At 37.7% G+C, this 115,343-nt stretch carries 111 protein-coding genes, 1 tRNA gene, 2 pseudogenes and 1 riboswitch (2 of these 115 only partly in view); of the genes and pseudogenes, 56 read left to right on the top strand and 58 right to left on the bottom strand.

The genetic code is table 11. The features are described 5' to 3' along the window. The 28 genes and pseudogenes from EG342_RS04480 to EG342_RS04350 form a co-directional block, all read right to left on the bottom strand. Positions 1 to 516: the beginning of a class I fructose-bisphosphate aldolase gene (locus EG342_RS04480; RefSeq protein ID WP_078677243.1), read on the bottom strand. 546 nt of this gene lie to the left of the window's left edge; 516 of the gene's 1,062 nt are visible here — the first part of the coding sequence; it begins with the start codon at positions 514 to 516; its stop codon lies beyond the left edge, outside the window. Between the two features lie 14 nt (positions 517 to 530). Next, positions 531 to 1,469 (bottom strand): IS1595-like element ISCrsp1 family transposase, encoded by a 939-nt coding sequence (locus tag EG342_RS04475; protein ID WP_050377450.1) that lies wholly within the window; start codon positions 1,467 to 1,469, stop codon positions 531 to 533. A 205-nt stretch (positions 1,470 to 1,674) separates the two neighbouring features. Further along, positions 1,675 to 2,706, bottom strand: a complete 1,032-nt coding sequence (locus EG342_RS04470; RefSeq protein WP_059344216.1) for a type II glyceraldehyde-3-phosphate dehydrogenase — start codon at positions 2,704 to 2,706, stop codon at positions 1,675 to 1,677. 79 nt (positions 2,707 to 2,785) lie between these two features. After that, positions 2,786 to 3,877, bottom strand: coding sequence for a YVTN family beta-propeller repeat protein (locus EG342_RS04465; RefSeq protein ID WP_078677235.1), 1,092 nt, complete (start codon positions 3,875 to 3,877; stop codon positions 2,786 to 2,788). Positions 3,878 to 3,953: 76 nt separating this feature from the next. Continuing rightward, complete coding sequence (locus EG342_RS04460) at positions 3,954 to 4,190, bottom strand: four-helix bundle copper-binding protein (protein ID WP_246008734.1); 237 nt, start codon at positions 4,188 to 4,190, stop codon at positions 3,954 to 3,956. A gap of 335 nt (positions 4,191 to 4,525) precedes the next feature. Continuing rightward, positions 4,526 to 4,777 (bottom strand): heavy-metal-associated domain-containing protein, encoded by a 252-nt coding sequence (locus EG342_RS04455; RefSeq protein WP_059344219.1) that lies wholly within the window; start codon positions 4,775 to 4,777, stop codon positions 4,526 to 4,528. A 333-nt stretch (positions 4,778 to 5,110) separates the two neighbouring features. Beyond that, a complete protein-coding gene (locus EG342_RS04450) occupies positions 5,111 to 5,680 on the bottom strand; it encodes a helix-turn-helix domain-containing protein (protein WP_059344220.1) in 570 nt (189 codons plus the stop codon). A gap of 120 nt (positions 5,681 to 5,800) precedes the next feature. Further along, positions 5,801 to 6,262, bottom strand: a complete 462-nt coding sequence (locus EG342_RS04445) for a heme-binding domain-containing protein (protein ID WP_031502512.1) — start codon at positions 6,260 to 6,262, stop codon at positions 5,801 to 5,803. Between the two features lies 1 nt (position 6,263). After that, entirely contained in the window at positions 6,264 to 7,469 is a 1,206-nt protein-coding gene (locus EG342_RS04440) for an efflux RND transporter periplasmic adaptor subunit (protein WP_059344221.1), read from the bottom strand. A gap of 11 nt (positions 7,470 to 7,480) precedes the next feature. Then, positions 7,481 to 8,731 carry an efflux RND transporter periplasmic adaptor subunit gene (locus EG342_RS04435; protein ID WP_228429377.1) on the bottom strand — a complete coding sequence of 417 codons (1,251 nt, stop codon included), beginning with the start codon at positions 8,729 to 8,731 and terminating at the stop codon, positions 7,481 to 7,483. Then, on the bottom strand, positions 8,728 to 9,894 hold the full coding sequence (locus tag EG342_RS04430) for a TolC family protein (RefSeq protein ID WP_246008733.1): 1,167 nt from the start codon (positions 9,892 to 9,894) through the stop codon (positions 8,728 to 8,730). The genes EG342_RS04435 and EG342_RS04430 overlap by 4 nt, the downstream gene beginning before the upstream one ends. 99 nt (positions 9,895 to 9,993) lie before the next feature. Next, on the bottom strand, positions 9,994 to 11,952 hold the full coding sequence (locus EG342_RS25605; protein WP_078677236.1) for an efflux RND transporter permease subunit: 1,959 nt from the start codon (positions 11,950 to 11,952) through the stop codon (positions 9,994 to 9,996). Positions 11,953 to 11,954: 2 nt separating this feature from the next. Continuing rightward, the gene (locus EG342_RS25600) at positions 11,955 to 13,238 is read right to left on the bottom strand and encodes an efflux RND transporter permease subunit (RefSeq protein WP_031504500.1); all 1,284 of its coding nucleotides are present in this window, start codon (positions 13,236 to 13,238) and stop codon (positions 11,955 to 11,957) included. A 14-nt stretch (positions 13,239 to 13,252) separates the two neighbouring features. Next, entirely contained in the window at positions 13,253 to 13,876 is a 624-nt protein-coding gene (locus EG342_RS04415) for a DUF3347 domain-containing protein (RefSeq protein WP_059344224.1), read from the bottom strand. Positions 13,877 to 13,902: 26 nt separating this feature from the next. Then, complete coding sequence (locus EG342_RS04410; protein WP_059344225.1) at positions 13,903 to 14,286, bottom strand: hypothetical protein; 384 nt, start codon at positions 14,284 to 14,286, stop codon at positions 13,903 to 13,905. A gap of 224 nt (positions 14,287 to 14,510) precedes the next feature. Next, positions 14,511 to 14,927, bottom strand: coding sequence for a hypothetical protein (locus tag EG342_RS04405; RefSeq protein WP_059344226.1), 417 nt, complete (start codon positions 14,925 to 14,927; stop codon positions 14,511 to 14,513). Positions 14,928 to 14,996: 69 nt separating this feature from the next. Next, a pseudogene (locus tag EG342_RS04400) lies at positions 14,997 to 15,257 on the bottom strand (hypothetical protein); the annotation flags it as partial. Positions 15,258 to 15,421: 164 nt separating this feature from the next. Continuing rightward, on the bottom strand, positions 15,422 to 16,006 hold the full coding sequence (locus EG342_RS04395) for a hypothetical protein (RefSeq protein WP_078677238.1): 585 nt from the start codon (positions 16,004 to 16,006) through the stop codon (positions 15,422 to 15,424). A gap of 32 nt (positions 16,007 to 16,038) precedes the next feature. After that, positions 16,039 to 16,362 (bottom strand): hypothetical protein, encoded by a 324-nt coding sequence (locus tag EG342_RS25440; RefSeq protein ID WP_246008732.1) that lies wholly within the window; start codon positions 16,360 to 16,362, stop codon positions 16,039 to 16,041. Positions 16,363 to 16,401: 39 nt separating this feature from the next. Next, positions 16,402 to 16,947: a relaxase/mobilization nuclease domain-containing protein gene (locus EG342_RS25435; protein WP_223200378.1), complete on the bottom strand. Its 546-nt coding sequence runs from the start codon at positions 16,945 to 16,947 to the stop codon at positions 16,402 to 16,404. Beyond that, the gene (locus tag EG342_RS25430) at positions 16,913 to 17,389 is read right to left on the bottom strand and encodes a plasmid mobilization protein (RefSeq protein WP_059344229.1); all 477 of its coding nucleotides are present in this window, start codon (positions 17,387 to 17,389) and stop codon (positions 16,913 to 16,915) included. The genes EG342_RS25435 and EG342_RS25430 overlap by 35 nt, the downstream gene beginning before the upstream one ends. A gap of 237 nt (positions 17,390 to 17,626) precedes the next feature. After that, a complete protein-coding gene (locus EG342_RS04380) occupies positions 17,627 to 18,544 on the bottom strand; it encodes a toprim domain-containing protein (protein WP_068791502.1) in 918 nt (305 codons plus the stop codon). Between the two features lie 273 nt (positions 18,545 to 18,817). Beyond that, positions 18,818 to 20,005, bottom strand: coding sequence for a VapE domain-containing protein (locus tag EG342_RS04375; RefSeq protein ID WP_059344230.1), 1,188 nt, complete (start codon positions 20,003 to 20,005; stop codon positions 18,818 to 18,820). Beyond that, entirely contained in the window at positions 19,993 to 20,334 is a 342-nt protein-coding gene (locus EG342_RS04370; protein ID WP_059344231.1) for a helix-turn-helix domain-containing protein, read from the bottom strand. The genes EG342_RS04375 and EG342_RS04370 overlap by 13 nt, the downstream gene beginning before the upstream one ends. Before the next feature lie 233 nt (positions 20,335 to 20,567). After that, complete coding sequence (locus EG342_RS04365; RefSeq protein WP_123868027.1) at positions 20,568 to 21,470, bottom strand: hypothetical protein; 903 nt, start codon at positions 21,468 to 21,470, stop codon at positions 20,568 to 20,570. Positions 21,471 to 21,627: 157 nt separating this feature from the next. Next, positions 21,628 to 21,701, bottom strand: a tRNA-Asn gene (locus EG342_RS04360). Positions 21,702 to 21,781: 80 nt separating this feature from the next. Then, positions 21,782 to 23,272: an RIP metalloprotease RseP gene (gene rseP, locus EG342_RS04355; RefSeq protein ID WP_103288583.1), complete on the bottom strand. Its 1,491-nt coding sequence runs from the start codon at positions 23,270 to 23,272 to the stop codon at positions 21,782 to 21,784. Between the two features lie 107 nt (positions 23,273 to 23,379). Then, positions 23,380 to 23,820, bottom strand: a complete 441-nt coding sequence (locus EG342_RS04350; RefSeq protein WP_103288582.1) for a DUF6646 family protein — start codon at positions 23,818 to 23,820, stop codon at positions 23,380 to 23,382. Between the two features lie 239 nt (positions 23,821 to 24,059). On the opposite strand from EG342_RS04350, the gene EG342_RS04345 reads away from it, so the two are divergent. Continuing rightward, entirely contained in the window at positions 24,060 to 24,812 is a 753-nt protein-coding gene (locus EG342_RS04345; protein WP_103288581.1) for a nitrilase-related carbon-nitrogen hydrolase, read from the top strand. Between the two features lie 55 nt (positions 24,813 to 24,867). Here the strand turns inward: EG342_RS04345 and EG342_RS04340 are convergent, their stop codons facing one another. The 3 genes from EG342_RS04340 to EG342_RS04330 are packed head-to-tail and all read right to left on the bottom strand — an operon-like array spanning position 24,868 to position 26,970. Continuing rightward, positions 24,868 to 25,167: a thioredoxin family protein gene (locus EG342_RS04340; RefSeq protein ID WP_103288580.1), complete on the bottom strand. Its 300-nt coding sequence runs from the start codon at positions 25,165 to 25,167 to the stop codon at positions 24,868 to 24,870. A 21-nt stretch (positions 25,168 to 25,188) separates the two neighbouring features. After that, the gene (locus EG342_RS04335) at positions 25,189 to 25,560 is read right to left on the bottom strand and encodes a rhodanese-like domain-containing protein (RefSeq protein ID WP_103288579.1); all 372 of its coding nucleotides are present in this window, start codon (positions 25,558 to 25,560) and stop codon (positions 25,189 to 25,191) included. Continuing rightward, a complete protein-coding gene (locus EG342_RS04330; RefSeq protein WP_103288578.1) occupies positions 25,561 to 26,970 on the bottom strand; it encodes an MBL fold metallo-hydrolase in 1,410 nt (469 codons plus the stop codon). Between the two features lie 350 nt (positions 26,971 to 27,320). Between EG342_RS04330 and EG342_RS04325 the strand changes: the two genes are divergently transcribed. From EG342_RS04325 to EG342_RS04300, 6 genes are all read left to right on the top strand, one after another. Then, positions 27,321 to 28,847 carry a helicase HerA-like domain-containing protein gene (locus EG342_RS04325; RefSeq protein WP_103288577.1) on the top strand — a complete coding sequence of 509 codons (1,527 nt, stop codon included), beginning with the start codon at positions 27,321 to 27,323 and terminating at the stop codon, positions 28,845 to 28,847. Between the two features lie 150 nt (positions 28,848 to 28,997). Further along, positions 28,998 to 30,221 carry a 3'-5' exonuclease gene (locus EG342_RS04320; RefSeq protein ID WP_103288576.1) on the top strand — a complete coding sequence of 408 codons (1,224 nt, stop codon included), beginning with the start codon at positions 28,998 to 29,000 and terminating at the stop codon, positions 30,219 to 30,221. Positions 30,222 to 30,470: 249 nt separating this feature from the next. After that, positions 30,471 to 31,670 carry a diaminopimelate decarboxylase gene (gene lysA, locus EG342_RS04315; protein ID WP_185126879.1) on the top strand — a complete coding sequence of 400 codons (1,200 nt, stop codon included), beginning with the start codon at positions 30,471 to 30,473 and terminating at the stop codon, positions 31,668 to 31,670. Between the two features lie 272 nt (positions 31,671 to 31,942). After that, entirely contained in the window at positions 31,943 to 33,676 is a 1,734-nt protein-coding gene (locus EG342_RS04310) for a thiamine pyrophosphate-dependent enzyme (RefSeq protein ID WP_103288574.1), read from the top strand. Between the two features lie 112 nt (positions 33,677 to 33,788). Further along, positions 33,789 to 34,268 carry an energy transducer TonB gene (locus EG342_RS04305; protein WP_103288573.1) on the top strand — a complete coding sequence of 160 codons (480 nt, stop codon included), beginning with the start codon at positions 33,789 to 33,791 and terminating at the stop codon, positions 34,266 to 34,268. 4 nt (positions 34,269 to 34,272) lie between these two features. After that, on the top strand, positions 34,273 to 34,686 hold the full coding sequence (locus EG342_RS04300; RefSeq protein WP_103288572.1) for a hypothetical protein: 414 nt from the start codon (positions 34,273 to 34,275) through the stop codon (positions 34,684 to 34,686). On the opposite strand, the gene EG342_RS04295 is transcribed toward EG342_RS04300, so the two are convergent. Further along, the gene (locus tag EG342_RS04295; RefSeq protein ID WP_123868026.1) at positions 34,660 to 34,845 is read right to left on the bottom strand and encodes a hypothetical protein; all 186 of its coding nucleotides are present in this window, start codon (positions 34,843 to 34,845) and stop codon (positions 34,660 to 34,662) included. The two genes, EG342_RS04300 and EG342_RS04295, sit on opposite strands and share 27 nt — an antisense overlap. 42 nt (positions 34,846 to 34,887) lie before the next feature. Between EG342_RS04295 and miaB the strand changes: the two genes are divergently transcribed. The 6 genes from miaB to EG342_RS04265 all read left to right on the top strand — a co-directional run bounded on the left by miaB (position 34,888) and on the right by EG342_RS04265 (position 41,965). Beyond that, entirely contained in the window at positions 34,888 to 36,324 is a 1,437-nt protein-coding gene (gene miaB, locus EG342_RS04290; RefSeq protein ID WP_103288571.1) for a tRNA (N6-isopentenyl adenosine(37)-C2)-methylthiotransferase MiaB, read from the top strand. Positions 36,325 to 36,628: 304 nt separating this feature from the next. Further along, a complete protein-coding gene (locus EG342_RS04285) occupies positions 36,629 to 37,315 on the top strand; it encodes a tetratricopeptide repeat protein (RefSeq protein WP_103288570.1) in 687 nt (228 codons plus the stop codon). A 107-nt stretch (positions 37,316 to 37,422) separates the two neighbouring features. Further along, positions 37,423 to 38,715: a sigma-54 interaction domain-containing protein gene (locus EG342_RS04280; protein ID WP_103288569.1), complete on the top strand. Its 1,293-nt coding sequence runs from the start codon at positions 37,423 to 37,425 to the stop codon at positions 38,713 to 38,715. Between the two features lie 8 nt (positions 38,716 to 38,723). Then, complete coding sequence (locus EG342_RS04275) at positions 38,724 to 39,428, top strand: hypothetical protein (protein ID WP_103288568.1); 705 nt, start codon at positions 38,724 to 38,726, stop codon at positions 39,426 to 39,428. Beyond that, positions 39,418 to 39,969: an LPS assembly lipoprotein LptE gene (gene lptE / locus EG342_RS04270; RefSeq protein ID WP_103289268.1), complete on the top strand. Its 552-nt coding sequence runs from the start codon at positions 39,418 to 39,420 to the stop codon at positions 39,967 to 39,969. The genes EG342_RS04275 and lptE overlap by 11 nt, the downstream gene beginning before the upstream one ends. A 1-nt stretch (position 39,970) precedes the next feature. Next, positions 39,971 to 41,965 carry a hypothetical protein gene (locus tag EG342_RS04265; RefSeq protein WP_103288567.1) on the top strand — a complete coding sequence of 665 codons (1,995 nt, stop codon included), beginning with the start codon at positions 39,971 to 39,973 and terminating at the stop codon, positions 41,963 to 41,965. 39 nt (positions 41,966 to 42,004) lie between these two features. Here EG342_RS04265 and EG342_RS04260 read toward each other — a convergent pair whose 3' ends face one another. The 4 genes from EG342_RS04260 to EG342_RS04245 form a co-directional block, all read right to left on the bottom strand. After that, positions 42,005 to 42,613, bottom strand: coding sequence for a DUF4126 domain-containing protein (locus EG342_RS04260; protein ID WP_103288566.1), 609 nt, complete (start codon positions 42,611 to 42,613; stop codon positions 42,005 to 42,007). Between the two features lie 118 nt (positions 42,614 to 42,731). Then, the gene (gene rnpA / locus EG342_RS04255) at positions 42,732 to 43,103 is read right to left on the bottom strand and encodes a ribonuclease P protein component (RefSeq protein ID WP_103288565.1); all 372 of its coding nucleotides are present in this window, start codon (positions 43,101 to 43,103) and stop codon (positions 42,732 to 42,734) included. Continuing rightward, complete coding sequence (locus EG342_RS04250; protein ID WP_103288564.1) at positions 43,103 to 43,828, bottom strand: tRNA threonylcarbamoyladenosine dehydratase; 726 nt, start codon at positions 43,826 to 43,828, stop codon at positions 43,103 to 43,105. Before EG342_RS04250 ends, rnpA begins: the two co-directional genes overlap by 1 nt. After that, positions 43,821 to 44,447: a TatD family hydrolase gene (locus EG342_RS04245; protein ID WP_103288563.1), complete on the bottom strand. Its 627-nt coding sequence runs from the start codon at positions 44,445 to 44,447 to the stop codon at positions 43,821 to 43,823. Before EG342_RS04245 ends, EG342_RS04250 begins: the two co-directional genes overlap by 8 nt. A gap of 96 nt (positions 44,448 to 44,543) precedes the next feature. Between EG342_RS04245 and EG342_RS04240 the strand changes: the two genes are divergently transcribed. The 10 genes from EG342_RS04240 to EG342_RS04200 all read left to right on the top strand — a co-directional run bounded on the left by EG342_RS04240 (position 44,544) and on the right by EG342_RS04200 (position 54,393). After that, complete coding sequence (locus EG342_RS04240) at positions 44,544 to 45,173, top strand: TetR/AcrR family transcriptional regulator (RefSeq protein ID WP_047097234.1); 630 nt, start codon at positions 44,544 to 44,546, stop codon at positions 45,171 to 45,173. A gap of 103 nt (positions 45,174 to 45,276) precedes the next feature. Continuing rightward, entirely contained in the window at positions 45,277 to 46,272 is a 996-nt protein-coding gene (locus EG342_RS04235; protein WP_103288562.1) for an outer membrane protein assembly factor BamD, read from the top strand. Positions 46,273 to 46,314: 42 nt separating this feature from the next. Further along, positions 46,315 to 46,638 (top strand): DNA-directed RNA polymerase subunit omega, encoded by a 324-nt coding sequence (locus EG342_RS04230; RefSeq protein ID WP_027372958.1) that lies wholly within the window; start codon positions 46,315 to 46,317, stop codon positions 46,636 to 46,638. A gap of 123 nt (positions 46,639 to 46,761) precedes the next feature. Continuing rightward, positions 46,762 to 47,967, top strand: a complete 1,206-nt coding sequence (gene coaBC, locus EG342_RS04225; protein ID WP_103288561.1) for a bifunctional phosphopantothenoylcysteine decarboxylase/phosphopantothenate--cysteine ligase CoaBC — start codon at positions 46,762 to 46,764, stop codon at positions 47,965 to 47,967. A gap of 37 nt (positions 47,968 to 48,004) precedes the next feature. After that, positions 48,005 to 48,910 (top strand): type IX secretion system protein PorD, encoded by a 906-nt coding sequence (gene porD / locus EG342_RS04220; RefSeq protein ID WP_103288560.1) that lies wholly within the window; start codon positions 48,005 to 48,007, stop codon positions 48,908 to 48,910. A gap of 117 nt (positions 48,911 to 49,027) precedes the next feature. Further along, entirely contained in the window at positions 49,028 to 49,201 is a 174-nt protein-coding gene (locus EG342_RS25065) for a hypothetical protein (RefSeq protein ID WP_164465146.1), read from the top strand. Between the two features lie 344 nt (positions 49,202 to 49,545). Continuing rightward, a complete protein-coding gene (locus EG342_RS04215; protein WP_103288559.1) occupies positions 49,546 to 51,195 on the top strand; it encodes a DNA repair protein RecN in 1,650 nt (549 codons plus the stop codon). A 51-nt stretch (positions 51,196 to 51,246) separates the two neighbouring features. Beyond that, positions 51,247 to 52,713 (top strand): DUF5687 family protein, encoded by a 1,467-nt coding sequence (locus EG342_RS04210; protein ID WP_103288558.1) that lies wholly within the window; start codon positions 51,247 to 51,249, stop codon positions 52,711 to 52,713. A gap of 3 nt (positions 52,714 to 52,716) precedes the next feature. Continuing rightward, the gene (locus EG342_RS04205) at positions 52,717 to 53,433 is read left to right on the top strand and encodes an ABC transporter ATP-binding protein (protein WP_103288557.1); all 717 of its coding nucleotides are present in this window, start codon (positions 52,717 to 52,719) and stop codon (positions 53,431 to 53,433) included. A 21-nt stretch (positions 53,434 to 53,454) separates the two neighbouring features. Then, positions 53,455 to 54,393, top strand: a complete 939-nt coding sequence (locus tag EG342_RS04200) for a Dyp-type peroxidase (RefSeq protein WP_103288556.1) — start codon at positions 53,455 to 53,457, stop codon at positions 54,391 to 54,393. A gap of 37 nt (positions 54,394 to 54,430) precedes the next feature. On the opposite strand, the gene EG342_RS04195 is transcribed toward EG342_RS04200, so the two are convergent. Continuing rightward, the gene (locus EG342_RS04195; RefSeq protein WP_123868025.1) at positions 54,431 to 54,622 is read right to left on the bottom strand and encodes a hypothetical protein; all 192 of its coding nucleotides are present in this window, start codon (positions 54,620 to 54,622) and stop codon (positions 54,431 to 54,433) included. A gap of 220 nt (positions 54,623 to 54,842) precedes the next feature. Here EG342_RS04195 and EG342_RS04190 point away from each other — a divergent pair, with 220 nt between their 5' ends. Genes EG342_RS04190 through EG342_RS04180 form a run of 3 tightly spaced genes read left to right on the top strand, consistent with a single transcriptional unit; the run spans position 54,843 to position 57,062 of the window. Beyond that, positions 54,843 to 55,400, top strand: a complete 558-nt coding sequence (locus EG342_RS04190) for an RNA polymerase sigma factor (protein ID WP_103288555.1) — start codon at positions 54,843 to 54,845, stop codon at positions 55,398 to 55,400. Continuing rightward, positions 55,387 to 55,995, top strand: a complete 609-nt coding sequence (locus tag EG342_RS04185; RefSeq protein WP_103288554.1) for a hypothetical protein — start codon at positions 55,387 to 55,389, stop codon at positions 55,993 to 55,995. Before EG342_RS04190 ends, EG342_RS04185 begins: the two co-directional genes overlap by 14 nt. A gap of 26 nt (positions 55,996 to 56,021) precedes the next feature. Then, on the top strand, positions 56,022 to 57,062 hold the full coding sequence (locus tag EG342_RS04180; RefSeq protein ID WP_103288553.1) for an outer membrane beta-barrel protein: 1,041 nt from the start codon (positions 56,022 to 56,024) through the stop codon (positions 57,060 to 57,062). Between the two features lie 88 nt (positions 57,063 to 57,150). Here the strand turns inward: EG342_RS04180 and fumC are convergent, their stop codons facing one another. Both fumC and EG342_RS04170 read right to left on the bottom strand, forming a co-directional pair. Beyond that, a complete protein-coding gene (fumC, locus tag EG342_RS04175; RefSeq protein WP_103288552.1) occupies positions 57,151 to 58,545 on the bottom strand; it encodes a class II fumarate hydratase in 1,395 nt (464 codons plus the stop codon). A gap of 1 nt (position 58,546) precedes the next feature. After that, a complete protein-coding gene (locus tag EG342_RS04170; protein ID WP_103288551.1) occupies positions 58,547 to 59,002 on the bottom strand; it encodes a hypothetical protein in 456 nt (151 codons plus the stop codon). Between the two features lie 169 nt (positions 59,003 to 59,171). Between EG342_RS04170 and EG342_RS04165 the strand changes: the two genes are divergently transcribed. After that, positions 59,172 to 60,779, top strand: coding sequence for a fumarate hydratase (locus EG342_RS04165; RefSeq protein ID WP_103288550.1), 1,608 nt, complete (start codon positions 59,172 to 59,174; stop codon positions 60,777 to 60,779). 95 nt (positions 60,780 to 60,874) lie between these two features. After that, on the top strand, positions 60,875 to 61,159 hold the full coding sequence (locus EG342_RS04160; protein WP_185126878.1) for a hypothetical protein: 285 nt from the start codon (positions 60,875 to 60,877) through the stop codon (positions 61,157 to 61,159). Between the two features lie 93 nt (positions 61,160 to 61,252). Here EG342_RS04160 and EG342_RS04155 read toward each other — a convergent pair whose 3' ends face one another. Further along, positions 61,253 to 62,125: a helix-turn-helix transcriptional regulator gene (locus EG342_RS04155; protein ID WP_164465145.1), complete on the bottom strand. Its 873-nt coding sequence runs from the start codon at positions 62,123 to 62,125 to the stop codon at positions 61,253 to 61,255. Positions 62,126 to 62,278: 153 nt separating this feature from the next. Here EG342_RS04155 and EG342_RS04150 point away from each other — a divergent pair, with 153 nt between their 5' ends. The 7 genes from EG342_RS04150 to scpA all read left to right on the top strand — a co-directional run bounded on the left by EG342_RS04150 (position 62,279) and on the right by scpA (position 74,085). Next, positions 62,279 to 63,322 carry a T9SS type A sorting domain-containing protein gene (locus tag EG342_RS04150; RefSeq protein ID WP_103288548.1) on the top strand — a complete coding sequence of 348 codons (1,044 nt, stop codon included), beginning with the start codon at positions 62,279 to 62,281 and terminating at the stop codon, positions 63,320 to 63,322. Between the two features lie 240 nt (positions 63,323 to 63,562). Next, a riboswitch (SAM riboswitch) is annotated at positions 63,563 to 63,668 on the top strand. A gap of 94 nt (positions 63,669 to 63,762) precedes the next feature. Further along, a complete protein-coding gene (locus EG342_RS04145) occupies positions 63,763 to 66,306 on the top strand; it encodes a TonB-dependent receptor plug domain-containing protein (RefSeq protein WP_103288547.1) in 2,544 nt (847 codons plus the stop codon). A gap of 7 nt (positions 66,307 to 66,313) precedes the next feature. Beyond that, positions 66,314 to 67,612 (top strand): APC family permease, encoded by a 1,299-nt coding sequence (locus tag EG342_RS04140; RefSeq protein ID WP_103288546.1) that lies wholly within the window; start codon positions 66,314 to 66,316, stop codon positions 67,610 to 67,612. 130 nt (positions 67,613 to 67,742) lie between these two features. Beyond that, positions 67,743 to 68,828 carry a peptide chain release factor 1 gene (gene prfA, locus EG342_RS04135; RefSeq protein ID WP_103288545.1) on the top strand — a complete coding sequence of 362 codons (1,086 nt, stop codon included), beginning with the start codon at positions 67,743 to 67,745 and terminating at the stop codon, positions 68,826 to 68,828. Between the two features lie 80 nt (positions 68,829 to 68,908). Further along, a complete protein-coding gene (locus EG342_RS04130; protein WP_103288544.1) occupies positions 68,909 to 69,586 on the top strand; it encodes a hypothetical protein in 678 nt (225 codons plus the stop codon). 90 nt (positions 69,587 to 69,676) lie between these two features. After that, positions 69,677 to 71,779 carry a prolyl oligopeptidase family serine peptidase gene (locus tag EG342_RS04125; protein WP_103288543.1) on the top strand — a complete coding sequence of 701 codons (2,103 nt, stop codon included), beginning with the start codon at positions 69,677 to 69,679 and terminating at the stop codon, positions 71,777 to 71,779. Positions 71,780 to 71,952: 173 nt separating this feature from the next. Beyond that, the gene (scpA, locus tag EG342_RS04120; protein ID WP_103288542.1) at positions 71,953 to 74,085 is read left to right on the top strand and encodes a methylmalonyl-CoA mutase; all 2,133 of its coding nucleotides are present in this window, start codon (positions 71,953 to 71,955) and stop codon (positions 74,083 to 74,085) included. A 50-nt stretch (positions 74,086 to 74,135) separates the two neighbouring features. On the opposite strand, the gene EG342_RS04115 is transcribed toward scpA, so the two are convergent. Continuing rightward, positions 74,136 to 74,981, bottom strand: coding sequence for a hypothetical protein (locus EG342_RS04115; protein WP_103288541.1), 846 nt, complete (start codon positions 74,979 to 74,981; stop codon positions 74,136 to 74,138). 390 nt (positions 74,982 to 75,371) lie between these two features. Here EG342_RS04115 and EG342_RS04110 point away from each other — a divergent pair, with 390 nt between their 5' ends. The 7 genes from EG342_RS04110 (at position 75,372) to EG342_RS04080 (ending at position 85,041) form a co-directional block, all read left to right on the top strand. Next, the gene (locus EG342_RS04110; protein ID WP_246008731.1) at positions 75,372 to 76,163 is read left to right on the top strand and encodes a hypothetical protein; all 792 of its coding nucleotides are present in this window, start codon (positions 75,372 to 75,374) and stop codon (positions 76,161 to 76,163) included. Between the two features lie 27 nt (positions 76,164 to 76,190). Then, a complete protein-coding gene (locus tag EG342_RS04105; protein ID WP_103288540.1) occupies positions 76,191 to 77,582 on the top strand; it encodes an RtcB family protein in 1,392 nt (463 codons plus the stop codon). Between the two features lie 216 nt (positions 77,583 to 77,798). Further along, on the top strand, positions 77,799 to 78,344 hold the full coding sequence (locus EG342_RS04100) for a nucleotidyltransferase domain-containing protein (protein ID WP_103288539.1): 546 nt from the start codon (positions 77,799 to 77,801) through the stop codon (positions 78,342 to 78,344). 2 nt (positions 78,345 to 78,346) lie between these two features. Then, complete coding sequence (gene prfH, locus EG342_RS04095) at positions 78,347 to 79,045, top strand: peptide chain release factor H (protein WP_103288538.1); 699 nt, start codon at positions 78,347 to 78,349, stop codon at positions 79,043 to 79,045. After that, on the top strand, positions 79,032 to 79,514 hold the full coding sequence (locus EG342_RS04090; protein ID WP_103288537.1) for a tetratricopeptide repeat protein: 483 nt from the start codon (positions 79,032 to 79,034) through the stop codon (positions 79,512 to 79,514). Before prfH ends, EG342_RS04090 begins: the two co-directional genes overlap by 14 nt. A gap of 167 nt (positions 79,515 to 79,681) precedes the next feature. Next, complete coding sequence (locus tag EG342_RS04085; protein WP_103288536.1) at positions 79,682 to 82,264, top strand: T9SS-dependent M36 family metallopeptidase; 2,583 nt, start codon at positions 79,682 to 79,684, stop codon at positions 82,262 to 82,264. A gap of 194 nt (positions 82,265 to 82,458) precedes the next feature. After that, on the top strand, positions 82,459 to 85,041 hold the full coding sequence (locus EG342_RS04080) for a T9SS-dependent M36 family metallopeptidase (protein WP_103288535.1): 2,583 nt from the start codon (positions 82,459 to 82,461) through the stop codon (positions 85,039 to 85,041). A 44-nt stretch (positions 85,042 to 85,085) separates the two neighbouring features. On the opposite strand, the gene EG342_RS04075 is transcribed toward EG342_RS04080, so the two are convergent. Together EG342_RS04075 and EG342_RS04070 are read right to left on the bottom strand one after the other, a co-directional pair. Next, positions 85,086 to 85,379 (bottom strand): c-type cytochrome, encoded by a 294-nt coding sequence (locus EG342_RS04075; RefSeq protein WP_246008730.1) that lies wholly within the window; start codon positions 85,377 to 85,379, stop codon positions 85,086 to 85,088. 16 nt (positions 85,380 to 85,395) lie between these two features. Then, positions 85,396 to 85,689, bottom strand: a complete 294-nt coding sequence (locus tag EG342_RS04070) for a cytochrome c (RefSeq protein ID WP_103288534.1) — start codon at positions 85,687 to 85,689, stop codon at positions 85,396 to 85,398. 200 nt (positions 85,690 to 85,889) lie between these two features. Here EG342_RS04070 and meaB point away from each other — a divergent pair, with 200 nt between their 5' ends. Further along, on the top strand, positions 85,890 to 86,882 hold the full coding sequence (gene meaB, locus EG342_RS04065; RefSeq protein WP_103288533.1) for a methylmalonyl Co-A mutase-associated GTPase MeaB: 993 nt from the start codon (positions 85,890 to 85,892) through the stop codon (positions 86,880 to 86,882). Here meaB and EG342_RS04060 read toward each other — a convergent pair. Then, positions 86,879 to 87,427 (bottom strand): DUF4251 domain-containing protein, encoded by a 549-nt coding sequence (locus EG342_RS04060; protein ID WP_103289257.1) that lies wholly within the window; start codon positions 87,425 to 87,427, stop codon positions 86,879 to 86,881. The two genes, meaB and EG342_RS04060, sit on opposite strands and share 4 nt — an antisense overlap. A 106-nt stretch (positions 87,428 to 87,533) precedes the next feature. Between EG342_RS04060 and EG342_RS04055 the strand changes: the two genes are divergently transcribed. Next, complete coding sequence (locus EG342_RS04055) at positions 87,534 to 88,340, top strand: M48 family metallopeptidase (RefSeq protein ID WP_103288532.1); 807 nt, start codon at positions 87,534 to 87,536, stop codon at positions 88,338 to 88,340. 87 nt (positions 88,341 to 88,427) lie between these two features. Further along, positions 88,428 to 88,739, top strand: coding sequence for a lipopolysaccharide assembly protein LapA domain-containing protein (locus EG342_RS04050; RefSeq protein WP_103288531.1), 312 nt, complete (start codon positions 88,428 to 88,430; stop codon positions 88,737 to 88,739). Between the two features lie 39 nt (positions 88,740 to 88,778). On the opposite strand, the gene EG342_RS04045 is transcribed toward EG342_RS04050, so the two are convergent. The 11 genes and pseudogenes from EG342_RS04045 to EG342_RS03995 form a co-directional block, all read right to left on the bottom strand. After that, positions 88,779 to 89,390, bottom strand: a complete 612-nt coding sequence (locus EG342_RS04045) for an outer membrane beta-barrel protein (protein WP_103288530.1) — start codon at positions 89,388 to 89,390, stop codon at positions 88,779 to 88,781. Then, positions 89,374 to 90,189: an ABC transporter ATP-binding protein gene (locus EG342_RS04040; protein ID WP_103288529.1), complete on the bottom strand. Its 816-nt coding sequence runs from the start codon at positions 90,187 to 90,189 to the stop codon at positions 89,374 to 89,376. The genes EG342_RS04045 and EG342_RS04040 overlap by 17 nt, the downstream gene beginning before the upstream one ends. Then, positions 90,189 to 90,941 (bottom strand): MlaE family ABC transporter permease, encoded by a 753-nt coding sequence (locus EG342_RS04035; RefSeq protein WP_103288528.1) that lies wholly within the window; start codon positions 90,939 to 90,941, stop codon positions 90,189 to 90,191. The genes EG342_RS04040 and EG342_RS04035 overlap by 1 nt, the downstream gene beginning before the upstream one ends. A 97-nt stretch (positions 90,942 to 91,038) precedes the next feature. Next, entirely contained in the window at positions 91,039 to 92,409 is a 1,371-nt protein-coding gene (locus EG342_RS04030; RefSeq protein WP_103288527.1) for an exopolysaccharide biosynthesis polyprenyl glycosylphosphotransferase, read from the bottom strand. Positions 92,410 to 92,451: 42 nt separating this feature from the next. Beyond that, the gene (locus EG342_RS04025) at positions 92,452 to 93,081 is read right to left on the bottom strand and encodes a 7-carboxy-7-deazaguanine synthase QueE (RefSeq protein WP_103288526.1); all 630 of its coding nucleotides are present in this window, start codon (positions 93,079 to 93,081) and stop codon (positions 92,452 to 92,454) included. A 7-nt stretch (positions 93,082 to 93,088) separates the two neighbouring features. Next, positions 93,089 to 93,973, bottom strand: a complete 885-nt coding sequence (locus EG342_RS04020) for a bifunctional 5,10-methylenetetrahydrofolate dehydrogenase/5,10-methenyltetrahydrofolate cyclohydrolase (protein WP_103288525.1) — start codon at positions 93,971 to 93,973, stop codon at positions 93,089 to 93,091. Positions 93,974 to 94,009: 36 nt separating this feature from the next. Beyond that, complete coding sequence (pgi, locus tag EG342_RS04015) at positions 94,010 to 95,653, bottom strand: glucose-6-phosphate isomerase (RefSeq protein WP_103288524.1); 1,644 nt, start codon at positions 95,651 to 95,653, stop codon at positions 94,010 to 94,012. A 206-nt stretch (positions 95,654 to 95,859) separates the two neighbouring features. Next, entirely contained in the window at positions 95,860 to 96,465 is a 606-nt protein-coding gene (locus EG342_RS04010) for a hypothetical protein (RefSeq protein WP_103288523.1), read from the bottom strand. Further along, a pseudogene (locus tag EG342_RS04005) lies at positions 96,455 to 96,966 on the bottom strand (RNA polymerase sigma factor). The gene EG342_RS04010 and the pseudogene EG342_RS04005 overlap by 11 nt, the downstream one beginning before the upstream one ends. A gap of 23 nt (positions 96,967 to 96,989) precedes the next feature. After that, entirely contained in the window at positions 96,990 to 97,865 is an 876-nt protein-coding gene (locus EG342_RS04000) for a TraB/GumN family protein (protein WP_103288522.1), read from the bottom strand. 155 nt (positions 97,866 to 98,020) lie between these two features. Then, positions 98,021 to 98,932 (bottom strand): DUF4349 domain-containing protein, encoded by a 912-nt coding sequence (locus EG342_RS03995; RefSeq protein ID WP_103288521.1) that lies wholly within the window; start codon positions 98,930 to 98,932, stop codon positions 98,021 to 98,023. 207 nt (positions 98,933 to 99,139) lie between these two features. Here EG342_RS03995 and EG342_RS03990 point away from each other — a divergent pair, with 207 nt between their 5' ends. After that, entirely contained in the window at positions 99,140 to 100,498 is a 1,359-nt protein-coding gene (locus EG342_RS03990) for an acyl-CoA dehydrogenase family protein (protein WP_103288520.1), read from the top strand. 91 nt (positions 100,499 to 100,589) lie between these two features. Here EG342_RS03990 and EG342_RS03985 read toward each other — a convergent pair whose 3' ends face one another. Continuing rightward, positions 100,590 to 100,967, bottom strand: a complete 378-nt coding sequence (locus tag EG342_RS03985; RefSeq protein ID WP_103288519.1) for a DoxX family protein — start codon at positions 100,965 to 100,967, stop codon at positions 100,590 to 100,592. A gap of 148 nt (positions 100,968 to 101,115) precedes the next feature. Here EG342_RS03985 and EG342_RS03980 point away from each other — a divergent pair, with 148 nt between their 5' ends. Continuing rightward, positions 101,116 to 101,370 (top strand): hypothetical protein, encoded by a 255-nt coding sequence (locus EG342_RS03980; RefSeq protein ID WP_103288518.1) that lies wholly within the window; start codon positions 101,116 to 101,118, stop codon positions 101,368 to 101,370. A 154-nt stretch (positions 101,371 to 101,524) separates the two neighbouring features. Here the strand turns inward: EG342_RS03980 and EG342_RS03975 are convergent, their stop codons facing one another. Both EG342_RS03975 and lon read right to left on the bottom strand, forming a co-directional pair. Further along, on the bottom strand, positions 101,525 to 102,637 hold the full coding sequence (locus EG342_RS03975) for an AI-2E family transporter (protein WP_103288517.1): 1,113 nt from the start codon (positions 102,635 to 102,637) through the stop codon (positions 101,525 to 101,527). 205 nt (positions 102,638 to 102,842) lie between these two features. Further along, positions 102,843 to 105,248: an endopeptidase La gene (gene lon / locus EG342_RS03970; protein ID WP_103288516.1), complete on the bottom strand. Its 2,406-nt coding sequence runs from the start codon at positions 105,246 to 105,248 to the stop codon at positions 102,843 to 102,845. A 260-nt stretch (positions 105,249 to 105,508) separates the two neighbouring features. Between lon and EG342_RS03965 the strand changes: the two genes are divergently transcribed. The 9 genes from EG342_RS03965 to asnB form a co-directional block, all read left to right on the top strand. After that, positions 105,509 to 107,662 (top strand): peptidylprolyl isomerase, encoded by a 2,154-nt coding sequence (locus EG342_RS03965; protein ID WP_103288515.1) that lies wholly within the window; start codon positions 105,509 to 105,511, stop codon positions 107,660 to 107,662. A gap of 128 nt (positions 107,663 to 107,790) precedes the next feature. After that, positions 107,791 to 108,741: an MlaD family protein gene (locus EG342_RS03960; RefSeq protein ID WP_103288514.1), complete on the top strand. Its 951-nt coding sequence runs from the start codon at positions 107,791 to 107,793 to the stop codon at positions 108,739 to 108,741. Positions 108,742 to 108,750: 9 nt separating this feature from the next. Next, positions 108,751 to 110,079 (top strand): 4Fe-4S dicluster domain-containing protein, encoded by a 1,329-nt coding sequence (locus tag EG342_RS03955; RefSeq protein WP_103288513.1) that lies wholly within the window; start codon positions 108,751 to 108,753, stop codon positions 110,077 to 110,079. Positions 110,080 to 110,089: 10 nt separating this feature from the next. Continuing rightward, positions 110,090 to 110,713 (top strand): hypothetical protein, encoded by a 624-nt coding sequence (locus tag EG342_RS03950; protein WP_103288512.1) that lies wholly within the window; start codon positions 110,090 to 110,092, stop codon positions 110,711 to 110,713. Beyond that, a complete protein-coding gene (locus tag EG342_RS03945; RefSeq protein WP_103288511.1) occupies positions 110,703 to 111,482 on the top strand; it encodes a (Fe-S)-binding protein in 780 nt (259 codons plus the stop codon). Before EG342_RS03950 ends, EG342_RS03945 begins: the two co-directional genes overlap by 11 nt. A gap of 186 nt (positions 111,483 to 111,668) precedes the next feature. Continuing rightward, entirely contained in the window at positions 111,669 to 112,157 is a 489-nt protein-coding gene (locus EG342_RS03940) for a hypothetical protein (protein ID WP_103288510.1), read from the top strand. A 96-nt stretch (positions 112,158 to 112,253) separates the two neighbouring features. Beyond that, complete coding sequence (locus EG342_RS03935) at positions 112,254 to 113,387, top strand: glycosyltransferase (protein ID WP_103288509.1); 1,134 nt, start codon at positions 112,254 to 112,256, stop codon at positions 113,385 to 113,387. Between the two features lie 5 nt (positions 113,388 to 113,392). Beyond that, positions 113,393 to 114,646, top strand: coding sequence for a lipopolysaccharide biosynthesis protein (locus EG342_RS03930; protein WP_103288508.1), 1,254 nt, complete (start codon positions 113,393 to 113,395; stop codon positions 114,644 to 114,646). A 63-nt stretch (positions 114,647 to 114,709) separates the two neighbouring features. Further along, positions 114,710 to 115,343, top strand: partial view of an asparagine synthase (glutamine-hydrolyzing) gene (asnB, locus tag EG342_RS03925; protein WP_103288507.1) — the start only. Its footprint extends 1,262 nt past the window's final position; 634 of the gene's 1,896 nt are visible here — the first part of the coding sequence; it begins with the start codon at positions 114,710 to 114,712; its stop codon lies off the right edge, out of view.

The following is a 115,343-nucleotide window of genomic DNA, read 5'->3' as shown; positions in this document are numbered from 1 at the left end:
ATAGATGGTTGCTCCTATGGCAAGGGCCCCCATATCCCAGGCGTTTTTAACTTTTCCAAATAGCGTTTGGTCATATTTATTTGGAAAGCTCAGTAATTCATTGTGATTAATCTTTACAATGAAAGGGATTCTGTGCGCATATTTTCGGGCATTCAAGGCTAACCCGCCGAAGGTAGAAGCCACACCGTTACAGCCGGCTTCGAGTGCAAGTTTTAAAATGTTTTCAGGGTCGAAATAGTCGGGGTTTTTATAAAATGAGTACACAGCACTATGCTCAATACCCTGATCAACGGGAAGAATGCTCAGATAACCCGTGCCGCCAAGATTACCCTGACCATAAAGTTGAGCGAGACTCCGCAGAACCTGCGGGTTTCTGTTGCTATCGCCAAAGACCTTTTCCAGACTGTATTTGCCTGGAGTCAGCAGTTCATCTTTTGTAATTTTTTGGCAAACGTGATCCAAATAGAAGGCTGCCTTCTTGCCTAATAAGTCTGCAATGTTATCGTTCATTTTCATTTTTTTTTAAATGACTACTTGATATTATGCCTAAAACTATTTTTTTGAGATATAGAAGCTACCACAAGCCTGTCGAACAGGGATTCTCCAAAGTATCTTCGGTTGAACTTGTAGCAGTACTCATTGAGGTAGCTTTGCAAATATTCCGGTTTGATGTCGTGGAAAACATCTAACAGCATACGTTTGGCATTGCTGATTGCAATATGCACCCAAGGTAACATTTTTCCAATCTCTTTCTTTGGAATTACTTTTGGGCGATGCTCTTTCACAACTTCTCCCAATCTGGTATATGAGGTGGAATCGTCCGAATCTATCGTTGCAGTTTCTTCCACATTTTCTTTTACCAACGGAGTTATCGTTTCTGATTTCAAGTCGTTTATCACTTTCATTTTCAGGTATCCTACTTGTCTGGATTTTCCTTTTTTCCTGGTTTTTTCTTCTACGGGACGGCTTTCCACCATCACCAGAACCTTGCTTTTCTTTTGGCTTCCACGTCCTCTTTTTAACGGTTTTTCTTTTTCCTCATCGGGAATTTCTGTCGAAAAAAAGCCCTCATCCAATTCGATTACATCAGACAACGTATAATTGGCATCCCGGTTGCCCATTGCAGCGCGTAATTTATGCAGCAATTCCCATATAGGATTGTAATATTTGTGTCCCAATTGCCGTTGCAGCTCAAGTGCCGAAAAACTTTTTTTGGTCGAGGTAAGCAGATGCATCGCAATAAACCAGTAGCGGAAAGGCAGCTGGCTGCCGTGCATCACTGTGTTACTGCGCAAACTTTGCCGGTATTTGCAGTTTTTACACTCATACTGCTCTTTGTCTTGCTTCCAGTAATGCTCCTTTCCGCCGCATTTGGGACATTCTACGCCTTGCTTGTCCCGAAATTCTTTCCATTTTGATTTGCAACTTGCCTCATCAGGATATTGCTCTACGAAATTGAGTAGGTTCATGATAACTATTTGATACTAAGTTACAAAATTTAGGTAATATATCGAGGATTCATTTTTTTTAAACTTTAATTTAATCCCTAAATTTCTATTTGTTTTAGAAATAGGCATTTGCGGAAGTGCGCGTCTTACAAATATTTGCAGGGTACAAAACCATTTTCCTTAACATTCCGTTTTATTAATTTGATAATTTACTTTTTGCTTACTCCTAATAAAAACTCTGTTTAACTCCAAGGCTTTCGTTGGTCTTAAGTATCGACTTTTCAGCGTCTGGTTCAATTCCGGTTAGGGCACGGATAGCGTCAATGGTTTCGGGGATTACGATAGCCTGATTATCGACTAGGTAAGCATAGAACACTTCATCTCCAACCACTTTCAGCATGTCTTGCCACAAGGCTACTTCATACATATCTCCATAAGGGCGGCCTATTGCAAGCATTAATTCCTTAACTGTATTATTAGCGGCTAACTCATCGCTGTATTTAATCATTGCAATTCTGGTAGATTTATTGAACGCATCCAAAACTTCTTCCTTATCGGCCTTTCTGGTCAACTGTACATTCCAGTAATGTAGATGGCTTAACGTTTCCGGTACTTTAACTGCTGATGTGATAACGTCAAAAGAGGGGTCAACGGATTGCGCATCCGGCCCCTGATGACTTGGTATTTCTTTTTCGGGAACTAGGGTATTCATAATCCCGGTCAAATGACTTTCCCATGGGTCGGTTGCACGACGAAGTAGAGTACCTCTTGCTTTTAAGAGCAAGCCTGCATTCTTCAGGGCGGTTAATGTTCTCACAATGGATGTAGTGTTGCAGGAAACTACTCTTGTAGCATCAAGGTTAAGTGCAGTGGCATAGTTGTTTTCGGCACTAAAGGAATGACCGGTTGTTTCATGCTTTTCACCTCCCTGTAAAATAAACTTTTTACCAAGTTTTTTATAAAGCTCTATATTTTGAGCAGCGATTTTCTTGGGTGTGCAATCCACAATAATATCTGATGATGCAAGCAGGTCGTTCAATGTGCCTGATGAATTTATTCCGGCTTCGTTCATCTTAATTTGAAAAGTATCATCGGAAGCAAACACAGGATATTTTTTTAATACCGCCATTTGAATGCGCCAGTCAGTTACCACATCACATACACCTGACAGTTCCATGTCTTCCTGCATCTGTACGGCATCGGCAACCCGTTTGCCAATGACACCATATCCGTTTACGGCTACTTTAATCTTTTCCATAATAAATTTATTTAGCTTAATTTATATAAATTGATATTACTAGAACGTTCTTTGATATCTATTTCCTTTAATATCCTGTTTACGGCATACCGCCAGTTTCAAACCAATAGCTTATTCCATTAGGGCCTTTGCCAACCGGGATTGTGTGGATTACTTTTTGACTTGCCACATCAATCACAGAAACTGTATTGTCTATAGTATTTGTTACATAAACTGATTTGCCGTCGTTGCTTGCTACAACACCGTGTGCCTTCTTACCAACTTTAATGGTACTTATCACTTTTGCGTTTGGTATGTCTATTACATAAACCTCGTTTGAAACCGGTCTTCCGAGTAACTCTCCCTGGTCAGCCACATACAGTAACTTACTATCAGGGGTAGCATACAACTGAATTGGACCTTGAGCAGTAGCAGGTAATGGTATTCTGTTTAGTTGACCATTTTTAAGGTCATACTGTATCACCTCTTTTGTGTCGTATAAAGAGATGAAAATAAATTTATCATCACGGGTAACTGCCACCTGTGGAGCTATTCCGCCAAGAGGAATATCAGTTACTTTGCCATCAGCTACAGTAATGACAGACATGCTTTTTCCGTCCATATTGGCTACATACAATTTGCCTTTAGCGTAGCGCAAACCATGTGGTGCATGTTTTGCACCTAAATCAAACTTCCGTACCACCTGATAGGTCGTTGCATCTACTTGTATGACCTCATTCGTTGCACCTGCGGTTACAAATGCATTCTTTGATTGATCGTCTAAAACTACATGGGCCACGTGTAGATCTTTACCTAACAGCACACGCTCTTTTATTGTACCGCTGTTTGGGTCAATAACTATTAAGTAATTTGTTTTACTGCTGTCCATACCTGCTGCCGCCACCCAAACAGATTTTCCATTGGGGGCCACCTGAACATTATGGGCCATAAACATAGTTCCGGCGCTATCACTTAAGTCAATGCTTGTAGTTTTTAAGCTATCCTGAAGATCAATAACTGAAACACTGCCTCCGGCTTCATTGGCTACATAAACTTTAGCCCTTGGCAATGAAGATGGTTTATCAGTATTACTACTATTGGTATTGCTATTATCGTTATTGCCGCAACTGCTGACCATAACAAATAGCATGGTCAATATGACAACCAATGTCGGGGTAAAAAATTTTTTCATTAATAGATTTTAATTTGGTCGTTAGGATGTAGATAAAAAAAGAGTGGCAATCATTTAAATCACCACCCGTTTTAAATTACGCTGCCATTTTCCGGCATTCTTCGGCGCATTTTCTGCAAGCTTCTGCACATTCACGGCAATGATCCATTCCATGTTGTGCATGTTTTTCACATTCTGCAGCACATGCTTCACAGATGTCGGCACAAATACGGCAAATGTCTTTTGCTTTGTCGCTGCCGAGGCTCATTAACTGTGCTGATGCATAGCAGATCGCTGCGCATTCCATGTCTAACTGAATGCATCTCGCCATCATTTTTACATCTTCTTCCTCAGTGCATGATGAAGCACAGTGATTACATATTGCAGCACATTTTAAACATGCTTCAATACAACTTTGGTACGTGTGATAACCTGTCATAATTGTTGGTTTTTATGTTAATAAATAGGTTGGTTTTTTCAATAAATATGCAGTTCCTGCGCTGATCCTGTCGCAATCATAAGTGCGTTTGATCAGGCAAGCTATTGCTGGCTACTTTGATTTTTTTTAAAAAATTTATTTGCTTCTTTCACTTAGTTTTCAGCGGAGCATTTCTACCGTTATCGTTCACATCGTACTAACATTATACTTGCCCGCGCAGTTCATACTTTTCAACAGCAACAGGAGCCACCAGACTTTTTTAAATTCTCATCTACGGAAGCGCCGGCAATACTATAACCTACTTTCGCCAAGGCTTGCGTTAACTGCGCTGTATTAATCGATTTCTCTGCTTCAATAACTGCGCGTGGTGGATGCAGACTCGCTTTTACATTCTGTACGCCATCAATTTCTTTCAACGCTTTTTCGACATTTTTAACGCAGCCTTCGCAGGACATTCCTGTTATTTCAATTTGTTGTTTCATTTTGTTTGATTTTATTCTTTTATATATTGTTACTTTCCGACTATCCGTTTTACAATACGTTCTGTGAGCCTTACTTGGCCAAACTCGTGTTGCAATAAAATAGTTTTTTGAAAGCGAGCTGGCTGTAATTACTACTGTAAAAGTACAAGTTTCTTAAACGGATGTTCTGCATAATTTTCGTTAGTTTCTGTATAATTTCGCTTTGAAAAAAAGGCCAAGTAACATCAAAACTATACCTGAAGTTTATCGAGAGTTGCGCAAAAGTCCCTGTGATTGCCGTTTCTATTTCGCAACTATTTCCTATTTATAATTTCATACGCCTAAGTTCTAAGGTTAACTAATTTCATCATAGGGTCTTCGATTGGCTAGTTCAGCATTTTTATACTCAGTCATGCTCTCTCCGGTAATCTCTTTAAACTGTCTCGACAGATGGTTGACGCTGCTGTAATCCAGGAGATGCCCTATTTCTGAAAAGGTGTACTGCCTGAGTTGAATAAGTTGTTTTACTTTCTCAATTTTTAATTTAATAAAATATTTTTTCAGCGTTGTATTTTCAAAGTGTGAGAACAACTTGCTCAGTGACTTATATTCGTGGTTGAACTCCGTGCTTAAAATTTGAGATAGGTTTACCGTGGAATCGAGAGGGGGCTCTTCTATTTTACAAAGCAAAAAATGTTTAATTTTTTCGACGAGCACTTCCTCTGGACTATGGATTATTTCAAATTTATTGGTATGGAGAACACTTTCAATTTTCGCCATGATTTCAGTATGATTACCAGCCATCTCGTCGATTACCAATACCCCGAGTTCAATTGATGAAACCTTAATTCCCAGTTGTTCAAGCTCTTGCCTAAGCACTTTGAGACATCGGCTGCAAACCATATTTTTAATATTTAATTTCATCACGTTGTTTTTAATTTTTGTTGATTCTACAGCACAGTCTTTTCCGATCCTTTTTTATTCTAAACGACCATTTCTGATACTCTAAAGACCACAGGCGAGCGTCATTTCTTATGTTCTGCGTTACTTACTATATTCGTTGTCACGAAAAAAATCTAACAGTTCTTTTTTTTCATCCGCTGATAATCTGGCGTTTCCGTGCATCATGCGGTATGATTTTAAAGGCATTTCGTCTTTCTCAATCTGGCTGATGATGCTTTTTATTTTTGCTTTTTTACGTCTTTTTGAATAGTTATTGAACTCATCAAAATTGAGTTCTTCTTTGCCTTTTTTAATATGCCGGGCCATGAACCACGCGCCCGGCTGTAATACCGAATACCAGGGATAACGGGTATTATTTGAATGACAGTCATAGCAGGAAACTTTAAGGATTGCAGCCACGTTGGCGGGCACCTTTTCGGTTTTTTCAAAACTTTGACCTGGCGGAACGGTGGAGACATTACGCTCCACCGGTATGACCTGAATGACTAAAACAATAGCCACCACTAGCACCGCCAGCCAGCCTATCATATTCAATTTTCTCATATTACATTGTGCTCATATCGTGACCCGCCATGGGATCAACCCCTTTCTTGAAAATGTATTCACTGTTCAGTAGGTATGCTCCGGACACCACTACTTCGTCTCCCGCCTTAATTCCTGATGTGATTTCTATTCTGTCTTCATATTCGAGACCCGTTTCCACCATTCTGTTGACGAAGGTGTTCTTCGCGGTTTTCACCCACACCGTGGAAGATTTGCCATCCCTGATTACCGCATCCACAGGCATTGAAAGACCATCACGGGATTTATTTTCCACCAGAACATATACCGGCATGCCGGGTTTCAGCAGATTTCCTTTGTTGGGCACGGAAATGCGAACCAGATTTATCCTGCTGGAGGCGCTTATTTCAGGGTTTGTAAAATCAACCTTCCCATTAATCTTCAAATTATCCAGATCGGGAATATATACGGTGACCTTGCTGTCTTTCTGAAGGAGAGCCATTTGGGAAGAATACACCTGCGCCTCTGCCCAAAGCGATGAAAGATCTGCCAGATTCACGATGGTGCCACCTTCGGCAAGATAATCGCCTTCGGCAATGCTCAGATCGGTGATGTAACCGGCCGCATTGCTGAACACGGTAGTAGTAGGTGTGGCTTTTCCTGATCTTTCCAGCTGTTTGATCTGGCCTTCGGACATTCCCCATAAATAAAGCTTGTTGCGGGAACTTTGGAGCAACTGATCAAAATCAATGGAAGTATTACCGACGAACAGCTTGCGTCTTTCTAATGCCAGCAAATATTCCTGCTTTGCATTATTGAGTTCTTCACTGTAAATATCGACCAACGGCGCCCCCTTCGGAACAAAATCGCCAATGTTTTTATAATACAACCGTTCAACTCTACCCATTACTCTGGAACTTACTGCCTGCATTTGGTACTGATTAAAATTGAGTGTTCCGGTCAGGGTAAGTTTGTCGGCCATAGACCCATCAGATAGCGCGACTGTTTTGATATTCCCAAGTTTAACCTGCTCGTCATTCAAAACAATTTCGTTAGGATCCGCATTCTTTTTCTTCTCCACAGGCACCAAATCCATGTGACAAATGGGGCATTTTCCGGGTTTATCGGAGACTACCTGCGGGTGCATGGAACAGGTGTAGTAGATATCGTGGCCGGCATGCGGATCTTCCTCCTTTTTACAGGAGTAAAGAAAAACCAGCAAGGCAAGCATTAAAATATTAAATTTCATCTTATCAATTTTTATCTGTTAATTTTTATGAAACTTTCGCTGTCCATCAGGTACTGTGCATTTTCGGCAACTCCATCTTCAGGAAGCAAACCACTGACGATCTGAATTTTATCGCCTACCACCGCGCCGGTAACAACCTTGTGGGCAATAAAACCGCCTTCAACTTTTTTGAACGCAATTTTATCAATCCCCAAAGAAACCACCGCTGATTTCGGCAGCCAATCTGCCATTCTGTTGTGGCTCATAATCTCCGCTTTAACCTGACTTCCGACAGGAATTTTTGCGGTGGAATTATCAAAATAGACGCGCGCCGTTACGGTTTTGCTGCCCTGCCTGAAAAAGGGTTCAATAAAACCGATGATTCCTTTGAAGCGATTTTCAGGATTGGCTTCAGGGATGATCATGACTGACTGTCCTTTGCTGACCAGTGCAATGTCTTCAGAGAAAATATTGATCAGGGCCCAGGTTCTGTTGGGATTGTAGACACTGAAAATATTCTGTCCTTTCTGGAGATACATTCCCTCTTTTAGGGGTAGTTCAGCGGTGACCGCGTTATTTGAAGCCATTGCGGGTGCAGATTGTGGTGATGACCCCATGCTTCCGGCCGATCCTGCCTGCTGAATGTGTCCGCTGTAATTGCTGAAAACCGGAACTGTGAGATCAGGTTTCCCTCGCTGGATGACTTTCTGTATCTGTGAAGCCGGCATTCCCAAAAGAAGGAGTTTCTGGCGTGAAGCATCGATCATTGTTTTGTTTGAGCGGTCATTTTTAATAACGAAGAGCAGGTTTTGCTGTGCGGTTAAAAGTTCCGGGCTGTATATATCTAAAATACGCTGCCCTTTCGACACTTTCTGGTATTTATACCGCACATAGAGTTTCTCGATACGGCCCGCAACGCGTGAGGAAATACTGCCAATCTGTCGAGTATCGTATTCTACCGTCCCTAAAGCATCAACGGTGGTGGGAATATTTTCCTTTTTTAATTTTATTACGGGCTGTTCCGACACTACAAATTCATTGGTTGGTTTCAGCAGATCGTCGAGTTTAATCCCCTCTTCCTTTTTTTCAGGGGCATCTTTCAGGACCAAATCCATCCCACATTTGGGGCATTTTCCGGGTTTGTCTGAGATCACTTCAGGATGCATCGGACAGGTATAGGTGTGCATTGCCGCCTCTGCCGTGTGCTTATCTTCCCAGAACTTAACTTTGTCACACGCCGTCAAACCAAATAAAAGCATAGTGAATATTATAATTTTTCTCATCTTCTTTCAATTAAGCGGTCAATTTCAGTTTGCGTCTGCAGTGCTTTGGTCAGGATCTCGAAATATTCCAATTGGGCCATATTCAGCTGTTCCCAGGCATCGTACAACATGAAGAGTTCTTCCGTATTCTGCTCGTAGCCTAACTGCATGGATTTGTAGTTCTTTTTTAAGGCCGGAATAATGGTGTCTTCATAGAGTTTGAGCTGATTTTTATTCAGGTCCAGTTCATTGCGCATTCCGTAGGCCATTCCACTGTATTCGTTCACCATCATTTCTTTCTGTGCCTGCAAGGCCTCTTCTTTCAGTTTGAGACTTTCAATATTGGCTTTATTCATGCCTGAAGCCCAGGAAACAAACGGCAGCTTTGCCATCAGCATGAGTGAAAACTGCATGGGCTGGCCGCCAAAACCAAACATGTTTTCGAACTTTACGCCAAATTCCGGCTTTAGATTCTGCTTTTCCAAATCCTGTTTGAGTTTGGCAATATTGATTTCCCGGTCGATGCCGCGGAGATCACTTCTGTTCTGATAAAATAGATCCTGACCAAAAGTCATGAGAGAATAATCATTCAGGTTGTATTCCGGTTCAATCTCCAGTGGCGCGAGCGGGTCTCTTCCCATGAGGGCATTCAACCGGATCCGGTTGACGCGGAGGTCATTCTCGTACATGAGCTGCATGTTTGTGGTGCTTCCGAGGGCGGCTTTGGCTTTGTAATATGCAGATATTTTGGAAAGCCCGTTTTTGTACCGGATTTCGGCGTTTCTAATCATAAAGTCCAGCATCTTTTCGTTTTCCTTTACGACCTTCAGCTTTTTATCCAAGACGATTGAACTGTAATACAGTTTTTTCGCATCCTGAAAGTTTTCATTGAGGGCGGCAAAAAGTTTTTCCTTTTCCACAGAGGACATTGCCTTCATCAGATTTTCGTTGGCGTTGAGTTTCTTTCTGTTAGGAAACATCTGTTCCACCGAAACTGCTACTGAGCCCATGCCGAGCATATCGCCGTCGCGCTGCCAGAGTTTTGCATTATAGGGCGTCATGAAGAAACCTGCTCCTACGGTTGGAGGCATCCAGCTTCTTGCTCCTTTTGCGGCAGCATCCATTGACCGGATTTCGGCATTGTACATTTTTACCACCGGATGGTTGGCTGCGATACTGTCCATTACAGCGGGCAGGGACATTTGCTGAGCATCAATGGTAGTGTAAAGGAAGGCCAGTACTGCTGTTATTATTAATTTTTTCATTTTGTAATCATTTAAGGATTAATGGGCAGCGTCGAGGACGTCAATTTTCCCTAGTTTGTTCAGTTCCCATTCCTTCTGCATGTAAAAGATAATTGGTGTTACCAAAAGGATGTGAATGGCCGAAGTGAAAACACCACCAACCATCGGTAATACGATTGGTTTCATCATATCACTTCCCACGCCGTGGCTCCACAGGATGGGTACAAGCCCGAATAGGGTCACGCAAACCGTCATAATCTTTGGTCTTAATCTTTTGGCTGCACCATGAATGACATATTCACGAAGTTCTTCATTGGTGATGGTCTCCCTTGAGTTGCCATTTTTTGCAATAAGCTGAACCATGGCGTCGTTCAGGTAAATGACCATCACGATTCCGGTTTCTACCGCAAGTCCGAACAGTGCAATAAATCCTACTGCTACTGCTACGGAAAGGTTCACCCCCCAAAGCGAAATCATGAATACGCCGCCGATTAAGGCAAAAGGAATACTGATGAGATTAAAAAAAGCTTCACGGTAAGAATTGAATGCAAAGTACATGGAAAGAAAGATCACGATTAATACGAGGGGCATAATCATTTTTAAAGTCTGCTCTCCGCGAATCAGGTTTTCGTACTGACCGCTCCATTCCACGAAATAACCTTTTGGCATTTTGTTCACCATGTTATTGAGTTTTGCCTGGGCTTCTTTTACGGTACTGCCTAAATCCCGGTCGCGTACGTTGAATAGAACAGTTCCACGCAACATTGCATTTTCAGAATTGATCATTGGTGGTCCTTCTGTAAGACGAATGTCAGCCACTGCACTTAGCGGAATGGAACCAAATTCCATCGTCTGCATGGGCAATCTTCTCAGAGATTCCAAATTATTTCTGAAATCCTGGCCGTATCTGGCATTTACCGAAAAGCGCTGTCGGCCTTCCACGGTGGTGGTGAGTTTCATTCCGCCGAGCGCACTTTCCACGACGGCATTTACATCATCCACACTTAGGCCGTATCTTCCTATTTCTTCGCTTTTCACTTCAATATCCACATATTTTCCGCCGGTAATGGGTTCTACGTACATGTCTTTTATTCCTTCAATACCGGTGAGTTCCTTTTTTATTTTTTCGGAAAGGACCGCGATACTGTCCAGGTTCTGTCCGTACACTTTTACGCCCACATCCGTTCTAATCCCTGTTGAAAGCATATTGATCCGGTTGGAAATCGGCATGGTCCAGCCATTGGTTACGCCTGGAATCTGCAGTTTGGCATTCAGCTCATTGATGAGATCATCTTTTGTTTTGCCCTCGCGCCATTCGCTTTGCGGTTTCAACAAAATAATGGTTTCAATCATGGAGATGGGTGAATTATCTGTCGCCGTGTTGGCTCTTCCGGCTTTTCCGAGGACATGATCCACTTCCGGAATTCCCTTAATGATTTTATCCTGTACCTGCAGTAATCTTTTGGCTTCAGAGTTTGAAATATCGGGAAGGGTAACCGGCATAAAGAGCAGGGATCCTTCATCCAAAGGCGGCATAAACTCACGTCCAAGGTTCATTATCATTGGAATACTGATGAGCAGTGCCAAAATATTAATTCCCAGCGTGGTTTTTTTCCATTTCATGCACCATCTTATCAGCGGTTCGTAAATCCGTTCCAAGCCTCTGTTTATTGGGTTTTTATTATCGTCCTTAAATTTTCCCTTCATGAAAAAGGAGATGAGCACCGGGGCAAGGGTAAGCACCAGGATTGCATCAACAATCAGGATGAATGTTTTAGTGTACGCCAGCGGATGAAAAAGTTTACCTTCCTGACCGGTCAACATAAATACCGGGAGAAAAGAAACCACGATGATTACCGTAGAAAAAAATACGCCTCTGGATACCTGTAAGGATGATTTTTCGATAATCTTCAACCGAATGTCTTCGGGAATTTTAACGTAACTGTCTTTCTCTTTGTCTTTTTTTCTGAATATATTTTTAAACCAGTTGGTCTTCATTGTTATGGGTTTTTATTTTGTTGATGGTTCTGCCAATCGGAGAGATTTTTATAGGCATTTTCAGACATGATAATTCCGTTATCTACAATCACCCCAATTGCCAGCGCAATTCCTGTAAGGGACATGATATTGGAGGAAAGTCCAAACGCATTGAGCAGAATAAAACTGATGGCAATGGTGACCGGAATCTGAATGATGATGCTCAATGCACTTCGCCAGTGGAATAGGAACAGAATAACAATGATTGCCACCACGATAATTTCTTCAATCAGCTTGGTTTTAATATTGTCTATTGCCCCTTCAATCAGCGTACTGCGGTCGTACGATGTCTTGAAGGTGACGCCTTCAGGGAGTCCTTTTTCAACGTCCTTCATTTTCTCTTTCACATCGTTGATGACCTTATCCGCATTTTCGCCATACCGTGCCACTACGATACCGCCCACGACTTCGCCTTCACCGTCTGCATCAAAAATACCCAGACGCAAATCGCCACCCATCTGTACAGAACCAATGTCTTTCACCCGCACAGGAATTCCGTTGTAATTTCCCAAAGCAATTTCCTCGATATCGGCTACGTTCTTGATATAACCCAGGCCGCGAATGATATAGGCCATATCGGCCATCTCAAATTTACGTCCGCCCACATCATTATTGTTGGCTTTCACTTTGTTCATCACATCCATGAGGGATACGTTATAGTACTGGAGTTTTACAGGATCTACAATGAGTTGGTACTGTTTTTCGAAGCCGCCAAAGGAGGCTACTTCCGCCACACCGGGAACCGTCTGAAGCGCAAACTTTACATACCAGTCCTGAAGGGCACGCTGGTCTCCCAAATCCATTTTGGGTGCATCGAAATGATACCAGAAGACGTGACCTACACCGGTGCCATCCGGTCCGAGAGTAGGGGTAACATCCTGCGGGAGTAAGCGCTGCGCATAATTAAGCCGTTCCATTACCCTGGTTCTGGCCCAATATATGTCCACATTATCTTCGAAAATGACATACACGAAACTCATCCCAAACATGGAAGAGGCGCGGATGTTCTTAATTTTCGGAATTCCCTGAAGGTTGCTGACCAGCGGGAAAGTCACCTGATCTTCAATAATCTGGGGACTTCTGCCCATCCACTCCGTAAAAACGATGACCTGGTTCTCACTCAGATCCGGAATTGCATCGATGGGATTGTCCCTTACCGCAAAAATACCCCAGATAAAAAGGCCGATTGCTATCAGCAAAACGAAATACCTGTTGCGGAGGGACAGTTTGATTAAATTTTGAATCATGATTCTGTACGGTTTTACTTAATTTCTTCCTGAACCTCGCCACATGAAAGCATTTCTTTGCCTAAATAAGGATTCTTCACCTCACGTGAATCGCTAAGCCAGAAGGCCCCTTTGTTATCATTATACATCGGGCAGAATACTTTGTACACCGGTTTTGGAGTTCCGAAATCTTTCAGCAGGTCGTAAAAATCTGCGCTCATTAAATCCAGATGTTCGCGCTGATGATCAATCTTTCCGGCGTTATCTGCAATGTGCTCGGCGTTTTCACTGATGCTTGATTCGAGATCAGCAAATTCTTTTTTCTGTTCAGCAGAAAAACCGTTTTTGTCTATTTTGGGAAAAGAAGCGAGGATCCCTTTGGCCGCACTCACCGCTTCTTTATCATCATCACCGGACAACGCGAATGTAAGGTGGGTGTAATGAGAATAGAGCTCCGTAAGGTCAGCGGTAGTTTTTTTGGCGGTGGTCACGGTTACCTTAGCATCCATTGCCATATTGTCCATCGCTGAACTGTCCGACATTGTACTCATATCATGCTGCATGGTTGTACCAGTGGTGTTTTTCTGTTCTTTGTTTTCCTTACAAGAAGTGAATGCAAAAGTGCCGATTGCCAAAAGGCTGAATAGTATTGTTTTCATTATTTTATCAGGTTAAAGGTTATTGATTATTTTTTAAAAAAGGCTTCGTAGTTTGCTTTATTTTCGAAGTACACGACATTATCATTTTTATCAGAGATCGCAATAATTGCGGTTGCTTTATCGATGAGTTGATGAGATATGGGATCGTATGCCATGCGGGCATTTTCTTCCTGCGGGATTCTGAGTTTGCAGTTTTCACAGCAACCATAATAGGTTTTGCCGTCATGTTTTACTTCGAGCTGTTTTTTGCCCATATAGGCATTGTTTACCATACATACCTCATCGTTGGGAACAATGTCACCGGTGGTGAACTTTGCGACCGCAATTTGTGTACTTTCAGCTTTTGAATTGTTGCAGGAAACGAGGAACACCGCTATAAAAGCGAGTATTCCCAAAAGAATATTCTTCATTAAATTTTATATTATAGGTTAATAGTGAGCCTCCTTGTTTGAGAAAGTGCTTTTGAACATCCGGTTCCTCAAATTATCCTTTACTAAAAAAGGAAAGTCTATTTTGAAAGAGCTTAAAGGAGCGTTTGAAGTTCAAATGTATTTACAGCGCCGCTAAAAAAGAACGGGCTAAAGTGTCATAAACACTTCACGACCAGACACAATTCGGGCTGTAAAAGAAGATCTTAACCTATTTTGGGCGGTTCCCAAATGGTATGGAATCCACCGGAGTAATGAGGATTCTGATAAAAGAAATTAGCATTTTTGTCTTCGTAACCGGACGCTTCGTTTTTAGAATCCTCTAAAAATTTGCTGTCCGCTAGAACGGTGTACTGAGCAGAGCTGCAAAGGTTTCCGCTGCAATTTCCTGAGCATCCATCGGTTTGACAATTGTGTGATTTTGGGTGACAGCATTCTTCTTTGCAATCGTCGCTGTCGCAAGACGGCTGTATCTGTGCGAATGACTGTTTTATGAAAGTTTGGGAACTGGTCGCGGTTTTAATAACCTGCTTCTCCTTTTTACTGCAAGCCTGAGAAATCCCTGGCGCCAGAAATAACGCCAGTGTAAGGGAAAGGAATAGTATTTTAAAATTTCCGACCATTGTAAGTAAACAGCACAAAGATAGGGAATTATTTTAGAAGCTAAACTACTTCCTTAAAAAAGTTAGGGTTTACAACATATTAAACTTTGCCATAGCATTTATTTTTGTTTGATCTGCAATATCAATATAGGGCTTCATCGCAGCATAATCACTGTGACCTGTCCACTTCATCACGACCTGCGGTGGAATTCCTAAAGCCAAAGCGTTGCAGATAAAAGTTCGTCTCCCGGCGTGAGAACTCATTAGTGCGTATTTTGGGGAAACTTCATCGAATTTCTGATTACCTTTATAGTAGGTTTCGCGAATAGGTTCATCAATTTCCGCCATTTCCATATCGCGTTCAGAAAGTAATTTTTTATTCATTATACCCCAAAGCTCAAATTTACGAAATTTATTTTTCCTAAATTATTCACAATGTTACTCTTAGCAAACTGTAATAAATACGTCAATAAATGTCCAGTTTTTTATTAAAAACTGGACAAATAATTTTTAGTCTACCTACTCTCATACCCCTCCTTAAACTTCAAAAACTTTTCTGCGTCCTTTGGATTTTTCTGCATCCATTTGTTCATCAGCGTGGTATTGTGTTCCAGCTGTTTTACCTGCTCGGTTTCATAAATCGCCTTGTTTTCATTCTTGATCTCCTTGAGGATTTCCTCTCGAACCTCGGTCTTGGTGCGGATGCTTTCGCGGTACCAGATTTTTCCTAGATAAACAGTTGCTGATAAAATAAAAAATGCAACCAGCAATATAGCCAGGATTCCGAAAAACCAATATTTAACTGTATCTGATTTCTGATGAAATTTTTCCAGATGCTTTATAACGTCCGGAGATAATTCTGCGATAATATTGTTGGGGATGGATTTAAGCAATTCCTGCCGTTTTAGATTTTCTTCATGTGCCAGTGCTTGGATTTTCTTTACATCCTCCTTGATGTCGCAGTACATGTGGAAAATCGCCTTCCCCGAAATTTCTACCGCCTTATTACTTTCTATGACGCGGTGCAAAAGTTCGATGCCTGCATCTTGTGAAGAATAATTTTCTGTATTCTCCTGGTTGTTAAATTCGTTGTTGTTCATTTTGTTTTTTTTTGATGTTTTTTTTTAAAGACCTATCGCCTCCTTTTTCTCTTCCTCAGCAATTCGTCGTCAGCCGCCGGTGTGTAGCTCGGTTTGAGGAGTTCCTTCACGGCATTTTCAATCTCCCTGAGGGCTGATTTTTCCGGATTTTTTATTTCGTTCGTTTGTGGATTACTCTGACTGAAAATTGCCGACTGGTGGCTTTCCGCATTCCGGTTTAGAATTTCTTTGATATCTTTGATTTTCAGTTTGTTTGTAATCTCGGAAAGTTTGTAACCGGGATGGTACTGCCTCTGGGTTTGGTCGTTAATATCGCTCAGTTTCACAATCCGCATCCCCGACACGCCGTCCTTCACATTCTGCGAGAGCGTCACTCTATAACCACATCGCCGCATCTAATCGACCAAGTCATCAAAATTTCTTGAGACCTTCAGACAGTTTTGCAGCACTTTCAGCATCTGCTGCTTTTTCTCCTTTCCGATTTCCACATCTGTTTTGAGATTCATCTCTTTGCAGACATTTCGAACCGATTCACCAAAGCGTTTACCTATGTTTGCCGACTTCACCGTGCATTTACCAAAAACATCTATGCGGTTCACGATGAAATGGATATGTTTCTGCTTCGTGGAATTGTGGACATCCAGGACGACCTGGTTATTTTCTGTAAGTCCCACGTCTTTCAATGATTTTATAGCCAGTTCCTTCAACTCTTCATTTGTCAGCCTGTCGCCGATTTCCTTTGGTGGAGAGATGTAGCCGGTGAGCGCCCATTTCTTGACATTGGGATTTCTCTCGGCGACAATCTTCATCTCTTCAAATCTTTCCTCCGGCGTTGTTGAAAGCAGGTTGTTGGAATAAATACATTCTGCCGTGCCTTTGTCGTTGCCGTTGTATTCAATCGCGATCTTACTGATCCTCCTCGTCGTTGCCGAATTGTTCATGCTTGATGATTTGTTGGTAGAGGTATTCTCTGATTAATTTGGTGACGGTGTGAATTTCCTCAAGGATCTCTTTCTTGTTTTCAAACTCGTTCCATTCTCTGTTCCTAAGCAGATTGGATATCCTTATAAAATTGTTGCCGTAATTCAACAGAACCGCGTCGGTTTGAAACTCGTTTATTTTGAGTTCTTTTTCGGTTGAAACCAGTCTTAAATATTTTGATATTTTGAGTTTGTAGAAGTCAGCCTCCTTTTGAATTTTCTCAAACTCCTTTTCGGTAAAACGAACTGAGACTACCTTCGAAAATTGGTTCGCCGTCTTCTTTTTCAAACCTCCCTTTCGACCAATTTCTCGGAAGCGGTTCTTTCTTTTTTCTTCTGCAACCTTTGCAATTTGCTGCTCGGAAATCTGTCTTACAAACTGTTTTAAAAAGTCATTTTTCATATTGTGTTTATGTGGTGTTTAATTTTTTTATAATTTTAAACTATGGGCTTGAATCGTAGTTCCAGACATGCGTTTCCGACGATAGGAGGAAACCAAAAAGCCCGATTTTTACGACAAGCCCCACGCTTGTTGTAAACATTGGGTACTTTTTGCACTAAGTACATGGCAAGTTTTTACCCAGCTTTTTTAGAGTATTCCACTTGTGCTTATTTTAAGCAGGTCGGCTTGTATGAATCTTCATCTTTTTCTCCTGTAAATATCCCGGTTTCCCTCGGACTCGTGTATGGCTGTTTGATTTTTTTCAAGCTTATTTTCAAGTGTCTTTTCTTCCTGTGATATCAGGAAATTATTCAGATCTTGATGAGGGAAATATTCATTCGACCGGTCATCTGCCTCCGGGAATATTTTCAAAATTGAATCCCTGCACTGTTCGCCGGCGCGGTCGTTATCCAAGTACATTTCGACAGATTTATAATTTCCAAAAAGCCCGGATGCCTTGTGAACCATGGCGACAGAGTTCAGAATTAGATAGTCGGAAGGTGTCTTTTCCGGTTCTAAAATTTTAAGGGAGAGGTAGTCGGTAAATCCCTCGAAAACCTTGAGGTTTGCAGAATTATTTTTTATCGTGGTGATATCCTTTTTTCCAAGACAGATTTTGGAAAAACTGCTGCGGATTTCGTAGCCTCCCGAATCGTTTTTAAAACCGAGCCCGAAATATCTTTTGTCGTTAATCCGGTAGTGGACTTCGCTCAATTCCGATTTTTGTGACTCGAGTTTTCTTGATTTCAAATAGTCTAACAATGCCGGGTGAATAAGTTCCTTTACTTCGAGAATTTGATTTGTATTTTCAGCAGTAATTGCTTCCGTCACACTCGGCTTATTATAAGGAAAATCGAAACGAGAAAGATATTCAAGAGCATCGGAGACAGTGCATTGTTTGAGCTCCTGAACTATCGACACGACATCGTATTGTTTTCCAGTGCCAAAATCAAAGGCAATATTTTTCACATAATTCACTAATAAACTTGGCGTTCGTTCTTGTCGATTGATAGCATTATAATAGGCTGTTTTCGGATGTTCTTTGCTTGGGAATAGAGAAAAACTTTCCATTACTTCTTTGATGCTGATATTTTCGTTCGCTTGTTTGCAGTTCATTTTTTGTGTTTTTTAAAGTTTATTTTTTTTATATCCAGTTATGTTTTTACCGTTTTTCCATACCTGCCTACCTAAATATTGAATATCAGTTAGTTATATCAATTAATGACTTACCTTGTTGTTACCTGTTAATTGGATCCCTTCTTTAACTATGGTAGTTTAGGTAAAGTCTTATCTATTTTATTACCTTGATAAAAATTTGAAAATGAGTTCTGTAAGTCCACTTAGGTAAGTAGGTAGGATAAATTGAATGTCAAGGATTTAAACTTTCTTTCAGTCAATCTTTCTTCGGATCAGGTAGCCGTAAACCTGCAGTTTCGGATGCTTGATTCTTTCATACTTGAGCCTGGTGAGCGCCTTTCCGACCTTGATATTGTTCAATCTTAAATTCAGGGCGTTGTTCATTGCCACAACGATGTCCGTCGCCGTAAGAAAATCCTTGATGTCCTTCGATTTCTCGAAGTGTGCGGAAACGATTTCCTGCTCAAGTGAAAGCTGGGAAAACTGCTCGTTCCTCAGCTCATTAGCCTCTATGTCCGAGAGCGTCATTTCCGGTTGGTAATTTTTTCTTTCAAAAGCATTGTGGTACGCCTGCGCCCATACCTTGTCTATGTCTATTTCCTCCGCATAGGCGAAATCAATGCTGTAAACTTCGAAAACCAGCCACCTTACGCTTCCTGTCTCGTCGGTAAGGAAATCTGTTCTGTTGGTGGAGGCAACAAAGGAACATATCCTGTCCATGTTCTCCGGCTTTCTCCCGTAAGGCACCCTCACCTTTGCGCCGCCCATCGAGATAAAGGATTTCAGCGTGTTGACATCCGATTTGGACAGGACGGCCAATTCGTCGGCATTGAGGATAAAGTTTTTGCAGATAGCGATGATGCCGTCCTTGTCCACCGTGACATTTTCGGAATAATAACCCCTAAGCCCGTCGGGAATGAGGAACCGCAGGAAGGTGGTCTTGCCCGTGTTCTGTTTGGAGCTTGCCAGCACGAGGCACTGCTTGTTGACATAGTCTTTCTTCAATGCGCAAAGCACGGCACGGGTCAGCCACTTCTCGAGATGGTAGCGGAACGCTTCGCTGTCGTTGGTCCGAACAAATCCCGCCAGCTTCCTGATATGGTCTTCGCCGTCCCAGCCCGCGAGTTTTTTAAAGTATTCCGCTAAAGGGTTGTATCTCTTTATCAAGTGGCTCCGTACGAGGATCTCCAACTTCTGCATGGTGATCTGCATCCCGGCCTGTACGAGTTCTATCAGCAGGGAGTTGATGTTTAGCTCTGTCCAGTCGTCCTTTCCCTTGAGCGATATTTCTATCTCCAGGGCGATGGCGTTAAAGCGAAGGTCATACTTGCTTTCCAGATACTTCATCACCATATCGAAAATGGTAGTGGTCTCGGAAGCGGTTTGGTAGAGTACTGGGATTTTTTGCTCTTCAGCCGGCTTGTTGGTTATTTCTTCCATCGCTCCAGAATTTCCTGCTCGAATGCATCGTAGTCATCATTTTGTATTTCCTCCACATTATCCCCCAGAAGATAAGCTTCTAGGTCTTCTTTGCGAAAGTAGATTTTCTTTTGCCCCTTCTTTTTGTAGGCCTTCAGTTTGCCGTGGTGTTTGAGTTGGTAGAGATAGTCCGGATCCAGGTTGAGGAACAGCGCGGCCTCTTCCTTGGAATAGATCTTCTTGGTTCCGAGGGCGAGCATCTGTAGCGCCTTGGAGGTAAACTCTTTTTGCGAGTTTACCAAAGTGGACATTTGGCTTTCTAGCGCAGCTAGTCTTTCTTGGTCTTTCATTTCGTTGAATTTTGTTGAGGCCAAGATATTTCCCAAAGAAATAGCCGCCTAAAAGCGACTTAAAAAGTTTTTTGTAAAATAAAACAACCTAAAGAAATGTGCGTTCAATAGGAGGTTTTGTTTTATAATGGTTTAGTCAATAAACCATTAAAAGCGACTAACTGTCGCCTTTATAATTCTGGTTATCAGATAAATATGATTTTTAAAGAGAAAATGTTTTTTTGGATTTTAGACTATATATCATCCTGAACATCGCTGTTGGAAAGATATTTTGAGAGGTTCCTGCTGTTTATTGGTTCTTCTGCGATATTTCCGAGCCTGTCTTTTGCCGAGGTGACGGCGTTGATAATTTTGCAGGTTTCGGCTTGGGTTATTGTGCCGGATTTACAACTTTCCATAACATTAGTAAAGGTCGAGAAAAAGTCCAAAATAGGCTGTACGCTCACGCCGTTCCTTGCAGGCTTTGTAAACAGAATCTTTCCAGAGTTTTTCTTCCGCAGTAAAAAGTCCGATAAATCCCTCTCGGAATCTTTAGAAATAAAATAATCCCGCAAAATGTCATCAATGACCATATTCGGATTCTTTTTTATTTCAAAAGCAAAATCGGATTCCTGTAGGATATTATTGTTGTGTTTTGCGAGTTCGTTGGTTTCAGATAAAATGATTTGTTGATTATTTAATTCGTTTGAAATCTTAGTGCCAACTTTCAAAAATTCTCTTTTTAACTCATTGGAATGGTGTTCTATTTTATCTGCCGCGTCTTGCTTTTCTCGGAACTCAAACCTTTCGCTATAACTGTTTTTCTTGAATTTTTTGAATGCCTGAATTGGCTTAAATGGGTGTTCCATTTTTACCTCGAACAGGATTACGGCAAGAATTTGAAGAATGATATAGAATAGGATTTGGGTAAAGTCGATCTTCTCGGCATGGATATCTTCCAGTATTTTCCCGCCCCAGAAAAAGGAAAGCGACAATGAAACCAAAAATAAATTCAAAACGATTAAAAACCGCTGGGTGTTCCAGTCGTTATACCAGTTTGCCCTTTCCTTGGAGTAATAGTTTATCGCAAACGGACTGAACGCAAACCAAAGCCGCCCTGCAAGATAGAAGGGGACAAGGATTGTAAAGGTTACCATTAGAATATATGTTGCGATATAGAAGTCAGTCATATATAACGTACTAAAATATTCTTACACAAAAATAGCATTAAAATAAAATACTTTTGTTCGTGAAATGTTCGTGACAAATATAAAAAAAAACACCTACATTCCTGTAAGTGTTTGATTGTCAAAGCTCCTCCTGCTGGGCTCGAACCAGCGACCCTCTGATTAACAGTCAGATGCTCTAACCAACTGAGCTAAGGAGGAATGTCCTTTGTTTTAAGTGGTGCAAATATAGGACGAATATTTATACTCTACAAATATTTTTAGAAAATTTTTCAAAAAAATTATAATTTCCCGGCAAATATCTTGAAAATATCACTTCCGAAAATCACTAACATTAAGCCTAACAGGAAGATAACTCCTATCATTTGCGCATTTTCCAATACTTTTTGAGGAACCGGTTTACCCACAATAATTTCATATAACGTAAATAAAACGTGGCCACCATCAAGTCCCGGAATCGGAATCAGGTTTAGGAAAGCCAACCATACAGAAAACATTGCTGTAAAGCTCCAGAAGGCAGTCCAGTCGATGGAAACATTCCCTTTTGCGTCTTTATTAACAGGCATGTTTTTTACGATGGCAATAGGTCCTCCTACATTTTTATATCCCTGAATTTTAGAGTTAAACATGATTTTGAACTGCTTTACTTGCATAGTTAATGCGTCAATAGATCTTGTAAAACCTCTTGGAATTGCTTCTCCAAAAGAATATTTTTTATTGGTAGCGATTGATTTCGCAATCGTTTTTGTATCAATTCCAACACCCAGTTTTCCGTTTTTGTCTACAGAAACAGAAGGAAGTGTCTGTAAAGCTCCGTTTCTTTCAACGTCTACACTGATGGTTTTTCCTTTATTCTCGCTTAAAAGAGTGCTTACTTCATCGTAGAAGGTTGCCTTTTTCCCATTGATTCCTACTACTTTATCTCCCTTTACCAATCCTGAGGACTGAGAAGCAGGAGTAGCCAGTGAATCAATAACCATAGGAATTCTTGGTGTAATGTATAATTTTGCTTCTCTTTGTTTTAAAACATCCGCAACACCGTCAGGATTAACAGGGAAAGTTACTTCTTGCCCGTTTCTTTGTACCGTAACATTATTTCCTAAAAGGATGTTGACTGAAGTGCTTTCCAATCTTTCTGCAGGTTTTCCGTCAACACTGATGATTTTATCACCGTTTTGGAAGCCCATTTTCTTTCCGGCTGCACTCGCTTCAATTCCATTATCAAATTTCGTAATATCTGTGTAAGCTTCCCCATTAAAGAATGAAAGGCAGCTGTAGATTAACCAGGCCAGGAAGAAGTTTACAGTAACCCCACCCAACATGATAATTAATCTTTGCCATGCTGGTTTAGATCTGAATTCCCATGGTTCGGCAGGTTTTTTCATCTGTGCCGTATCCATGCTTTCATCCACCATTCCGGCGATTTTTACATAGCCGCCGAAAGGAAGCCATCCGATTCCGTATTTGGTTTGTTCAGGGTGTTTTCTCCAGTCGTTGTCGGGAAGTTTTGATATATCGATAGGAACTTCTTCTTTCTTTCCGTTAACCTCTATTACTTCAGAGTCCGGCAAATTCTGTGAGAAGAATTTATACTGCCATTTTCCGTTGATTTTCTTCATTGAGAAAATAGAAAAATAAGGATCAAAAAACAGGAAAAATTTCTCTGCTCTGGTCTTGAACCATATGGCTGGTAAAAAATGCCCAAGCTCATGAAGAAGTACTAATATAGAGATGCTCAGAATGAACTGAAAGAGTTTTATTGCTATTTCCATTAATAAATTTTAGATTTTAATTTGCAAAGGTAACAATTATCAAAACTATGCCAAATAAAAAAGCTCCCCGAAAACGAGAAGCTTTGTCATATTTAAAGACGATTTGTTTATAAATTGAAAGAAACCCCAAGACTTCCGTTGTTTCCTACCTCTGCAAAAACGCCGACTTTTTCCGTAAAGAAGTAGCGTGCTCCTATATGAGCACCTATTCCGAAGTCTTTTCCGAGTACACCAACATCAACTCCCGGATAAATGTCCCATTTTGAAGGAAGATTCAGTGCTTCCTGAAGGTGAAAATTTAACCTTCCAAAAACAAAAACACGATTGTCTTTATCGTTATCTTTATAGTTGCCAAAATAAGCATTGAGTCCGGCCCCTACTGATAAAAGCTTATTAAGCCCATAATCATAAGTTCCTGTTACCCCGGTTCCATATCCCCAGGCACTCAGACCCAGTTGAATTTTTTGATCTCCTTTTCCTGTATATGCCTGAGCATTTGCCATAGCACCACAAAAAAATATCATCACCATAAAAACCAATTTCTTCATAAATTTTTTAATTTTTAATGATATTACTAAAAAATATCTGCATCAAAAATGAAACCGAAAGATATTCTCTACTATAAAAATAGAAGACTTTAATAAATTATTAAGAAATTCTCTTCGCTACCATGGAAACAAGTTTTTACCAATCTGGTATATCATTCTCTTTGCTGAACTTTCTTTTAGTAAATATAAAAACTGTATTTTTATAAATCGGATTGTGTAATCATTTAAAATAAATAAAGATGAACGTTGTAGGACTCAATTTAGATATCATCTGGAAAAATAAAACTGAAAATTTTAAAATCATCGAAAACGAACTTCAGAACCAGGAAGCAGATCTTTTTCTTCTCCCTGAAATGTTTTCAACAGGGTTCTGTATGGATGCTTCTGAAGTTTCGGACAGAAATGAAGAATCTCTGGAATTTTTAAAAAAGATATCAAAAGAAAAAAATGCAGCATTCTGTGGGAGCGCGCCTGTAGAGCAATATGGTAAGTTTTATAACAGAATGTTTTTTGTGCAGCCCAATGGTGAAACATCCTTTTATAATAAGCGACATTTGTTTTCCTTTTCAGGGGAAGATAAAGTATATGCTCCGGGAAAAAACAGAGTGATTGTAGAATATAAAGGTATACGATTTTTGCTTCAGATCTGCTATGACCTTCGTTTTCCTGTTTTTGCAAGAAATAACGATGATTATGACGCTATTTTATATGTTGCCAACTGGCCTGAAAAAAGAGTAGGAGCCTGGGAGCATCTTTTAAAAGCCAGAGCGATAGAAAATCTGTCTTTTGTTTTTGGCTTAAATAGAATCGGTATAGATGGTAATGATTTGTCTTACCAGGAAAGTTCTCATTGTTTCTTTGCTGATGGAAAAGAAATTTCCCGAAAAAATGGAAATATAGTATCCGCAGAATTGAATATGAATGAACTGGAAGACTTTAGAAAACATTTCCAGTTTCTGAATGACCGCGATCAGTTTTCAATTCAGATATAAATAATTAAGGCTGAAATCGGAATAAATTATCTGATTTCAGCCTTAATTCGTTTATTTAAGAATATTGCTGCAGAAGTTGCGTTAACGTATTTACATCATGTACACCACTTTCTTTCCATAACATTTCTCCATTTTTGAAAATAGCGAGAGTAGGCACTCCGCGAACTCCGTATTGTGCGGCTAAAGCAGGATATTGATCTACATCCACCTTAATGATTCTGGCTCCTTCGCCAATATTTTCTTTTACTGTATTTAAAACCGAAGATTGTACTTTGCAAGGTTGACACCAGGTGGCGAAAAAATCAATAAGTACAGGTCTTTCGGAATCGATGATTTCCTGAAATTTTTGTGACATAATTTAGGTTATTGTATTAGTTTACTTTTTGTCAGTTTCGTCCTGGATTGCCTTTACATTTTTCCAACTTGTTCCATCATAAGCTTCCACGCCATTTTTCTTCAAAATTTCCATGGCCTGGTCTGCCGGTACTCCCTTATTGCAAAAAACAACCACCTTTTTACCCTTAAGGGTTTCAATAGTAGTCTGAAGTTCCGCCAAAGGAATATTCACTGCATTCTTTGCTGTTCCTGCAGCATATTGCTCAGGAATTCTTACATCGACCAAAGTCACATCCGAACTATTGACAACTTCTTTGATATTTGCTTTAGGAATTTCTACAGTTTGAGCTGTTTTACAAGCGCTTGCTGTAAAAGCTGCTGCCAAAATGAATCCCCAGAATTTAGCTTTCATTTACGATGTTTTAGATTGGCATACAAAATCCGTTGTCGGAAACTTTTCTGTTTTTTTAATTCCGTTGAAACCACCTTCGATTTCAGTAAAGTTTCTGATTCCGTGTGAATTAAGGATGCTTGCAGCAATCATGCTTCTGTAGCCGCCGGCACAGTGGAGAAAGAAATGTTCAGAGTCATCAATATTTCTTGCCCAGTCGCTTATAGCGTCTAATGGTCTGTTATAAGCGTTATCTATATGTTCTGCAGAATATTCCGTTAATTTTCTAACATCTATTACTGTAGATTTTTCTGTAAACTGTTCTGCAAATTCTGCCGGAGAAATTCTCTTGACATCATCTACTTCTTTACCCGAATTTTTCCAGGCCTCAAAACCGCCATTTAAATATCCTACCACATTATCAAAACCAACTCTGCTTAATCTGGTAATGACCTCTTCTTCTGTTCCTTCGTCCGTTACCAATAACAGAGGGTGTTTTACATCTACAATCAGCGTTCCTACCCATGGCGCAAAATCACCTTTCAAACCAATGTTGATTGAATTGGGAACAAAGCCTTTATGAAAATCTGCCGCTCCTCTTGTGTCTAAAATTAATGCTCCTGTATCTTCTGCCATTGCTTCGAAATCTTCCGGAGCAACAGGTTGTAATCCTTTATCCATTACTACATCCAGACTTTCGTATCCACCTTTGTTAAGGGCGACATTCATTCCGAAATATTTCGGAGGTGCAGTAAGCCCGTCAAGAACTTCTCTGATGAAAGATTCTTTATCAGGTTGATTAAGCGCGTAATTTGTTCTTTTCTGATTACCAAGAATATCTACAGTCTCTTTTTGCATGTTTTTTCCACATGCAGAACCCGCTCCGTGAGCAGGATAAACGGTAATACTATCGTTCAGAGGCATAATCTTGTTTTGAAGACTATCATATAATATCCCTGCAAGATCTTCCTGAGTAAGGTTGGTTGCTTTTTGAGCAAGATCAGGTCTTCCCACATCTCCTAAAAATAAAGTATCTCCTGTGAAAATTGCCGTTTCATTACCCTCTTCATCGATCAACAGGTAAGTGCTGCTTTCCATAGTATGTCCCGGAGTGTGCAGAACTTTTATTTTTACTTTTCCGATTTCAAAAATTTGGTTATCCTCGGCGATTATAGATTCAAATTCAGGAGCAGCGGTAGGTCCATATACAATCGGAGCACCGGTTTTTTTGCTTAAATCCAAATGTCCTGAAACAAAATCAGCATGGAAGTGAGTCTCAAAAATATATTTTAAAGTGACATGGTCTTTTTCAAGACGATCAAGATAAGGTTTTACTTCTCTGAGCGGATCGATAATAGCCGCTTCGTTTTCTGATACAATATAATAAGCTCCCTGAGCCAGACAGCCCGTATATATTTGTTCAACTTTCATTGGGGTCTTTTTTTAATGAGTTAAAGATACAAAGTATTAGATGAATTCTAAATGAAATGTTAAATCCCATTGATAGTTTCTTTCAATACTTTGTTAAACGTGTGTTTAAAGCTTATTGTTTTCAGCAAAAAGAATGCCTTACATATGATTAATTTGCAAATGCTGTTTTTTATCATGTCTGCGTGGAGTAAAGGCAAGCCTGTCTGCGTAATTTCTAATTTTAGAGGGCATGGTTTGAATTTTGCTTGTACGATGAAAATTGTTTCCCGGCTTCTGATAAAGTTCGATGGGAAATATCATTAAAGATGTTACAAAAAATTTTATATTTATAAGCTTAAAAAAGAGATGCGATGGCAGATAAAACACAATTTATTGAAGAACTAAACGCCAGATATACTCCGAAGGGAGATCATATTATATTGGGAAAAGGAATGTTGGATGGAGAAGTAGTTCCTGAAGTAAACGTTACTATTCCTTTAAAAACGATTAACCGTCATGGTCTTATTGCCGGAGCAACGGGTACGGGTAAAACAAAGACATTACAGGTATTTGCAGAGCAGCTTTCGCATCAGGGAATTCCTTCTTTGGTACTGGATATTAAAGGCGATTTCTCCGGAATTGCAGAGCCGGGACAGATGAATTCAATTATTGAAGAGAGGTATGCAAAAACGCAGCTTCCTTATACTCCACAGGGCTTTCCGGTAGAGTTGATGACCATTTCCGGCGGGAAAGGAGTGAAATTGAGAGCCACGGTTACAGAATTCGGTCCTGTTTTACTCAGTAAAATTCTGGAATTGAATGATACCCAGCAAAGCATTATGTCCATTGTCTTTAAATATTGTGATGATAAAGGGCTTCCGCTGATCGATTTAAAAGATTTAAAAAAAGTACTTCAGTATGTTACCGATAATGCTCAGGGAAAAGCTGAACTTGCAGCTAACTACGGATCTATAGCCTCTGCTTCTCTGGGAGCCATTTTAAGATCTATCGTTGCATTGGAACAACAGGGAGCTGCAGATTTCTTCGGGGAACTAAGCTTTGATGTACAAGATCTCCTTGAAACAAGAGATGGAAAAGGAGTCGTGAATATTTTACGAGTATCGGAAATTCAGAACAAGCCACAATTGTTCTCTACGTTTATGCTTTCTCTTTTTGCTGAAATTTATATGACATTTCCGGAGGAAGGTGATAGCGGTAGACCAAAGTTAGTGCTGTTTATAGATGAGGCTCACCTTATTTTCGATGAGGCTTCAAAAGCACTTCTTTCACAGATTGAAACTATGGTTAAGCTGATCCGTTCCAAAGGAGTTGGGATTTACTTTATTACTCAGATTCCTGGAGATGTACCGGAAAATGTGCTTTCTCAATTAGGTTTGAAAATACAGCATGCATTGAGAGGGTTCACTGCTAAAGATAAAAAAGAGATTTCCAAGGCCGTTGAAAATTATCCTACAACAGAATATTACAATGCTTCAAGCCTCATTCAGAGCTTAGGAATCGGAGAAGCATTTGTTACTGCTTTGGATGAAAAAGGTATTCCTACACCATTGGTACACACTTATCTGATTTCTCCGGAATCCAGAATGGATGTCCTTAGCGAGGCGGAAATAGCAGATCTGACGTCTAAATCTGCGATGGTAGCAAAATATGAGCAGGCTATTGATAATGAATCAGCCTATGAAATGCTGGTAAGCAGAATGGAACAGGCAGCTCAAAATCCTGTAGCTAACCAAAAAACAAGACCGGTAAAAGAAGAACCCGGTATGTTCGAGCAAGTGTTAAAGAGCAGCGCGGGAAGAACTTTCACCAATACATTAATGAGAGAAGGAGCAAAAGCAATTCTCGGAATGTTTGGACTGGGAGGCAGAAAAAGATAATTCTGTACCTGTAATCTGCTGAGTTTTGACATATTTTTTGTTATTTTAGCAGGCTATACTTTACTGACAGAGAAAATATTGTCAGGGTTGAAAGGAAATTGCAGAGGCGAAATTTAATATAAATAAAAAAAGCAGTTAGCGGGAAAATCAATGTATTCGATTATAGATATAGAAAGTAATGGTGCCGGTTATAGAAATGAGTGCATTATTGATATTGCCATCTATAGATATGATGGTCAGAAAATTACTGACCAGTTTATATCTTTGGTAAACCCTGAAAGTGACATCACTCCTTTTGTACAGAAACTGACGAGTATCACTCCCAAAATGGTTAAAACTGCTCCGAAATTTCATGAAATAGCCAAAAGAGTGATTGAAATCACTCAAAATACAACCTTAGTAGGTCATAATATTGACTTTGATTACAGAATGCTTCGTCAGTCATTCAAAAGGCTTGGTTATGATTTCAAAACCAGCACTTTAGATACAATTCCTTTGGCGAAAAAGCTGATTCCCGATGAGGTAAGTTATTCATTAGGAAAGTTGGTGAAATCATTGGGCATTCCTTTGACCAATCATCACAGAGCTGACGGAGATGCCAGAGCAACACTTGAGTTGTTTAAGCTTTTAGTGTCAAAAGATACTGAAAATGAGATTATTCAGAAGCAGCATGACGAAACGAACGCTAAAACATATATCAACAAAATTAAGGTACTGACTCAGGATCTTCCCAACGAAAAAGGTTTTGTTTATTTTCAGGACGAAGCGGGGAGGATTATCTTCTCAGATTATGTTCAGGATATTAATAAATTTTCGAAAAAGGTTTTCAATTCCAAATCAAAAAAATGGGAACAGATCCAGAGTGGAGTCGAGCAGATTAATTTTGAGCTTACCGGAACTGATATTATTGCCAAGCTGATTCTCAATTCTAAAAATATTAAAAAGAAGGAGGTTTTACCTTTCGGGCTTTATTTTAGAAACAATAAGTATGTTGTTGAGAAAAATATGCTGAATAAAACTGAAAAACCTATTTTAAAATTCAGATCATTTACCCAAGGTACCAAAGCGGTTCAGTTTATAGGTGCTCTTGAAGAATTTAATGATGTAGCGGTATTGAAGCAAAAGATTGAATTCAGAAAAAGGAATGAATTGTGGCTTGGTATGGGAAGAAAGCTGGGTGAGAAATTATTTTTAATTATCGAAAACGGAAAGGTAATTTCCTTTGGTTTTTATGAGCTGTTTACACAAATTCAAACTTTGAGTAAGCTTGCTAAACTTAAAATTGATCTTCCGTTGTCTTCCGCGGATTTGAATAATGAATTGCAGCTGGCTCTGCTTCGTGGTGATTTTGAGACGTTACCGTTGCCGAAATGATAAAGGAATTGTCACCGTATAAGCCGGTACTTTTCAAATCAATTTTCTCAAAATAAAAAATAAATAGTATTTTTGCAAAAAATAAATAGAAGCAATGCAAAATTTTAAACAAATTAAAACTGGAAAAAAGGGAGCTGTAAAGTTCTCTAAGGTTTGGAATATTTAAAAGAGTTGTCTTGCATAAAAAATAATCAATGTGGCAGACTCTTTTTTGGAAGAATCTGCCTTTTTTTATGTTAAAATGAAATTATGAATTCAAAAGAATTATTAAAGATCGCCAATGAGTTTGGCACCCCGGTGTATGTTTATGATGCAGAGTCCATCAAAGTTCAATACGAGAAACTTACATCTTCTTTTTTAAAACACACAAAGTTTTTCTATGCTGCGAAGGCGTTGACAAACATCAACATCTTGAAGTATGTCAAGAACCTGGGTGCTTCTTTGGATTGTGTATCTATTAACGAGGTCAAACTTGGACTAAAAGCAGGATTTACAAAGGAAAAAATATTGTTTACTCCAAATTGTGTTGACCTTGCGGAAATAGAGGAAGCAATGACTTTCGGAGTTCATATTAACATTGATAATATTTCTATTCTTGAGCAGTTCGGGAATAAATACGGAAATACATATCCTATTTTAGTAAGAATCAACCCGCATATCTTTGCCGGTGGTAATTATAAAATTTCAACAGGGCATATCGACAGTAAATTTGGCATTTCTATTCACCAGGTTCGTCACATCGAAAGAGTGATGAAAAGTACAAACCTGAATGTTGAAGGACTTCATATGCACACAGGAAGTGAGATCAAAGATCCGGATGTATTTCTACAGGCTTTGGATATTATGCTGGAGCTTTCTGAGCATTTCCCGAACCTTAAATATCTGGACATGGGAAGTGGGTTTAAAATCCCTTATCAGGATAGCGAAGAAGAGACTGATGTGAGAACATTAGGTAAAAAAGTAGAAAAAGTAATTTCTGAGTTTTCGAAATCTACAGGGAAAAAGTTCGAATTATGGTTTGAGCCGGGGAAATTCTTAGTAGGAAAGAGTGGTTATTTATTGGTGAAAGCTAATGTCATCAAGCAGACGACTGCAACCGTTTTCGTAGGAGTAAACTCAGGTTTTAACCACCTGATTCGTCCGATGTTCTACGATTCTTATCACCTGATTGAAAACTTGTCTAATCCGAAAGGAGCAGAAAGAATTTATACAGTAGTAGGAAATATTTGTGAAACGGACACGTTTGCATGGGACAGAAAACTGAATGAAGTAAGAGAAGGTGATATCCTTGCCTTCCACAATGCTGGAGCTTACGGTTTTGAAATGAGTTCAAATTTCAATTCAAGATTGAAGCCGGCTGAAGTTTTATTCATTGATGGTAAAGCTCTCCTGATCCGTAAAAGAGATGAGTTTGAAGATTTATTGAGAAATCAGATCGAAGTGATCTAACTCAAGAAAAATATAAATGAATGGCTGTCCTTAGGGGCAGCTTTTTTATTTTCAGTAATAAAGATATTGTGAATGTTGGGTTAAGAGAATAGAGGTTTTTTTGTTGCTAAACCTAACAGATTTTCAAAACCTGTTAGGTTTAATCATCATAAAATTACAAATTTTTAACATTGAAATTCTGGGGAAGGTTCAATTTAAATAACTAAATTTGATAGAAAGACGGCTTTTTAAAGTTGCTCTTTTATTCAAAATAAACATCAAATCAATTAATTATGGCTAAAAATATAGCAGAGCAGATTGTTGAAATGCTCGAAAAAGCTAATGTGAAAAGAATCTATGCAGTAACAGGAGACAGTCTCAATCATCTGAATATTGCAGTCAAAAAAAGCAGCATCCAATGGATTCATGTTCGGCATGAGGAAGTAGGAGCCTATGCCGCTGCGGCAGAAGCGGAACTGGATGGTTTTGCAGTCTGCGCCGGAAGTTGTGGACCAGGGCATGTTCATTTAATCAATGGGGTATATGAAGCACATAAATCTCATGTTCCCATGTTGGTCATCGCCTCTACAATTCCAAGTGATGAAATGGGAATGGATTATTTCCAGGAAACCAATACAATCAAGCTGTTTGATGATTGCAGCCATTATAATCAGATGATTACACGTCCGGAGCAAGTACAGCGCATCCTTCAATCGGCGATCCAGCATGCTATTTCTAAAAAAGGAGTTGCGGTTATCGGTCTTCCGGGAGATGTATCTGAGCTCGAGGCAGAAGAAGCTACTACGTCGGCGCAAATTTTTAAGACAAATCCTGTGGTCAGACCTTCCGATGATGAGCTAAAGCACCTTGCCGGGTTGATTAATGATAGCAAAAAAGTAACTCTTTACTGTGGAATCGGGGCAGCAGAGGCAAGTACGGAAGTGATCGAACTATCGAAGCTGTTGAAAGCACCGGTTGGATATTCTTTCCGCGGCAAAATGGCGATCCAGCCCAATAATCCTAATGAAGTAGGACTCACCGGGCTGCTCGGCTTTCCTTCTGCATATCATGCAATGCACGAAGCAGACTTGGTCATCCTTTTCGGGACAGATTTCCCTTATCAGAAATTTATGCCGGTGAAAAATAAGATCGTACAAATAGACGAAAGTCCGGAACGATTAGGTAGAAGAGCTAAACTCGAACTGGGACTGACCGGAGACGTTAAGGAAACGATCAAAGCGCTGCTTCCTCTTTTGAACGAGAAAACGGATGTTGATTTCCTTAATGAACAGTTGGAATTTTATGAAAAAGTAAAAGAAAATCAACTCGAATATGTGAAAGACTTTGGAAAAGAAAATGCTATCCAACCCGAATATGTAGCACATACCCTCGACAGACTTGCTAAAAATGATGCTATTTTTACAGTAGACACAGGAATGTGTTGTGTTTGGGGAGCAAGGTTTATTACAGGAACAGGAGAAAGGAAAATGCTGGGTTCTTTCAATCATGGATCAATGGCGAATGCAATGCCAATGGCAATCGGAGCTTCGCTGGCACATCCTCAAAAGCAGATCATTGCCATGTGCGGAGACGGAGGATTGTCTATGCTTCTTGGAGATATGGCTACAATTTTTCAGTATAAATTACCGGTAAAATTAATTGTTTTCAATAACAGAACCCTGGGAATGGTAAAATTAGAAATGGAAGTGGGAGGTATGCCGGATAATGAAACGGATATGATTAATCCCGACTTTGCAATGGTAGCCCAGGCGATGGGATATCCCGGGAAAAATGTACACCGTCCTGAAGACGTAGAAAGTGCCATCAAAGAATGCCTTGAGTACAATGGTCCCTATCTGCTGAATATTTTCACTAATCCTAATGCTCTGGCTCTTCCTCCCAAAATCGAATTTGATCAGGTATTGGGGATGACAAAATCCATGGCGCAGTTGATGTTGGGTGGGAAAATGGATGAGGTATTTGAAACTGTAAAGAGCAATTATAAGCATATTAAAGGTCTTTTATAGAAATAGAAGATATCATACCCATAAAAACTTCATACGTTGTGTGAAGTTTTTCTTTTTAATAAGGCTGGTAAATATTTACCTTTGCTTAATAATTAATGAATAAAATCAAGCTATGAAAACTATATTGTTATTTTTTGCTCTTTGTTTTGCCAACTTTTCATTTGCTCAGGATCTTGAAGACAGAGATGATTCTTTTATCGTTGAAAATAATAAAAATCTTTTTAAAATAGATATCAAGGAGCCATTTTTACAGGTTGCTGTGAAATGTAATGATTTTAAGCCTGCTTCATTCACAGGAGGAGCGACTGCTTACAAAGAAATGTTGAGTAAATACATGTATACCTATCTGAATGCCGATTTCTATACCCTTGCCGGAGATTTTACCTTTACCTTAACCATTGATGCAACAGGAAAAGTAATTGATATTGAAGGAGCACCTAAAGTGCTGCACAGTGAAATATTCTTTGATGATATGCAGTATGTAGTAAGAAGAATTAAGAAAAACTGGACTCCCGCGACCTGTAACGGACAACCTGTGAAATCTGAGATGAAGCTGAAAATGAACTTTAACTCTTTGTCTGTAGATATGTAAAAATATGAAACAGTATATTTTAATTATATTCCTTTTATTAGGCTTTACCGGGTATTCACAAAAGTCTCAGCCTCAGAATGAAAATACGCCAATTTCACAGAATGCAGAATTTCCTGGTGGAGATGCTGCTTTTACTCAGGAGTTTTTACAAATGATTCATGCTTACATTGATTTGAAAAAGTATGCTGTGAATGGAGTGTTTGTTTTCGTTTTTGATGTAAATATTGATGGGAAAGCTGAAAATTTGGATGTTTTACCAAAGGTGAAAAATAGTGAAATGTTCATCGATGATATGAAATTTGCACTCAAAAAAGTGAAAAAAAAATGGAAACCGGCGATTAAAGACGGCAAACCGGAAGTTTCCAAAAAAGTTATTAAAATCAATTTTACATCAGATCATTTTGATCATGGCGATTAAGGACTGAAAGCCTGCTTTGTACGCAAATATACTCATTAAAGACAGGATGATAATTGCAATGGATTTTTCAGGAATATTTACTGAAAGATAGCCCTGCCAATCTGTCACAATATTTTGTATCTTTGCAGACTCATCTGTTCGTATTCTAAAATTCATCATCAATATTGTGAATTTTGAACCCCGAACCTTAAATTGATCATCGTGCAGGAAAAATATATAGACGAAACAAAACAAGGAGAAGCTTTTGCTATTGCTGAAAGACCTGAAAACTCTAAAAAATTATTTTTAGAAAGTTATGGTTGTCAGATGAATTTTTCTGACTCCGAAATTGTTGCATCTATCCTAAATGAACAGGGATATAATACAACAATGAAGGTTGAAGAAGCAGATCTTATCCTGTTAAATACATGTTCCATTCGTGAAAAAGCGGAGCAGACTGTAAGAATGCGTCTTTCCCAGTTCAAAAATCTTAAGAGAGAAAAACCCAATATGACCGTAGGCGTTTTGGGATGTATGGCAGAGAGACTAAAAACCAAGTTTCTGGAAGAAGAACAGCTGGTTGATCTTGTAGTGGGCCCTGATGCATACAGAGATTTGCCAAATCTTTTAAAGGAAACCGATGATGGCCGAGATGCGATCAATGTAATTCTTTCCAAAGAAGAAACCTACGCAGATATCAATCCTGTTCGTTTAGGCGGAAACGGAGTTACTGCTTTTGTTACCATTACCAGAGGTTGCGATAACATGTGCACATTCTGTGTTGTTCCGTTTACCAGAGGAAGAGAAAGGAGCCGTGATCCTCATTCTATTATAGAAGAATGTAAAGATCTTGCTCGCAATGGGTATAAAGAAATAACACTATTAGGTCAAAATGTAGACTCTTACTTATGGTATGGTGGAGGTCCTAAAAAAGACTTTGCCAAAGCTTCTGAAATGCAGAAAGCTACTGCTGTAAATTTTGCACAATTGCTTGATCTTGTAGCTAAAGCTGTTCCTGAAATGAGACTTAGATTCTCTACTTCCAATCCTCAGGATATGAGTCTTGATGTATTCAGAATGATGGCCAAACACGATAACATCTGTAAATATGTTCACCTTCCTGTTCAAAGTGGAAGCAATAATATGCTTGAAGCAATGAACAGACAACATACCCGGGAAGAATATCTCGAACTGATCAGAAAAGCAAAGGAAATCGTTCCTGAAGTAGCCTTTTCACAAGATATGATCGTTGGTTTCTGTAATGAAACTGAAGAAGATCACCAGGATACTCTAAGTCTGATGAAAGAGGTGGAATATGACTACGGTTATATGTTTGCCTATTCCGAAAGACCGGGAACTCCCGCTCACAAGAAGATGGAGGATAATATCCCGGCTGATGTGAAGCAGAGACGCCTTGCTGAGGTAATTGCATTACAGGGAGAACTTTCCAGACAAAGAATGAAATCTTACGTAGGAAGAGTACACCAGATCCTTATTGAAGGAACTTCGAGAAAGAATGAAAATCAATGGAAAGGAAGAAATTCCCAAAATGCAGTTTGTGTCTTTGATAAGCTTGAAGGACAGCAAATAGGTGACATTGTGAACGTTTTTGTGTATGATAACACTCAAGGCACGCTTTTAGGAAAACTGGAAGCATAAATAGACTGATCTTCTAAAGTTTTTGAATAAGGATAAAATTCCACTAAAAAACAGACAGGATCATTAAAAATAAAAAGAAATAAAAATACGAACGGTCATGCTGCCGGGAGTTTTTTAGTAAATTGTAAAGAAAAATCAGGAGTATTCTTAGTTCGGTAACTGAATTACGAATACAATGAAAAGATAATAGGTAAGGGTTTGAAAATAAAATCATTAGACCTTTATGAATCTCTGAATGAAGGGTTGGAGAACAAATGAAAAATAAGAAAACAGATTATTATCAATAGTAGCCTATAAAATAGAAATGGAGAAATCGTTGAAATTTTGCCTTAGTTTTTTAGGTTTACTGATATACAGTACGTCTTTAGCACAGGTCAATTGTAATAGCTTTACAACTGATCAGTGTAAGGAGTCGTGTGAAAAATCTAATCTTGCTGAAGACATTCAATGGGCAGAATATGCTCAGGAATTATTCGGGGAGGCAGTAAAATTACGTCCTTCCAACGATCTTTTATTTCAGAAAAAATCCGGTCCTTTTTTTACATCGGGAGATTATGCTTCCTGGAGAAAATTTATTGATAAAGCCATAGAGCTTGATCCTAAAAAGAACCTGGTTGAATACAAATCTTACTTTCTTCATGAGTGTAAAGATGCCATTCAAGGGATAAAAGACTTAGGAAGATCTCAAAACCAAGATTGCAATACCGGCATAGTGAAAGCTATGTCTTGTAGTACTTTAGGTCAAAAAGAAAAAGCAGCGGGAATTATTGAAAGGCTGCTTGGCACAAGAGGCTATGTCAAAGGAATGTTTGATCAGTACCAGTTGGGAATAACCTATTTCGAATTGGGAAGGTATGACAAAGCTCTTGAAAACTTTGAAAAACAAGGCAAAGAATACGACTTTGCAGAGAATATATACTTTAAAAGTAAAGTTTCTAAAATCAGAAACAAAGATTATTTGGATTTAAAAGCGTTAGCACTGCAAACGTAGATGAAGAGACCACAAAAGGCGGGTCCTTCCATCATTTTTAACAAGGTTTACAGAAAGAATATTGAACAACTGTAGATAACCTTAAATCAATAATCAAAAATTTACTTATGAGCAACGAGTTACAAAGCATAAAAAACCGTTTCGGAATTATCGGAAACTTTCCGGCACTTAACCGGGCTTTAGAAAAAGCCATTCAGGTAGCGCCTACCGATATTTCTGTTCTTGTGATAGGAGAAAGTGGGGTCGGAAAAGAATTTATTCCAAAAATTATCCACTCAGAATCCAGAAGAAAACACCAACCTTATATCGTAGTCAACTGTGGGGCAATTCCGGAAGGAACCATAGACTCTGAGCTATTTGGCCACGAAAAAGGAGCCTTTACCGGAGCTACAGCCACCAGAAAGGGGTACTTTGAAGTAGCAGACGGAGGTACTATTTTCCTTGATGAAGTAGGAGAGCTTCCTTTACAGACGCAGGTTCGTCTTTTAAGGGTCTTGGAAAGCGGTGAATTTATGAAAGTAGGTTCATCACAGGTACAGAAGACCAATGTGAGAATTGTAGCAGCTACCAACGTTAACATGATGAAGGCGATTCACGATGGTAGATTCCGTGAGGATTTATATTACCGTCTGAATACCGTTCAAATTGATATGCCTCCCTTGAGAGAAAGAAAAGGCGATATTCATTTGTTATTCAGGAAGTTTGCTATAGATTTTGCGGAAAAATACAGAATGCCTGAACTGGAACTGGAACAAAGTGCCGTTCATTATATTGAAAACTATACTTTCCCGGGGAACATACGTCAATTAAGGAATCTTGTCGAGCAGATGACCGTTGTGGAAAGAAACAGAAACATTACTGCCGAGAAGCTTGCTGAGTACATTCCGATGGAAACTCATCTTCCGATGGTGGTGAATACACCCAATACCCCCAAGCAAAATGATTTCGGAAGCGAAAGAGAAATTATGTATAAGATTCTCTTCGATATGCGGAATGATATTAATGACTTAAAATCCTTAACTTCGGAATTAATAAAGAACAGAGGAACAGGCGATCTTAGTAATCATGAGAAAAGCCTGATTAATAGAATTTATACACCGGAAACGCAGCCACAACAGGTGTCTTCGGGATCTTTACTTTATTTTGAAAATAATAACGATACGCCGACAGTTCAGACTCCAACGATTATTTCTAATCCGGACGACAGTTATGAAGACATCGAAGATATTGAGGTAGAAGAAAACAGACCGGAATCTCTTTCTCTTCAGAATAATGAAAAAGATTTGATAATCAAAGCGTTGGAAAAGCATAAAGGAAGACGAAACAGAGCGGCGGACGAGCTGGGAATCTCACAAAGAACTTTATACAGAAAAATAAAACAATATAACTTAGAAGACTAACACCAATTATGAATGTAAATTTAGTACCTAAACCAATCAATTTTAAACTCAGCGATTATATTAACAAAGGTCTTGAACTTTTAAAGAAAGATTTCGGAAATATTTTTGTAGCATTTTTAGTATGCTTACTCATGTCAATTATCCCTTTTTGTGGACTGTTAGCAATGGGTAATTTATATAAGTATCTTCAAAAAATTAATAGAAATCAACCTGCAAGCCCTGGTGATATTTTTGATTTTAAGGATTTTATGCCTTATTTTATGCTGCAGTTGATTATTTTAGGTGGGGTATTAGTACTTTACATTCCGTTGTTTGCCGGACTGGCTTTATCAGGAGCAATGTCACATGCTAATGAGCCAAATCCAATGGTAATGGTATTTTTATTTCCTTACCTGATCTTAATGATGGTAGCGATTTACTATTTTGTTTTGAAAGGATTCTACATGATTCCGTTGATCAGCTTAAAAGGAGTTACTGATATCAAAACAGCATGGAATATTTCAAAAGTGATGACCAAAGGAAACCTGTTATCGATTTTCCTTTTTTCACTGGTGGTAAGTCTTTTAGCCCAGATAGGCGTTATTGCTTGTGGTATCGGGCTTTTTCTTACGATGCCGTTTTTATATACTGCTAATTATTTTGCGTATGCAGATGCTATTCAACAAATTGAGTATGATGAAATTACTGAAATTGGAACTAAAAATGAATTTTAAAATTAAAAATATTAGCCTGAAGCAGCCCATTTTAACGGGGATGCTTTTTGTTCTGCTGGGAGTTTTAAACTCGTGCTACAGTTTTACCGGATCATCTCTTACTGATGAAAAGACTGTTCAGATCAATGAGTTTCCTAATAATGCATCTTTGGTAAACCCTGCATTGTCTCAGCAGTTTTCAACTGATATTCAGAACAGGTTTTTACAGAGAACAACATTAAAGGGAACTAAGGAAAATCCTGATATTCTGATTGAAGGAGAAATTACAGATTATGCTATCGGTGCTACTACAATCAGCTCCAATACGACAACGAATCCTTCCGGAGGAGTTGTTCAGCAGGCTCAGAACAAGCTTACAATCACTGTGAAAGTGCATTATGAAAATAAAGTGCATCCGGATTCCAGTTTTGACAGAACCTATACTGATGAAGCTACTTTTAACAGTAGTTTATCACAGAGTGACATCGAAGCTTCCCAGGTGAAGATTGTGACAGAAAGAATTATTAATAAGATATTTAACGATATTGTAGCGAATTGGTAAGATGAATCCCAGAGTTTTAGAATTAATAAAAAATCCGAAAAATATTCAGTTGGAAGACCTAGGTCTTTTGAAAGAAGAGATTCATGCTTTTCCTTATATTCAAAATATCAGGGCACTTCATCTGTATGGAGTGCATCTGTATGAAAAGGAAAACTATCAGAAAGAACTTTCCACAACAGCGGCTTATACTACGGATAAAAAAATTCTTTATCAGTTAATCAATGGTAAGGTTTTGCAGGAATCAAAACCTGAACCCGTTGAAGAGAAACAGATAACAAAAACGGTAGATAAACCTCTTTACCCCTATAAAGGCTTCCCGATCAAAAGAGAAGATTCACCTTCCGAAAAACAGGAAGAGGACAATTCATGTGTTTTCCAGCCTCCTCAGGAAGTTAAACATATCTATGTGAATGGTGAACGAAACAGAATTTTGTTCGAAGGCGAAGAAAATTTTCTGGAAGAAAAAAATAACGATATCATAGATCTTGAATCAACGCTTGAATCAGGTACTATTGTTACTCAAAAATCTGAACCGGCTCAGGAAGAAAAGGAGTTAATTCAATCTGAAGTTGAAGAAAATGCAGGCGAAGAGTTCACTCCGGAGACGATTATTAATGAAGATGAAATTTCTTCTGAAGGACAAGAAGAAAAAGTCGAAGAAGAAGAAAATATAAGTTTCCACGAAACAGAAGTTCTGTTACCTGAAACAATTATCGAAGAAGATACAACAGAGAAGCCCGTAGAGGTTGAAGTTATACCGACTGAAGATATTGCAGCTTCTACTTCCGAAGAGATCGAAATCGAGCCTGATGCGGAATTGAGTTTCCATAAAACAGAAGAGTTTCTACCTGATGTTAAAATGCAGGTAAGCAGTGAGGAGGCTATAGGAGCTCCTGAAGCTTCCCAAAGCGGGGTCAATAAGCATGAGGAGGAAATGAGACGCCTGATTGAGGAGGTCGAGAAAAAGATGAAGGAAACTAAATCTGCTCCACAAGAAGAAAAAGCAGAACCGGAGATCGTAGAAGATCACGAAATTAGTTTTGCAGAAACTCAGCATTTCCATTTTTGGTCAACAGGGCAGGAAGAAGATCCAAAACCTGAAGAAATAAAAACAGAACCTGCACAAGAAGAGGTTGTTGAAAGCCACGAGCCGGTACAAGAAGCTATTGAAGAAGAAGTTTCGGAAGAAAAAGAAGTGCCAGAAGCTGAAGTACAATCCTCCTGGAAACCAATGAGCCTTGAATCTAATGTGCCCGATTCTTTAATTCATAAAACAACAGAAGTTCCAACTCCGGTAGCAAAGACTTCCGAAGAAGAAATAATTTCCGCTCCTGTAGCAGATACCGAAGTGGAAGACGAAGTTTTAATTGAGGAACCTTTAGCAGCTGCAGAAATATCTCAGGAAGAACCTGTATCAGAAATAGAGGAAACTTCTGAACCTGTTGAAGAACCATCCGAAGTTATTGAAGAAGCTAAAGAGGTTTCTCCCGTAGCAAAATTGAAAGAAGAAGCTCCGGTAATGAATGTTTCTTTCTTTGGTTCTGATATTTCAACACTGAATGTTGAGCAAAAGCAAAGCAAAGAAGAGCCTGTGGAAAAAGAAAATGTGCAGGAGGCTATCATGAAGAATACACAATCCCCGACGGACAGTAATGTTCCCGGCTTTATTAATACCTGGCAAAGCTGGCTGAAGATCGGCAAAACTGATGATCCTGAAAAAGAAAAGGCTGAAATCAAAGAAAAGGCTATTGAAAATTTTATTGAAAAGAACCCTAGAATCAGCCAGTTAAAAGACGAAAGCACATACGTTGTAAAGGAAAAAAATGATGATATTTCGCACCTGATGACGGAGACACTGGCTAATCTGTATTTTGAACAGAAGCTGTACACTAAAGCAATCAAGGCATTTGATATATTAATCAGAAAAACTCCTGAAAAGAAAGAATACTTTGAATCCAGAATTAAAGAAATAAAGGATTTCAGAAGCAAAAACTAAATAAAAAGGTACAGTCTTACGAGCTGTACCTTTTTTGTTTTATAAGCTTTTGGAAGTTTTTTTATTTCCTCTGAATTTCCTCCATGCTTTCCGCCCAAAGACAATAACAAGGATTAATAGTATAATTGTTATAATTGCTGCAATAATAGGAGCGGCCATCGCCAGAATAGACATCAGACCTGCTCCGGCAGTTTCTGTTGTTCCCACTACAGAATTCCCCAGACCGCCAGTCGTCGCAGTTGAAGCGGCCCGAAGCCCTGCAAAACCCGAACTGATTGTTGCCGCTGTTCCACCTCCTGCAATCAATGCCAATGCCCATTGCGGAAAAGTTCCCAGCTCTGCAAACTGACTGGCAAATAAGATGGAACCCGCTACTGTCGCCATAGGAATGGATATCGTATCCAATAAGTGATCAATAAAAGGAATATAATAGGCTAAAATCTCAGCTACCGTTGCAATCCCTGTCGTTATAAGAGTAGGGAGACCTGCAAGCCATTCAAAATGTTCGTTCATGGGAATCCAATGAAAGTAAGAAGCCAAACTCACAAAGAACATGGGAAGAAAAACCCTGAAGCCTGTGGCAGCAGATAAGCCAATGCCAATAAATGCACTGACGATATAGGAAAGATAGGGAACATTGTCTAACATGTTAATTTTCAGATTTATTGTTTCCCTTTAAAAGTACAAAAAGTATCTGATATTTTGAAAGATTCGCGGTGCCTGGTGTGTGATTCGCGTTTCCAATAAAATCTTTTAGCGAAAGAGATTATTTTTTCTGGGCTTCACAAAGTTTGATAAATTCAGCTTCCACATCCTGAAATTTCTGAGGCATTTCCGGAGAAACCCAGAATAACATGGCGAAAGTTTTTTCACCGAAAGAATTCTTAAACAAATCTTTATTCAGTCGGTAGCATTCTCTTAAAAGCCTTTTTACACGATTTCTGTGTACTGCTTTTTTAAAATATCTTTTAGAAACAGAAACCCCGAACTTGCCTTCTTCTATGGGAAAACTAGGCTTATCTTTCAGGATAATTATTCGTAGATTGCCGCAAGTTCTCCATTTACCTTTTTCGAAAAGTAAAGAAATCTCAATGTTTTTTTTGAGTTTTTCAGCTCGGGAATATTTAAAATTCTGCATTAATCTTTTTTCACTAAATAATTAATAACTTCAGCTGCCGCATACAATCCGAAGATGGCCGGAATAAAGCTGATCGTCCCATAGAAAGATCTTTTATAATTGGCTCCGTCGGTCATTTTAAGGCTCTCCTCATTCTGAAGTTCATTAGAAAATACACACCTGAAACCCTTGTTGATCTTTTCTTTTTTTAATCTTTTTCTTATCTGTCTGGCAAGGAAGCAGTTTTGTGTTTTGCTGATGTCTCTTACCATCACTTTACTTGGATCTGTTTTTCCACCGGCACCCATGGAACTTACCAATTTTATTTTTCTTCTTTTTGCGGCTCTTATAAGACATAGCTTTGGAGTCACACTATCGATACAATCCAGAATATAATCAAACTTAGCGGAATTCAGCACTTCATCCATTCTTTCAGGATTAAGAAATTCGTTGATTTTAACTAATTTAAGCTGAGGATTGATATCGAGAAGCCTCTCTGCAACCACTTCCACTTTATGCTGTCCCAATGTAGAATGTAAAGCAGGAAGCTGTCTGTTGATATTGGTAATATCTACCGTATCTCCATCAACAATGGTCATATTTCCGACTCCGGCTCTTGCAAGAAATTCTGCCGCAAAAGAACCTACTCCACCCAAGCCTACTACCAGAACATTTGCCTTCATCAGCTTTTCCAATCCATCTTCCTTTACCAATAGCTCAGTTCTTTCCAGCCAGTACTTATCCATTTTTTATTGTGTGTAAATTTTCTAAAATTTGTTCCTTAAGTTGTTCCAAAGAAATATCCTTTATTTCTGAGACCTTCTGATACAATTCTTCGATTTTAAAATCTTCATTATCAGTCTCTAAAAAGATTTTGTTTATTGGAGTATTTTTTAAAATATCCTGCAAAGATAGATGATACAAAACAGCTTTTCCAAAACTCAGGTAAAAATTATGAGAAAGCAGATCATCTGCTATGCGTTGTTTTTTATTAAAACCATGAATAATCATAGGTTGTTCCGCATTCTTTTTAAAAGAAATAACTTCATAAAATTTTCTGACGCAATGTACAATAATCGGTTTTTTTACTTCATTCGAGATCCGGATTTGTTGCAAAAAAATATCTTCCTGAATCTTTTGGTCAATCTGAACGAGTGAATCTAGGCCACATTCGCCAATCGCAAAACAGTTTTCAGATATCATATTTTTCATCCATTCCAGCTGCGTTTCCACATGGTTGCGATCGATATCCTGAGGATGAATACCGACTGAATAGGGGATGTCCGGTGGAGTTTCTCCAAAATTCAAATTATAAATTCCATTTTGGGTATCCTTTTTATGATGGTGAAAATCAAAAAATTCCATGCTCAAAAATAATGTTATTTAGAATTAATTGAAAATTATTAAACATACGTTTATAAATGTGTTAAAAATTTCTTAACTTTACTCAAACTGCACTTTATGAAAAAAAAATTTACGGAAAAACAGATCCACATACTGGACATTGCGGAGGAACTCATCGCAAAAAAAGGATATGAGGGAACATCTGTGAGAGATATCTGTTCTAAGGCAAATATCAATGTCGCGATGATTTCCTATTACTTCGGTTCAAAGGAGAAAATGATGTCTTATTTGTACCAGTACAGGGTATTAAAGACCAGAGAAAATTTCTCTGAATTTGCCGACACAATTAAAGAAGGTAAACCGGAAATGCAGATGCGCGAAATGATCAAGTATATCGTTTCCCAATTATTTAAATACAATTATTTCCATGGTTTTGTAACCCAGGAACTCCGTCATACAGAGAATTTAAAAGATGAACTTTTAGATTTCTACCAATTATTTGTAAAGAAACTGGATGAGGTGATAAAAAAAGGGGTGGCATCTGGTGTTTTTACCTTCACTCCAAAGCCTGAAGATATTCTTACCATGATTATAGGCTCTACCTTGTTTGTGATCCGTAATAAGAATTTTTATGAACTTTATGTTCCAAGTAAAAATGAAGAAACGTATACAAAAGAAGCCGAGAAAAAAGTGAGAATGAATCTTTTGTTAAGTGTTTTTGCAATTTTGGGATACGCTGCAGACTAAATTTACGTTAAATATTCATAAAAAAAAATCTATTGACAAAAAAGTTATATTTTTGCAAATTAGTAAATCGGCTGTGTAATCCGAAAACTGTTGAATTTTTTATATGAAAAAATATATTTTAGGTCTTTTTACGGTAGCGGTGATTGCTTCATGTGTAAGTCGCCAGGAAAAGGCAATGAAGAGTGCTGATAAAGATTTTATCTTAAAGGCAGCTAATGACAACTTTGCTAAGAAAAAGTGGAAAAACGCGTTGGCTCTTTATGACAGACTTGCCAATCTTGTGGCAGGAACGGATGATTTTCCCAATGTAGGTTTCAATACGGCCTATGCCAACTACTATGACAAGAGTTATAAGCTGGCGGGACATCAGTTCAAAAACTTTGCAGTTAATTTTCCAAAAGATCCCAGAGCGGAAGAGGCGGCTTATATGTCGGCACTTTGTTACTATGAAGGATCTATGGATTACAACCTGGATCAGTCCAGTACAGAATTGGCCATCAATGAGCTTCAGGACTTCCTGACTAATTATCCTAATTCTGAACGATCTAAAAATATTACTCAGCTTATCGATGAATTGTCTTATAAGCTAGAATTTAAGGCCTATGAAAATGGGAGACAATACTTCAAAATGGGTCAGTATAAAGCAGCTAACGTAGCTTTAGAAAACGTATTGGCAGATTTCCCAAGTACAAAGCTTCGTCCGAAAATTTATGATTATATCATGAAATCCCGTTATGAGCTGGCTACTAAATCTATTTATGATCTTAAAGATGAACGTATTGAGAGTGCTTTAACCTACACGAAAATGGTAGAAAAAGAACTTCCTAATACTGAATATTCAAAAACTGCAACAGACCTGAGAGGGAAACTTGAAAAAGAAAAGCAGAATTTTGTTGTCGTTAAGAAACAAACTGAAGCAAGAATTGCAGCTTTAACTGCAAGACAGAAAAAAGAGGCTGATAAGTTGGCTGCGCAGAATAAAAATGAGCAGCAAATTAAAGATCAGATCAGTAATGAAAAGCAGGCAAAGCAGATACAGAGGGACAGTGCAGCACTTCAGACCCCTCCGCCGGCAGCGACTTTCAAAATTAAAAGATAATTCGTAAATTTGCCATCTTAAAATAAAAATAATTTTCTCAAAATGAGTGTAAAAGATACAAAAGCAGAAGTAAATACTATCACTTACGATAAAGATAAGATTGAAGATAAAGTAGGTTCAATCTATGAAGCTATTGTTATCATGGGAAAGAGAGCAGAGCAGATCAATGCAGAAATCCGTACGGAGCTTCACAACAAATTAGATGAATTTGCTGTTCACAATTCTACATTAGAAGAAGTTTTCGAAAACAGAGAACAAATTGAGATCTCTAAGCATTATGAAAAGCTTCCAAAACCAACTTCAATTGCTATTGAGGAATGGTTGAACGAAGATATCTATTTCAGAAAAACAGAAGACAGAAAATAATCATTTTTTGTTTTTTAATAAATTAAGGTCATAAAAGAAATTGTTTCTTTTATGACCTTTGCTGTTTTAAAGCCTGATTGTGGGAAAAAATAAGTATTTTAGTATTTCAAAAATTAAAACTAAATGAGTGTTTCCGGTAAAAAGATACTGATCGCCGTTTCCGGAGGAATTGCGGCCTACAAAATTCACTTCCTTATCAGGGATTTTGTGAAAAAAGGAGCCGAAGTACAAGTGATTATGACCAATGATGCTGAACAGTTTGTCACCAAATTAAGTCTGTCAACACTATCCAAAAAACCAGTATATTCAGATTTTTATGGTGATAACGGAAACTGGAACAGCCATGTAGAATTGGCCTTATGGGCTGATGTTATGATTGTAGCGCCATGTACTGCCAATACTTTAGCTAAAATGACACACGGCATGTGTGATAATCTGGTAATTGCTACCTATATGTCTGCTAAATGCCCGGTATTCATTGCTCCAGCTATGGATTTGGATATGTACGTACATCCTTCTACCAAAAGAAATATGGAACTTGCAGAAAGTTTTGGACACATTATCATTCCTGCAGAAAACGGTGAGCTGGCAAGCGGCCTGATCGGACAGGGAAGAATGGCGGAACCTGCAACTATTTTTAATACCGTTGAAAATTATTTTACAGGAAATAATAACTCAAAAAGTCTTGAAGGAAAAACAGTTTTAATTACTGCAGGTCCTACCTATGAAGCAATTGATCCGGTACGGTTTATTGGAAATCATTCTTCCGGAAAAATGGGATTTTCCCTGGCCGAAGAAGCTTCAAAAAGAGGGGCAAAAGTTATTCTGATTTCAGGGCCAAGCTCTCAAACCCTTAATGATAAGAATGTAGAAGTGCATAAGGTAACTTCTGCCAGGGAGATGCTGGCTAAAGTTTTTGAATTTTATGACAAAATAGATATTGGCATTGCAAGTGCTGCAGTTGCAGATTATGCACCGAAAGACGTAGCAAAGGAAAAGATCAAAAAGAATGATGAAAATCTCACCATAGAATTGGTTAAGAATCCTGATATCCTTAAAACCATGGGAGAAAAGAAAACCCACCAGTTTTTAGTAGGGTTTGCCCTGGAAACCCAAAACGAAGAGGAAAATGCAAAAGGAAAGCTTGAAAAGAAAAATCTGGATATGATTGTTCTGAACTCCCTGCGTGATGAAGGTGCCGGTTTTAAAAATGATACAAACAAAATAAAAATATTCACCAAAACGGAGAAGAAAGAATTTGACCTGAAGTCGAAAGATGAGGTGGCCAAAGATATTCTCAATTTTGTTGAGTCTCAACTTTTAAAATAATTTTAATAAATTTCCGTTCTCAATTATTAATAAGACAATGAAAAAAATTATAAGTTTATTTTTTCTGTTTTTTATATACACCTCAGGTTTTTCTCAGGAACTTTTGGCAACTGTTCAGGTCAATGCTCAACAGTTAGGTGGAAGTAACCAGCAAGCGTATAAAGCGTTGGAAAAAAGCCTTAGAGACTTCATCAATAATACCAGCTGGACGGGAAAAAAGTTGCAGAATTTTGAAAAGATCAAATGCGGTTTTGCCCTCGTTATTTCAGAAAGAAACGGAAATAATTTCAAAGGACAGATTGTAATTCAGGCCGTACGTCCTGTATTTAATACGACCTATGAATCACCTCTACTTAATCTTAATGATCAAAGATTATCTTTTGAATATATTGAAAATGAGAATCTTATATTCAACGAGAGACAGTTTTCCGGTAAAAACCTGACAGACATTATAAGTTTCTATGTGTATCTTATTTTAGGATATGATGCCGACAGTTTCCAATCGATGGGCGGCACACAGTGGTTTGCCAAAGCTCAGCAGATAGCCCAAAATTCCCAGAACAGGAATTATGAAGGATGGAATACAATCAACGAGCCTAGAAGCCGTACAATACTCGTTAATGAGATTATGAATCCCAACTGGAGTCAGCTTCGTTCAACGATTTATACTTATCACAGATCAGGAATGGATAATCTCTTCAATCAGGATCAGACCGCTGCGAAGAAAGTTATTTTTGATGCATTGATGCAATTGAAAATGTATGAAAACTCATTCCAGCAGAGTTATTTCTTTAATCTGTTTATGGATGGTAAAAGTGATGAGATCTTCAATATCTTCAATTCCGGAAATAACGGAGGATTGATACTGAATGATTTAAAACAAACCATGATCATCCTTTCACCGAAAAATATTGACAACAAGTGGAATAAATGGAAGGTCTAGGGCATAAAGTTATAAACTTCCTCTGATAAAGATTTTTCACTTTTTTATATACATTTGATATTATTTTTTATATTTGTTGTTATAGTATTTATTAATCATCACCAAATTTTGAATAATATGAAATCAAAAATCAAAGCGCAAAAGCTTACCAGAGACCAACAAAAAAACATTTTAGGGAGTGGCCCTATAGATTATGGATGCAGTGGCTGCTGCTTGTGGAACACCCAGGACGGTGTAAGAACATGCATTGGATACTATCCTCCCAACAAAGATTGCCGTTGTATGGTTTAGAATTTTGTATTGAGATATAAGTCATGATATGAAATTGATCTCAATTCGATATAAGATAAAGTCGCATGAAGACAGAAATTGCTTCTAAGACGGCTATAATTTTTAAAGGTAACCCCAAAGGCTCCAATAGCTATAAGGGTTACTTTTTTTTGCCCCCCTTTTGTTGTGAGCTAACATGTAACTACAAAAATGGTGGTCACTTCAGGATCTTTCACTTTTAAAATTAGTCTAGTAGGAGGTTCAGTAAGAGGACAAAAAAAATTCATGTGATTGTCATATAATAGCTATTGAATCCTGACTTCTAAAGTTCTATATTTGCATTTAAAGTAACCAGAAATTTATCGATGCTTTCAAGAATTTACATTAAAAACTTTGCCCTCATTGATACCCTTGAAGTATCATTGAAAAACGGTTTACAAGTTATAACCGGAGAAACAGGAGCGGGAAAATCTATTATTTTGGGAGCTCTCCGACTTATTCTTGGAGAAAGAGCCGATGTAAAATCGATTTCCAAAGCTGAAGAAAAAAGCATCGTTGAAACTGAATTTGACCTCAATAATCAGTTTAAAAAGTTCTTTATTGAGAATGATCTGGATTACGAACTTCAAACAATTATCAGACGCGAAATTCTTCCTTCAGGAAAATCCCGCGCATTCATCAACGATGTTCCGGTAACCTTGGATGTTCTTCGGGAACTTTCGTCTCAACTGATCGATATTCACTCCCAGTTTGAAACCTCAAATCTTTTTACCTCAGAATATCAGTTTAAAATCATTGACGGACTTTCCGAGAATAAAAAAATTATTGAAGAATATCAGCAGCAGTTTTCAGATTTTCAAACCTTGAAGATTTTGCTTAAAAAACTCAAGACACAGCTTTCAGAAACCAATAAAGAAAGTGATTATAAAGAATTTCTGCTTAATGAGCTTGAGGAATTAAAACTTGATGATATAGATTTTGAGGATATTCAGAACCAGCTTTCCATCCAGGAAAATGCAGGAATGATTTCCGAGAACGTGGGTCAGATTTTATCCAGATTCCATCAGGAAGAAATCGGAATCTTGTCTTTTTTTAATGAAGCTAAAGCTAAACTATCAAGAATTTCTGAAGTATCTACCAGTTTTGCAGAGCTTAATGAACGACTTGAAACCTCTTTTGTTGAATTGAAAGACATCATTTCTGAGCTTGAACATGAAGCTGAAAAGGTAGAAATCAACCCTGAAAATCTTCTTCGTCTATCAGAACTTAATAACAAGATCAATGCCTTGTTCGTTAAGCATAATGTTTCGGATCTCAATGAGCTGATTGCCTTACGTGATGAATTGGCGGGAGATCAGAAAGGGGCAACAGAACTGGAAGCCCAGATTGCAGAAACAGAAGAAAATATCTCTGCAAAAGAAAAAACGCTTCAGACTCTTGCTGAAAAACTTTCTAAAAACAGGAAAAAGAATATTCCGGTTTTTATCAGGAAAGCGGAAAGCCTTCTTAAAAAATTAGGATTAGAAAAAGCAAAGGTCGATATCGAGTTACACGATGTTCCGGAATTTAATCAGTTCGGTAAAGAAAATATCCAGCTCTTATTCCAGGCCAATTCAGGATTTCCTTTAAAACCGATTCAGACGGCCATTTCCGGAGGTGAAAGATCCAGGGTTATGCTTGCTGTAAAGAAAATTATTGCCGAAAGTGATGCATTGCCAACCCTTATTTTGGATGAAATCGATACTGGAGTTTCTGGAAAAGTAGCAGAAGAAATAGGAAATCTTATGCGTGAAATGTCTGAAGATATGCAACTTATTGTCATTTCTCACCTTGCGCAGGTTGCTGCTAAAGGAAATGATAACTATAAAGTGGTAAAGCAGGACATCGCAGGAAAAACCCAATCTACAATCATTCCTCTCAGCGATAATGAAAAACTGAATGAAATCGCTCAGCTTCTTTCCGGAAGCACAATTACTGATGCAGCATTAGCACAGGCAAAGGTGTTAATTGGCTAAAGAGATGTAACATATTTTACATTATATTTACTAATGTAAAAAAACTATCATATGTTTCTAAAGTTCCTTAGGCTTGAAATTAAAAGCTTTTTCCGTGGTACTTCTTTAGGGATCAATCTTACCATGAAAATCCTGCGATTCATTGGAATCCTCTATTTCATGGGTTGCCTCGCAGGAGGGGCTTTTCTCGTTTTCTTTTTAGTGCAGGAAGAAATGCACCAGGATCCGATAAAAGTTGTCTCAAAGTTTCTCATCGCTGCCTGGATTGTTGATCTGGCTTTAAAATATCTTTGGCAGGAGATTCCCACACAGAATATAAAACCGTTTCTCACGCTGAACATCAGGAAGAATACGCTGGTCAATTATATGCTGACCAAAAGTTTTCTTTCGGCATTCAGCTGGTTGAATTCGCTGTTCTTTATCACCTTTGCTGCGATTGCATTGTTTAAAGGATATAGTTTTCCGGGAATGCTGGTTTGGTTCATAGGCGTTTCTGCGATATTCTATCTGAATAATTTTCTCAATATTTTCTTTAATGATAAAGAGACCGTAGCCATTATTGCGGGTATAATTTGTGTCGTGCTGGGCGTCCTCGGATATTACAATATCATTCCCATCTTGTCTTATTCGGAAAAGATTTTTTACAGTTTCTATGAAATGAATTATGCAGCTGTAGTTCCGGTTATTCTGTTTGTGGTCTTATGGTTGCTGTGCTTCAGGTATGTACGCAAAGAATTCTATCTTGATCAGGGTCTTGAAGCGAAAAAAACTATTGGAAAGACCGAGAATATTGCATTTTTAAATAAATACGGAGCCATCGGAACCTTTATCAATAATGATATTAAAATGTTAAGACGTAATAAAGTCACCAAAGGAATTCTGTTGGGCAGCTTTATGTTTCTTTTCTACGGATTGCTCATGTTTACTTCTTCAATGTATAAAACTCCTGCAATGATGATGTTTATGGGGCTTTTTGTCACCGGAGGGTTTCAGTTTTTATTCGGACAAAGAGTTCCGGCTTTTGACAGTTCCTATTACCCTTTAATGATGACCCTTAATGTGCCGTACAAAGAATATTTAAAAGCAAAATGGTGGCTGATGAATATTGTGACTGCAGTTTCCATCGTGATTGCGCTCTGCTATGCCTATTTTGGGTGGGAAGTTTATATTACTTTTTTTGCCGCCGGATTGTACAATATAGGGGTGAATTCTCAGTTCACACTTTGGTCGGGAGCTTTTAATAAAACTCAGATTGATCTTAATTCGAAAGAAAAAAGACTGGGACAGAAAAACAGTTTTAATATGGTGTCGATGTTTCTTTTGATTCCTAAAATGCTGTTGCCCATGGCTGTATTTGCACTTACAAAATATTTCTTTGGAATTACGGCAGGGGTTGTAAGTATTGCTTTCTTAGGCTTTATAGGCTTTTTATTGAGAGAAAGGATTTTCGATATCATCGTAAAACTTTATAAAAAAGAAAAATACAACGCACTTGATGCATTTAAAAATAAAGGTTAAATCATGATTACTATAAACAATTTATCCAAAACATACGGAACGGCAACGGTTCTTAATATTGAAAATCTTGAAATTCCGAGCGGTGAAACATTTGGTCTTGTTGGAAATAACGGAGCCGGAAAAACAACGCTTTTTAGCCTGATGCTGGATCTTATTCAGCCTACCACAGGTTTCGTAAGCATAGACGGAATTAAAGTAAATGAATCCGAGGTCTGGAAAAACAAAGTTTCCGCTTTTGTAGATGATACCTTTTTAATAGGATATCTTACTCCGGAGGAATATTTTTACTTCATCGGTGAATTGAGAGGCCAGAATAAAGCTTCTGTAGACGAGTTTTTAAAACCCTTTCATGATTTTTTCAATGGTGAGATTCTTAAATCAGGGAAGTATGTTCGTGATCTTTCAAAGGGAAATCAGAAAAAGGTAGGTATCGTAGGAGCCATTATCGGGCATCCGGAAATTATTATTCTGGATGAGCCTTTTGCTAACCTTGATCCATCTACACAGATTAAACTTAAAAACCTGATCAAAGAGCTGTCTAAACAGGAAGGTGTCACTTTCCTTATTTCAAGCCATGACCTTTCGCACACGACAGAAGTTTGTAATAGAATTGTGGTGGTCAACAAAGGACAGCTGGTAAAAGATATCCAGACCAATCCTGAGACGTTAAAAGACCTTGAAAACTATTTTGCAGAACAAGTTTCAGAAACAACTATTTGATCAGATAAAAAACATTGATGTATGAATACGATAGAATCACAAAATGTAACAGATTATCCTAACAGCAATACGATTTTTACAGTTTGGAAACTGAATGAGGAGCCACAGCTGAAGAATGTTTTTCAGGAGCTGTGTGCGTTGGTTTTAAATCTTAATAATTCTGTTTTTAACAGGTTCCCGGACAGCAGAGCAAGCTGTGTGATGGGAATAAGTGCTGACGCCTGGAAAAAGCTTAATCTTCCCAATCCAATGCCCAAAGAACTTTCTGATTTTGAAGAAATAAAAGGGGTAAAGCATACCGCCGTATCCACTCCCGGTGATCTTCATTTTCATTTACGGGCAGACAATAAGAGTGTGATCTTTGATATGGCGATTGAAATTGCAAAACTGCTAAGCTCTGTGGCTGAAAGTGTTCTTGAAGTTCATGGATTCAAATACTGGGATGCCCGCTCAATCCTTGGTTTTGTTGATGGAACAGAAAACCCACATGGAGAAGATCGTGATTATTTTGCAAAAATCGGGGATGAAGATCTTCAGTATAAAGGAGGAAGTTATTTGTTTGTTCAGAAATATCTTCACAATATGGATGCATGGAAGAGCCTTTCAACGGAAGATCAGGAAAAAGTGATCGGAAGATCAAAAGAGAATGATATTGAAATGTCTGATGAAGTAAAGCCTTCCAATTCCCACATCGCATTAGCCAATATTGAAGGTGAAAATGGAGAAGAATTGAAAATTGTTAGAGATAATATGCCTTTTGGCAGCCCTTCTACCAATGAGTTCGGAACGTATTTTATTGCGTATTCAAGTACATTTACCACCACGAAAAAGATGCTGACCAATATGTTTGTCGGCGATCCTCCAGGAAATTATGACAGAATTCTTGATTTCAGTACTGCCGTTACGGGAACACTTTTCTTTGTTCCTACAAGGAATATGCTGGATGAATTCTCAGGATAATAAAAAGGTCGGAAATCTACATTTCCGACCTTTTTACTTAATCACACATACCTATAGGAAGCATACACATGACCGTGGTTGAGCAAGGATTCATGACTTCTTCTTTGCAGCAGGCATAATAGCCGTTAAAAGCGACAAGATATTGAAGCCTTCCGGAACACATTGAGGACGTATTCCCTCCAAGCAATTGTTTTAAATTGTTTCTGTTGATTCTTTTTAAATTTTTCATAGTGATAGTTTTACGATTTGTATTACACTAATTTATGAAAAAATACAAATCAGATTGTTAAAAAATTGAAATTCAGTTTTTTGCATTTTTATAGGGTAAGCTTTGGTATTCAAATTTTGCAAGTTGTGCAGAGTGAAAAATACAGATTAATAAAAAAAATATTTTTTTTCTGTAACTTTTTTAAATAGTTGGTGTCTTTATTAATAGAAACAGCATTAGAATGAAATTTTTGTTCGGAAATAAAAAAGATGATTTGTTGAGCCGCCTGAAAAAACAGGATCCGGTGGCGCAAAAGCTTTTTTATGAACAGAATGTCAAAAGGTTTTTAAACGTAAGCAAAAGCTATGTCAGCGATTTATATCAGGCTGAAGATTGCCTTATTAAAGCCTTCTGTAAAATTTTTAAGCACATTGAAAGTTTCAGAGGAGAAGCTAATCTGGAAAGCTGGGCAAGAAGAATTGTTGTCAATGAATGTCTGAATTTTATCAAAAGCCGTAAAACGGTCTTTTATCTGGATGAGATCAATCATTCTTTTCATGAAGAAATAGATGAGCCTTTCGATTTTGATTTCAATGCCCAGGAGCTTTTGGATCAGCTTCCGGATGCGTATAAAATGGTTTTTAACCTCTATGTTCTGGAAGAATATTCGCATCAGGAAATTGCCGATACTTTACAGATTTCAATAGCAATGAGCAAGACTCAATTGTTTAGAGCCAAAGAAAAATTAAGAAAGATCTATTTTCAACAACAAAAAATGATGAAAAATGAACACGTCTAAAGATAATCTTGAGTTTCAGATCAGAAAACAGATGGAAGAGAGAGAAATTGAGCCTTCAAGAGATCTGTGGTCTGAAATAAAACTTCAAAAAGGAAATGTGAATCGCACACAAACCCGGGTAAGCTGGCTGTTGGTAGCTTCCGGTCTGGTGTTGTTGCTAGGTTTGGGAAGTATTTTGTTTTTCTCTAATGAAAATACTGAAACGACTCCGAAAATGGTAAAAGAGGTGAATAAGCCGAAAGTTCAGCAATCTCCATTGCCATCTGAACATAAAGAACCTTCTTTAGTAATACAGGCCACGCAAAGTGATGTTGTAAAAAATGTTTCGCTTCAGGAAACAATAGGGAATGTGAATACTCCTGTGGTTGCGAATAAAAAAAGCCTGCTTAAAGAGCCTGTTTTAGAAAATAAACCAATAGCTGTTCCATATCTTAATCCGAAAATTATCGCACAGGCAGATACTTTAAAAATGCCGGTGAAGAATAAAAAATACGTGGATCCTGAAACCTTACTTTTTTCTGTGGAGCATAAAGACATTATTGAAAAAACCAAAGGGAAAAGTAATGTAGCGACCATCGATCTGAACGGGAAATAATCTTTTTAAACAAAAAAATTAATAATATGATCAAAAAAATTATCATGATGGGATTCGTGTGCCTGATATCCGGATCCGTTTATTCACAAAAAAAACCTTTCAAATTCAATCTTCCAACAAAAGAAGATACAGAGGTAAGTCCTATTGTAAAGGAAAAAGTAGATGAATATGCCAGAAAAATTGATGCTATTATCAAGGAAGAAAAAAAACTGATGGAAGCTGAATTGCTTGTTTTACAGGACAGAAATCTTGATAAAGCAGAGTTCAATACACAAAAAGCAGAAGTAGCCTCCCGCTATTCCCAAAAAATAGATCAGAGAATCGGCGATCTGGGCTTTGATATTGATGATGTGATTCAGAAACAGGTAAAATATTCACTTCTGAATACCGATGTTACCTCAAATGAAGAGTTGAAGGAGAAACTTTTAAAAAAAATACGCCCAGCAAAAAATATTAGAGGGTATATTTCATATGGAGTTATGAGCCTTACCAACTCAAAGGCTGATAATGAACTAGATAAAAACCTGGGTTATGCTGGAAATCTTGAGTTTGGATTTAAATTGAATTACCAGTTTAGCAGAACCAGCCGATGGGGATTGATCTCAGGAATCGGATTCTCATGGAGAACACTCAATGTTGATAATAATATGTTTTTTGCGAAAGATGGAAATGCAGACGTTTATCTGGAAAAATTTGATAAAAACCTCAGCAAGAGTAAGCTGAGAACAGGATATATTGTGTTTCCACTAGGGGTACAATATAATTTTTCTAAATTAAAAAATGGCAGTATGGATATTCAATACAGGGATTATGATGAAGGTCTTAAAATAGGAGCTAATATGTATGGTGGATTAAGAATGTCAACCAATAATATTATAAAAGGCGACGGAATCAGCCAGCGTGAAAGAGAAAACTATCAGGTAAATCCTTTTATCTATGGAGCACAGTTGACCGTTTCTTATGGTGACTTCAGTATTTTCGTAAAAAGAGATCTTGGTAACTTTTTTAAAGACGGACGCTTTGAAAATGATAAAGCACTGCTATTCGGGTTGGCCTTTGGATGGTAAAAAACTAACTACTAATCATGAAGTTTGTAGCATATTAATAAGAAACAAAGCCTCAGAGTTACTGAGGCTTTGTTTATGTGATCAGGCATTATTTTAAACTACCCACCATATCTTCAGGTTTTACCCATTCGTCGAATTGTTCGGCGGTTAAAAAGCCAAGATTCACGGCTTCTTCTTTTAAAGTTGTTCCGTTTTTATGAGCTGTTTTTGCAATCTTTGCCGCATTTTCATACCCTATATGAGTATTTAAAGCGGTAACAAGCATTAATGATTTGTCTACAAGTTCTTTAATTCTTTCATGATTCGGTTCAATACCTACGGCACAGTGATCATTGAATGAAACACAAGCGTCAGCAATTAGTTGAGCAGATTGCAGGAAATTGTAAGCCATAACAGGTTTAAAAACATTCAATTCATAATTCCCCTGTGTTCCGGCAAAAGAAATGGTAGTGTCATTTCCTAAAACCTGTGCACAAACCATCGTCAGCGCTTCATTTTGTGTCGGATTTACTTTGCCGGGCATAATAGATGATCCCGGTTCATTTTCAGGAATATGAATTTCTCCGATTCCGGAACGTGGTCCTGATGCCAGTAATCTGATATCCTGAGCAATTTTAAAAAGAGAAACGGCAAGCTGTTTTAAGGCGCCATGACTTTCAACAATAGCATCGTGTGCAGCCAGAGCTTCAAACTTATTTTCAGCAGTAATAAAGGGAAGCTTTGTAAACGTAGCAATATGTTCCGCTACTTTTACATCATAGCCATTTGGCGTATTTAATCCCGTTCCTACTGCTGTTCCGCCCAAAGCAAGCTCAGAAAGATGAGGTAATGTGTTTTTTAAAGCTCTAAGACCAAATTCCAACTGGGCAACATATCCGGAAAATTCCTGACCAAGAGTCAATGGAGTAGCATCCATCAGGTGGGTTCTTCCGATTTTTACAATATCCTTAAATGCTTTTGACTTTTCAGCCAGTGTATTTTTTAACTTTTCAACGGCCGGAATGGTAACTTCTACCACTTTCTTATAAGCCGCAATATGCATTGCAGTAGGATAAGTATCGTTTGATGACTGAGATTTGTTCACGTCATCATTTGGATGTATTTCAGATTTTTCACCTAAAGTTCCCCCGTTATTGACATGTGCTTTGTTTGAAATGACTTCATTCACATTCATGTTCGACTGAGTTCCGGAACCGGTCTGCCAAATGACCAAAGGAAACTGATCGTTAAGCTGACCTTCCAGAATTTGATCACAAACTTTGGCAATCATATCTCTTTTTTCAGCAGGAAGTACTCCGAGATCCGTATTGGTAAAAGCCGCTGCTTTCTTTAAATAGGCAAAAGCTTCAATGATTTCATGTGGCATTGAACCCTCAGGACCGATTTTAAAATTGTTTCTTGAACGTTCAGTCTGTGCACCCCAAAATTTGTCTGTAGGTACCTGCACTTCTCCCATGGTGTCTTTTTCTATTCTGTAATTCATATTATTTATTTGATTTTTCTTTAGTTAAAATGATGTCTTTTATATCATCCATGTTCATTAATACATCATAGCTTATAAAACATGTTGGTCCCACTGATTTTAAATTTAATCTCATGCTGTTTTGTGAAAGATCAGAGAGTGTTACGACTCCTGTGGAAAAGATGCAATTTTCATAACGTTGAGAAGAAAATTTAGCTTCTTTAATATGGATGATAAATTCATTTTTTTCATTGGTTGTTACATCAGATTTTAGGATTGTAAACCTTTCATTTTGAAAATTAATGAATGAAAAAGTAAAAGAATTAGGTGTCTTTTCCAAAATTTCAAACTTAATGGGATGTTCCCCAACTTTCCCTACCCAACTTCCTGAAAGCTGGATTGCATCTTCATGTATTTTCTGAGCAAAGCTGTTATTGTAGATCGTAAAACAGAAAAGTATAATTAAAATATTTTTCATTGAATTTGGATATGCATTTTTTTAAACCTTCTACAGTTAAAATAACTTTTATAAAGTTACTTATAAAGTCAGAAACCCGCAATTTATAATCATTATAAATATCAATTGAAATCAGTGATTTTACTCATGTTTTTTAGGGAAGCCGTATTTTTGCACAAACAAAAATTGAATGGACTTTAGATATCAGGATCCGTATCCAATTCAGAAAGATGATACGGTGTATAAAAAGCTTACATCAGATTATGTAAAGGTAGAAAAGCTGGGTGACAGAGAAATTCTAAGTATCGATCCGAAAGGATTGGAACTATTGGCTGAAGAAGCCATGGCAGACGTTTCTTTTATGCTGCGTTCTTCCCACCTGGAAAGCCTGAAAAGAATCATTGATGATCCTGAAGCTACAGACAATGACAGATTCGTTGCCTATAACTTATTACAAAATGCTGCTGTAGCCGTAGAAGGAGCACTTCCTTCTTGCCAGGATACAGGAACTGCTATTGTGATGGGTAAAAAAGGTGAAAATGTATACACAGGAGTAGATGACGGGGAGTTTTTAAGCCGTGGAATTTACAATACCTATCAAAAAAGAAACTTAAGATATTCTCAGGTCGTTCCTTTGACAATGTTTGACGAGAAAAATTCAGGATCAAACCTTCCTGCACAGATTGATATCTATGCTAAAAAAGGAGATTATTACGAATTTTTATTTCTGACAAAAGGAGGAGGATCTGCCAACAAAACGTTCCTGTACCAAAAGACAAAATCTTTATTGAATGAAAAATCTCTTGAAGAATTTATCAAAGACAAGATTTCAGACCTTGGAACGGCAGCTTGCCCGCCTTATCACCTGGCATTGGTGATTGGTGGAACTTCAGCAGAAGCCAACCTTGCTGCAGTGAAAAAAGCTTCAGCGAAATATTATGACAACCTTCCAACAGAAGGGAATGAGGCCGGCCAGGCTTTCAGAGACCTTGAATGGGAAGCGAAAGTTCAGAAAATATGTCAGGAAAGTGCGATCGGAGCTCAGTTTGGGGGTAAATATCTTACTCACGACGTTAGAGTGATCAGACTTCCTCGTCATGCGGCTTCTTGCCCCGTAGGAATGGGAGTTTCTTGTTCTGCTGACAGAAATATCAAAGGAAAAATTACTAAAGAAGGAATCTTCCTTGAACAATTGGAGCAAGATCCAAAGAAATTCCTGCCAGCTACTCCGCCACACCTGGAAGAAGCTGTTGAAATAGATTTGAATAAGCCGATGCCGGAAATTTTAGCAGAGCTTTCAAAATATCCGGTTAAAACAAGATTAAAATTAAACGGAACTTTAATTGTGGCCAGAGATATCGCTCACGCAAAGATTAAAGAAATCATCGACAGTGGAAAACCAATGCCGGAATACTTTAAAAACCACCCGATCTATTATGCAGGACCTGCAAAAACTCCGGAAGGAATGGCGTCAGGAAGCTTTGGGCCAACAACAGCGGGAAGAATGGACGTTTATGTAGATGAATTCCAGAGCCACGGTGGAAGTATGGTGATGCTGGCAAAAGGAAACAGAAGTAAAGATGTTGCTGATGCTTGCCATAAATATGGAGGTTTCTATCTTGGATCCATTGGAGGACCTGCTGCAATTCTTGCAAAAGAAAATATTGTGTCTGTGGATGTTGTAGATTTTCCGGAGCTGGGAATGGAAGCAGTAAGAAAAATTGAAGTTAAAGATTTCCCTGCATTCATCATTACCGACGATAAAGGAAACGACTTCTTTGCTGACCTTGCCCATTAAAATCTATATAGAATTAAAATAAATAATAAAATAGAGCACTGATCTTTTGTGTAAAAAGGAAAAAAGTTCTATTTTTGCCTAAAATCTTTAAGAGAATGATAACGATTTTATCAGCATTTTGGCCGTTCTACCAGTTCCTATGGACTATATTCTTCATTACTATGTTCTTAGTAGGATTCTGGTGTATTTTTATGTTCTTCGGATTAGTAATCCCAATGTGGCTTACTGAAGGTTTGAAGGAGTATTTCGGAAAAGTGAAGCCTTTCGATCCTGAAGATATCAGAAGAAAGCTTGTTTCTGAGCAGGAAGGTGTAGAGGTTATTTATAGCCAGCCGAAAGGGAACGGACCTTTCATTCATGATCACGGACATCATCATTAATTGATTGTCATTGCTTTTTCACCTTAATTCTGAAAAAGTAATATCAAAGCAAAACAACATATATAAACCGCTTAATTTTTTTAAGCGGTTTTTCTATTTATTGTTTCTGAGATTTTCCGGAGATACTCCGAATTTCTTTTTAAATGCCCTGGTAAAATTCTGAATGTACTCATATCCACATTCAATAGCAATCTCTTTGATCATCATTTCATTGTTTGTAATGAGCTTCCTTGCCTTAAGCATTCTTAGTTCCGAGATGTAATGAGAAATTGTCGTGTGATATTGTGCCTTGAATTCCTTTCTGATAATATTCTGATTCATTCCCACCATTTTTCCTATTTCTTCGGCTTTTATATTCCGATGGTAATTTTCATCAATGAATTTTTTAACCATCTTACCAATCTCAGGAGTTGATTTTAAAGTGTTCTTCCCGTTAAACTGCTCAAAGATCAGAATAAGAAGTTTGATGATTTCTGTTTCTACAAATAATTTCTGTAAAACGCCTTTTTTAGAATAATTCATAATTTCATTGATAATCATATGCATCTCAACCGTCATATCAGGAGGAGTTTCCTTATGCAGAAATATAAAATTATTATGAATCATATTTTCCAGAATTTCTGCACTTTCCAGATTATCTTCAGGATTGATGAGGTTGAAAATATAGCTGTAATTAATTTGAATTTGAAGGTATTTCAGCGTTTCGTGGTTTTCTGTCCACAATTCGGCCACACTTTCTTCAGAAGAATAATGAAGGATGTATTGATTTTTCTTGAATGAAAACGAGGTGCCACAATCCTGAGCTTCCATATTGATATTCTGACTAAGCAAAAACAGAAGATTAAAACTGGATTTTCCTTCAAGCATATGAGATTTGAAAGACGGCCTGGCATCTGAATCTTCCTGCATTACAATTTTGATGTCCTGAGATCTGAACAGAAACCCATTTTTAGATTGATTCCTCATACGACATATTTTTACAGCCATGGTACAATTTACATATATAAAATACCGCCCAGGATAACCAAAAGTTCGGAAATGATAACTCAGGGAAAATATTGAGAGGTACTTTTGCGCAAAATTAAATTAAATTTAGAATAATTAAAAATAATATTTACTATGTTTCAATATTTACATTTTGCAGTAAGGAAAATCAGAGCCGGATTGGTGCTGCTTAGTATCGCAGGAAGTGGCTTATATGCTCAGGGTACACCATTAACCTGTAATAATACAGATCCCGGAACAAATCCCGGAGATGTTGGATGTGTTGCCTTTACTTATCTGGGCCAGCAGGTTTCTTATGCAACTGTAAGAGGAGCAGACGGAAAGGTCTGGCTTCAGCAGAATCTAGGAAGTTCGAAGGTTGCTACATCTGTGGCAGACGAGGATTCATACGGAGATCTTTTTCAGTGGGGAAGATGGGATGATGGCCACCAGTTGAGAAATTCTTCTACAATGTCTCCTCCAACGCCAAATAATCCCGCAGGAATTACCACAGGATCTTATATCATCGGATCTCCGTCATGGTGGGCAGGATTTGCTGCCACAGATACTTGGATAGATAAAGGACCTAATGATGCTAAAGAAAATACAGGTGTAGACCCTTGTAAGGCTTTGGGAGGAGAGTGGAAAATGCCTTCTCAGGCGGAATGGACAGGCATTGTAAATGCAGAAAGTATTTCAAATCCGGCCACGGCTTTTGCCAGCCACTTAAAATTACCTGCCGGAGGATATAGAGGATCCAGCAATGGAGATTTTACATTTGTAGGACAAAGAGGATATTTCTGGAGTTCTGATACTTCCGGAATTGGTGGAAAGTATTTATATATTGGTAATATCCTTGCTAATCCTTCTTCTGGGGCACCAAGAGGTCAGGGATCATCAGTAAGATGCATTAAGCCGTCTTCTTCTCTGGGAACTTCTGAAACAAGACCAAATACAATCGCAGTAGGTATTTATCCTAACCCAACCAATGGAATTCTGATTGTGAAAGTGGACAGCAGTATTCAAACAGCAAGCGTAACCAATGCGGTAGGGCAAAAACTTAATGTAGGGTTTTCCGGTAACCAGATTGATATGACCGGTTTACCAAATGGGGTATATATCGTAGAATTAAAATTAAAGAACGGTCAGTTAATTTCTAAAAAGGTTATAAAAAAATAATGCTTTTTCAACAAAAGAATCAGCATGCATACCGAAGTTTCGGTTAAAATATAGTTCATTACAATTACTTTTATTGGAAGGCTCATGAAATTTTCATGGGTCTTTTTTATTGGAGATAATTTTAAAAGAAGTGCAAAGAAACAAAAACACGGAATAGAGGAAACATAAAAATAAAATCAATTAATCAACGGGAAGATCAGCTTTTTTGCATATTTAAAAAAATAGTCTACTTTTGCAGTAGATTTATCAAGAAAGGTGGAGGGATTTGGCCCAATGAAACCTTAGCAACCTACACAATTCCAGAAGTGTAAAGGTGCTAATTCCAACCCGAAAGGGGAGATAAGTGAAGTCAATATTCTTATATGAATTCCATTTCTTGAAGTCTTGTATATCCGCAGAATCATCTGCCGGAATGTAGTATTAATTGGCAAGAACAGAAAATGAAAAAATTAAGTACGGCAGTATTGCTGCTGGGCACCATTTGGATTGCTGCGCAGGAGCAGGAAGAAAAGGGAAAGCAAATTGAAGACATCATTATTGTCGGAAACCGCAATGTTAAACGAACAAAACTGGAAACTCCGGTTCCGGTAGATGTTATTAATATTGAAAAAATACAAAAGGCCTCTCCTCAGATCACCGCTCAGGATCTTCTGAACTATGTAATTCCGTCATTTAATGCTGTAAGACAATCTGCCTCAGACGGAACAGAACATATTGACCCTGTCACTTTAAGAGGAATGGGGCCAGATCAGGTACTGGTGCTGATAAATGGTAAACGAAGACATACAACCTCTTTGGTAAACTATCAGAATACCGTAGGAAATGGATCTGTAGGAACAGATTTAAGTACTATTCCTGTGATTTCTATTGACAGGATAGAAGTGTTAAGAGATGGTGCGGCAGCACAATATGGTTCCGATGCTATTGCGGGAGTTATCAATATTATTCTAAAAAAAAATGCGGGAGCTTCAGCAAGTATTACGTATGGGCTGAGCGGAAGAAATGACGGGGACACCTATCAGGCAGCAGCTAATTACGGAACTTCTTTAGGAAAAACGGACAGTTATATCAATTTTTCACTACAATTAAGCCACAGAGGAAAAACCACAAGGACCCAAAATCATGATCTGATTGTTTATGACCAGTCCAATCTTAATGTGGTCAATAATAACGGGGCTATTACGGCCAATGGAATTTCATTACCCAATGTTTCCCCGATTGCGACAGGAGTTTATAACAATTCTTTCGCCTATGATTTTGCGGGAACAGGAAGTCAGATCTCAAGAGCATATGACGATGCTTTGATAGCTCAGAACGGGCTTTCAAGGGATGATTTCAACTTTCAGATCGGAGATGCACAAATCAGACAGGGACAGCTGTTTTTTAATGCAGAATATCCTTTTAATGATCATTTTAAGCTGTATTCTTTTGGAGGATTCAGCGTTAAAGAAGGAAAAGGATTTGGATTCCGAAGATTGCCCAGTGAGACATTTAATGTGGTGTCGTCAATATATCCCAACGGATTTCAGGCGACTTTGGGATCTCAGGTCTACGATCTTTCCTATGCTGTTGGTACTAAATATAATGTAAACGATTGGTTTTTTGATCTGAGCAATACTTTTGGTAGCAATACTTTCAACTATAATGTAAACAATACCAATAATGCATCACTGGGAGCAAAATCTCCCACCAGCTTTTATGCAGGCGCTCATCAATTTCTTCAGAATACAATCAATCTGGATGTCTCTAAAAAAATCAGCAAATTTAATATTGGATTTGGAGGAGAATTCAGATTTGAACAATACCAGATTAAAGCCGGAGATGTGGCTTCCTATACTCAGTATGACGTTAATGGAAATGTAGCAACTCCGGGCTCAACGGTGATTGGAGCCGGAGGATCACAGTCTTTCATTGGCTTTTCACCGCAGAATGCAGTGAAAAAAGACAGACATTCAACAGCGGTCTATGCGGATATTTCATACGACCTCGATAAAAAACTGAATATTGATGCCGCTGCCAGATTTGAAAACTATTCAGATTTCGGAAATACGCTCAATGGTAAATTAGCGGTACGCTATGAGTTCATTAAAAACTATGCATTAAGAGCAGCTGTTGGTACAGGATTTAGAGCTCCTTCACTTCAGCAGCAGTATTTTAATAATTCCTATGCCGATATTTCTACTTCAGGTTCCGGAATTGTCACTAAAGGAATTTTTAATAATGACAGCAAAGCCGCACAGGTTCTTGGATTTAATCCTTTAAAACAGGAAACCTCTGTCAACGGAAGTGCCGGATTTACTTTAAAACCCGTCAAAGGCTTATTCATTACTTTAGATGGCTATATCATTAAGGTAAAAGACAGAATCGTTATTACCAGCAACATTACAGATCCCCGATTATCAGACCCTGATATTGTAGGAAAAGGAAATGAAGTGGAGAGCGGACGATTTTTTGCCAATGCTATTGATACAGAAACCAAAGGAGTAGATTTGGTGGTATCTTATGACTGGAAAGTAGGCGGTGGTAATTTAAATATCAACCTCGCCGGAAATTATACCGAGACAAAAATTACAGGATTTCATTTTCCCGAAAACTTAGGAACTCCTCAAAATCAATTCTTTGGTCCGGATCAGATTAATATTATTGAGTCTTTATCTCCAAAAACAAAAGCATCCCTGGGATTGAATTATGGCATCGGGAAATTTAATTTTCTCGTAAGAAACACGTATTTTGGTAAAGTAATAAGAGATGGCTATCCTTTTGGTGGTGTTCAGGAATTTTCACCAAAAATCGTCACAGATTTTAGTGTGGGATATGATATTACGAAAAATATCAACTTTACTGTGGGAGCCAATAATGTATTTGATGTCTTTCCTGATCTTCAGATCTATGAAAATTCATATTATGGAGTATTTAAATATGCTCCGGTGCAAATGGGAACATTGGGAAGTTATTTTTTCGGGAGACTTAATTTTAATTTTTAATCATTAAATGAGTACTACTTCACATCAGATTGGCTGGAAAACTGCTGCCGCAATTGTAGTTTCCAATATGATTGGTACCGGTATTTTTACAACGCTGGGTTTCCAGTTGTCGGATATTACCAATACCTACAGTATTTTCCTGTTATGGATAATCGGAGGGATTCTCGCCTTGTTCGGAGCTTTTTGCTATGCCGAATTAGGATCTCACTTTAAAGGAAACGGTGGTGATTTTATCTACCTTAATGAAACCTATCATCCGTTATTCGGCTATCTTATCAGTTGGATCTCCTTAATCATAGGGTTTTCATCACCTGTTGCATTAGCTGCATTGGCGATGTCGAAATATCTGTCAGCATTCGATTTCACTTTCGGAAACGGTTTCGCTATTGTGGCCATTTTTTTGGTCGCTACTACCTTATCCTTTAGTTTAAAAGCATCGAGCAGATTCCATAACTTTTTTACCTTTATCAAAGTTACTTTTATTATTGTTCTGATTATTGTAGGCGTTTGTCTGTCAGAATCTCCACAAATTGGTAACAGCCTCAATTTTAGTGATACCTGGAAGGATGAGATCATGCTTCCAGCCTTTGCTACTTCTCTGGTTTTTGTGACATATTCCTATACCGGCTGGAATTCAGCGTCTTATATTGCCGGAGAAATAAAAGATGTCCAGAAAAATCTTCCCAAATCACTTATCATAGGAACTGTTTTTGTGACAATCAGTTATCTTTTAGTAAATTACATTATGCTGAAACATGCTCCTGTGAGCCAACTTGCAGGGAAAGAAGATGTAATGGGAGAAGCTGCAGTTAATATGCTGGGTGATACTTTTGGAAAGGTAGTTAATGTTTTTATTGCATTACAGCTTATTGCGACTATCAGCGGTTATTTATGGGTAGGTTCAAGATTGACACAAGCTTTCGCAAAAAGCACCTATTTATGGAAACCTCTTTCCGCGGGCACAACAAAGGGAATTCCGGTAAGAGCCATTTTTGCCCATGCTGTAATTGCTGCCATTATTATCTTAACAGGAAGCTTTAAAGAAATCTTTGTATACACGGCTTTCATTCTTCAGTTGTTTGCCAGTCTGGCTATTTCTACCGTATATTTCCTTAAAAAAGAAGATCGGAAAATATTCAGATCCAATGCTTTTTACATTTTTCCAACTGTTTTTTTATTGTTCAGCATATATATCCTTTATTTCACATTCATTCATAATCCAAAAGAAAGTTTGATAGGACTGGGAATTATTGCAGTAGGAATTATTTTATATCTAATTGATAGAAGACTTAGCAAAGGAGTTTAGCAAGAGGCTCTAAAATTTTAATAGACAAATAAGTAAATACACATTTTTATAGTTTAGCTCTAGGGTTCAAAAATTTATACTTTATTTTTGAATTAATAATCCTTATCTTTGCACCCACAAAATTTCCACAATGTCTAAATCATTAATTCCAAAATTAGAAGCTATAAAACAAAGATATAATGAGGTTGCAGACCTTATTATACAGCCTGATGTTATTTCAGACCAAAAAAGATATTCTTCTTTAAACAAAGAATACAGTGATTTGGGGAAGATTGTAAGAGTTTATGATCAGTATAAAGGGGCTTTGGACAATATCGCTGAATCTGAGGAAATTATCGCCGATGGTTCAGACAGAGATTTGGTAGATCTGGCTAAAGAAGAAAAACTGGAAGCACAATCAAAAATCCCCGGATTGGAAGAGGAGCTGAAAGTTTTATTGATTCCTAAAGATCCTGCTGATGATAAAAACGTTATCGTGGAATTACGTGCCGGAACCGGAGGTGACGAAGCGGCTATTTTCGTTGAAGATGTCTACAGAATGTATACGATGTACTTCAAAACAAAAGGATGGAGACATGAAGTAACAGATTCCAATGAAGCGGCAAAAGGCTACAAGGAATTGATCATGAAAGTAGAAGGGGAAGGTGTATATGGAGTAATGAAGTTTGAATCCGGAGTTCACCGTGTACAACGTGTACCGGAAACCGAATCTCAAGGTAGAGTTCATACCTCTGCGATTACCATAGCTGTTTTACCGGAAGCTGAAGAAGTAGACTTCGAACTAAATCCTGCAGATATTGAAATGCAGACTTCACGTTCGGGAGGAGCCGGAGGTCAGAACGTAAACAAGGTGGAAACAAAAGTTCAGTTGACACACAAACCTTCAGGATTGGTGGTTGTTTGTCAGCAGGCACGTTCTCAGTTAGCTAACCGTGAATTGGCCATGGAGATGTTAAGAACTAAGTTATATGATATCGAGCTTCAGAAAGTACAGGGAGATATTGCAGCACAGCGTAAATCGATGGTTTCTACTGGAGACCGTTCTGCAAAGATCAAAACATATAACTACCCTCAGGGAAGAGTAACAGATCACAGAATCAATAAATCCATGTATAATCTGGATGCTTACATGAACGGAGATATTTCAGAAATGATAGATGCCGTAATCATGGCCGAGAATGCAGAGAAAATGAAAGGAGAAGAAGAAAACTACTAAAGTTTTTTAAATATAAAACATAAAACCTCTGATTTTTCAGGGGTTTTTCTTTTTTAAACAATTTAATTACAAAATAAACTATGAAAAACTACAAAATTATTTTATTGCTTTTGCTGACGATGGTGGGGCAATACGTTTCAGCTCAGACAGAAGTAAAGAAGCCTAAAGAAGTATTTGAAATGTACTTTGGAACCTTTGTCAATAATGATGAGGTGATATTAGGAAAACTGAATGATTATTTAAGACCTACCGTAGAAGGGCAGGATGCTTATCAGGTTAATTTTAAAGAAAGTTCAGAGGAGATGATGAATACAAGTGTAGAGAATTTTCTTGCCGCTTTTCCTAAGGCAACTGCCGCTGCATGTAAAAAAGAAGCTGAAGATTATTTCAGGGGCATGCTGGCGAACTTTAAAACCGGAAAACTGACGGTAAAAAATATAAAAGTTGTCCCTAATGAATATGTTGAGGGTCAGAAAATTGCCGAAATTACCTATTCCGTAAGTTTTCAGGTCCCTTCAAAGTTGTCTCCCTCTCCGTCCGGAGATCTTAAAAAGATAAAAGCTGACTATATGAAAAAATATCTGGTTGAAGCTGCAAAGGATTTTAAGAATGCAGATAAAACGGTGACCATAGATCAGGAATTTAAACTGTACGAACTGAAGGAAGGAGATAAAATCTACTACTGGAACGGAGGTCCTGATGAAATTGTTACCGGGCTTACCGATTTCTACTTTGAAAGCTTTGGCCCCAAAGAATAATATCCTAAAAATAGATCCAATAATAGTCCCGTTTTTCGGGGCTTTTTTTATTTCGCATACTTTGCGTAATTTTGAGAAAAACCGTTCACTATGAATTTGAAACCTTTGTTATTAACTGCTGGAGTTTTGTTTTCAGCATCTTTTTATTCTCAAACAATGAATTATCCGAAAGCATTAAAAGGAGGCCAGACTGATACTTACTTCGGAAGTGCAGTGGCAGATCCTTTCAGAGACCTGGAAAACGACTCTCAAGCAACTAAGAAATGGGTAGATGAAGAAGTAGCTTACAGCCAAAATTATCTTGCAAAAATTCCATTCAGAGATAAAATTAAAAACCAACTGAAAGAAATCTGGAATTACGAAAAAATTTCAGCACCTTTTAAAGAAGGAGATTACACATATTATTCAAAGAATGATGGTTTACAGGCACAATCTGTGTTGTATAGAACAAATAATAAAACTAAGGCGACAGAGGTATTTTTAGATCCCAATAAATTCTCAGAAAAAGGGACAACATCTCTTTCTAACCTTTCTTTTAACAAAAAGGGAAACCTTGCCGCTTATTCTATTTCTGAAGGCGGAAGTGACTGGAATAAAATTATCATTCTTGATGCCGTTACTAAAAAGCAGATTGATGAAACATTACTGGACGTAAAGTTTAGTGGAATCGCCTGGCAAAATGACGAAGGATTCTATTATTCAAGCTACGATAAACCGAAAGAAGGTACCGTGCTTTCAGGAATGACGGATAAGCACAAAGTGTATTTTCATAAGTTGGGTACAAAGCAATCTGAAGACAAATTGATCTTTGGTGGTGAAAAGACCCCTAGAAGATATCTGGGAGCAAGTGTTTCTGAGGATCAGAGATACCTGATTATTTCCGCTGCAAATGCTACTAACGGAAACGAGCTGTACGTTAAAGATTTAAAGAAAGGAGGAGACTTTGTACAGTTGGTAAAAGGATTTGATATCAACGCTAATATTGTAGATACTCAGGGAGATGATCTTTTTATTTTTACAGATAAAGATGCTCCGAATATGCGTCTTGTAAAAACGACCATCACCAATCCGGCTCCTGAAACCTGGAAAGATGTAATCCCGCAAACAGACAATGTGTTAGGAATTTCTTCCGGCGGAGGATATTTCTTCGCAACGTATATGGTTGATGCCATTGATAAGGTAAAACAATTTGATAAAACAGGAAAATTAATCAGAGAAATTGCACTTCCGGGCAAAGGAAACATTTCCGGATTCGGAGGAAAGGAAAAGGAGAAGGATGTTTATTACTCTTTCAGTAACTATATCACTCCGGGAACAACCTATAAATTTAATGCAGATTCCGGAAAATCAGAAGTATACCAGAAACCCAAAGTGAAGTTTAACCCGGATGATTATGTATCAGAACAGGTCTTTTATACTTCAAAAGACGGAACAAAAGTTCCTATGATGATCAACTATAAGAAAGGGACAAAGCTGGATGGTAAAAACCCTACCATTCTCTATTCTTACGGAGGATTTAATATCAGCTTACAACCTTCTTTCTCTGTAGTGAATGCAATCTGGATGGAAAATGGGGGTATTTATGCCGTTCCGAACATCCGTGGAGGAGGAGAGTATGGCAAAAAATGGCATGATGCAGGAACAAAGCAGCAGAAGAAAAATGTTTTTGAAGACTTTATTGCAGCAGGAGAATACCTTCAAAGTAAAGGCTATACATCCAAAGAATATATGGCGCTTTCCGGAAGATCAAACGGAGGTTTGTTGGTAGGAGCCACAATGACGATGCGTCCTGATCTTGCTAAGGTAGCCTTCCCGGGAGTAGGAGTGTTGGATATGTTGAGATATAATAAATTCACTGCCGGAGCTGGCTGGGCGTACGATTACGGAACAGCAGAAGACAGCAAGGAAATGTTTGAATATCTTAAATCTTATTCTCCTGTACATAACGTAAAAGCAGGAACTTGCTATCCATCCACCATGATTATAACCAGTGATCATGATGACAGGGTAGTTCCGGCACATTCATTCAAATTTGGAGCAGAACTTCAGGAAAAACAGGCATGCAAAAATCCTATTTTATTAAGAATCGAAAAGAACGCAGGACATGGTGCCGGAAGAGCAACCGATCAGGTGATTGGAGAGAATGCTGATCTTCTGTCTTTTGCACTATATGAAATGGGAATCAAATTGTAATTCTAAAGTGTAAAATCAGGTTTATAAAAAAGTAAACAGATTAAATAAATTATGTAGAGGCCGGGCATTTGTCCGGCCTTTTTCTTTGGTTAAAATACACAAAAACTGATTGTTAACAGAAGTTTCATGTTTCGTTCAAAAAAATTAACTTTACGGAGACAAAAATTATTGGAATGCGAAAGACAATTTCTGTGAAAACTCCGGATTTTAGTGTATTACCTCAGGAAAGAGAGATCTACAACTTTGAAAAAGACGGACTGGAGCTTAAATCATCTTATGAAAAAAAAGATGTTAAAAATAAAGAATTAACACAGACTTCTCCGGGAATTGAACCCTACTTAAGAGGGCCGTATTCCACGATGTATGTTCAGAAACCATGGACGATCCGCCAGTATGCAGGGTTTTCTACGGCAGAAGAATCCAATGCTTTTTACAGAAGAAATCTTGCCGCAGGACAGAAAGGTCTTTCAGTAGCTTTCGATCTTGCTACACACAGAGGATATGACTCTGACCACACAAGAGTAGTTGGTGACGTAGGAAAAGCAGGGGTAGCCATTGATTCCGTTGAAGATATGAAGATCCTTTTCAACGAAATTCCCTTGGATCAGATCTCCGTTTCCATGACAATGAACGGTGCCGTACTTCCTATTTTGTCATTTTATATCGTAGCTGCTGAAGAACAAGGGGTAAAGCAGGAACTGCTTTCAGGAACCATTCAGAATGATATTCTAAAGGAATTCATGGTGAGAAATACCTATATCTATCCACCGGCACCTTCTATGAAGATCATTGCAGATATTTTTGAATATACTGCTCAGAACATTCCCAAATTCAATTCTATTTCCATTTCAGGATATCATATGCAGGAAGCCGGAGCAACTCCGGTACTGGAAATGGCCTATACATTAGCAGACGGCCTCGAATACGTAAGAACCGGTATCAAAGCGGGAATGAACGTAGATGATTTCGCTCCAAGACTTTCATTCTTCTGGGCTATAGGGATGAATCACTTCATGGAAATTGCTAAAATGAGGGCCGCAAGATATATCTGGGCAACCCTTTTAAAGCAATTTAACCCTCAGAATCCAAAATCGTTAGCACTAAGAACACATTCACAGACTTCCGGTTGGTCACTGACCGAGCAGGAGCCGTTCAATAATATTACCAGAACAGCTATAGAAGCACTGTCTTCAGCATTAGGAGGAACACAATCACTGCACACCAATGCATTAGATGAAGCTATTGCTCTTCCAACAGATTATTCAGCAAAAATTGCCAGAAATACACAGATCATTCTCCAGCAGGAAAGCGGAATATGCGATGTGGTAGATCCTATGGGAGGAAGCAACTTGGTAGAAAGCCTTACCCAGCAGATGATTGAAGAAGCGATGAGGTATATCGATGAGGTAGAACAGGAAGGTGGGATGACCAAAGCTATTGAAGCAGGGATTCCAAAAATGAGAATCGAAGAAGCAGCGGCCAAAAAGCAGGCTAAGATTGATAGTGGTGAAGAATTTATCATCGGAGTAAACTCTTTCAGATCAGCTTTAAAACAAGATGCCATCGAGATTCTGGACATTGATAACACCGAAGTTCGAAGAAAGCAGATCGAAAGACTAAACACGATAAAAACAGAAAGAAACCCCGACGCTGTAACCGAAATCTTAAACGACATCCGTGAAAGTGCAAAAACAGGAAAAGGAAACCTGTTGGCACTATGCATCGAAGCCGCTAGAAGAAGAGTTACCCTTGGCGAAATGAGCGATGCCATGGAAGAAACTTTCGGACGATATAAGGCCAATATTAAAACAATTTCTGGAGTATACGCTATGAACGCCGGTAAAAACGAATATTTTGAAAAAGCCCTTAACCTGACTCAAAAATTTGAAGAGGAGGAAGGACGCCGCCCAAGGATTATGGTGGCAAAAATGGGCCAGGATGGGCATGACCGAGGAGCTAAAGTGGTAGCTACAGCCTTTGCCGATATGGGATTTGATGTCGATGTTGCCCCATTATTTCAAACTCCTGAAGAAGTTGCCAAACAGGCTGTGGAAAATGATATTCACATTCTGGGAGTGTCATCATTAGCTGCCGGGCACAAAACACTGGTTCCTCAGGTAGTTGGGGAGCTTAAAAAATTAGGAGCAGATGATGTTGCTATCGTTGTAGGAGGTGTAATTCCGCAGCAGGATTACGAATTCCTGTATGCAAACGGTGCCGACTTTATCTTCGGCCCGGGAACCAACCTGCCAAAATGTGCAGTGGAGATTTTAGAAAGATTATTAGCACAGTCTTCAGATCAGTAGACTGACAATACCATACAAAAGGCTGCTTCAATTTTGAAACAGCCTTTTTTTTATTTCTTGATTTCTATGATTTTTCCATCATCCGAAATTTGATAATACGCATTAGTTATACTTTGGCTTTCACCATCTAAGGTATGATCTGTAGTTACAGTCACTTTACCGCTTTTACTGATTTCATAGCTGCTGAACTCTTCCTTTTTATCATCCTTTCCAGGATCAAACCAGATTCCTTCAACGTATAGTTCACCTACAATTTTATTTTCTACGACTGTAAGCAGGTAATACCGGTAATCAAAGTCCCCACAGTCCATAGGAACAAGAATAAGATCCATACCTTTATATGGGGTTAAAGGAAAATACCTGAATTTTAGCTCTCCACAGGTATACTGTTGCGAACCTTCCGGTAAGAAATCGGTTTCCAGAAATTTGACATCTACTCTGGGAAGACTTTCTATAGGTAGGTTGTATTTTCCTTTTTTTAAACCGGATTCTGGCTGAACAGACTCATTCGTCATCTGTCTCCATTTTTCAATTGATATATAATCTCCGGAAACAGGTTCCATAATCTTTAGACTATTACACTGATCACTTGAAGCTTGGAAAATATGGTAGGTTTCAAAACGATCCGGCCCGTTATAACCTACAGAAATTGAATAATCCCAGCCGTTATTTACTTTTGTACTGTCTACAAGAAAACCGATCTTTCCTTTTCCTTTGGTTTCTGATTCCAGAAACTTAGCCTCACTTTTTATTTCCTCTAAATTCAGGATTTTTTCCATAAAATCAGACGAATAGCAGGTATTGTCAATGGTTTTTACAATCTCTTTTTCTACAGCTTTCTCTTTCTTACATCCCACGAAAAGTAAAGGAAGTATTCCTAATAAAAGTTTATACATGAAATAATTTTTTCACAAAAATAAGATTTAAAAAATTGAACATTTAAAAAATAATTCTATATTTGCACCTGAAAATCAAGTTTAACCATTTAAAAACAACGAAGCAATGTTCAGAACAAATCAGAATTTTACAGTTGGATTGCCACTTATGGTGGTAAGGCTTCGTGGTTTGGTACACTCTTAGAATAACAGTACAATGAAATATCAAAACCCGAAGTCGTAGAGATTTCGGGTTTTTTATTGCGCAATATTTCAAAACTCAAATTTAGTTTCCCCGAAATCTTTTTTAGTGTCATTAAGAACAAAATGAAAGAATCTGTCGTGATTCAAATTCATCTGTTCATCATTGTAAAATCCATCAACTAATGTTTTAGTTGAATAAAGGAGTAGATGCAATATAAATTCGGAATCCCGGATCTTGTATCTGATACTCTGTGCCTTAAAATGGAAAATGATAACCTTCTGTTGTATCGCCTGAGAAGTACGAGAAGCAGAAAAAGAACAAAAAGAAAAGATGTAATAAAGCAGATAAGAAAAAAGTATCAACGTAGTGAAGTGCTGAGAGATGCAAGAAGAAATATTCAGTGGATTCCACTTGATGTCCCCTACCAAAGAGGATTTGTAAGATTCTTTGTAGTAAGGGAAGAGGTCATCAGATCCAAAGACGGAGAGTTTTTTGAAGGAATTCTGAAGAAAATCAATACCTGGATGTATTCCGAGAGCCGCCGGTTTCTCAAAAAGAAAAAGAAATTCGGAAGAAGAATATATGTTGAAAAAGAGCAAAAACTTAAGCCTATATCTTCCTGGTCCTGGAGTGATCCGAAACTCGCATTTACCGCAAGGGAAAGACAATATTTTCTGAAATATGAAGAATACTGTCCCTACCGGAAATGCAACGAAGTATACTACGAATTTACCGAACCATGGAGGTTTACCTTAAGAGTAAGACCCAATATGATTACCCATTACAAGCCTGTAGATTTCGAGTTGGAAAAAGAATATGCAGAGCTGGAATCATACTTATGGCAACATAAAAATGCCGGGATTATTTACAAAACAATTTATGGTAAATCAAATTCATGGAGATCGGAAAAAGAAGATTCAAACCTTATCAAAAGCAGGAAATATTTTACCTGCGCACACACTGCAACAGAGATTGCAGAAAGCTTTCTGGACGTATAAGTCCAACTATTATTTAAAACCAAAACAATGGGAAATTTAAAACTAAAAGGAAAAGATATATTAAAACTGGGCTATCCGAATAATCAAAGCATCAATGTGGCGCTTGAAGTCATGAAAAGGAACTTTGCCACCAAAAATATCCATCACGTAAAATCTATTTTAAAAGAAATCCTGGTCAATCCGGAAAACTTTGAAAAAGACTTAACCTTCGGGCAGATCGCAGAAACTTTGCTTTCTTCAAAAAAGACAGAAAAAAGAATGCTGAATTCACAGCGTGCCTCTTTTCAGATCTTTGGAAATAACATTTCTGAAGAAGCAAAAAACCAACTGTACACCGCATTGAAATTGCCAATTTCAACACAAGGCGCTTTAATGCCTGATGCCCACAGTGGTTATGGCCTTCCGATCGGAGGCGTACTCGCCGTAGAAAATGCAGTCATTCCTTATGGAGTAGGCATGGATATCGGCTGCAGGATGAGCCTCAGTATTTTGGATACCCCCGTTTCATATCTGAACGGTGCAAGAGATAAATATGAAAAAGCTCTTGCAGAACACACAAAATTCGGAATGTATGAGACTCACAAATCTCACATAGACCATGAAATCTTCGACAGAGATACCTTTGACCTCATTCCGATTTTAAGAAGATTAAAAGGAAAAGCCATTAAACAAATGGGATCTTCCGGCGGAGGAAACCACTTCGTAGAATTCGGAGAAGTAGAAATCACCGAAGAAGACGAGCAGATAGGATTACCAAAAGGAAAATATCTGGGAATCCTTTCTCACAGCGGATCCAGAGGATTGGGAGCAGAGATTGCCCAGTATTATTCCAGAGTAGCCACAGAACAATGTCCGCTACCAAGAGAGGCCCAACAGTTTGCATGGCTTGACCTGAGTACACACCTCGGTTTGGAATATTGGACTGCCATGAACCTCGCCGGAGACTATGCTTCAGCATGTCACGATGACATCCACAGAAGATTGGTAAAAGCCGTAGGAGGCAGGGTGAAAGCCAGAATTGAGAACCATCACAACTTCGCCTGGAAGGAAATTCACAACGGAAAAGAAGTGATTGTTCACAGAAAAGGAGCAACCCCGGCCCATGAAAATGAATTGGGAATGATCCCGGGTTCAATGACCGAAAAAGGATTTATTGTTCGTGGGAAAGGAAATCCCGATTCTCTGAAATCGGCGTCGCATGGCGCAGGAAGAGCACATTCCAGAGGAGAATGCAGAAGCCTTTTTACTCAGAATGATATCAAAAAAGAACTGAAGCTGAAGAATGTGACATTGATGGGTGGAAATACAGAAGAAGCACCAATGGCCTATAAAAACATTCATGAAGTGATGAATGCACAAAGCGAACTGGTCGACATTCTGGGAACATTTCAACCGAGAATCGTGAGAATGGATCGGTAATCAGCCCAGTATTCAGGAGCTTAATCCCGCTTTCCGCACTCGCTATTTTTCTTTTACAAAAGAAAAATGAGCTCAAACAATTGCTGCAATCGGGGCTAACCTAACAGGTTTCAAAAACCTGTTAGGTTTTAACTAACAAAAAGAAGGTTTGTAAGAAACTGATTAAAATTATTAGATAATGATCAGTTGACAACCTTCACCTAAAAAAACAAAAAAATGGGAGCACCACATAATATAAAAAGATACGGTGAAGTCTGGCCGGAATTCAGAATCCGGTTAGGACTCAAAATTTTAGACAAATTAAAAGATAAAGTCATTATTTCAGGAGGATGGGCCTGGCATTTTATGTCTGAAACCGGACATACAGAATACAAACACGCCCATGATCACAAGGATATCGACATTTTTGTAACAAAGGAAAACGTAGCTGAGGTTGTGATGACCTTGCAGAATGAAGGATTTCAGAAAGTATGGACCCGCTACGATCATCTGCCAAGCAAGGAAAACTTCCGCAGGTACGAGAAAACAGTAGAACTGGAAAATGAAAAATTCCACAGAATTACCATCGATTTTTTTGAAAGAGATGATCTCGATACTGTTGAATGCAACGGATTTACAGTTGTAGAACCCTCTCTGTTACTTTCTTTTTACAGGAATATTCACTCCAGTGATAAATGCTGGGCAGTAATGGCTGCAAAAGATCTTTTACAAAAGGGAATTGATCCGTTGGAACATCCCCAATTAAGCAAAATGCCAAAATAAAAATGGAAAAAATAATACAGATCACTTCCGGGAGAGGTCCTTTAGAATGCCAATGGGTGGTTTCAAAAGTGCTGAAGACCTTTCTTGACGAAGTGAAACAAAATAATTTGGAGTACGAAATCATTCATCGTGAAAACGGTGATGAGAATCTGACTTTAAAATCCGTGACCCTGCTTTTAAAAGGAAAAGAAACAACAACGTTTTTAAAGAGCTGGCTGGGAAGTATTTGCTGGACAGGAAAAAGTACATTCAGAAAATTACATAAAAGAAGCAACTGGTTTATCGGTGTTTTTGAACTGGAGAATCTTGAAAAGATAGACTTCAGAGAAAAAGACATTAAATTTCAAACAGCCAGAAGCCAGGGAAGTGGCGGGCAAAATGTAAACAAAGTGAACACTGCTGTTCGTGCCACCTATATTCCGACAGGAGAAACTGTATTCGTACAGGATTCAAGGTCTCAGTTAGAAAATAAAAAGCTTTCTATTTCTAGATTAAAGAAAAAAGTAATGGAAACACATATCCGGCAACTGGAAAAAAGAATGCAGGAAACCTGGGCTCAACATCTCCAGGTGCAACGTGGGAATCCTGTCCGTACATTTTCCGGAACAGATTTTAAAAAGAACCATCAGGACAGATCTTTTAAAAAACAAAGAAATAGCCTGAAAAATGAATTAAAAAACGATAAAAATGACCTTAACTAAAAATAAATATTACTTCGAAGCCCTGGACAATTATCCATACAATCTACCGGATTGCATGGAGGCCTTGAACTACGCATTATCATATGAGCCCGAAGATGCAGACAGTCTTTGCCTTATGGGAAGAATTTACTCCGAAATGCTAAAGGATTATGAGATGGCAAAAAAATACTTTGAGGAAGCTTTACAAAATAACATAAACAATCTCAACACTCCAAAGTACTATCTTGAATGTCTTTTGAACAATGAAGATTATAATGAAGCAGAAAAGCTCATTGCGTTTGCTTTAAAAATAAAAGGAATTGACAAAGCCGAAATTCTTTATCAGCACGCTCTTTTATTAGAAAGGAACGAGAAATATAAAAAAGCTTTATTGAAACTTAAAGAAGCAAAAAAGTTGAGTTACAGTACTTCTATGACTTCTATGCTGAAAGAAAAGGAGAAGTTTATAAAGGATAAGAAGAAAAAGTAAGATAAGCCTGAAATATCTGAATGAAAAAATTATAAGTAAAAAAGCTTAGATAAAGAATATAAAAAAAGGAAAAGAAGGCATAGTAGCCTTCTTTTTTAATAATATTTTTGAAAAATATTCTAAATATTGTGAATAATTCATAGATTTATTGGATAAAAAATGACTTTATGAATAAAAAATTATCTTTATTGCCAATATCAGTGGCTTTCTTATTTGGTTTTGCGAATGTCAACGCACAGAATTCGACAAAACTTATCCAGGATTATTATCAAAAAAATGGACAATTAACTCAAAAAAGTAATGCTAACGATAAAATTGGCGTTGTGATTTTGAATGAAGATGCTTCCAAAAGTTTGGGAGCTCATATTGTTAACGTACAACAAACCTATAATGGACTTAAAGTGTACAATGCACTTGGAAAAGTGATCATAAAAGGAGATCAGATCGTATCCGAAAAAAATGACTTCAACAGAAATGTAATAGTAGCCAACCAGAAAAAAGTACAGGATCGGTTTTCCGAAGGTTTTCTCATGCAAAAGTTGGGATTGAGCAAAATTTCTGAAGCGGATTATTCATCCGATGTCTATTTTGAAAAAAATGGAGTGTATGTTCTTTCCAAGGAAATATTTGTTTCCGATGGAAATTCTTCAGATGTATGGCATGTGATTGTTGATGCCGGTAGCGGAGAGGTTCTTACCAAAGACAATATGACATTGGACTGTAATTTTGAAAACAGTTCTGATTCTCATGAAAAGCATCATGAAAAGTTAGATTCACCTTGGAATCCTCAGCCGACGGATATAAAAGTTAATGCTCAAAGTACAACAGCAAGCCTTCTCTTACCTTCGAATGCATCCTATAATATTTTTCCGCTCCCGATAGAAGCTCCTACATTTGGGGGGCGTACGATTATCAATAATCCATGGGACCTGGTAGCATCTCCTGAAGGGTGGCATTCCGACGGAACCAACAGTTATACCAATACAAGAGGAAACAATGTCTATGCCTATTCTGACCAGGACAATGCCAATACACCTGGATATTCTCCAGATGGGGGAAGCACCAGAAACTTCGACTTCCCTTTTGCAGATGACAGATTTGCTAATCCATTTGCCTATAGAGACGCCGCTGTGACCAACTTGTTTTATATGAATAACAAAATGCATGACATTTTCTATAAGTTTGGATTTACAGAAACAGCCAGAAACTTTCAAACTAATAATTTTGCCAACGGAGGTATTGGAGGAGATGCTGTGAGAGCAGAAGCATTTGATGGAAGTGGTCTCAATAACGCCAACTTTAGCTCAGGATACGAAAGAGTTGTTTCAGGGCAAATTCAGGTATTGGCGCCCAGAATGCAGATGTATCTGTATGACAGAACACAAACGGCAGATGATCCTATCCTGAGATATCAGTATAATTCTCCGGCAACGATAATAAACAGACCTAAAGCCTTAACCGCCGGAGCTTCATTCGGCCCTATTTTTGGACCGCCTGTAACCGGTGATCTGGTAATTTCTTCCCCGGCAGACGCCTGTACCGCACCGGCTGCAGGAAGTCTTACCAACAAAATAGCCCTCATAACGAGCACAGGTTGTGAATATGGTCTTAAAGTGCTGAACGCTGAAAATGCTGGTGCTATAGGAGTCATTGTCTACAGACCCGCCGCTGATGCTCCCGTAGGTATGGGCGCAGGAAATTCAGGAGGGCAGGTGTCTATTCCGTCGATCAATATTGGTAAAGCAGAAGGTGAATTTATGATAGCACAACTGAACAATGGTCCGGTTAATGTCACATTAAATTTCGATTACAGCGGATTCAAACATTCAAGCTTTGATAATGGAATTATTGCTCACGAGTATGGACATGGAATTTCGAACAGATTGACAGGTCAGGGATACAGTTGCCTCTCTACTACCAATACAACAGAACAAATGGGAGAAGGGTGGTCAGATTATTTCGCCCTGATGATTACAACCAGGCCTGGTGACACTTCTGCTCTTGCAAGAGGAGTTGGTACATATCCGAAAGGCCAGCCTATTACAGGGGTGGGGATCAGACCTGCTAAATATTCTCCGGATTTTTCAGTGAATGACTATACCTACGCAAAAACAAATACAGCCGTGATCCCACATGGAGTCGGCTTTATATGGGCAACAATGTTATGGGATCTTACCTGGAAATATATTGAGAAATATGGGTACAACAGCGATGTCCTTGCAAGTACTACTTCCGGAAATGCAAAAGCTTTACAAATTGTAATAGATGGACTTAAATTACAAGCCTGTAGTCCTTCTTTTATTGATGGCAGAGATGCTATTCTTCAGGCCGATGCTGTTGGAAACGCAGGTGCAGATAAATGTATGATCTGGAATGCTTTTGCTAAAAGAGGACTGGGAGTCAATGCTTCCGCAGGAAGTAAAACCGTTTCAAATGATCAGGTGGAAGACTTTACAGTTCCTCAAGAATGTAACGCTTCTCTGGAAACTAAGGAGCTTACAGTTGCAGATAATCGATTTGTCATTTTCCCGAATCCGACCTATGATGAATTCTTTGTAGGAAATATTGATAAATCATCCAAAGAAGTTAAAATCAGAATGTTTGATATGTCCGGAAAACTGGTGTTTACCGATTCCAGAGAATCTGCTTCTAAAAAAGCCATTTCTACCAGAGGATTCCAGAAAGGAGTATATATGGTTCATATTCAGCAGGGAGATAAAACTCAGGTTGAGAAGTTGATTGTAAGGTAATTGAGTTTAAATTTTAACATAATATAAGACTGCTTCATATGAAATTTATTATTTGAAAATAGCATAACATATTAAATAAAATAAGCAGAAAAAGGAGAAAGAAGACAAAATACGTCTTCTTTTTTCTTTTAACAGGGTTTTTAATGTTTTGATTGTAGTTGTCTGTAAATTAGGACGATAAAAAACCTTTGAATATGAATAGAAAATTATTTTTACTGCCAATCTGTTTGGCTGTTTCTTTGACCACTGGTGCGCTGCATGCACAAAACTCAGCAAAACTTATTCAGGATTACTATCAAAAAAATAGTCAATTGAAACTGAAAGGTAATACAACAGACAAAACTGAAGTTATCATTTTAAATGAAGACCCATCCAAAAGTTTGGGACTAACTATTGTAAACGTTCAGCAGACTTTTAAAGGCCTTAGAATTTATAATGCCTTGGGAAAGGTGCTTATTAAAGATAACAAGGTTGTTTCCGAAAGTAATGAATTTAAAAGAAATGTCGTGGTATCTGATCAGAAGAATACTCAGGAAAAAATTTCAGAAGATTTACTTAGAAAAAAATTAAGGATCGGTGAAATTTCTAAGATTGACTATTTGCCCAACGTTTATTTTGAAAAAAATGGGGTTTATGTTCTTTCAAAAGAAATTTTTGTTTCAGATAAAAACTCTCCTGCTGTCTGGCATGTAATTGCCGATGCTGCAACAGGAGAAATATTGAGTAAATATAATACTGTGCTTAGCTGTAATTTTCAAAATGATGCTCATTCAGATAAGATGAATGAAAATACATCTGCTCCTCTTGCTGATTTTTCTCCAATGAAAAATATGTTATCCGGAACAAAAACATTACTGTTGCCTAGCAATAGCTCTTATAACGTTTTCCCTCTACCGGTAGAAGCTCCCACTTTTGGATCCCGTTCACTTGTAAATAACCCATGGAATTTGACATCATCTCCGGAAGGATGGCATTCTGACGGAACAAATAATTATACCAATACAAGAGGAAATAATGTGTATGCATATTCAGATCAGAACAATACCAATACACCCGGATATTCTCCGGACGGAGGTAGTACACTTAGTTTTGATTTTCCTTTTGCAGATGGAAGATATGAAAATCCTATGACGTATAGAGATGCTGCCATTACCAATTTGTTTTATATGAATAATAAAATGCATGACATCTTCTACAAGTTTGGGTTTACAGAAACAGCAAGAAATTATCAAACAAATAATTTCAATAAAGGAGGTTTAGGGAATGATGCTGTAAACGCAGAAGCATTTGATGGGAGTGATTTTAGTAATGCTAATTTTGATCCTGGCTACGAGTATGTAATTGGTAGAGTAAATGTTGTTTCTGCACCAAGAATGCAGATGTATCTCTTTGAAAGACCGGATACGGCATCAGATCCTATTTCAAGATATCACTACAATTCTCCAGCCAGTATTACAACCCGACCGAGAGTAGAGGCTAAGCCCCTTTTTTGGGGTACTATTTATGGGCCACTTGAAACGGGTGATTTAGCACTTACGGTTCCGGATAATGCTTGTACAGTTATGGTATCCGGAAGTTTGACTGGTCGAATAGCCCTGATAAAGAATGGCGGTTGTGACTATGATCTACAGGTTTTTAACGCTCAAAAGGCAGGCGCAATCGGTGTAATTGTATATAATCCATCTTCTGATTCTCCTGCTGATGCTGATAGTAGTTCATGGAGTTATTATGACCAAGTGACTATTCCTTCTCTTAACATTGGGAAAAATGAAGGAGAATATCTTAAAAATGAAATTCTTGCCGGAACCACCATTAATCTTACACTAAGTAATAAAGATTATAATGGCTATAAGCATTCAAGTTTGGACAACGGAGTCATAGCTCATGAATATGGACATGGGATTTCCAATCGATTAACAGGGCAGGGATATAGTTGCCTTAGAAGTGATATGTCCGCAGAACAGATGGGTGATGGCTGGTCGGATTATTTTGCTTTAATGTTAACAACAAGACCAGGTGATACATCTGCCTTAGCAAGAGGAATGGGTACTTATGTTTTTAACGAGCCAACGGACGGTGTGGGCATCAGGTTAGCAAAATATTCTCCTGATTTTTCAGTAAATGATTATACCTATGCAAAAACAAATACAGTATTCATCCCACATGGAACAGGTTTTATATGGGCGACTATGTTATGGGATCTTACCTGGAAGTATATTGAAAAGTATGGATATAACAGTGATGTAATGGCAAGTGCTACTTCAGGGAATGCGCGAGCTTTGCAAATTGTGATGAATGGGCTTAAACTTCAGGTTTGTAACCCTTCCTTTATAGATGGAAGGGATGCTATTCTAAAGGCTGATGCTACTGGAAATGGAAGCGCAGACAAATGTATGATATGGAATACTTTTGCGAAAAGAGGCTTGGGTGTTAATGCTTCTGCCGGAATTAAGGCAGTAGGGACTGATCAGGTAGAAGATTTTACGGTTCCACAGGAATGTAATACTTTGGCGACCCAGGATCTTAAAGGTGTTGATAATAAATTTATCATTTTCCCGAATCCTACTTATGATGAATTCTTTGTAGGAAATATTGATAAATCATCCAAAGAAGTTAAAATCAGAATGTTTGATATGTCAGGAAAACTGGTATTTACCGATTCCAGAGAATCAGCTTCTAAGAAAGCTATTTCTACCAGAGGATTCCAGAAAGGAGTATATATGGTTCATATCCAACAAGGTGAAAAGACTCAGGTTGAGAAATTGATTGTGAGATAATATTCTTCTATTAAAAGAAAAAAAATAAGCTTTCCCAGGAAAGCTTATTTTTTATTTACAGAGATTAAATAATCATAGACCATTTGATGTTGTTCATCGTTGAGTTTAGCTTTAGGAGCCATTCTGCTTAATGTTTTTATCCAGCCTTGGTCATCATGTTTTGTAGGTTCCGGTAGCTTATGACACTTGGCGCAAGAGTTTTCAAAAATAGTTTTTCCCTGAGCAAGTTGTTCAGATGAGGTATACTTGGGGCCGGTTACTGCCACACTTTTAGGTCCACAGGACACCAGAAATGCTGATGCGGCGATACCTGTTAAAATTAATTTTTTCATAGCCATATCTTTGTTTTGGTAATTATTTTTTTACAGAAACGATATAATCATAAACCCACTGATGCTGTTCATCTGTCAGTTTTGCCTTTGGAGCCATCGAATTCATGATTCCTACCCATTGTACAGGGTTATGTGAAGTAGGATCCGGTAGCTTGTGACATCTTCCACATGAATTCTCGAATATAGTTTTTCCCTGTGCGATTTGCTCCGCCGTAGACGTTGAAGATCCTGGAGTAACAGGAGATGTAGACGCTTTTGGAGTACAGGAAACAAGGAGAATAGCAATGAATGATGCCGCAGCAATGAGTTTTTTCATGTTTCTTATTTTTGATATATAACAAATGTAATAAATTCTGCAGGCCTTTGATACAGAGGGTTGTAGTTTTAATTTAGAAGAAATAAAAATTAAAATAATGTGAAATAGTGAATACGAATCAGTGCCAGCTAATTGATTTTGGTTTTACCTTTAAGCATAGACTATTGATGATTCGCTTTTTAATTATTACTTTTGAATCAATGAAATTTTCTACAGAACAGCTCATGGAAGGAATACAATCAGGAAATAAACGCCTGATTGCAAAAGCGATTACATTAGTTGAAAGTAAAAAAGCAGAACACAGAATACAGGCAGAGGAACTTTTAAAAAAGATCATGCCTTTCACAGGAAATTCCATCAGGGTAGGAGTGACGGGAGTGCCCGGAGCAGGCAAGTCTACCTTTATTGAAAGTTTCGGAAGATTGGCTATTAATCAAGGTAAAAAAGTTGCGGTTCTAGCTATTGATCCGAGTTCTTCAATTAATAAGGGAAGTATTTTAGGAGATAAAACCAGGATGGAAGAATTGGCGAAAGAAGAGAATGCGTTTATCCGGCCTTCCCCAAGTTCCGGTTTTTTAGGCGGTGTTGCCAATACAACCTTTGAAACCATGATGATATGTGAAGCTGCAGGCTATGATTATATTTTAATCGAAACAGTAGGAGTGGGGCAATCCGAGGTACTGGTTGCTGATATTACCGATGTTTTTTTATTTCTTAAAATCATTGGTGGTGGAGATGAGCTTCAGGGTATAAAGCGAGGAATCATGGAGATGGTAGATCTTATTTTTATCAATAAAGTGGATCAGGACAATCTTCAGAAAGCAAAAAATACAAGACTTGAGTTAAAGCGGGCGCTGGATTTTATTCCTCCAAAAGAAAAAGGGTGGAAAATTCCTGTTGTACTAGGTTCTGCTCTGCAAAACGAAGGCCTGAGTGATGTTTATGATAAAATTTCTGAGTTTATTGATCTTAAAAAGAAAGATGGTCGTTTTGAAGAAGTTCGAACTCTACAAGCGGAAAAACGTTTTGAATATTGGGTTCAGGAATATATTTTGTCCTTAATGAAAAAAAGTAATACAGTGGAAGAAGCCTATCTTATCCACAAAAAAAATGCTTCAGACAGGATTTCTAATCCGAGTACCGAAGCAAAGCTATTTGTTGAGAAATTTTTGTCCGCTGAAAACAGGGATTAAAGTTTTTCCTTTTCCTGTTTTACTACATTTTTAGAAACATATCCGGTATAGGTAATGGGCTGTCTGTCATTACTTCGCATAGAAACAAAAGCACTGCCACTTGAATAAATCTCGAGAATGATCTCATCAACATTTTTCACATCATTAGGTTTGACCCTTAAAACCCAGGTACCTTTTTTATTTTGAGATTTATTGACTGTGAAATCTTTTGAAGTAAATCTATAGCTGTTGCTGCTGGTATCACCAAAAGTCGGATTAAATACCCTTCCGAAATAAGGAAGTACTACATCCAGATTGTTTTTATTCATTACAATAGTATAATCTCCATTAAGATCCAATATTCTAGTGGAAGTGGAGTTTGGAATAGAATTCATCACATTAATAACATCATAATTCATTGGATTTGCTCTCTGTGCATTGAATGTGAGTTCCTGGGAATTCACTAAAGCATCAACCGTTTTTGAATCTAATGATCCTTGTGAGGCACAACTTTGAAAAAGGAACAAAAATCCAAAAATCATCAGAAGTGAAATATACTTTTTCATAATAGACATAATTATTACTTGTAAACAGCAAAATGTATGCAAATATATTGTTTCCAAAATATTTTGGAATAAAAATTGTTAATGTTGAATTATTAACACTCAAAATATGAAATTTACACATCTATTTGGAATTGGAGCGATTGCTCTGTCGGCCGTTGCCTGTACTACTAACCCGATTACCGGGAGATCGTCTTTACAGCTGGCCAATAATTCAGAAATTTTAACAATGTCGGCACAAGAATATAAAACGACATTGTCTAAAGGTAAGGTAATTACCGGAACAGCAGATGCAAAGAGAGTGGTAAATGTAGGAAGCAGAATCAAAAACGCAGCGGAAAGATATTATCAAAATATTGGAAGAACATCAGATCTTGCGAATTACAGCTGGGAATTTAACCTTCTTCAAAGCAGCGAATTGAATGCATGGTGTATGCCTGGTGGAAAAGTAGCTGTTTACACGGGGATATTGCCAATTACAAAGGATGATAACGGACTTGCTGTAGTAATGGGGCATGAGGTTTCTCACGCCTTGGCTGGTCATGGAAATGAAAGAATTTCTCAGGCGATGATGGCTCAGTATGGAGGAGCGTTGCTTGGAGGGGCTATTTCAAATGCACAATGGGCAAGTGTATTCCAGAAGGTATATCCGATCGGTTCACAGGTTGCCTTGTTGAAGTATGGAAGAGGTCAGGAGTCAGAAGCTGATGAAATGGGGCTTTATCTGATGTCTATGGCAGGATATGATCCAAGAGCTGCGGTTCCTTTCTGGAACAGAATGGAAGGAGCATCTTCAGGTTCAAGACAGCCGGAATTCCTGTCTACTCACCCAAGTCCGGAAACCAGAATCTCAGATATTAATAAAGATTTACCAAAAGCTTTAGAATATTATAAGGCTGCAGGAGGAAAAATATAATTAGAATTTTAATCTTGAGTAAAGCCTTATTAAATTTTTAGTAAATTTGGTAAGGCTTTTTTAATGTAACCACCTAAACACAATATTATGAAGAGTTTATCAATTACCGGACTTATTCTTTTAGCAGTTTCTGCTTTACTTTTTTATCTTACAACTGATTTTGCCGTGGAGCAAATTAAAATTTCTCACATCATGGGAATGATGGCCGGAGTTGGCATTGGGCTTATCATTGGCGGATTGGTAGGGTACCTAAGTAAAGGAAGTGCCATGAAGGCGGAACAGAAGAAAAAGGAATTCAAGCAATTACAGAAAGAAAAGGAAGAATTGGAAAAGCAGGCTGCTGATATTGCAAAACGTCAGGCTGAACTGGACAATCAAAATAAAAACCCTCAAATCTAGACTTGAGGGCTTTTTACAGTTGTTATTTTCGATATTGAATTAAAATTTATATCCCAAACCTACCATAAATAAGTTAGGTCTGTTGTCGTATCTGATTTCAGAACCAGAAACTTTGTTGATAAAGTTTCTTTCATCTTTACTGAAAGCACCTTCGTATCTTGCATTTACAATCAGCTTTTTAATTTCAAGCTGTGCTCCGAACTGGTATCCTACTGTAAAGTTGTTTTTGGCATTTTCTTTAAAATCATTATAGGTATTGTCTTTGCTTAGATTAAAGCTACCAACAGGCCCCACGAAAACGCCTAACATATTCCCTAAAAGGTTATATCCCAAAAGAACCGGAACATCGATACGGTTACTTTTAACATCAAAAGTAGTGTTCTCGGTAGTAAACTCATTTTTGAAATGAGTATAATAAATTTCCGGCATTACAAACAGTGAAGTAGGAAGAGCAACTTTCAAGGAAAGCCCAACATTGAAACCTACATTGTTTTTACCTGTTCCTTCAATCGCATCATTCACAGTTCCTTTGATATTAGACCATGAAGGCGAGCCAGTAGGAAATATTAAATTGGCTTTACCAGCCAGTGAAATCTGAGCAGAAGCCCACATTGAAAACCCTATTAACGCTACACTAAGTACCTTTTTCATTATCATCTATTTTTGTAATTGTATTTTCAATCGTTTTGTTATTTTCAAGTAAATATTCTCTCAGTTCTTTAAATAGTTCTGAAGAATAAACGAAATCAATCAGATTTTTATTGCCTGCAGTGATCAGAATGTCCTTATTCCCTTCCCATTCTTTGATCCCTAATCTCAGATATACAATCTTCTCCCCGATAGTCATCACAGAATTCATATCGTGAGTGTTGATAATGGTGGTCGTATTGTATTCTTTAGTGATCTCATAAAGAAGATCATCAATGACTTTGGATGTGTATGGGTCAAGTCCGGAATTGGGTTCGTCACAGAACAAATATTTGGGGTTGTTGACAATTGCTCTGGCAATCGCAACCCTTTTCTGCATTCCTCCGGAGATTTCTGAAGGATATTTTCTTTCCGCTTTATCAAGATGTACCCTGCCTATTACCTCGAAAACTCTTTTCTTTTTCTCTCGGTATGTCAGGTTCGTAAACATGTCCAATGGAAACATAATATTTTCTTCCACGGTTAAAGAATCGAATAGAGCACTTCCCTGGAATACCGTTCCGATTTCTGAACGAAGATGTTGTTTTTCGTCTCTGGTCATCGTATTTACATTACGTCCATCGAATAAAATTTCTCCTGAGGACGGCATATAAACATTCAATAAACTTTTAAGAAAAACTGTTTTTCCGGAACCACTTTGCCCAATGATCAGGTTTACCTTTCCTTTATCAAATGAGGTTGAAATTCCCTTAAGTACTTCAACATCACCAAAACTTTTCTTAAGATCTTTTACCTCAATCATTAGCTTAATATTAATTGGGTTAAAATTAACTCGGAAATGATAATAAATACCATTGTCCACACCACAGCCTGCGTACTGGCTCTACCAACTTCCAATGATCCTCCTTTCACAAAATATCCGAAATAGGAAGGAACTGTTGCAATAATGAATGCAAAAACGATGGTTTTGGTAAATGCATAATAGATAAATAAATTAGGCATATACATTTGAATACCAGTGATGTAGTCGTTTGTAGTCCAGTTTCCGGTTAAAATACCTGCAATATAACCTCCGCTAATACCAAATACAATACTGATAGCAATAAGTAAAGGGTTAAAGAGCATACAGGCAATTATTTTAGGGAAAATCAGAAAGTTAGGAGAATTTACTCCCATAATATCTAAGGCGTCAATCTGCTCAGAAACTCTCATTGTACCAATACTGGAAGCAATATAGGATCCTACTTTACCTGCTAAAATCAAACTGATGATGGTAGGTGCAAACTCCAAAACAAGTACTGCTTTTGTTGCATATCCTACAAATGAAGGTGGAATGGGAAATGAAGATGCATCAAAGTTATTGAACATCTGAATGGCCACTACAGCCCCCACGAATATTGATGTGAAGACCACAAGTCCGAAAGAATTTACTCCCAAATCATTAATTTCTCTCATGAACAGCTTCCAAAAAACCCTCATTTTCTGGGGTTTTTGCAGGGATTTGCCTAGAAGCATCATATATTCCCCTACTGCTGTGAAAAACTTTTTTAACATAGTGCTAAATTAGACTTTTTTATTGAATTAGGCCAGAGCCAAGACTAAGACTTGAGAGGCAGAAAATGTTAAAATTATCTCAATTTTAACTTATACTTTATTTTGCATTTTTATCACCTCCGACTACCAGTAATAATGTTTTTAAAATAATTACCAGATCCAGTGCAAAACTCCAGTTTCTTACGTAGAATGAGTCAGCGAGAACACGCTTTTTCATATCCACTTCCACATCTCCGTAATCACCACGCAGCCCGCTTACCTGTGCAAGACCAGTGATGCCCGGGCTTACCATGCTTCTCAAACTGTATCTTCCGATTTTGGGTTTATAGAAATTATCAACAGACAACATATGGGGACGTGGACCTACAACAGACATTTTACCTTGAAGTACGTTCATAAACTGAGGCAGCTCATCAAGGCTGGTTTTTCGTAAAAACTTACCTATTTTGGTAATCCTTGTATCATTTTCTTTCGTAGTACTGGTGGTAGATTCATCGTTCACAACCATAGTTCTGAATTTAATACAATTAAATACCTCTTCATGAAAACCATATCTTTTCTGAAGGAAAAAGACAGGCCCTTTTGATGTTGTTTTGATCAGCACCGCAATAACGGGAAATAACCAGGAGCAAATGAAAAGTAAAATGAAGGCTGAAAAGAATATGTCAAACGTTCTTTTCATCAGGAAATTAGAATAATAATCCAATGGGTATCTCGCCTGGCTTAAAACAGGCTGAGTTTGTATATATCCAAGATCATAAAGGAAAAAATCGCTTTGTGTAATACTCGGAATTAATGAGATATGAATTTTATTGTCTTCCGCCAGTTTGAAAATTTGGGTTTCAAATTCCTCATTGTAGGAGTTTTCTGTTGATAAAAACAGCGTATGAATTCCATTTTTTTTCCAAAAGCTGACCAAATCATGAATGTTCTGTTCTGAACCGGTATAATCAAATATGCGGTATCCGTAATCCTTACGGTTTTTAAAAATATTCTTTAGGATTTCGGTAGAATCATTATCTCCTAAAAACATTACATTTCTATGGTTGATCCCCAAAGAACGGAAATATTTGATCACAAAATAGATCAGTGATTTCGTAAGGAAAATGAAAGTCAGGAGATAAAATGAAAGCCAATAAATATCTGTGTTGAAGAATACATTTTTACTTACTTTTCCGATAAGCAGAACACCCAGTATAAAAAACAGGAAATGCGTAAGGAGGCGTTCCAGAAACAAGGTATAAGTAAGGTTCCTTGGGATATTGTATATTTTTGTCCTGCCGCTGAGAAGTACCCAAAACAAAAATAACAACACTAAAGAGAAAATATTCTGATACCAGGTTTCTTCATTGTATTTTAAACTTTCGTTTCTGCTTACAAAAAAGAATATGAAAATAGATGCAATAACCATGAGGTCAAGCAAAATAATGATCGATTTCAGGTATCTAGAGTATCGAATTCTCTGCATCTATCGGGGTATAACGGATACGGCTAGCTAATGTACGTATTTTTATGGGATATTCAGATATTTATGAGTCTGAACTGAAGCCTGCCATTCCGGGTGTTCAAGGATGAAATCAGTAATCTTCGGATACATATCATTTCTCTTGCTCCATTCACTCTGAAGATACAGCTTACAGTTTTCAGAAACCTTGGCTGCCTGCTCTTCAGCGAATGCGAAGTCGTGGTTATTGAAAATAATAACTTTAAGCTCATTGGCTTTTTGATAAATCTCTTCTTTTGGCAATCCTGTTTTCTTCGGGGAAAGCGTAATCCAATCCAGCTGCCCGCTCATAGGGTAAGCTCCTGAAGTTTCAATGTGAACGGTACATCCAAGTTCCTTCAGTTTGGAAGTTAAAATGTCTAAGTTCCACATTAGAGGCTCTCCGCCTGTCAGAACGATTGTTTTACAATGTTTGGCTGCTGTTTCTGCAATCTCCGTTGTATTCATTAACGGATGAAGTTCAGGATCCCAGCTTTCTTTTACATCACACCAATGGCACCCAACATCACAACCTCCTAATCTGATAAAATAGGCGGCTTTTCCGGTGTGCGCTCCTTCTCCTTGTAAAGTGTAAAAATGCTCCATAACAGGGAGCATTTTACCTTCTTTTAATAAAATATCTTGTTCTTTATTCATCTTAAAATTAGTCGTTATAGACCGAAGTTTTGTAAGCAATGATGGTATTTTTCATCAACATTGCTCTTGTCATAGGACCAACTCCTCCGGGTACCGGTGTAATCCAGCTTGCTTTTGCCGCACAGCTGTCAAAATCTACATCGCCCGCAAGGTGATATCCTTTTGGTGAGTCATCATCTACTCTTGTAATACCCACATCAACGATTACTGCTCCGTCTTTTACCATATCTCCTTTTAAGAAATGCGGATCTCCAAGCGCTGTAATTACGATGTCAGCCTTTTTAGTATATTCTTCGATATCCTTTGTATAGGAGTGTGTAAGAGTTACGGTAGAGTTTCCGGGGAAGTCTTTTCTTCCCATCAAAATACTCATTGGTCTTCCTACAATTTTACTTCTCCCGATAATTACGCAGTCTTTTCCTTTTGTTTCAATATTATATCTTTCCAATAATGTTAAAATCCCGAAAGGAGTAGCCGGTAGGAAGGTATCCATTTCCAATGCCATTTTCCCGAAGTTTTCAGGGTGGAAACCGTCCACATCTTTTCTTGGATCAATTGCATTGATAATTTTTTCCTGGTCAATCTGATCAGGTAATGGAAGCTGAACGATAAATCCATCTACCGCCTTAGACTTATTCAGCTCATCAATTTTTTCCAATAATTCAGATTCTGAAACGGTGCTTGGAAATTTAATTAAGCTGGATTGAAATCCTACTTCCTCACAGTCTTTTACTTTAGCATTTACATAAGCTTTACTTGCCCCGTTGTTCCCAACAAGAATGGCAACCAAATGAGGTGCTCTTCTTTTGCTTTCAAGAATCTTGTCTACTTCAACCTTGATCTCTGCTTTTATTTCTTTGGATACTTTCAGTCCGTCAAGAATTTCTGCCATTTTTACTTTTATTACTTTATTAGATTTATTTACTTTTTACTTCTTGAATTCCTTATAATAATTGATCAAACCATTGGTAGAACTGTCATGAGACGTTACTTTCTCATTATTTATAAGTTCAGGAAGAATTTTAGTGGCTAAAACTTTTCCTAGTTCTACTCCAAACTGATCAAAACTGAAAATATTCCAGATCACTCCCTGTACAAATATTTTATGCTCATACATAGCAATTAACTGTCCTAATGAAAATGGAGTTAATTCTTTGAATAGTATAGAGTTAGTTGGTGTATTCCCATGGAAGACTTTATAATTCAATAAGCGATCTGTTTCTTCATCAGATTTACCGGAATTTCTAAGTTCTTCTTCTGCCTCTTCTTCTGTTTTACCAAAAGCAAGTGCTTCTGTTTGTGCAAAGAAGTTCGCCAACAGTTTTTCCTGGTGGTCAGAAACATCATTAGCACTTTTTGTATAGGCAATGAAATCTGCCGGAATCAATTCTGTACCCTGGTGGATCAACTGATAGAATGCATGTTGTCCGTTTGTTCCGGGTTCTCCCCAGATAATAGGCCCGGTTTCGTATTCTACAAATTCTCCGTTTCTGTCCACACATTTTCCGTTGCTTTCCATATCTCCTTGTTGAAGATAAGCGGAAAATCTATCTAAATATTGAGAATAAGGAAGAATGGCATACGTTGTCGCCGCATAGAAGTTACGATACCAGATTCCCAGAAGTCCCATTAAAACAGGAACATTTTCAGAGAATTCGGCAGTTTGAAAATGTTGATCGGTATCATAGGCTCCTTTTAAAAGCTGTTCGAAATTTTCATGTCCTACAGCCAGAACGATGCTTAAGCCGATAGCACTCCAAAGAGAATATCTTCCGCCTACCCAATCCCAGAATTCAAAAATATTTTTTTCTGCAATCCCGAACTTTTTAACTTCCTCAATATTAGTAGATAAAGCAACAAAATGCTTCGCTACATCTTCTTGTTTTCCAGCTTTCAGGAACCAGTCTTTTGCAGAATTTGCGTTCGTCATGGTTTCCTGAGTGGTAAACGTCTTAGAAGCAATGATGAAAAGCGTTGTTTCAGGATTTAGGTTTTTAACCACTTCTGCAATATGATTTCCATCTACGTTGGAAACGAAATGTACATCTAATCTTGTTTTAAAATGCTTTAAAGCCGAACAAACCATTACAGGCCCCAAATCTGAACCTCCGATTCCGATATTGACCACATCGGTAATCTCTTTTCCACTGAATCCTTTGTGACTTCCTGATATGATCTCCTCTGAAAAGGATTTCATATGGTCAAGAACGCTTTTGATCTGTGGCTTAATATTTTCACCATCAACCAGTATTTCTTTATCAGAAAAATCTCTCAATGCGGTATGTAGAACAGCTCTTCCTTCTGTTTCGTTGATTTTATCTCCGGAGAACATTTTAGAAATAGCATCTTTTACCTGGCATTCTTCAGCCAGATTCAATAAAAGCTCTTTAGTTCGTGAATCGATCAGATTTTTAGAATAATCGAAAAGATAGTTGTCTTTTTGCAAAGAAAATTCTGAAAAACGATTTGGGTTATACTGGAAAAGTGTTCTTAAGTCAAAATCATTTCCTCCGAAATGTTCATCAAGTGCTTTCCAGCTGTTGGTTTGTATAGGATTTATTTTTGATAGCATAGGTAGGGAATTTTATTGTTCAGAATAGAAAGTAATGGATTAGAATTTCTTTACATCCATACTATTTTATTTCTGATCTGCAAATTTAAGGAAAAATAAAACCTCAATTAAATTTGAAGATGATAAATAACGATTTTTTAAAAAACAAAACCTCAGATGATCTCCGAGGTTGTAAGTAAAATAGGGTACTGAAATTGTTTTAAACGCTATTCATCCATCTCATTCAGTATGTTTTCCAGTTTTTTTGCACTTTGTCCGTAGATGAGTTTTGTGTAGAAGACGATACTTGCTACATAGGCGAAGGTGCCTATAAGAGCTCCTATGATGACGGATACTTGCATTATATCAGATAATGTAGCTAATGATTTGCCTTTTTCGGCCAAAAGGTTATAAATCATTAAGCCAATTGCTATCAGGAAGTGCGGTAATAAAAGAAATCCGAAAGATTGGTATCTTTCCATATTAAGTCTTAATTCGTGATAAATTTTCCAGAGACTATTTTTTGTATTTCCTGTATAAAATTCTGCCTGTTTGTAAAATTTATAAAATCCAAACATATAATAAGAGGAAATAACCACCATCATAGTATAGGATACATAGTAAATTAAATATTGGGAAGATGGAAATTTAAGCATAAAAGGAAAAAAGGCGATCAGAATTATAGAGAGGATCTGTAGTGGAAATTCCTTTTTCATATTCTTTTGAATGGTTGCAACAGGATGTTTGGATTCCTTCAATTGCTCTATCGTGTTGGGAATATTGATGTCACTGGCTTCATTATTCCATTGTTCTTTTAATTGATCAAAATTCATAACGTATTTTTTTGATGATTTGCTGTATTTTTTCTTTTGTTCTGTTGAGTTTTACACGGGCATTGCCTTCGCTTAGTCCAAGATTGTTTCCGATTTCTTTATGTGAGAGCCCTTCCATGAAATAGAATATAACGGCTTTTTCTAAAGAACTCAATTCCTGAACAGCACTGTAAAAGACTTCTAGCTGTTTATCCTTTGTAGAATTATAATCTTCCTGCTGTACCTCAAAATGAGCCGGAGCCTCCGTGTGATTTCCGGAACGTTGTTTTTCCTTTTTTAAATAGGTAATAGCAGTATTGATGGCAACACGGTACATCCATGTAGAAAACTCACTGTTTCCCTTGAAATTTTGGTAAGATTTCCAGAGTTGAATAAGAATTTCCTGTTGCAGGTCTTCCCGATCCTCTATAGAATCCGCATAGATTCTGGAGGCTTTGTATAAAAAATGCCTTTGTGTTGGTTCACAAGCTTTAAAAAGGCATTTTCATTTGGGTTACTCACAATATTTCATGGTTTATTAATTACTATAAGCTTGATATAGGTTTCACGGTATATCCTTTTGATTGCAATAGAGGAATGATGCCATTTTCACCCATTAAATGAGAGGCTCCCACTGCGAAAAAAGAGCCTTCTTTTTCCATCATGGCTGGCATTACGGCTACCCAGTTTTTGTTTCTGTCAGTAAGCATGGCTTTTTCCTGTTGGCTATTCATGAATCTTTCATCTTTAAATAATGTATAAAGAGATTGTGCGTCTTCGTTTTTAAAAGCTGTGATCATTTTTTTAAACAAAACCTCATACTCTTTACCCAATTTGAGCTGTGCAATTGTACTTTTCAGGTCATAGGCTTCGTTGATGGATTTCATCTGATCATTTACCTTTTCCAGTCCTTTGATATTCTTTTTATTTTTAATAGCATTCTGAAGAAGTTCCATTTCATAAAGCTTTATTTCAGTTTGCGGACAAGGAATTGCTTTAGTGGCCAGAAGAGAATAGAGGACCTGCGGGCTGGATTGGTCTACACTCTTCAAATTGGTACCATAATCAGCAAGTATTTTATCCAGCTCTCTGGCTTCATCCGAAGACAACTGATCAGATATTTTCTTGTCGGCCTGATACATTTTTTGCAAGGTTTTTATCTCTTCAGGGTCTGTGTAATTGATTTCCATGACAACGGTGCCGGATTTTTGTAAAGCTTTCAGTACTTTATCCTTTAATTCAAAATCCTTATTGCATAAGATATGAAAAGTTCCGGTAATATATGACGGCGTGGAAAGTCCGTTTCCGGAAACCTCCCAGAGCAGACTATTGTTATTTCCGATGTTCTTATTTTGTGCTTTTACATTGGTAAAGCTTATTGATAGTAGTGCTGCAAAGGCAAGCTTAATTAAATTTTTCATAGGATTATTTTTTTGTTTTTTTTTATTCTTTTAAATAGTAGGTAAGAGGAGCATTATATTCGTTACAGTTTTTTTTCAAAAAAATAAAAACCTCCCGAAAACAGGAGGTTGTAAAATCTAAAATTATGATGATAACCATTTGGTTAGGATAGTTTTTATTCTTTGAGGTTGGATTGTTCAGATTTTGTCATTTTTCTTTTTCTTAAAAAATAGATCAGCGCCAGGGCAATTAATACAAGTGGCCAGATAGTAATAAGCCCCACTATAATTCTTTGGATCAGATAGAAGCCGTAAACAAAGCCATCTTTAGCATCATAGATAAAGTTGTATTTATATTTGTTGTCTATAGTATTGGTATTGGTAATTGCAATTTCAGCAATGCGGAACTTTGGTTCTTTGATATAGATGTCGACAGTGCTGTACTTCAGATCATCTGCCATATTCATGGTGGATAATTTTTGAAGATTTCCTTCAGACATATTACTATCATCCAATGCTACCTTGTCTTTGTTGGTCTTGAGCTGGGCAATATTTTCAGAAGTCTTCTGAGTTCTTTTTCCTTCCAATTCGGAATATTTAATATTTGCTGTTACATCTTCCGCAGTAATAGATCTGGAGTTGAGGAATAGTTTATTATTGTTGATCAATGTTAAGAGGTCAGCTAGCTTTTCAGTAGGAACCCTTACCTGCATGGTGTTTTCCGTCTGATATTTTTTTATCAGCATAGCATGCTCGTTTGAAGTATTATAAGTGTCTTCTGAGGTAACATTACTGTGCAGGTTGCTCTTGACTACAAACCCACCAAGTTCCTGAACCGATTTCTCAATAGAAATAGTGGTGTTGTATACATCTTGAACTTCCATGTTGACATCTGCGGTCTTAACAAATTGTTTATCTTTTACTTTCATACCGGCAACAGATGAAATACTGTCTGATGCAATAGCTACCGTGGAATCTGTAATTCCATAAGACTGAAGTTCAGTTGAAGCGACTTCTCCTTTTTTACAAGAATAAATTCCCAATAGAAGAAGAGCAGATAATGATAATGTGCGGTAAGTAGTTTTCATAGTGTAGATGTTTATGTTTTGCTTGAGTCAAAGTTCCGGAAGGATCCTTTGTAATATTTGAAAATCCGAAGTAAAAAAATTGTAAAGAAAATATTTCCCTTTAATTGGTTGTAAATGAGTTTTTTGTAAAACGGAAGTATTGTTTCCAACTTGTTTTCGGAGCAGAATTTGCTTATCTTTTACAAACCAAAATCACAATATATCATTATGTCAAATACTTTTTCCAAAATAAGAAACGCGATCGGATTATTTACTTCAATAGATTTTGATCAGTTAAGCGCCATTTCTCAAAAAGTGGATTTACCAAAACTGATGAATAACTTTTCAAAACTGGATGATAAACAGCTTGCCGGCTTGGTAAAAATGCTTGATCCAAATAAAAAAAAGAAAGAGCTTCCTCCTATTGATGGTGATTTTTATGATATCTACCATACGCTGTCTCCCGAGCAAAGAGAGATTCAGCTTAAAGTAAGAGAATTCATGGAAAAAGAAGTGAAACCCCTGGTGAATCATTACTGGCTCAGAGATGAATTTCCTTTTGAACTGATTCCGAAATTTCAAAAACTAAATATCTGCGGAGTTACTTATGAAGGGTACGGTTGTCCGGGAATGCCCTTTTTAATGGAAGGTGTTATTGCGATGGAAATGGCCAGAATTGATGCTTCTATTGCAACTTTTTTCGGAGTGCAATCCGGGCTGGCAATGGGTTCAATTTATATCTGCGGGTCAGAAGAACAGAAACAAAAGTGGCTTCCACAGATGCAGAAGTTTGAAAAAATCGGAGCTTTTGGCCTTACAGAACCGGAAGTAGGTTCAGGAGCAGCTGGCGGCCTTACGGTGACCTGCAAAAAAACGGCTGACGGCTGGATTCTTAACGGCCAGAAAAAATGGATAGGAAATGCCACTTTCGCAGACCTTATCATTATCTGGGCAAGAGATCTGGATAGTGGAGAAGTAAAAGGTTTTATTGTAGAAAAAGATAATCCCGGATATTCTGTGGAGAAGATTAAAGGAAAAATGGCATTAAGAATTGTTCAGAATGGTTTAATTACTCTTAAAGACTGCCTGGTTACAGAAGAAAATCGTTTACAAAATGCCAATTCATTTAAAGACACCGGAAAAGTTCTTCGGATGACAAGGGCAGGAGTCGCCTGGATGGCTACGGGTTGTGCCAGAGGTGCATACGAAAGTGCCTTAGATTATACCCGAAAAAGAGAACAGTTTGGACGACCTATTGCTTCATTTCAAATGATACAGGGGCATCTGGTAGAAATGTTGTCCAACCTTACCGCCATGCAGACAATGGTTTTCAGGCTTTCTGAAATGCAGGATGAAGGAATTTTAAAAGATGAGCATGCTTCTCTGGCTAAGGTTTTCTGTACCCTCAGAACCCGTGATATTGTATCCAGAGCAAGAGAAGTCCTGGGCGGAAATGGAATTTTGCTGGAGTATGACGTTGCCCGATTTGTTGCAGATGCCGAAGCTATTTATTCTTATGAAGGAACAAAAGAAATTAATTCGCTCATCGTAGGACGATCGATTACAGGATTCAGCGCTTTTGTATAAATAAAGATAATGGTCAATAGTGAAACTTGTTCTGCTGGTTAATTTCTAAAATTGCAGCTCATTTACTTTACTATTGACCATTTATAAAACACTAGCTTACCAGGTTTTTATATTTTTCTCTGTTGTCAATAATGATCCAGATGTTGATCAAAAACATAATCCCTGCGATGCTCATTCCCATTGGAGATTTATCCATAGTGAAAACGTGGGTAACAATTCCTACCATGACCGGTAAAATAACAATAGCTCCTAATGCTCTTGTTTTTGGGAAGATAAACAATAATCCACCGATTACTTCTACAACACCAACTAAAGGCATCAGCCAGCTGATTTCTCCGAATGCAGCGAAAAGTTTCATTTGCTCCGGAGTAGGTTTCTCCATGGGCATATAATTAAAAAACTTGTTCAATCCTGCATTAATAAACATAAGTCCGAAAAGGAGACAAAGAATGAATTTTACGATTTTCATAATTAACGATTTTATATCAAATGTAAAATAAAAATAGCATTTGTTTAATTATTTTTAAATAAAAACAATCAATTAATGTTAATGATAGGTTAATGTTGGGTTTCGGATAATATTATTGTTTATATTTGATTACTCAACTAATAATATTATGCTAAAAAAACTTAAAAAATTGAACCGTACGGATTTAAGAGAAATCCAAGGAGGAGGTGGTATCGGAAAATGTGATATCGGACCTATAGGGTGTCCTTGTAAAATTCCACCGGGAGACCCGTGTTTGGGAGGTGGCGGCGGAGGTGGTCCGCAAGAACCAGATAAAGGATATTGCCCGGATTCTCAAACCTATATTTATTGTACAGAAACCTGTCCAAATGGAATGAGCCCTTATTGTGCACTTCCAGGATAAATATAAAGAAAGACTGTCTTGAAAAAGGCAGTCTTTTTATTTTAAAATGTAAAAAGCAAGTCAAGTAATTGAGCAGGAACTTTAACAAACGTATGAAATCATCATTGATCAATTATCATTCATTACTGATTACTGATTGCTCATTACTCATATTCTAGTCCATTTCCTTCAACGTAATATTCTTTGATATTTTATAACTCTTTTTCTTTTTATTAGGCTTCTCTTCTTCACCCAGAAGTCTGCCCCAAGGCTTCAGATCATCCACTCTTTCACAAATTATTTTAATGATCGCAATAGCCGGAATACAAAGGAACATTCCTGCGATACCCCAAAGGTGTTCGCCCAAAAGAATTCCAATAAAGGAAAACAAGGCATTGATCTTTACTCTTGAACCTACCACAAAAGGCAGGACGATATTTCCATCAATAGCATGAATGCCGATATACCCGATAGCAACATAGATACATGTTGAAGGGCTAGCCGTGGCAAATGCAATGAAACAGGAAATAATCAGGGACATAAAGATTCCCAGGTACGGAATTACATTAAGTAAACCTGTCAATACAGCCAAAAGGATGGCATATTTTACTCCTAAAACCGTCAAAAGAATAGACGTAAGAATAGATACAATAATCACCTGAAGACAAAGTCCGAAAATGTATTTTTTAGTCATGATCCGGATTTCAGTTACGGCTTCCTGTACGCTGGCTTTATGTCTTTCATTAAAAACAGTGACAATGAAATTATTTAATAATCTTCTGTAATTTAAAATAAAGATAAAAAACAGGGTAAAGAAGATAATAAAGCCAAATCCAGTTGAAAATATTCCAAAAGTAAAGCCTAAAATAGCGCCCGAAGAAGATAGTAATTTATTGACCCCCTGGTTGATGTAGTCTACTTGCTCGTCAACTTTGACATTGAAAGTTTTGGATACCCAATGCTGCAAATTATTGAAAACTGTAGTAAACTGTTCCTTCAGATGAGGAAGATCTTTACTGAAATCAGACAGTTGATTGGTGAAAAAGTAGATAATACCACTTAAAATAATCAACATAATGAAAACTGAGGTCATTGTGGATACAGATCTCGGAAATCTTAGCCTTCTTTCCATAAAAGTTGCGGCCGGTAAAAACAGCATCGCCATCAGGAATGCAAAGAAGAACGGAGCTATAATGGTCTGCTCTAAAACTAAAAGATAGCCTATCCCGATGATGGAAACAACAACGAGCGTCAGCTTGACAAGAAAAGGGAGTCTAAGAAAATTCATAATCTAAAATCTGCAGGTGGAATAAAAATAAGAAAACCCTTCTGAATTGGAAAATTTTTTATCCAATTAGGTTGATTTTTTCTTTTAGTTTATCAAATTTTATTCCAGCTAATAGAAAATACGCAGTTTTCATGTATAAAACAGAAATACGCCCCGATTATCAGGACGTATTTCTTTATTGAGAAGTTAATATGTTATAAGTTGTTTATTTTTCAATGGCGATGTCGATGACCTCTTCCATTCTGCTTACGTAGTGCACCTTCAGATTTTTTAAATAATCTTTTTTGATCTCTTCCACATCTTTTCTGTTGGCTTCACAAAGAATTACATCTTTCACTCCCGCTCTTGTTGCTGCGAGAAGCTTTTCTTTTATTCCACCTACAGGAAGTACTTTTCCTCTAAGAGTAATTTCACCGGTCATTGCAAGGTGTGGCTTAATTTTTTTATTTTTAAATGAAGACACCATTGAGGTTAACATGGCAATACCTGCTGATGGGCCATCTTTAGGAGTCGCGCCTTCCGGAACATGCACATGAATATTTTTCTTATCCAGCTCTTCCTGTGGAATTCCCAACTCGTCATGTCTGGCTTTGATGTATTCTAAGGCAATTGTTGCAGACTCTTTCATCACAGTTCCCAGATTACCGGTCATGGTTAAAGTGCCTTTACCATTACTTAAAATACTTTCAATATAAAGAATATCACCACCAACACTTGTCCAGGCTAATCCTGTTACAACACCGGGAACTCCGGTGATTTCAGATAAACTTTTCGGTCTTGGTACACCCAGAATTTCATCTACTTTTTCAAGTGAAATTTTTGAGTCATATTCCTTTACCAGGGCTGTCTGTAAAGCTACCCATCTTGCGATGGAAGCAATTCTTTTTTCTAAAGTTCTTACTCCACTTTCAGAAGTGTGGGCTTCAATGATATGCTTAAGTTCAGCATTTCCAAGTTTAAATGATTTAGTATCCAGACCATTTTCTTCCTGCTGTTTCTTAATTAAGTGCCTTTTGGCAATTTCAATTTTTTCTTCTAATGTATACCCTGCAATCTGGATAATTTCAGTTCTGTCCAAAAGTGGCGTTTGTATACTTGATAGCGAATTGGCTGTTGCAATGAACATCACTCTCGACAGGTCATAGCCCATCTCAAGGAAGTTGTCGTAAAACGATTTATTTTGTTCAGGATCAAGAACTTCAAGCAATGCCGAGCTCGGATCCCCATGAAGACCCTGTCCGATTTTATCAATCTCATCCAAAACAATTACCGGATTGGATGTTCCTGATTTTTTGATGGATTGAAGAATTCTTCCCGCCATCGCTCCGATGTACGTTTTTCTATGTCCGCGAATTTCACTTTCGTCATGAAGACCTCCTAAAGATAATCTTACATATTTTCTTCCAAGAGCATCTGCGATAGATTTTCCTAAAGAAGTTTTACCTACTCCGGGAGGGCCTACCAATAATAGAATAGGGGATTTCATGTTGTTTTTTAATTTTAAAACAGCCATGTGCTCCAATATTCTCTTTTTAATATCCTCAAGTCCGAAATGCGCTTTGTCTAAAACTTTTTCAGCCTTTACAATATCAAAAACATCTTTAGTATAAGTCTCCCAAGGAAGGTCTGTAAAGAAATCCAGATAATTTCTCTGAACATTATAATCCGGTGAATTAGGATTTTGACGTTGCAGACGGTTGATTTCTTTCTGGAAGTGATCTTCTACCTCCTGATTCCATTTTTTAGTTTTAGCCTTCGCAATAAGATCTTCAACATCACCCTCAGTACCTCCACCTAATTCTTCCTGTATCGTTCTGATTTGCTGGTTCAGAAAATATTCTCTCTGCTGCTTATCAAGATCTTTGGAAGTCTTTTGGTGAATCTGGTTTCTTAATTCCAGTTTTCTGAAGTCCTCATGCATCATTTCATAGCATTTGTTGGCCCTTTCGATCAGACTTTTTTCCTCCAGTAACCTTTGTTTTTCAACAGAAGGGAAACTGGCATTAGTGCAGATGAAATTCAACAAATCATCATTATTGTTGATGTTCTTGATGGCGAAATTAGCTGCGTTAGGAATATTAGGATCCAGTTCGATGATCTTCAGAGCAAGCTCCTTGATGTTTTCCAGAAGAGCTTCATATTCTTCCTGGTTCTTCGGTCTGGTATCTTTTAATTTTGAGATTTCAGCTCTGAAATACGGTTTGTTTTCAAGAACTTTTTTAATCTTAAATCGATGAAATCCTTTGGTAATGGCTGTAATATTGCCTTCAGGAAGTTTTATAATTTTAATGATCTTTGCAAGAGTACCGGTTGTATAAATATCTTTTTCGGTAGGCTGCTCAACATCTGAATTCTTCTGGCTTACAATTCCTACAAATTCTCCATTTTTCTGAGCTTCTTCAAGAAGTTGTATCGAGTTTTTTCGTCCTGCCGTAATAGGAATCACCACATTGGGGAACATGACCATATTTCTTACAGGAAGTATTGGGAATATTTTCTGTTCGGAATTTTGATCAGTTTCCGCAAAGTCGGAAAGATTGATTTCTTCAGTTACGATATCAAATCCATCGCTGATCATTTCCTCTAAACTAATATCTTCGAATTCTGTCATAATTAATCGAATGACAAATTGTCATTTTCGTTTTTAAACGTTAAATTGATTTTTTATAATAAGCCCTGAAAACGTGTGGCATATTATAATGTGTAAGAATGCACAATACTTATGCCATTTGTTTTTTGCTAAAAAATATGGCCAAAATTTCCTTTTTTGAATAATCTTTGCGATTTAAAATTAAAATAAACGACTTCTGTTTCTGTAATTTCTTAAAAATGTGTATTTTCGCAAACTGATAAAAAACTATAATTTATAAAATGGCAATTTTAGGACAGATTAGGAGTAAGCCTTGGCTTTTAATGGGAGTAATAGCCTTAGCGCTTTTGGCGTTCCTTGTGAACCCCGATAGTATCGACAAGGTTTTTGGTAAAAATCCTGACGTTTTAGGAAAAGTAAACGGTGAGAAAGTCACCCGCGAAGAGTTCAATGATCAACTTTTCGTGTTGCAGCAGCAGGCTGAACAACAAGGTCGTCCAAAAAATGGTCTTGAAGAGCAGGCATGGCAGTTACTTGTACAATCTAAGCTTATCAAACAACAATTTGAAAAATTGGGCTTTGAAATGACTGACGATTACTTCTGGAGTCAGATCCAGTACGATCAGATGTTTGCTCAAAACCAACAGTTCTTTGATGAGAAAGGTAATTTTAAAACTCAAGAGCTTAAGAAAGAAATTGAAACATTAAAAAATACCAATCCTCAAGGATATACTCAATGGTTGAAAACAAGAAAGACTATTGAATACAGATTGATGGCAAGACAGGTATTTACAAATATTTCAGCAGGTATTACAACCGGGAAAAAAGAAGCTGAAGAGATGATGAAGCAGAGAGATCAGCTTGCTGATATCGACTTCGTAAAAGTTGATTATGCTGCCTATCTTCAGAAAACGAAGATCAATGTGAGCACATCAGATCTTGCAGATTACATCAAAAAACACCCTGTAATGTTCAAAGCTGAGCCAAGCAGAAACATAGGAATCGTTTATTTCCCTTCTAAGCCAAGTGCAACAGATGATGCTGCGGCGATGAAGGAAATTAATAAACTATATTCTGGAGGTACAGATGCTAGTGGAGGTGCAGAAAATTTCCAGAACACGAAGAATGATTCGATGTTTGTGATGGCAAATTCTGATATGCCTTTCAATCCTCAGTATGTAAAACCTACTCAATTGCCTGCAACAATACAAGGTCAGATCGCTACTGCAGCGATAGGCCAGACTTTTGGACCTTACAAAGAGCAAAACTTCTATGTAGTTTCTAAACTTGTAGGTAAAAAGACTTCTGATTCTACATTATCAAGACATATCCTTATTGCTTTCAAGGGAAGTCCTGCTGGAGAAGGAGTAACAAGATCTAAAGAACAAGCTAAGAAATTAGCAGACTCTATCGGAGCTATTGTAAAAGCAACTCCTGCTAAATTTGCAGAGTTCCTTAAGCTTTCTAATGATCCAAACTCTGCAGCACAAGGTGGTAGTTTAGGTTGGACGACTCCGGAAACGCCTTTCGTACCTGAGTTTTTAACTTACCTTGCTAATAATCCTAAAGGAGCTACAGGTGTTGTAGAAACACAGTTTGGTTATCACATCATCAACATTGAAGATAAAAAATCCGGTTCAATGGGGTATAAGGTTGCCAATCTTATAAAAGAAATTAAGCCTTCAGATGCTACAGAGGCTGAAACGGATAAAAAAGCAAGAAAATTCATTCAGCAGGTTCAAGGGAAATCATTCAACGATTTCGTGAATATTGCTAAAAAAGATAACTATCAGTTCTCTAATCCAAAGAATGCAAAAAGATTTGATGGTCAGCTTCAGGGCTTAGGTACTGAAAAAGACGGAGAAATCTTAGCTTGGGCTTTTGATAAGAAAAGATCTAAGGGAGATACAGAATTCTTTACCGTAGAAGGAACAGGAGATAAAATTATAGTATATCTGAACGGAAAACAAGAAGCAGGTCTTGCTGATCCTGAATCTGTAAGAGATCAGATTGAGGTTATCGTTAAAAATAAATTGGCAGCAAAACAAATTTCTGATAAAATTGCAGCAGCTAAAGCTTCTAACTTAGATCAGATTGCTAAATTATTTGCTACTTCAAAACAATCTGCTCAGGTGAATATGTTAAACCCTTCAGTAGCTGGAGCTATGGAACCTAAAGTTGCCGGTGCAGCATTCGGTGTTGCGAAAGGTAAACTTTCGAATCCGGTTGAAGGAGGAACAGGAGTATATGTTTTGATCAAAAAATCAGAAACTGTAAACAAACAACCTGGAGATCTTAAGCAGTTCACAGAGTCTATTACTCAAAGAAATGCAGGAATGTTCGGACAGGCTTGGATGAAGAGTCTTCAGGACAATGCAGATATCGAAGATTATAGAATTGAGATCTGGAACAAGCTGGGAAATCAGCATCAATAAGAAATTCATTTCACGAATATAAAAGCGACAAATTTTTTTGTCGCTTTTTTTTGTATTTAACGCAGAATAATAAAGGGAAAGATTTATTTAAAATGTACTATATTTGCTTATTAGAAAAAAATTAGCAAGTGAAGTTCAGTAAAGAATTAAAAGCTGGTGTGATCGCACTTTTAGCCGTTGTAGGCTTTGTAGTGTTGTTTCAATTTATGAAAGGGAAAAGCCTTTTTACTACCGACAATATATTTTATGCAAAATATGATAATGTGGAAGGTCTTGCACAGTCTTCAGCCGTTTCTATTAACGGATTGAAGGTAGGGCAGGTAGATAAGATCATTCCTCAAACCGCAAAAGACGGTAAGATCAGTTTTGTCGTAAAAATTACCATCGACAACAAATTCGAATTTTCAAAAAACTCTACTCTCGAAATTTTTGAACCGGGATTAATGTCCGGTAAAGAAATGAGAGTAAACCTAATGTATGGTGGGGCTACAGCAAAAGACGGAGATACCTTGAAAGGGTCTTTCAAATTGGGAACGTTGGGAAGCCTTTCTTCTCAGGTAGGACCGGTAAAAGACCAATTGCAAGTGGTGCTACACAGAGTAGATTCTTTGATGGCGAATGCCAATCTGCTTGTAGATGCGCAAAATAGAGCCGAAGTGAAAGCCTTGTTGTCAAATCTTAATAAAACAGTGGGTGCATTGCAAACTACTGCCGGAAATGTAAATAGTCTGGTTGGGCATAATGATCCAAAACTTCAGAAAGTATTGGATGATGCAAGCCTTACTATGCAAAGCGGAAAGGTGACACTTGATAAATACGGGAATCTTGCAGAAAGTATTGATACCAAACAATTGAATGCTACAATTGCCAACCTGGATGCAACAGTTGGAAAACTCAATCAGGTAATTGGAGGGATCGATAAAGGAGAAGGAAGCTTAGGAAAACTGATGAAAGATGACCAACTTTATAATAATCTGAATTCAGCATCTTCCAATCTGAATTCATTGGTTGAAGATATGAAGGCAAACCCTAAGAGATATATTAATTTTTCGGTTTTCGGTAAAAACAATAAAGACTAATACGCCCTTATGCAGTACATCGATAATATTATTTTCCTGATTTTATTAGTGGCCGGATTTGGACTGTTTGCCAAAAGCCTGCAGAAAATATACAGAAATATCAGGCTGGGTCACGAAATCAATAGAAACGACAGGAAATCTGAGCGCTGGACTACCATGGCAAGAGTAGCCATGGGTCAGAGCAAAATGGTAAAACGTCCTGTTGCCGGTGTTTTACACCTTTTTGTGTACGTAGGTTTTGTTATTATCAATATTGAACTTGTAGAAATCATCGTCGACGGATTGTTCGGAACACATCGTTTCCTGGCTTCAGTTCTTGGAGATAGTTTTTATAGCTTCTTTACGGCAACTTTAGAGATTTTGGCACTTCTGGTAGTAATCGGTGTAGTCGTGTTTTTTATCAGAAGAAACTTTTATGGGGTAAAGAGATTAACCATGAAAGAGCTTTTCGGATGGCCAAAACATGATGCAAACTGGATTCTTATTATCGAATTTGCCCTGATGATGGCTTTCTTTAAAATGAATGCTTCAGATTGGGTATTGCAACAAAGAGGACTTCTGCATGAGCATGGAAGTTTCCCGATCAGTTCTACGTTTTTAGCACCGATCTTAAACAACTTTAGTGACGGATTTTTATTCTTTACAGAAAAAGGTGCCTGGTGGTTCCACTTTGTAGGAATTCTTTTCTTCATGAACTATCTTTATTATTCAAAACATTTACATATCATTCTTGCTTTCCCAAGCACGTGGTATGCTAATCTTGATAAAAAAGGAAAATTCAACAACCTTGACTCGGTAACCAAAGAGATCAAGTTGATGATGGATCCTAATGCAGACCCATATGCCGCTCCGGCTGAAGGCGAAGCAGATGCTGCACCCTCTAAATTTGGGGCAGAAGATATCTTTGATTTAAATCAGGTACAGTTGCTTAATGCTTATTCGTGTACAGAATGTGGACGTTGTACTTCCGTTTGTCCGGCTAATATTACCGGTAAAAAACTTTCTCCGAGATTGATTCTGATGAAGACCAGAGACCGTTTGGAAGAAGTTGGTAGGAATATCGACAAAAACGGAAAATTTGTTGATGATGGCAAAAAACTGTTAAACGATTACGTTACCAAAGAAGAACTTTGGGCTTGTACGACTTGTAATGCCTGTACAGAAGCTTGTCCGGTATTGCTTGATCCGTTATCCATTATTTTTGAAATGAGAAGATTCCTTGTGATGGAACAGTCTGCTGCTCCTCAGGAATTGAACCTCATGATGACAAACGTAGAAAATAATGCGGCACCTTGGCAATATAACCAGGCAGACCGTTTGAATTGGGCTAACGATTAATACCTACCCCATGAAAAGGCTAATTTTCCTGTTTGCGTTGATCTGCTGTGGTTGGATTGCAGCCCAGTCAGCTGACCAAAAAAAGATTCTTGAAGATTCACAGGCATTTATGTCTATGTTTCAAAAAAAGGATTATCAGGGAATGTTAGACATGACTCATCCTGCGATTTTTGAAAAGATCGACAAGAAGACAATGATTGATGGTTTCAAAAGGTTGTTGGAAGGAAATGATGAGTTTACCATAGAAATAATAGATGCAGACAAAGAAATGTTCAGTGTTTCTGATATTTTTACAACTGCTGATAATATCAAATATGCTTTCAGTGCCTATCCGATGAAGATGAAAATGTCTTTCCTGAACGAGGCGATTGATGACGAAAAGAAGAAAATGATGCTTGGTTTGATGGAAGCACAAGGAATGAAAGCCAGATTTTTAAATGATACCACCATGGAAATGAGTAAGCAAAGTATGATTCTTGCCCTCAATGACAAGTCCACAGGAAATACATGGAAATATCTGAATTATGACGAAGCCAATCCTTTATACATTTCTATAGTTCCTGTAGAAGTGATGAAAAAAGCAAAGGAGTACTATGTTAATTTATTAATTAAACAAAAAGGAAATGCAAATTAAAACCATGGCAGAATATGCTGCCGAAGGAAAATCCCCGGAAGTTTTATTTTGGGTTGGATGTGCAGGAAGTTTCGATGACCGTGCCAAAAAAATTACAAAAGCATTTTGCAAGATATTAAATAAAATAGGCGTTGAATTTGCAGTTCTGGGCCAGGAAGAAAGCTGTACCGGAGATCCGGCAAAGAGAGCAGGAAACGAGTTTGTTTTCCAGATGATGGCCATGACCAATATCGAAGTTCTGAATGCTTATGAAGTTAAAAAAATTGTAACAGCATGCCCGCATTGTTTCAATACCCTAAAAAATGAATATCCAAGTTTAGGTGGAAAATTTGACGTTGTTCACCATACTCAATTCCTGAGAACTTTGATGGAAGAAGGAAGATTAAAGATTGAAGGTGGAGCATTCAAAGGGAAAAAAATAACATTCCATGACCCTTGTTATCTGGGCCGTGCCAATGACGAATATGAAGCTCCGAGGATGCTGCTTGAGAAACTGGATGCAGAGCTGGTAGAAATGAAACGTTGCAAGACGAACGGGCTTTGTTGTGGAGCCGGAGGAGCACAGATGTTTAAAGAACCGGAAAAAGGAAATAAAGACATCAATATTGAGAGAACTGAAGAAGCATTGTCTTTTGAACCTAAAGTTATTGCAACCGGATGTCCTTTCTGTAATACGATGATGACGGATGGTGTAAAACATTTCAACAAAAATACAGAAGTAGCTGTAAAAGATATTGTGGAACTTCTTGCGGAAGCAGAAGACCTGTAGCAGCAGCTTTCAGAAATATAAATGAAAACTCAGGCTTTGGCTTGGGTTTTTATGCTTTATAAACTCAAGAATATTTCTTAATTTTATACTTTAAATTAACAGGGTGTGAAATCATCATTTTCAAGATTTTCTTGCTGTTGAACAGACGTAAAATGATGTTTGCATTTAAAAATAAATTGTTTAGATATGAAAATCGAAGAATCTAATATTGTAGAAACCAACGACTACAGAGTCATTATATACCCGGCATCAAGGCCTTTTGAAACGAAAGAAGCAAAAGCGATTACCGAAAAATTGTTTGATTTCCTGGCTACATGGGCTGCACATGGAAAACCACTTTCTTCCTCTTTTAAAATCGAGAAAAATCAATTCATCATAGTATGTGTTGATGAGGAAAAGGAAATGGCATCAGGATGCAGTATAGATGCCCTGGGGAAAATAATGAAAGAAATAGACGAAGAGTACCAGCTGGGACTTTTCGACAGAATGAAAGCCAGTTTTATGGAAAACGGAGAAGTAAAAACGTTAAAACTTCAGGCATTTAAAACTCAACTGAGAAATGGTGAGCTTTCAAATGATATCCAGGTTTTTGACTTTTCTAAAAATACTTACCTTGATTTTTTAAGCCATTTTCTTCTTCCTTTGGAAAAGAGCTGGGCAGCTTCTATAAAATAAAGTATTACGCTTATTTAGCTTACAAATCATAAAGTGGAAACGTGTTTTCCACTTTTTTGTTTTAGTGTATCTTTGTACGGATTCCAGTAAAAATTAATGCCTAAAGTACTTTTTTTAACGACTTCTCACGCTTATGATGATGATAGGATTTTTTATCATCAAGCGAAGACTCTGATTGAGAAAGGATATAAAGTTAAAATTTGCAGCTTATGTGCAGATTATAAGGGCGTTAAAGAAGGGATTGACATCGAAGCATACTCTATTTTAGGGGAGAGCATTGAAAAGAAAAAGGAGATTTTCCAAAAAGTTTACAATGCCTTTCAACCTGATACCATTATTTGCTCTGAACCGTTGGCCGTAATTGCGGTGAAAGACTTGGTAAAGAGAGATAAGATCAGCTGTATTTATGATATTACAGAATGGTATCCTGCTATGTCTATGTTGGAAGGGTACCCATTTCCGGGCAAGATCTTTCATGCGTTAAAATTCTTTCTTATTCAGCTATACGCAGGTTTTTTAAGTACCCACTTTATTTTCGGAGAAACTACAAAAAGATTTCCTCTTGCTTATTTTTTCTGGTTTAAAAAGCAAATGATCCTTCCCTATTATCCAGATCCTGTTTATATCCGGGAAAATATAAAAGAACTGGAACCCAATACCATCACACTTTGTTACACGGGTCAGATTTCAAAAGATAAAGGAATTGAGAACTTCTTTAAAGTAATTGATAAAGTCCGTAAAAAATTTCCCTTACTTAGAATCCGTATTTTAATTATTGGTAGTGCAAAGCAAAACAGTGATAGAGTTTATTTTGAAGGGTTGCTTAATACATATTCTTTCAGTGATTTAGAACTTAGAAAGCCTACATCTTTTGAACATTTCACAGAGGGATTTGCTGATGCAGATATCTGTTTTGACTTAAGGGAACTCAATTTTGAAAACCATCATTCACTTCCTATCAAGCTTTTTTATTTTATGGGTGCAGGAAAGCCCGTTGTATATTCGGATCTGAAGGGGATCCGGAAGCATATGGGAAACCTTTCATTCGGATATTTGGTAGATCCCGGAAATGATGAATTAATTTCAGATATAGTCATTAATTATATAAAAAATCCTCAACTTTACGACACACATGCGTTAAACGCAAAAAAGGACTTTAGAGAAAAATATAACTGGAAAACAATCAGTGATTCCTTTCTTGATTTTGTGAAAGGAGCTATTGATAAATAATTGCCATGCAGCTTACCATTATTAAAACTTTCATTTCACGCTTTCTGATTCTTATTCTGAGTTTCGGATTGGTGATATTTTCCACCAATATGTGGGGAAGTGAAGGAAAAGGGACCATCTCTATTGTGATTGCCAATGCTGCAGCGGTAAGCTTTTTTAGCAGTGTTTTTTCGGGAAGCAGTACTTCTTATTTTGCATCCAGATTTAAGATTGAACAAATCTTGTTGTACGCTTACTTGTGGTCTTTCTTTATTGGCCTTTTCGTTCCCTTTTTGTTCAGTTTTACTTCAATTCAGGATGAATATCTTTTTTATCTTATTGGGATTTCTATTTTTTCTTCCTTATTATCTACGAATATCAGCCTGTTTATAGGCACTCAGAATATCAGAAAATTCAATGTGTATACGGTTTTACAACAATTGGTGCACGTCGTATTTATTAGCTTGTTGGTATACGGATTTGGTAAAAAAGACGTATCGGTATATTTTCAGGCTCAGATTGCTTGTCTGGTAGTTTTATCCGTAACCAGCTTTTTCCAGATCATCAGAAAATGCAACCTTGCGGAAGTATCCTTTTCCAGGGCTGTGGCTAAAAATATGTTTGAATATGGCTGGAAAACACAATTAAGCGCATTTGTTCAGTTTCTTAATTACAGATTATCATTTTACTTTTTGGAATATTTTGAAGGGATTGCCAGTGTAGGTATTTTTTCAATCGGAGTTACTTTTTCAGAAGCAATCTGGACAATAACCCGCAGTATTGCTGTTGTTTTATATTCTGATGTGGTAAATACCAAAAGCAGAAAGAAATCTGTGAAAAAGACCAAGGAGGCTCTTAAACTGACATCTATTTTAATGGTCGCTTTTGTGGTGGGTGTTATTGTTGTTCCTTCCGAAATATACCAGATGATCTTTGGGAAAGAATTCAGGGATACCAAAGAAATTATATTCTTTTTATCACCCGGAATCTGTGCTATTGCAGTAAGCGATATGATAGGGCACTATTTTTCAGGAATCAGAGAGTTAAAAATACTGAATATAAAGTCGATTGTCGGGTTGGTGGTTACAGTTATCTTTTCCTTTATAGCAATACCCAGATGGGGAATTTTAGGAGCCTGCTTTGCAACAACATCTTCTTATCTGGTGTCTTCATTTATTTTATTCAGAAAATTTTACCGTTCTACACCTTTCAAAGTGAGTGATTATATGATTTCAATGGAAGATATCAGGCTTTTAAAACAAAAAATTTTCAAGAAATAGTTTGTCTTAACGGCTACAAACAAAGACATTTCCCTATTTTTACAATTCTATTAAGTCTTTATTATGTGCGGAATCTGCGGTTACTATTCATTTCATAAAAATATTTCCTCTACAAATATTATGGAGATGAATCAGGCGATTAAGCATCGCGGGCCGGATGATGAAGGGTTTTGGATAAATAAAAGAAGTGGTGGCCAATCTTTCTCAGGGAGCGACTCTACCACGAAAATCAAAGAGCAATTTCCAATTTTGGAGGAAGAATTATCTGATATTGCCTTGGGGTTCCGTAGATTATCTATTGTGGATCTTTCTGAAAAAGGGCATCAGCCCATGATTTCTGAAGATGAACAAATCATTATAACTTTCAACGGAGAAATCTATAATTTCAAAAAAATCAGGGAGGAATTAGAATTGCTGGGCTATTCTTTTCGAAGTACTTCCGATACAGAAGTTATTGTGAAAGCCTATCAGCAGTGGGGAAATGACATGTTTGTTAAACTTGACGGAATGTTTGCCCTTTGCATTATTGATCTGACTCATCAAAAATGTATTCTGGCAAGAGACAGGGTAGGGATGAAGCCTCTTTTTTATTCTCAAAATGAACAGGGGATCGTTTGGGCTTCTGAAATCAAAGCTGTTTTAAAGCATGAGTTTATAAAGGCAGAAATCAACTGGAACGGAGTATATACCAACTTTC

The sequence above is a fragment of the Chryseobacterium lactis genome (assembly GCF_003815875.1).
GTDB lineage: Bacteria > Bacteroidota > Bacteroidia > Flavobacteriales > Weeksellaceae > Chryseobacterium > Chryseobacterium lactis.
Note: the sequence above shows the minus strand (reverse complement) of the source record. Positions and strands in the feature narration are given on the sequence as shown.

Excerpts from the sequence above, each read along its gene's own strand:
- EG342_RS04475 (WP_050377450.1), bottom strand. The coding sequence starts at position 1,469 with ATGAACCTACTCAATTTCGTAGAGCAATATCCTGATGAGGCAAGTTGC.
- EG342_RS04470 (WP_059344216.1), bottom strand. The coding sequence starts at position 2,706 with ATGGAAAAGATTAAAGTAGCCGTAAACGGATATGGTGTCATTGGCAAA.
- EG342_RS04465 (WP_078677235.1), bottom strand. The coding sequence starts at position 3,877 with ATGAAAAAATTTTTTACCCCGACATTGGTTGTCATATTGACCATGCTA.
- EG342_RS04460 (WP_246008734.1), bottom strand. The coding sequence starts at position 4,190 with ATGATGGCGAGATGCATTCAGTTAGACATGGAATGCGCAGCGATCTGC.
- EG342_RS04455 (WP_059344219.1), bottom strand. The coding sequence starts at position 4,777 with ATGAAACAACAAATTGAAATAACAGGAATGTCCTGCGAAGGCTGCGTT.
- EG342_RS04450 (WP_059344220.1), bottom strand. The coding sequence starts at position 5,680 with ATGAAATTAAATATTAAAAATATGGTTTGCAGCCGATGTCTCAAAGTG.
- EG342_RS04445 (WP_031502512.1), bottom strand. The coding sequence starts at position 6,262 with ATGAGAAAATTGAATATGATAGGCTGGCTGGCGGTGCTAGTGGTGGCT.
- EG342_RS04440 (WP_059344221.1), bottom strand. The coding sequence starts at position 7,469 with ATGAAATTTAATATTTTAATGCTTGCCTTGCTGGTTTTTCTTTACTCC.
- EG342_RS04435 (WP_228429377.1), bottom strand. The coding sequence starts at position 8,731 with ATGAGAAAAATTATAATATTCACTATGCTTTTATTTGGTTTGACGGCG.
- EG342_RS04430 (WP_246008733.1), bottom strand. The coding sequence starts at position 9,894 with ATGGACAGTATCGCAGCCAACCATCCGGTGGTAAAAATGTACAATGCC.
- EG342_RS25605 (WP_078677236.1), bottom strand. The coding sequence starts at position 11,952 with ATGAAGACCAACTGGTTTAAAAATATATTCAGAAAAAAAGACAAAGAG.
- EG342_RS25600 (WP_031504500.1), bottom strand. The coding sequence starts at position 13,238 with ATGATTCAAAATTTAATCAAACTGTCCCTCCGCAACAGGTATTTCGTT.
- EG342_RS04415 (WP_059344224.1), bottom strand. The coding sequence starts at position 13,876 with ATGAAAACAATACTATTCAGCCTTTTGGCAATCGGCACTTTTGCATTC.
- EG342_RS04410 (WP_059344225.1), bottom strand. The coding sequence starts at position 14,286 with ATGAAGAATATTCTTTTGGGAATACTCGCTTTTATAGCGGTGTTCCTC.
- EG342_RS04405 (WP_059344226.1), bottom strand. The coding sequence starts at position 14,927 with ATGGTCGGAAATTTTAAAATACTATTCCTTTCCCTTACACTGGCGTTA.
- EG342_RS04395 (WP_078677238.1), bottom strand. The coding sequence starts at position 16,006 with ATGAACAACAACGAATTTAACAACCAGGAGAATACAGAAAATTATTCT.
- EG342_RS25435 (WP_223200378.1), bottom strand. The coding sequence starts at position 16,947 with ATGAACAATTCGGCAACGACGAGGAGGATCAGTAAGATCGCGATTGAA.
- EG342_RS25430 (WP_059344229.1), bottom strand. The coding sequence starts at position 17,389 with ATGAAAAATGACTTTTTAAAACAGTTTGTAAGACAGATTTCCGAGCAG.
- EG342_RS04380 (WP_068791502.1), bottom strand. The coding sequence starts at position 18,544 with ATGAACTGCAAACAAGCGAACGAAAATATCAGCATCAAAGAAGTAATG.
- EG342_RS04375 (WP_059344230.1), bottom strand. The coding sequence starts at position 20,005 with ATGGAAGAAATAACCAACAAGCCGGCTGAAGAGCAAAAAATCCCAGTA.
- EG342_RS04370 (WP_059344231.1), bottom strand. The coding sequence starts at position 20,334 with ATGAAAGACCAAGAAAGACTAGCTGCGCTAGAAAGCCAAATGTCCACT.
- EG342_RS04365 (WP_123868027.1), bottom strand. The coding sequence starts at position 21,470 with ATGGTAACCTTTACAATCCTTGTCCCCTTCTATCTTGCAGGGCGGCTT.
- rseP (WP_103288583.1), bottom strand. The coding sequence starts at position 23,272 with ATGGAAATAGCAATAAAACTCTTTCAGTTCATTCTGAGCATCTCTATA.
- EG342_RS04350 (WP_103288582.1), bottom strand. The coding sequence starts at position 23,820 with ATGAAGAAATTGGTTTTTATGGTGATGATATTTTTTTGTGGTGCTATG.
- EG342_RS04345 (WP_103288581.1), top strand. The coding sequence starts at position 24,060 with ATGAACGTTGTAGGACTCAATTTAGATATCATCTGGAAAAATAAAACT.
- EG342_RS04340 (WP_103288580.1), bottom strand. The coding sequence starts at position 25,167 with ATGTCACAAAAATTTCAGGAAATCATCGATTCCGAAAGACCTGTACTT.
- EG342_RS04335 (WP_103288579.1), bottom strand. The coding sequence starts at position 25,560 with ATGAAAGCTAAATTCTGGGGATTCATTTTGGCAGCAGCTTTTACAGCA.
- EG342_RS04330 (WP_103288578.1), bottom strand. The coding sequence starts at position 26,970 with ATGAAAGTTGAACAAATATATACGGGCTGTCTGGCTCAGGGAGCTTAT.
- EG342_RS04325 (WP_103288577.1), top strand. The coding sequence starts at position 27,321 with ATGGCAGATAAAACACAATTTATTGAAGAACTAAACGCCAGATATACT.
- EG342_RS04320 (WP_103288576.1), top strand. The coding sequence starts at position 28,998 with ATGTATTCGATTATAGATATAGAAAGTAATGGTGCCGGTTATAGAAAT.
- lysA (WP_185126879.1), top strand. The coding sequence starts at position 30,471 with ATGAATTCAAAAGAATTATTAAAGATCGCCAATGAGTTTGGCACCCCG.
- EG342_RS04310 (WP_103288574.1), top strand. The coding sequence starts at position 31,943 with ATGGCTAAAAATATAGCAGAGCAGATTGTTGAAATGCTCGAAAAAGCT.
- EG342_RS04305 (WP_103288573.1), top strand. The coding sequence starts at position 33,789 with ATGAAAACTATATTGTTATTTTTTGCTCTTTGTTTTGCCAACTTTTCA.
- EG342_RS04300 (WP_103288572.1), top strand. The coding sequence starts at position 34,273 with ATGAAACAGTATATTTTAATTATATTCCTTTTATTAGGCTTTACCGGG.
- EG342_RS04295 (WP_123868026.1), bottom strand. The coding sequence starts at position 34,845 with ATGATGAATTTTAGAATACGAACAGATGAGTCTGCAAAGATACAAAAT.
- EG342_RS04285 (WP_103288570.1), top strand. The coding sequence starts at position 36,629 with ATGGAGAAATCGTTGAAATTTTGCCTTAGTTTTTTAGGTTTACTGATA.
- EG342_RS04280 (WP_103288569.1), top strand. The coding sequence starts at position 37,423 with ATGAGCAACGAGTTACAAAGCATAAAAAACCGTTTCGGAATTATCGGA.
- EG342_RS04275 (WP_103288568.1), top strand. The coding sequence starts at position 38,724 with ATGAATGTAAATTTAGTACCTAAACCAATCAATTTTAAACTCAGCGAT.
- lptE (WP_103289268.1), top strand. The coding sequence starts at position 39,418 with ATGAATTTTAAAATTAAAAATATTAGCCTGAAGCAGCCCATTTTAACG.
- EG342_RS04265 (WP_103288567.1), top strand. The coding sequence starts at position 39,971 with ATGAATCCCAGAGTTTTAGAATTAATAAAAAATCCGAAAAATATTCAG.
- EG342_RS04260 (WP_103288566.1), bottom strand. The coding sequence starts at position 42,613 with ATGTTAGACAATGTTCCCTATCTTTCCTATATCGTCAGTGCATTTATT.
- rnpA (WP_103288565.1), bottom strand. The coding sequence starts at position 43,103 with ATGCAGAATTTTAAATATTCCCGAGCTGAAAAACTCAAAAAAAACATT.
- EG342_RS04250 (WP_103288564.1), bottom strand. The coding sequence starts at position 43,828 with ATGGATAAGTACTGGCTGGAAAGAACTGAGCTATTGGTAAAGGAAGAT.
- EG342_RS04245 (WP_103288563.1), bottom strand. The coding sequence starts at position 44,447 with ATGGAATTTTTTGATTTTCACCATCATAAAAAGGATACCCAAAATGGA.
- EG342_RS04240 (WP_047097234.1), top strand. The coding sequence starts at position 44,544 with ATGAAAAAAAAATTTACGGAAAAACAGATCCACATACTGGACATTGCG.
- EG342_RS04235 (WP_103288562.1), top strand. The coding sequence starts at position 45,277 with ATGAAAAAATATATTTTAGGTCTTTTTACGGTAGCGGTGATTGCTTCA.
- EG342_RS04230 (WP_027372958.1), top strand. The coding sequence starts at position 46,315 with ATGAGTGTAAAAGATACAAAAGCAGAAGTAAATACTATCACTTACGAT.
- coaBC (WP_103288561.1), top strand. The coding sequence starts at position 46,762 with ATGAGTGTTTCCGGTAAAAAGATACTGATCGCCGTTTCCGGAGGAATT.
- porD (WP_103288560.1), top strand. The coding sequence starts at position 48,005 with ATGAAAAAAATTATAAGTTTATTTTTTCTGTTTTTTATATACACCTCA.
- EG342_RS25065 (WP_164465146.1), top strand. The coding sequence starts at position 49,028 with ATGAAATCAAAAATCAAAGCGCAAAAGCTTACCAGAGACCAACAAAAA.
- EG342_RS04215 (WP_103288559.1), top strand. The coding sequence starts at position 49,546 with ATGCTTTCAAGAATTTACATTAAAAACTTTGCCCTCATTGATACCCTT.
- EG342_RS04210 (WP_103288558.1), top strand. The coding sequence starts at position 51,247 with ATGTTTCTAAAGTTCCTTAGGCTTGAAATTAAAAGCTTTTTCCGTGGT.
- EG342_RS04205 (WP_103288557.1), top strand. The coding sequence starts at position 52,717 with ATGATTACTATAAACAATTTATCCAAAACATACGGAACGGCAACGGTT.
- EG342_RS04200 (WP_103288556.1), top strand. The coding sequence starts at position 53,455 with ATGAATACGATAGAATCACAAAATGTAACAGATTATCCTAACAGCAAT.
- EG342_RS04195 (WP_123868025.1), bottom strand. The coding sequence starts at position 54,622 with ATGAAAAATTTAAAAAGAATCAACAGAAACAATTTAAAACAATTGCTT.
- EG342_RS04190 (WP_103288555.1), top strand. The coding sequence starts at position 54,843 with ATGAAATTTTTGTTCGGAAATAAAAAAGATGATTTGTTGAGCCGCCTG.
- EG342_RS04185 (WP_103288554.1), top strand. The coding sequence starts at position 55,387 with ATGAACACGTCTAAAGATAATCTTGAGTTTCAGATCAGAAAACAGATG.
- EG342_RS04180 (WP_103288553.1), top strand. The coding sequence starts at position 56,022 with ATGATCAAAAAAATTATCATGATGGGATTCGTGTGCCTGATATCCGGA.
- fumC (WP_103288552.1), bottom strand. The coding sequence starts at position 58,545 with ATGAATTACAGAATAGAAAAAGACACCATGGGAGAAGTGCAGGTACCT.
- EG342_RS04170 (WP_103288551.1), bottom strand. The coding sequence starts at position 59,002 with ATGAAAAATATTTTAATTATACTTTTCTGTTTTACGATCTACAATAAC.
- EG342_RS04165 (WP_103288550.1), top strand. The coding sequence starts at position 59,172 with ATGGACTTTAGATATCAGGATCCGTATCCAATTCAGAAAGATGATACG.
- EG342_RS04160 (WP_185126878.1), top strand. The coding sequence starts at position 60,875 with ATGATAACGATTTTATCAGCATTTTGGCCGTTCTACCAGTTCCTATGG.
- EG342_RS04155 (WP_164465145.1), bottom strand. The coding sequence starts at position 62,125 with ATGAGGAATCAATCTAAAAATGGGTTTCTGTTCAGATCTCAGGACATC.
- EG342_RS04150 (WP_103288548.1), top strand. The coding sequence starts at position 62,279 with ATGTTTCAATATTTACATTTTGCAGTAAGGAAAATCAGAGCCGGATTG.
- EG342_RS04145 (WP_103288547.1), top strand. The coding sequence starts at position 63,763 with ATGAAAAAATTAAGTACGGCAGTATTGCTGCTGGGCACCATTTGGATT.
- EG342_RS04140 (WP_103288546.1), top strand. The coding sequence starts at position 66,314 with ATGAGTACTACTTCACATCAGATTGGCTGGAAAACTGCTGCCGCAATT.
- prfA (WP_103288545.1), top strand. The coding sequence starts at position 67,743 with ATGTCTAAATCATTAATTCCAAAATTAGAAGCTATAAAACAAAGATAT.
- EG342_RS04130 (WP_103288544.1), top strand. The coding sequence starts at position 68,909 with ATGAAAAACTACAAAATTATTTTATTGCTTTTGCTGACGATGGTGGGG.
- EG342_RS04125 (WP_103288543.1), top strand. The coding sequence starts at position 69,677 with ATGAATTTGAAACCTTTGTTATTAACTGCTGGAGTTTTGTTTTCAGCA.
- scpA (WP_103288542.1), top strand. The coding sequence starts at position 71,953 with ATGCGAAAGACAATTTCTGTGAAAACTCCGGATTTTAGTGTATTACCT.
- EG342_RS04115 (WP_103288541.1), bottom strand. The coding sequence starts at position 74,981 with ATGTATAAACTTTTATTAGGAATACTTCCTTTACTTTTCGTGGGATGT.
- EG342_RS04110 (WP_246008731.1), top strand. The coding sequence starts at position 75,372 with ATGCAATATAAATTCGGAATCCCGGATCTTGTATCTGATACTCTGTGC.
- EG342_RS04105 (WP_103288540.1), top strand. The coding sequence starts at position 76,191 with ATGGGAAATTTAAAACTAAAAGGAAAAGATATATTAAAACTGGGCTAT.
- EG342_RS04100 (WP_103288539.1), top strand. The coding sequence starts at position 77,799 with ATGGGAGCACCACATAATATAAAAAGATACGGTGAAGTCTGGCCGGAA.
- prfH (WP_103288538.1), top strand. The coding sequence starts at position 78,347 with ATGGAAAAAATAATACAGATCACTTCCGGGAGAGGTCCTTTAGAATGC.
- EG342_RS04090 (WP_103288537.1), top strand. The coding sequence starts at position 79,032 with ATGACCTTAACTAAAAATAAATATTACTTCGAAGCCCTGGACAATTAT.
- EG342_RS04085 (WP_103288536.1), top strand. The coding sequence starts at position 79,682 with ATGAATAAAAAATTATCTTTATTGCCAATATCAGTGGCTTTCTTATTT.
- EG342_RS04080 (WP_103288535.1), top strand. The coding sequence starts at position 82,459 with ATGAATAGAAAATTATTTTTACTGCCAATCTGTTTGGCTGTTTCTTTG.
- EG342_RS04075 (WP_246008730.1), bottom strand. The coding sequence starts at position 85,379 with ATGGCTATGAAAAAATTAATTTTAACAGGTATCGCCGCATCAGCATTT.
- EG342_RS04070 (WP_103288534.1), bottom strand. The coding sequence starts at position 85,689 with ATGAAAAAACTCATTGCTGCGGCATCATTCATTGCTATTCTCCTTGTT.
- meaB (WP_103288533.1), top strand. The coding sequence starts at position 85,890 with ATGAAATTTTCTACAGAACAGCTCATGGAAGGAATACAATCAGGAAAT.
- EG342_RS04060 (WP_103289257.1), bottom strand. The coding sequence starts at position 87,427 with ATGAAAAAGTATATTTCACTTCTGATGATTTTTGGATTTTTGTTCCTT.
- EG342_RS04055 (WP_103288532.1), top strand. The coding sequence starts at position 87,534 with ATGAAATTTACACATCTATTTGGAATTGGAGCGATTGCTCTGTCGGCC.
- EG342_RS04050 (WP_103288531.1), top strand. The coding sequence starts at position 88,428 with ATGAAGAGTTTATCAATTACCGGACTTATTCTTTTAGCAGTTTCTGCT.
- EG342_RS04045 (WP_103288530.1), bottom strand. The coding sequence starts at position 89,390 with ATGAAAAAGGTACTTAGTGTAGCGTTAATAGGGTTTTCAATGTGGGCT.
- EG342_RS04040 (WP_103288529.1), bottom strand. The coding sequence starts at position 90,189 with ATGATTGAGGTAAAAGATCTTAAGAAAAGTTTTGGTGATGTTGAAGTA.
- EG342_RS04035 (WP_103288528.1), bottom strand. The coding sequence starts at position 90,941 with ATGTTAAAAAAGTTTTTCACAGCAGTAGGGGAATATATGATGCTTCTA.
- EG342_RS04030 (WP_103288527.1), bottom strand. The coding sequence starts at position 92,409 with ATGCAGAGAATTCGATACTCTAGATACCTGAAATCGATCATTATTTTG.
- EG342_RS04025 (WP_103288526.1), bottom strand. The coding sequence starts at position 93,081 with ATGAATAAAGAACAAGATATTTTATTAAAAGAAGGTAAAATGCTCCCT.
- EG342_RS04020 (WP_103288525.1), bottom strand. The coding sequence starts at position 93,973 with ATGGCAGAAATTCTTGACGGACTGAAAGTATCCAAAGAAATAAAAGCA.
- pgi (WP_103288524.1), bottom strand. The coding sequence starts at position 95,653 with ATGCTATCAAAAATAAATCCTATACAAACCAACAGCTGGAAAGCACTT.
- EG342_RS04010 (WP_103288523.1), bottom strand. The coding sequence starts at position 96,465 with ATGAATTTTGATCAATTAAAAGAACAATGGAATAATGAAGCCAGTGAC.
- EG342_RS04000 (WP_103288522.1), bottom strand. The coding sequence starts at position 97,865 with ATGAAAAATTTAATTAAGCTTGCCTTTGCAGCACTACTATCAATAAGC.
- EG342_RS03995 (WP_103288521.1), bottom strand. The coding sequence starts at position 98,932 with ATGAAAACTACTTACCGCACATTATCATTATCTGCTCTTCTTCTATTG.
- EG342_RS03990 (WP_103288520.1), top strand. The coding sequence starts at position 99,140 with ATGTCAAATACTTTTTCCAAAATAAGAAACGCGATCGGATTATTTACT.
- EG342_RS03985 (WP_103288519.1), bottom strand. The coding sequence starts at position 100,967 with ATGAAAATCGTAAAATTCATTCTTTGTCTCCTTTTCGGACTTATGTTT.
- EG342_RS03980 (WP_103288518.1), top strand. The coding sequence starts at position 101,116 with ATGCTAAAAAAACTTAAAAAATTGAACCGTACGGATTTAAGAGAAATC.
- EG342_RS03975 (WP_103288517.1), bottom strand. The coding sequence starts at position 102,637 with ATGAATTTTCTTAGACTCCCTTTTCTTGTCAAGCTGACGCTCGTTGTT.
- lon (WP_103288516.1), bottom strand. The coding sequence starts at position 105,248 with ATGACAGAATTCGAAGATATTAGTTTAGAGGAAATGATCAGCGATGGA.
- EG342_RS03965 (WP_103288515.1), top strand. The coding sequence starts at position 105,509 with ATGGCAATTTTAGGACAGATTAGGAGTAAGCCTTGGCTTTTAATGGGA.
- EG342_RS03955 (WP_103288513.1), top strand. The coding sequence starts at position 108,751 with ATGCAGTACATCGATAATATTATTTTCCTGATTTTATTAGTGGCCGGA.
- EG342_RS03950 (WP_103288512.1), top strand. The coding sequence starts at position 110,090 with ATGAAAAGGCTAATTTTCCTGTTTGCGTTGATCTGCTGTGGTTGGATT.
- EG342_RS03945 (WP_103288511.1), top strand. The coding sequence starts at position 110,703 with ATGCAAATTAAAACCATGGCAGAATATGCTGCCGAAGGAAAATCCCCG.
- EG342_RS03940 (WP_103288510.1), top strand. The coding sequence starts at position 111,669 with ATGAAAATCGAAGAATCTAATATTGTAGAAACCAACGACTACAGAGTC.
- EG342_RS03935 (WP_103288509.1), top strand. The coding sequence starts at position 112,254 with ATGCCTAAAGTACTTTTTTTAACGACTTCTCACGCTTATGATGATGAT.
- EG342_RS03930 (WP_103288508.1), top strand. The coding sequence starts at position 113,393 with ATGCAGCTTACCATTATTAAAACTTTCATTTCACGCTTTCTGATTCTT.